We start from the raw sequence: 105,993 nt of genomic DNA, 5'->3' as shown, positions 1-105,993 counted from the left end.
ATACACCTGTTCCCATGCCGAACACAGAAGTTAAGCTTCTTAGCGCCGATTGTAGTGAAGGGTTTCCCTTTGTGAGAGTAGGACGTCGCCACGCTAAAGTGTTGTCTTGGAGGTTTAGCTCAGCTGGGAGAGCACCTGCCTTACAAGCAGGGGGTCGGCGGTTCGATCCCGTCAACCTCCATTTTTTGAGCCGTTAGCTCAGTTGGTAGAGCATCTGACTTTTAATCAGAGGGTCGCAGGTTCGAGCCCTGCACGGCTCATAGAAATATTTTGCGGGTGTGGCGGAATTGGCAGACGCACTAGATTTAGGATCTAGCGCCTTACGGCGTGGGGGTTCAAGTCCCTTCACCCGCATTTTTAGTCTCGTTTTATAACTAGGCGATTATAACGCCGGCTTAGCTCAGTTGGTAGAGCATCTGATTTGTAATCAGAGGGTCGAGGGTTCAAATCCTTTAGCCGGCATCCAGACTGCGGAAATAGCTCAGTGGTAGAGCACCACCTTGCCAAGGTGGGGGTCGCGGGTTCGAACCCCGTTTTCCGCTTAGCCTTTTCAAAACGCCGGGGTGGCGGAACTGGCAGACGCACAGGACTTAAAATCCTGCGGTGAGTGATCACCGTACCGGTTCGATTCCGGTCCTCGGCATTGCTTTGAAGCACTATGAATGGCAATTCTAAAATTGACAAAATAGATGTGACAAGTACGAAGCAGATGAACACATCTGACTTTGATCCTTGCTTTAGCACCCATAGCTCAACTGGATAGAGTGCTTGACTACGAATCAAGAGGTTAGGGGTTCGACTCCCTTTGGGTGCATAGTTGAAATGTTTGACTACGGATTAGAAGGTTCAGAGAATTAGTCCCTTTTAAGCGTCTAGTCTTTTTTTATTATTATAGCTACGGGAAGTAGCTCAGCTTGGTAGAGCACTTGGTTTGGGACCAAGGGGTCGCAGGTTCGAATCCTGTCTTCCCGATTTAGAGAACAGAGTGATTACTCTGTTCTTTTTGTTTGGTTAAATAATTAGCTATCTAAATTTATTTATCTTTTCTTATCAAATTAGGCATTCTCCTTTATTAAACAGTTGAAGTTATGTATAATTAAGGTCAGTATTAGTCAAGGGAAAAGGATGAGTGTGATGAGTAATCAAAATACTTCGGATTTAATAGAAGCATATTTAAAAAAAATTCTTGAAGAAAGTAGTAAGATTGAGATTCGTAGAGCTGAAATGGCTCATTTATTCAATTGTGTTCCCTCCCAGATTAATTATGTTATCAACACACGTTTTACAATCCAACGTGGCTATTCTGTAGAAAGTAAACGTGGGGGCGGTGGATATATTAGAATCGCCAAAGTTCAAATTTCTGATAGTGATCAATTACTAAAACAAATTGCCCAATTCACAGGTAGTGAACTTTCAGAAAAAGATGCGCTGACATTTGTACAAAAGTTATATGAAGAAGATGTAATCAGCAAAAGAGAAGGAAATCTGATGTTATCTGTTCTAGGAAAATCAGTTTTAGGTAAAGCAGGACCAAATGAAGAATATTTACGTGCTCAATTGTTGCAGTCGTTTTTAGAACGTTTGAGCTACGAGGAGGAATGATAGAATGGATGAATTATTTACAGAAAGTGCCAAGGCGGTACTAGCTATTGCACAAGAAGAAGCAAAATATTTTAGGCATCAATCTGTGGGTTCAGAACACTTATTATTAGCATTAGTGTTAGAACAAAATGGAATTGCAGGGAAGTCATTACGCCAGTTAAACGCAGATAAAAACGATATTCGTGAAGAAATTGAACACTTAACTGGATATGGAACTGTTAAGGCTTATCCTAAAGGTACGTATTTACCTTATTCTCCTCGAGCAAAACAAATATTTGCTTATGCAGGTGATGAAGCGAAGCGTTTAGGTGCTCCAAATATTGGGACAGAACATATTTTGCTAGGGTTATTAAGAGATGAAGATATCTTGGCTTCACGTATTTTATTGAATTTAGGGTTAAGTTTATCTAAAATGCGTCAATTGCTAATGAAAAAAATAGGTGTTACAGATCCACAAATGAGTGGGAATGTAGGACGCCGTCGTAATAGTCAAGCTCAAAAAGCTGCACCAAAAGGAACGCCAACTTTAGATTCCTTGGCGCGTGATTTAACTAAATTGGCACGTGAAAAAGATTTAGATCCAGTGGTTGGACGTTCACAAGAGGTTAGACGTTTGATCCAAATTCTAAGTCGCCGTACAAAGAACAATCCTGTTTTAGTTGGTGAGCCTGGTGTGGGTAAGACTGCAATTGCTGAAGGGCTGGCTCAAAAAATTGTGAATGGTGAAGTTCCTGAAGATATGCTGGAAAAACGCTTGATGATGTTGGATATGGGCGCTTTAGTTGCTGGTACCAAATATCGTGGTGAATTTGAAGATCGTTTAAAGAAAGTAATCGATGAAATTTATCAAGACGGAGAAGTAATTTTGTTTATCGATGAATTGCATACCTTGATCGGTGCCGGTGGTGCAGAAGGTGCAATTGATGCATCAAATATTTTAAAACCAGCACTTGCAAGAGGAGAATTGCAAACGATTGGTGCAACAACATTGGATGAATACCAAAAATATATTGAAAAAGATTCAGCGTTGGAGCGTCGTTTTGCTCGTGTACAAGTGGATGAACCGACTGCAGAAGAAGCTGAAGAAATTTTAAAAGGGTTACGTTCTCGTTATGAAGAACACCATGGTGTGGAAATCACAGATGATGCATTACATGCAGCAGTTCAATTATCTGTGCGTTACATTAACTCTCGCCAGTTGCCAGATAAAGCAATTGATCTAATGGATGAGTCTTCAGCTAAAGTTCGTCTAGATTTAGCGGATGAACCTTCTGAAATCAATAATTTACGCGTGGAGATTGCTGGTTTAGTTCAAGAAAAAGAAGAAGCCATTCAGTCACAGTCGTTTGAAAGTGCAGCAAGACTACGCCAAAAAGAGAAAAAACTAGCCCGCAAATTGGAAAATATTCTATTATTAGAACAAAAAGAAGCTTCTGGATATGCCAATCAGGTAACAGAACAAGATGTTGCGAATGTTGTTTCACAATGGACGGGTGTTCCACTACAGCAGTTAGAAAAGAAAGAAAGTGATCGATTACTTGAATTAGAAAGTATTCTCCATCATCGAGTAGTTGGTCAAGATGAGGCTGTTAAAGCCGTATCACGTGCCATCCGTAGAGCCCGCAGCGGCTTGAAAGACCCTGATAGACCAATTGGTTCATTTATGTTTTTAGGCCCAACAGGTGTGGGTAAAACCGAGCTTGCCAAAGCGTTAGCTGAAACAATGTTTGGTAGTGAAGATGCTCTTGTTCGAGTAGATATGTCTGAATTTATGGAAAAATACAGCACTAGTCGTTTAATTGGTTCTCCTCCAGGGTATGTAGGGTACGAAGAAGGCGGTCAGTTAACCGAAAAAATCCGTCAAAAACCCTATTCTGTCATTTTATTGGATGAAGTAGAAAAAGCACATCCAGATGTCTTTAATATTCTATTACAAGTATTAGACGATGGTCATTTAACGGATTCTAAAGGACGTAAAGTTGACTTTAGAAATACGATTTTGATCATGACATCAAATATCGGAGCAACGGCGATTCGTGAAGAAAAAAATGTCGGTTTCAATGTAAAAGATCTGACAAAAGATTACGATGCGATGCAAAAACGAATTATGGAAGAATTGAAAAAAGCATTTCGTCCTGAGTTTTTGAACCGTGTGGATGAAACAGTTGTCTTCCGTTCATTGGATCAAGAAGAAATTCATGAAATCGTAAAAATCATGAGTAAATCGATCGTTCAACGATTGAAAGAGCAAGACGTTAATGTGAAAATCACCGCAGCGGCTATTGAAGTGATTGGAAAAGTTGGATTTGATCCAGAGTATGGAGCACGACCAATTCGTCGAGCATTGCAAAAAGAGGTTGAGGATCGTTTAAGTGAAGCATTACTTTCTGGTCAAATCCATCTAGGTGATAAAGTAACTATTGGTGCCAGTAAAGGTAAAATAACGTTGAATGTTAAATCACCTAAACCTGAACAAGTATTACAAACAATTTAATCATAAAAACTGTGCAAAACGAATCTGTTTTGCACAGTTTTTGTGTTGATAACTATAAATCAATAGTCTTTATTTTGTGAAAAATAAGCGGTAAAATAAAGAGTGACTATTGGAATGTTTGTGAACCTGTGCTACTATAAAACAGTTGTTAGAAGACTGTGTAAAAAGATAAACATATTATTTTTAAACAAGTTTGTTCATAAACGAACAGAGTGATCAAGCTTTTAAATTATCTAGCTTTATGAGCTAGCTCCTCAGGAAAAAGATAAAAATGGATTGTGGCAGAGAGCGCCACCCTCAATTTTTCCTATTTTCCAGTCAGAGCTGAACATGCTCATACAGCTTTTAAAGGAGGACACAATATGATTGAAGTTATTGCGACTGCTGAATCTATTGATCAAGCGGAGGCATTATTAGCAGCCGGTATTGACACGCTATATATTGGAGAAGAGATGTTTGGATTGCGCTTGCCGACGTCTTTTTCACGTGAAGAACAGCGAACTATTACTGAAAAAGCACATGAAGCCGGTAAAAAAGTGACGGTGGCATTAAATGGGATCATGCATCCTGAAAAAATGAAGAAAGTTCCAGAATATTTATCATTTTTGGAGGACATAAAAGTGGATCAAATAACAGTCGGTGATCCAGGGGTTGTCTTTGTGATGCAGCGTGATGGAATCGGTATTCCCTATATTTACGATGGTGAAACCTTAGTGACGAGCTCTCGCCAAATCAATTTTTGGGCAAAGCGTGGAGCAATTGGTGCAGTATTGGCACGAGAAGTTCCTTTTGAAGAGATGAAAGCAATGAAGGATAACTTGATGGTTCCAGCTGAAGTTCTTGTGTATGGTGCTACATGCATCCATCAATCAAAGCGCCCCTTACTACAAAACTACTATAATTTTACTAAAAATGATGAATCAACTGGTAAAGAGCGAGGTTTATTCATATCAGAACCTAAAAAAGAAGAGACACACTATTCAATTTATGAAGATAGTCACGGTACACATATATTTGCAGATAATGATGTGAACTTAATAGGTGAACTGGACAAGCTTCATGGACATCATTACACAAAGTGGAAGCTTGACGGGATCTACGCGCCAGGAGAAAACTTTGTGAAAGTTGCTAAATTGTTCGTAGAAGCTAGAGAAAAACTAGAATCAGGTATTTGGTCCAGTGAGCAAGCACAAAAAGCGATTGAACAAATTGAGACCCTTCACCCAGAAAATCGTGGGTTAGATATCGGATTCTTTGATTTGGATCCAGACGAGATAAAATAAGGAGAAAAAACACATGACAAACGAACGAACATTGAAGCGTCCTGAGGTCTTAGCACCAGCAGGGACGCTAGAAAAACTAAAAACAGCCATTCATTACGGTGCAGATGCGGTATATATCGGCGGAAATGCTTATGGTTTACGCAGCCGAGCAGGTAATTTCACAAAAGAAGATATGATTGAAGGCGTAGCATTCGCTAATGAACATGGAGCGAAAGTTTATGTGGCAGCAAATATGGTCACGCATGAAGGTAATCAAGAAGGAGCAGGGGCCTTTTTCAGAGAAATTCGCGATGTTGGTATTTCTGCAGTAATCGTATCTGATCCGGCTTTGATTGAAATTTGTGCAGCGGAAGCACCGGGCTTACCAATCCATTTGTCTACACAAGCTTCAGCTACCAACTATGAAACACTGGAATTTTGGAAAAATGAAGGATTAGAACGTGTTGTTTTGGCGCGTGAAGTATCGATGGACGAAGTGGCAGAAATCCGTAAAAATACGGATGTTGAGATAGAAGCCTTTATCCATGGAGCGATGTGTATTTCTTACTCAGGTAGATGTACGTTATCTAACCACATGTCGATGCGGGATGCAAACCGCGGCGGTTGTTCACAATCTTGCCGCTGGAAATATGAGCTTTATGATATGCCTTTTGGTGCTGAACGTACAAGTTTAACAGATAAAGGCGAAGTTGAAGAAGAATTTTCAATGAGTGCAGTGGATATGGCGATGATTCAGCATATTCCAGAGTTGATTCAAAATGGTGTCGATAGTTTTAAAATAGAAGGACGGATGAAATCAATCCACTACGTTTCAACTGTAGCAAATGTGTACAAAAAAGCAGTAGATACCTATATGGAAGATCCTGAAAATTATGAATGCAAACAAGAATGGATCGATGAACTCTGGAAAGTGGCACAAAGAGAACTTTCAACTGGTTTTTATTATCATGTACCGACGGATGAAGAACAATTATTTGGAGAACGCCGCAAGATCCCTCAATACAAATTTATCGGGGAAGTTATGGCATACGATTCTGAAACAAAAGTCGCAACAATTCGCCAAAGAAATCATTTTAGTGTGGGTGATGAAATTGAATTTTACGGTCCTGGGTTCAATCACTTCCATCAAACAGTAGAAGTTATGTATAATGAAGAGGACGAGTCGATTGATCGAGCACCAAATCCAATGATGATTTTAACGATGCCAGTTGAAAAACCAGTGGCTGTTGGTGATATGATTCGTAAGAAAAAATAAATACTATGATTGAGGGATTCGCTATTACAGCTTATCCCTTTCATTGCAAGGAGGATAAGTAACTATGTCAAAAGAATATGATTATATCGTCATCGGTGGTGGGAGTGGAGGAATTGCTTCTGCTAATCGTGCCGGTATGTATGGCGCTAAAGTATTACTAATTGAAGCTAGTGATATCGGTGGAACATGTGTCAATGTGGGCTGTGTACCTAAAAAAGTCATGTGGCAAGCAAGCTCAATGATGGAAATGGTAAAACGCGATACACAAGGGTACGGAATGGATGTAGAAGTAAAAGGCTTCAGCTTTAAGAAGCTTGTTGAAAATCGTGAAGCGTATATTGATAACTTACATGCGGCTTATTACCGTGGATTAGATAGTAACAAAGTAGAGGTTTTAGCTGAGTACGCTACATTTATTGATGATCATACAATTGAAGCCGGTGGTGAAAAGTATACAGCACCTCATATTTTGATTGCTACAGGCGGACGACCTAAAAAATTAGGCATTCCTGGTGAGGAATACGCGATAGATTCTAACGGTTTCTTTGCTTTAGAAGAACTACCAAAACGAGTTGTATTTATTGGTGCGGGCTATATCGCAGCTGAACTTGCTGGAACTATTCATGGATTAGGTGCGGAAACTCACTGGGCATTTAGAAAAGAACGGCCATTGCGAGATTTTGATGATATGCTATCTGAAAAAGTAGTTGAACATTACCTTGAAGATGGAATGCACATTTATCCGAATTCAATACCTCATTCAATTGAAAAACTTGAGTCTGGAGAATTAGTGATTACCTTTGAAAATGGGACTAAAATTACGGCAGACAGTATTGTTTTCGGAACTGGTCGCCAACCAAATACAGATAATTTAGGATTAGAAAATACCCACATTGAATTGTCGGATAAAGGCTATGTGAAGGTTGATAAGTTCCAAAATTCAACACAGGCTGGCGTTTATGCAGTAGGAGATGTGATTGGAAAAATAGATTTGACACCAGTTGCTATTGCTGCAGGAAGAAGATTATCCGAACGTTTATTTAATGGAAAAGAAAATGAATATTTGGATTATGAAACAATCCCTACAGTTGTCTTTACTCATCCAACAATTGCGACTGTTGGACTAACAGAAGCACAAGCAAAAGAAAAATATGGTACTGAAAATATCAAAATATACAGCTCAACATTTACACCAATGTATTTTGCACTAGGGGAGTATCGCCAAAAATGTGATATGAAGTTAGTGTGTGTTGGGGAAGAGGAAAAAATCGTTGGACTACACGGAATCGGTTTAGGTGTGGACGAAATGCTGCAAGGATTTGCAGTAGCTATAAAAATGGGTGCTACGAAGAAAGACTTTGACAATACAGTAGCCATCCACCCGACAGGTTCAGAAGAATTTGTCACAATGAGATAAAAAATAAGGATGAGAAAAAACTGAGTTTAGTTTTTCTCATCTTTTAATTTTTGATAGTTCAGTGTGATTTATTTATACAGACAAATTATATTAGGAGTAATAGTTTAGTATGAACTTTATAAACAGCTATGTTAAAAAAATAGTTAAGAAAACTATTTTCCTTAGTACTACATTGGTGGTTTTTATGACAGTAGGATTAGTTTTCATATTTATTGTTAAGGGGTTTAAAATGCCTCATGCAACGATAGAAGATATAGTAATAGTCCTTATTCTGGGTTTTTCATTGCCAATCATAATTCTTGGAATAGTAATAGGGTTACCACTTTTAAAAATAAATTATCAGATCAATAAGTACCTTACTGAGAGTCAAAAGCTAGAGCAAGAGGAATTGTATACTGTGCTTAAAAGAGAATGTTCAGACAAAGAGGCTAAGTGGCATCTTCAAGCACGCTATAGCAATCAATTTATGGTTCTCTTACCAGATGTTATTATAAAAAGAGATGACTTGTCATCATGCAAACGGTTTGGCACAAAGCAGTATCGGAAAGGGACCTATTATCGGGTGAAATTTAAGTTAAAAAGCGGTAAAGAGAAAGTGATTGACTGTTCTTCGACACTTAGCGTGGATGCTACCATCAGATGGTGGGAACAAAAATAGGTTAGGCCTATCATTGATCATGGCCTAACCTATTTTAATTTGTTCGTGCAAGAATAGCCTGTGTGATTGTGAACAATTTATTTTTAGCATCAGTAGATGTTTCAGGTAATTTAGTAATACCTTTCAAAGCTTGTTGTGTATACTTTTCAGCAAGTTTTTGCGCTTTAGTGACACCGCCAAATGAATGAACAAGTTTGTAGATTTTATTTGTCTCAGCGTCTGTTAGCGCTTCTCCTTTTTTAAGGTAAGGAAGTAACGTTCCACGGCCTTCTTCTAAAGCATATAAAAGCGGCAATGAATAAATCCCTTGACGGACATCTTCTAGAACAGGTTTGCCGATTTGTTCTGGACTTTGTGTATAGTCTAAAATGTCATCGATAATTTGAAAAGCAATCCCGATATTTTCCCCGATCTGACCACAATTTTTAGCAAACCGCTCTGAAGTTCCACTTTCGTAAGCGCCGACGAAGCAGCTTAATGAAAAAAGCTCAGCAGTTTTACCAGAAATATTTTCGAGGTATTGATCGATCGTCATATCAAGATTATAGCGATTATCCATTTGGCCCAATTCACCACTCAATATTTTTTCCATACTTCTAGAATTCAGTTGGATACTCTTTAAAGACGATGAATAGTCAGCAAGTAGTTTAAAACAGCTGACAAATAAATAATCACCAGCATAAACGGCTGTACTATTACCGAATTGAGAACGTATAGTTGGCAAGCTGCGTCTGATATCTGAATCATCTACAATATCATCGTGAATCAGCGTTGCAGTGTGCAGTAACTCGATAGCTGCAGCTAAAGCAATAGCTTTTTTGCTCTCTCTATTCTCGCCAAATTGTGAAAATAAAAGTTGGTATGCTGGTCGTAATAGTTTGCCGCCAGAGTGGATCATGGACATAACAGCATTTTCGACCTCTTTATTTTTTAAATTAACGCTATTTTCCATCAACTTCAGTGTAGTATTTAATTCTTTAGCTAGTTCAGGATATGTTTTCCACATAGGATGAATGTTCATAAGATGACTCCTTCGATTGTACTCAGTCAAGCCAAAATGTTACTGGAAATATTGGCTCCATTTATGTTTCGTTGTCGATTCGTAATTTAATTGAAATTGCCGTAAGGTTTGAACATGGCGTAATAGGTAATTTGCTGCGATTCCTATCGCGATTCCGGATAATAAGCCGATAAATGAAAGGAACGGTAGATAAAGCATCGGAGCCCACGATTGAGCAAAGAAACAAGTGGTCAATAGTTGTCCAACATTATGCAAAAATCCACCAGCTGCACTGATTCCGATAATACTGACACGTTTTGGTCCTAATTGCATGATGACGAGCATACCTAAATAACTAAGTAATGCACCACTAGCACTATAAAAGAAGGTAGAAATTGTTCCCCCAAGTAACATCGTTAAAATCAACCGCAGACAGACTAAAAAGAAACTGTCCCTTTTTCGCATGGTAAAAATGGCAATAATAGTAATCAAGTTAGCCAGTCCTAGTTTTGCACCTGGAGCGAAAGCAAAGGGATAGGGAATCATATTTTCAATTAAGCCGATAATCACGCCTTGGGCAACCAACATGGATATATAGATGTTTTTTTGTAATTTGCTCATAATATACTGGCTGCTTAATAAATCAAACTGCCATCCTCACTCCCGTCAGAAGCTTCAACTGTGATGAATAAATTATGTGGTAAGCAAGCAATCGGTGTTTCTCCTGCTTTAGATATCCATCCTCGTTGTACGCAAATTTGATCTCCGCAGTTGGTTTCAACCATACGGATTCTGTCTCCGCTGACTTCGATCAAGTTGTAATCACCATCAGCTGCTTCGTATTTGTATGTATAAGTGGGGCCATCTTCTTTTAGCTCGAAGACTTTTATGACTTCGCCATCCACTTTTAAGACTGCTTGTTTTGAAGCATCGTCTTGGGCAGTATTTTGTATGCCAAAAACAACAAGGGGCAAGAAAGAACTAATTGTTAAAAGTAAAATAATGGCAATATCCCATGGACGTATATAACTTTTTTGAATAAATTCTTTAAAATTCAACTCTTTCCTCTCCTTTGTAGTTTTTAGTTGAATATATCTTATCATAATGAGAAAAGAAAGTTCTAGGAGCAAACCTAGAACTCTCTTAGATTGTTACTATAAATAGGACTTATTTACTGCCGTATCTAGATTTAGGTGTTCCGTACCACCATTTACCTAGTGTACGTTGTACCCAAGGGATAACCCAGCGGTCTAAACCAAGTGCACGTCCAGAGCCATTCATTAAAGCGAAGGCTACAAAGATAAACCAGATGTTTACCCAGTAGAACATACCTGATAGACAGAAGGCAATTGTTAAACCGATTGTAGCTGCACTACTTATCCAAGTGAACAATCCAGCGATCAATGCTAAAGCGATCAAGACTTCAACAATCGTCATGAATTTTTGCATGAATAACGCAACTTCTTGGTTAGGCATCATGAATTTCATCACACTCTCAAACCATTTAGGCATGTGATCGAATACTTGCATTGGTTCTTCACCATATGCGTAGCTTAAACCGAATTGAGCAGCTTTTGCTGTAGTCTCAGTTGTTTCAGCTCCTGCAGCAGATGCACCAGTTGTTACTTGTTCTTGTAACCATGGGAATGGGAAGGCAACTTTGTCCGTAAACCATGAACCATCACCGAACCAAGTGCTTGGTTTCAAGTAATCGCCAGTTCCGACAATTTTCTTCATCGACTCGACTAACCAAACCATACCGTAGAATACACGCAATGGAACGCTCCATAAAACATTACCATAACGAGAAGAATGTCCACGTGTTACATTACGGTCATCTTTAATATGGAAGAACTCGTGCATGATATATTGGAACATGTAGTAACCAGAACGGATGTCAAAGAAATATTTCAAGTTAACGATATGTTTCATAATGATTGCTAAGAAACCGCTAAGGTGGATTTTATCAAATAAGTTTGCTACACCCCATTTAGCGCCGACAGAAACCATAAAGCCTTGATAATTTCCTTTGAATTTGTGTTTTTCACTACCTTTGATGTCAGCTACGATATTTGCAGCCGCTGTATGGCCAGTTTGCTCAGCAGCTTGAACGATTTGCGGAGTTGGCGTTTCAGGGAATTCTTCGTAATACACCAAGTCACCAACGATATAGATGTTTTTATCTTCATATCCTTTAGCTTGCATAAATTCATTTGCAATCAAACGATTGCCACGAGCTGATTCTAAACCGAAGTCAGCAGCATCAGAAGTTGCTTTAACACCAGCAGTCCAGATCAATGTGTGCGTTGCAACAGAAGAACCATCTTTTAATTTGATATGGTCTGCAGCGACTTCTACGATTGGCGCATTAAGTAATAATTTTACATTTTTCTTCTCTAAATAACGTTCAGCTTTCGCTGCATCATTGCGAGATAACATGTTTAAGATTGTCGGCATTGCTTCAACGACCATTAATGTAAATTCATTAGGATCAAGCTTGAAATCTTTTGCAAGACGATCTTTCCAGTCGATTAATTCACCGATCATTTCGATACCAGTAAATCCTGAACCACAGACAACAAATGTTAGCATTGCCTTACGAACTTCTGGATCGGGTTCGATTGCTGCTTTTTCAACTGTTTCCAAAATATGTTCGCGAATTTTCAGAGAGTTTTCAAACGACCATAAAGTAAATCCATGTTCCTTCACTCCAGGAGTACCAAAATCATTTGGCTCGCCACCCATACCGATAATCAATTGGTCAAATTCATAAGAACCTAACTTGGTTTGAACGACTTTTTTGTCTTTATCGATACCAGTTACAGTGTCTGTTACAAGGGTAACGTTCTTTTTACGTGAGAATAAACGTTGCAAGTCATATTGGATAGCAGAAGGCTCAACACGTCCTCCAGCTACTTCATGCAACTCAGTCATCATGGTGTGGTAAGAGTGACGATCAATTAAAGTAATCTCAACGTCAGAATCTTTTTTCAATTTTTTTGCTAAAAATTTAGTAGCTGAAACTCCAGCATAACCAGCTCCCACAACGACAATTTTTTGCTTTGTCATTGATAATCCGCTCCTTAAAAAAATAAAATAGAAAATGATAATAATTACACAATCGAATTCATTATATAGCGATAATCGGGATTTGTCTAATAACAATTTATAAATATAGGAAATAAACTTTTATTATTAAAAAAGTGTGAAAAACGGGTAAATTTTTGTCTTTCTTTTGTAACTTTAATTGACATAATTGAATTTTTCTATAGAATGTAAATTATATCACAAACTTAATTTGTGAATGTTTAAGAAAAGGAAAAGGTGAACAAAAATGAAAATGAACAAAATTGTAAAGGGCTTCACAGCTATCGCACTTTCATCTCTTTTACTAGCAGCATGTAACTCAGACAACAAAAAGGATACCGCTAAATCATCTGATTCAAGCACGGCCACATCAAAAACAGCTGAATCTTCTAAAGCAACAGAAAAAGAAGCTGGTGCAGATTTACAAGATGGTACGTATAAATTAGAAGAAAAGAACGAATCGAACGGTTACCGTGCAACATTTGAAATGACTGTTAAAGATGGTAAAATCACAGAATCTAACTACGATAATATCAACGCTGATGGTAAATCAAAAGCGGATGACAAAGACTATAATAAAAATATGAAAGAAAAATCAGGCGTAGGCCCAGCGGAATACATCAAAGAATTAAACGATTCTTTTGTTAAAGCACAAAGCGCTGATGGTGTAGAAGTCGTAACAGGTGCGACTCACTCTAGTGAATCATTCCAAAACTATGCACAACAATTAATTCAAGCAGCTCAAGCTGGTGACACTAAAACAATCGAAATCGATAATGGTGCTGATCTTAAAGATGGCACGTATTCATTGAAAGAAAAAAATAATTCAAATGGCTACCACACAGAATTTTCAATCGTTGTTAAAGATGGTAAAGTAACTGAATCTAACTACGATAATGTGAATGATGAAGGCAAATCTAAAAAAGATGATGCTGATTACAACAAGAACATGAAAGAAAAATCAGGCGTAGGCCCAGCGGAATACATTAAAACATTAAACGAAGAATTAGTAAAAACAATGGGTGAAGAAGGCAAATCAGCTGCTGATGTAGAAGTCGTAACAGGTGCAACTCACAGCTCTCATTCATTTGTAACGTATGCAGAACAATTGATCAATGCTGCTGAAAAAGGCAATACTGATGAAATCGTTGTAGACAACATTGTAATGAAAAAATAATTTTTCATAGAATAAATTGAAAGATAATGATGTGAGTCTGGGACAGAAGCATTTCATCCCGAGAAATAAGAAGGGATTGCTTCTGCTCTCACCGTTTATTCGGATTTAGGGTGTGAAACAAAAGTGATTTTTACTTTTGTCCCACACCCTTTTTGCTTTGAATCTCCACGACTGGCTTTTTGCAAAGTGGATGATGAACAGTACTTGGCGACAGGAGGAAGAGAAGCAACCACACTAGGAATCACCAAGCGCTCTTATTCCGAATATCCAAATAGTAATCAGTGGAAGATATCGTACAAACGAATTGCCAAGAATCGAAGAGCATGTGACTGCAAGGAGCGTTGTTTCATTGTCTTGATTTACATAGTGCGATGTCCTCCTAGAAAATATTATTTTTAATTGATCTAAAAACACCAACAAAAATAGAAAATCCTTCCCATTAATGCCAAAAAGCGCTACTATAAATAAGACAATTTTTCTATTTAGAAAGAGGGATACGATGAAAAACAAAAAATCGCTAATCATTTTAATAGCAGCACTATTTTTAGTTATTTTAGCAGGATGCAATGCGAAGAACCAAGGGACAAAAATCAATAAAGAACCTTATTCGGATCAACAATCATTGTTAGGAACCTATGTCCAAGTGAGAATTTATGACGACGGTAAAAAAGATGTATTAGAAAAAGCCTTTGATCGTGTCAAAGAATTAGGCGATAAAATCACAGTAAACGAAAAAGGCTCGGAAATTGATGCAATCAACGAACAAGCTGGAATCAAACCAGTTAAAGTTTCTGATGATATTTATCCATTGTTAAAACGAGCATATGAATATAGTGAAGATTCTTCAGGTGGTTTTGATATGGCAATCGGACCAATCACGCAATTGTGGCATATCGGCTTTGACGATGCCCGCAAACCATCGCAGGGGGAGATTGACCAAGCATTAAAATTAGTTGATTATCATAAAGTAAAATTAAACGATGAAGATAAAACAGTTTATCTTGAAGAAAAAGGTATGCAACTGGATTTAGGTGCAATCGCAAAAGGATTCATTACAGACGAGGTCGTGAAAGTGCTAAAAGACAATGGCGTAACAACAGCAATCGTGGATTTAGGTGGTAATGTTTATGTACTTGGACATAGCCCACGCGGTAAGGATATGGATTGGAATGTTGGGATTCAAGATCCGAACAAAGCACGCAATACGGTGATAGGAACAGTTCAAGAAAGCAATAAGACTTTAGTAACTTCTGGTATCTATGAGCGCTTTTTAGAAGTAGATGGTAAAAATTATCATCATTTATTTGATCCTAAGACGGGCTACCCTTTTGATAATGATATTGCTGGTGTGACAGTAATTACAAAAGAATCAATCGATGGTGACGGATTATCAACAGCTGTATTTTCTATGGGGGTCAAAAAAGGGTTGGAGTATGCTGAAGGATTGAAAGATGTTGACGTGATTTTTGTGACAAAAGAAGATAAGGTCTTTGTAAGCAAGGATATTGAAAAAGAATTTGAGTTAGGAAAAGATTCAGGTTATACGATGGGTGATCGTAAAGATCTGAAATAAGGAGAACAGATATGTCATTGAAAGTATTTTTGCAAGTAGTGGAAATTCAGACAAAGTTAGCCAGTCTGTTTCCCTTTGCAATTGGGGTATTATTTTCTATTGCTTATTTCAATCAGTTTCAATTAGGGTACACAGTTCTTTTTTTCACTGGGATGGTCGTCTTTGATATGGCGACAACAGCGATAAATAATTATATGGACTTTAAAAAAGCGAAGTCCGAAGTATATAAATATGAAGAGAATATTATTGGCAGTTCTGGAATCGCACCCGTTATTGTAAGAAATATGATCTTTGGGATGATTGCTTTTTCAGCAGCGATCGGGTTCTTTTTAACCGTCAAAACAGGTTGGTTGTTCTTAGTGATGGGCGGTGTATGTTGTTTTATCGGTATTTTTTACACCTTCGGACCGATCCCGCTCTCTCGAATGCCTCTAGGTGAGGTGTTTAGTGGATTTACCATGGGACTTGGGATCTTTGCGATGACAATTTATTTGAATGTACAAGAGGATCGTCCGTTCTACCTAATGCTTGATTGGCAGCGTGGAACATTCGCTTTGAACGGAAATTTATGGGCGTTATTTGCTATTGTTTGGGCATCTTTACCCATGGTGTTTACGATTGCCAATATTATGTTGGCGAATAATTTGAGGGATTTAGATACGGATATTGACAATCATCGCTATACGTTGGTTTATTATATTGGACGGAAACAAGGCGTGATAGTATTCCAATTATTGATGTTTACTTGTTATTTAGTTATTTTGATTGGCTTACCATTTGGTGTATATCGTTGGCCAATTCTGACCGTATTTTTATCGTTGCCTATTGTTTGGAAAAATCTCCAATCATTTAAGAAAGACTTGCCACACCCTAAAAGTTTTGGGTATTCAATAAAAAACTTGATGGCGTTTAACGGAAGTTATTTATTAGGTTTGTTACTGACGATTAGTTTAGAAAAAATATAAATAAAAAGAAGGAAGCAGAGACCAACAACGGTTTTGTTTCCTTCTTTTTTAGAAAAGTACTCTATACTTGCAACGGATTTAAGGAATTTCTAATATTTTTTATGGTGTAAATTCTAAATCGTTGGATTGATACTACTTAGGCTAATTTCGCCAGAAGACAGCACTTTGTCTGTTTTATCTTGAAGTGTTACAACAAGCTCACCGTGTTCGTTGATTGCTGTGGCGATTCCTTCGTAGTTGACACCTGCTTGTGTAAATGAAACAGTTTTACCAAGGACAAAGGATTTTTGACGATATTCTTCTAGAAAATTTTGATCAGGTAAGTGATTCAGTATGCGATAAAATTGGTTCCAGATAGCACCAATTAATTCATTACGTGTCATTGTAGGTTCTTTTTCTGGGAATAAAGAAGTAGCTTTTTCTCTCAGTTCTTCTGGAAAATCATCTTGTTTTAAACAAAAATTGATCCCCATACCAATGATGACATTTGAAATTTGTCCTGATTCAACATCGCTCATGGCTTCTGATAGAATCCCACAGACTTTTTTGCCATTGATATAGATATCGTTGACCCATTTGATTTCAGTTTGTACAGAAGTGAAATCATCCATGGCTCGAGCGATTGCTACTGCCATGATTATGGTATATTGTGCCATTTCTTCAAAGTTTTGATTAGGCCTCAATAACATGCTCATATAGATACCGCTACCTGCTTTTGAGAAAAAAGGTCGACCGAATCGTCCTTTAGGGGCTTCTTGAATGTCGGCTACGATCAAAGTATTATCTGGTTCGCCATTAATCGCTGCGAGTTTAGCATCTTTCATCGTAGACTCTGAGGCACTTAAAACGGTGATTGAAAGTTTAGGTGTTTTCGAATCTAGTGATAAACGAATTCCTTCTGCAGATAAAACGTCGGATTTATCATAACGATAGCCTTTGTTTCGGCTACTGGAAATAAGGTGTCCTTCTTTTTTTAATTCATTGATTGCTTTCCAAATGGCTGTTCGAGATAAGGAAAGTTGTTGCGCCATTTCTTCTCCGGAAATAAATGAGGGTGTTTGTTTCATTAATAAGGTTAACACCTGACTTTTAGTAGACATAATATTCGCTCCTTTATAATAGTTTCATTGTATCTGATGAAAGGAATGGGGGTCAACCACAATACAGCTGAATGAGGAGAAGAAAATCCATCTAAGGATGTATGTTTTCTTTTGAAAGGCTTGCTATACTTAAATAGTAGGAACGAAGAACACTGAGCAAAATTGTTCTGGGAATAGAGAATTTCAGAGATGGAGTGGGGAAGAATGGAAAAGCAACAATACGTTTGTGATAAGTGTGGAAATGAACAGTATGTTTCCGATCAGTTTCAAGCAATAGGAGGAAACTTTACGAAAATATTTGATGTGCAAAATAAAAAATTTATCACAGTCAGCTGTACGAGATGTGGCTTTACGGAACTATACCGTGGCCAAACGACAGACGGTTGGAATGTGTTAGACTTTTTGATGGGTGGTTAATAGCCTCTAGATAAAAGTGGCTGGGACTGAAACTGTTAATCCTTAAAATAAGAAGGGATTGCTTCTGCTCCCATCGTTTATTCGCATTTAGGGTGTGAAACAAAAGTGATTTTTTACTTTTGTTCCACACCCTTTTTTAACCCAATAATAATTGATCGTCTTTTAATTCGGTACCACTATTTTTGTGGAACATATCCATTAATTCATTGACAGTCAACTCTTTTTTCTGATCAGCAGGTACTTCTACCACAACTTGGCCTTGGTGAAGCATGATCAAACGATTGCCGTAACGAATCGCATCTTCCATGTCGTGTGTCACCATAAATGCCGTTAAATTTTGTTCTTGGATCAACTGTTCAGTTAGCTCCATAACAGTGATCGATGTTTTAGGGTCAAGTGCTGCAGTGTGTTCATCCAATAAAATCAATTCTGGTCGAATCAAGGTAGCCATGAGCAACGTGATTGCTTGTCGCTGTCCGCCAGATAGTAACCCAATTTCTGTGCCTAAACGGTTTTCTAGTCCTAAATTCAAACTAGCTAATTGTTCTTTGAAGAAATTGCGGTCATGTTTACGCACACCATTTCCTAAACCACGTTTTTTTCCTCGTTTCATAGCAAGGGCCATATTTTCTTCTACAGTTAAACGAACAGCGGTCCCCATCTTAGGGTCTTGAAAAACACGGCTGATTTGTTTAGAGCGAGCAACGACACGTTGTTTTGTGATGTCTTTGCCATTTAAAGCTAGCTGACCTTCTTCTATCGGTAATGTTCCAGCAATACTGTTTAACAAAGTAGATTTACCAGCGCCGTTTCCGCCTATGATCGTAATGAATTCACCTTGGTTGATCGTTAAATCGATTCCTTTTAATACGTGGTTTTCATTAACCGTTCCGCGTTCGAAATATTGGTGCAAATTTTTGATTGTTAATACAGGTTCCATTAGTTTGCCCCTCCTTTACGTTTTCCTAGTTTAGAAAAGCCTAATTTTTTTTGAATCAAAGGTGAAGAAAGACAGATGACCAGGATAATCGCTGAGAATAATTTCAAATCTGCCGGATCAACACGTAATTCTAAAACGCATGCAAGGATAAAGCGGTACAAGATCGCACCGATCACAATCGTAATCAACCTTAAACCAAGTGATTTATTCTTAAAGAGAACTTCGGCGATGATGATTGAGGCAAGTCCGATAACGATTGTTCCAATACCAGAGTTTAAATCGGCAAAATTATTATTCTGTACAAGTAAAGCACCTGCCAAAGCAATACAACCATTTGAAAGCATATAACCGATGATCTTCATGTTATCTGTTTTAATTCCGTTCGCTTCACTCATCTCAATGTTGTCACCCGTAGCTCGCGTAGCCAGGCCAATTTCAGTCTTGAAGAATAAAACAAGTAGAAGGATAACGATAAATACAATAATTGCACCGACAACTATCGCGCTGTTGATTTTAGAAAAACCTAATGATTGTGCATGAGAGAAAATGGAGTCTGTGCCAATCAAAGAAATGTTTGGAGCGCCCATGATTCGTGAGTTGATACTGTAAAGGCCAGTCATCGTAATGATTCCCGCCAATAACGCAGGGATTTTTAGTTTTGTATGCAGAAGGCCTGAAACAAGACCCGCCAGCATACCAGCAATAAATGCAAACAGTAATGCAATAATAGGTGCAACCATATAATGGACATCAAATAAAGACTGGATCGATGCAGGCCAAGTAGTTGGGTCTTTTGCTAAAATAACAGCGGCAACAGCGCCACCTAATGGAAAGCTCCCTTCAGTGGTTAAGTCGGCAATGTCTAAAATACGGTATGTCAGAAAGACTCCGATGGCTAATAGTGACCAAAGAAGGCCTTGAGAGGTTGAGGAAAGTAATATGTCTAACAATAAAATCAGCTTCTTTCAATAATATTTATGTATTTCCCGCAAAAATGCGGAGAAATTTAAGGTGCTTTGATCGTATCTGGATCGATGTCCAAAGCTTTTGCCATATCTTTATTTACGAAAAGTGTTAAGTCTTTTGCTTTTTCAACAGGCATTTCGGCAGGTTTTGCTTCACCTTTTAGAATTTTTGCCGCCATAGCACCTGTTTGTTTACCAAGTGATTGGTAATCGATTCCCACAGTTGCCAATCCGCCTTCTTCAACTTGCTCAATTGAACCTGCGATGACGGGAATTTTGTGTTCTTTTGCTACTTCGCCGATAACCGCAGCGGCCGAAGCGAAGGTGTTGTCGGTTGGAATGTAAATCGCGTCGACATCTTTTGCTAAGCTAGTTGTTACTTGTTGGACATCATTTGTAGAGTTGGCAGTTAAAACTTTAGAGTTGATTCCAGCATCTTTTAGGGCTTTTTCAGCCATATCCGCTTGAATTTTAGAATTTGCTTCGCCTGCGTTATACATGATCCCAACGGTTTTCGCATTAGGTACGATGTTCAATAATAAAGAGATTTGTTTATCAATGGGTACGATATCAGTGGTTCCAGTAACGTTACCTCCAGGTTTCTCATCTGATTTGACTAATTTCGCACTAACTAAGTCAGTAACTGCTGTGACTAGAATTGGAATATCGGTTGTTTCGTTTACTAATGATTGAGCGGCAGGTGTTGCAATTCCCAAAAGTAGGTCGGGTTTTTCTTTGACCAATTTTTCACTCATACTTTTCAATTGTGCCTGATCGTTTTGTGCATTGCTGTATTCAATAGTTAGGTTATCGCCGTCTTTAAAGCCGTTTTCAGCTAACCCTTCTTTGAATCCTTCAAACGCTGCATCAAGTGACCCATGTTCAACAGGCTGTAACACACCGATTTTCTTACTGTCGCTGTTTGCGCCATCATTTGCTTTTTTACCGTCGCCACATGCGCCAAGAGCCAATAAAGCTACTGCTGATATGATACTTAATCCGACTAATTTCTTTTTCATTTTGATTCCTCCAATTATAATTGATAAAACAAAAAATCCATTCAGACAATATGCCTAAATGGATTGATAAAAGTCGTAGGTAAACACTTCTTCATTCGCCACTTAGGATTGTCTACGTGGCTGTTTGTTCAGTACAAAGCGCTTTAGCCATCATAGATACAAAAACAGGTTTTTGCTGTTTGTACCCACGATTGCATGAATACAAAACTATCTAAAGTAGCTAAAGTAAGCTTTATTCAGTTGTGGGTTGATTGAATGTGTCATAGAAATCCCTCCGCAAATTGAATTGTGTATAGTATAAGGGAAAAGCAAGCCAACTGTCAACAGATTATTTTAAATTTTCTGAACATTCATTTAACAACGATGAATAAAAAAGAGTATATATTTGTGAATTATTTAAATTAATAGTAATAAATCATTTGAAAATAGATATCTTTATGAATGTAAACGGATTCGTGGTAATATTTAGTTGAATAAATAGCAATTACTTAGGAGGATGTATATGATTTCGAAAAAATTAATTACATTAGGCACGTTAGCAGCAACAGTGTTGGTATTAGGCGCATGTAATGGTGATAAGAAAGAGTCTAAAGATAGTTCTTCTGATAGCAAAACAGAAACTTCAATGAGCTCAAGTGTGGATGCAGTGAGTGGCGCTTCAATTAGTGATAAACCAGAAGTGATCGAAAAAGCGTTGAGCAAAGACGGTAACTGGATTGTTGCAGCAACAGCGGATCTTACGTTTGATAAAGATGTAACAGTTGCGGGTGAGTTCCATGATAAAGGGGAAGCTTCAGGCGATATTTATAGAAAATTAGCGTTATATGCACAAAATTCAGATAAAAAAGTTACAGCTGAATACACTGTAACGGTTCCTCAATTGATTGTTGAAACAGAAAACTTCAACATCGTTAATGGGACTGTTAAAGGTGATATCTTAGTTAAAGCGAATGGATTTGTCTTAAATGGAACAAAAGTTGAAGGGAATGTAACGTTTGAAAAAGAAGAATACAAAACTTCAGCAACATTAGACAAAGAAGGCGCTGAAATTACTGGAGAAACGACCGTTCAATAGGGAAAAAACAGTAGAAGACATTCGATTTTTATCGAGTGTCTTTTTTCGCAGTTGATAGGGTCTTTTAGACTCGCGAAAACCCTTGACTTTTGCTATAGAAGGAAGTACAATGTATAGATGCAAAAACTATCTGAAAAATGACAAAGCAGGAGCGAAATATTGTCCGTTCCGGTTTTTAATAGGGAAACAAAAGTAGAAACGCACGAGAAATTTTCAAGAGCACATTCTATTTTTGGTTTTTTTTTGCCTAAAAACTGCAAAAAATGCTCAATATTACAGATATTTAATATTTGTAATATTAAAGAAATATTTTCGGTTAGTGTTTTGATAGACTTTTAATTAGAGGAGTGAAGAGCTTGGCTGGACACGTAGTAAAATACGGAAAACACCGCGAACGTAGAAGTTTCGCCCGGATCAGTGAAGTGTTGGAATTACCCAACTTGATCGAGATTCAAACAGACTCTTACCAATGGTTTTTAGATGAAGGACTAAGAGAAATGTTTGAGGATATTTTACCGATCGATGATTTTCAAGGGAATTTATCTTTGGAATTTGTGGATTATGAATTAAAAGAACCTAAGTATACGGTAGAAGAAGCGCGTGCACATGACGCAAACTATTCTGCACCGTTACATGTTACGCTAAGATTAACGAACCGTGAATCTGGAGAAATCAAATCACAAGAAGTATTCTTCGGTGATTTCCCTCTAATGACTGAAATGGGAACATTTATCATCAATGGTGCAGAACGTGTTATCGTTTCTCAATTAGTCCGTTCACCAGGTGTTTATTTCCATGGAAAAGTAGATAAAAATGGTAAAGAAGGCTTTGGCTCAACAGTGATCCCTAACCGTGGCGCATGGTTAGAAATGGAAACTGATGCAAAAGACATTTCTTATGTACGTATCGACCGTACACGTAAAATTCCTTTAACTGTATTAGTTCGTGCCTTAGGTTTTGGCTCTGACGATACAATTTTTGAAATTTTCGGTGAAACACTAAGCTTACGTAATACGATCGAAAAAGATTTACACAAAAACGCGAGCGATTCTCGTACTGAGGAAGGGTTAAAAGACATCTATGAGCGTCTACGACCTGGCGAGCCAAAGACAGCAGACAGTTCTCGCAACTTGCTGAATGCTCGTTTCTTCGATCCAAAACGTTATGACTTAGCGAACGTTGGTCGTTACAAAGTCAACAAAAAATTAGATTTAAAAACTCGTCTATTGAACCTAACTTTAGGAGAAACATTGATCGATGCTGAAACTGGCGAAATCATTGTTGAAAAAGGGACAGTATTAACTCACCAAGTAATGGAAACATTAGGTGAACATATCGATAATGGCTTAAACAGCGTCACTTATTACCCAAGTGAAGATGGTGTGGTTACTGAACCAATGACAGTTCAAGTAATCAAAGTTCTTTCTCCAAAAGATCCAGAACGCATCGTGAATGTCATCGGTAATGGTTATCCTGATACAAGTGTGAAGACTGTTCGTCCAGCGGATATCGTGGCTTCAATGAGCTATTTCTTTAACTTACAAGAAGACATCGGTAACGTAGATGATATCGATCACTTAGGAAATCGTCGTATTCGTTCAGTGGGTGAATTACTGCAAAACCAATTCCGTATTGGTTTAGCGCGTATGGAGCGTGTGGTTCGTGAAAGAATGTCGATTCAAGACACTGAAACATTAACACCACAACAACTGATCAATATCCGTCCAGTAGTAGCAAGTATCAAAGAATTCTTTGGTTCTTCTCAGCTATCACAATTCATGGATCAAACAAATCCTCTAGGTGAGTTGACACACAAACGTCGTCTATCTGCCTTAGGACCTGGTGGTTTGACTCGTGACCGTGCCGGCTATGAAGTTCGAGACGTTCATTATTCCCACTATGGCCGTATGTGTCCGATCGAAACACCTGAGGGACCAAATATCGGGCTGATCAATAGCTTATCAAGTTATGCCAAAGTGAATAAATTTGGGTTTATCGAAACGCCTTACCGTCGTGTTGATCGTGCCACAGGAAAAGTAACCGATCAAGTGGATTACTTAACTGCTGACACAGAGGATCACTATATCGTAGCGCAAGCAAACTCACGTTTGAATGAAGATGGAACATTTGCTGAAGAATTAGTAATGGCTCGTCTGCAAAGTGAAAACCTTGAAGTAACCATCGATAGAGTCGATTACATGGACGTTTCACCTAAACAGGTAGTAGCTGTTGCGACTGCATGTATTCCTTTCTTGGAAAACGATGACTCCAACCGTGCCTTGATGGGTGCCAACATGCAACGTCAAGCAGTGCCGTTGATCCAACCTCGTTCACCACTTGTGGGAACTGGTATGGAATACAAATCAGCACATGACTCGGGTGCCGCTTTACTATGTAAACATGATGGTGTCGTTGAATATGTGGATGCATCAGAAGTACGCGTTCGTCGTGACAATGGCGCATTAGATAAGTATATGGTCACAAAATTCCGTCGTTCAAACTCAGGAACAAGTTACAACCAACGTCCAATCGTTCTTTTAGGCGAAAAAGTTGAAAAAGGCGATACATTAGCTGATGGACCTTCTATGGAAGAAGGCGAAATGGCTTTAGGGCAAAACGTCCTTGTTGGATTTATGACATGGGAAGGGTACAACTACGAGGATGCGATCATCATGAGTCGTCGTTTGGTGAAAGATGATGTCTATACTTCTATCCATATCGAAGAATATGAATCAGAAGCTCGTGATACAAAATTAGGCCCTGAAGAAATCACGCGTGAAATTCCAAACGTTGGGGAAGATGCTTTGAAAGATCTTGACGAAATGGGCATTATCCGAATCGGTGCTGAAGTTAAAGATGGCGACCTATTAGTAGGGAAAGTAACGCCTAAAGGGGTAACTGAGTTATCTGCTGAAGAACGTTTACTACATGCAATCTTTGGTGAAAAGGCGCGTGAAGTTCGTGATACATCTCTACGTGTGCCTCACGGTGGCGGTGGGATCGTTCATGATGTGAAGATCTTTACTCGTGAAGCCGGAGACGAATTATCTCCAGGCGTAAACATGCTAGTTCGTGTGTATATCGTTCAAAAACGTAAAATCAACGAAGGCGATAAAATGGCCGGACGTCACGGTAATAAAGGGGTTGTATCCCGTATTATGCCGGAAGAAGATATGCCATTCTTACCAGACGGTACACCAATTGATGTCATGTTGAACCCACTAGGGGTACCATCACGTATGAATATCGGACAAGTACTAGAATTGCACTTGGGTATGGCTGCTCGTCAGTTAGGTATCCACATTGCAACACCAGTATTCGATGGTGCTAATGATGATGACGTTTGGGAAACTGTTCGTGAAGCGGGCATGGCTCGTGATGCGAAAACAGTTCTTTATGACGGACGTACTGGTGAACCATTTGATAACCGTATCTCTGTTGGTGTGATGTACATGATCAAATTGGCCCACATGGTCGATGATAAATTACATGCCCGTTCTATTGGACCATACTCACTTGTTACCCAACAACCACTTGGAGGTAAAGCTCAATTTGGTGGACAACGTTTTGGGGAAATGGAAGTATGGGCACTGGAAGCATACGGTGCAGCTTACACATTACAAGAAATCTTAACGTACAAATCTGATGACGTTGTTGGTCGTGTGAAAACATACGAAGCCATCGTCAAAGGTGAACCAATTCCAAAACCAGGCGTTCCAGAATCATTCCGCGTATTGGTGAAAGAATTACAATCACTTGGATTAGATATGCGCGTATTGGACATTGAAGAACAAGAAATCGAATTACGTGATATGGACGATGATGATGATGACTTGATCACTGTTGATGCCCTAACAAAATTCGCGGAACAACAATCAGCGAAACAATTAGAAAAAGAAGCAGCTGAAGCAAAAGAAGCAGCTGATGCAGTGCTTGAACAAGAAATAGAAACTGCTGAAGATACAAAAGACTAATTGTTTCACATTTTGTATAAAGTGCCAATGAAATCCGTTAGTTGTGGACTAGAAAGATCAACCTGATTGTTTCTAGTTCCAAACTACGGTGAATAGCTCATTCAGCTTTTCTAACTAATTGAATGGAGGGAATCCCTTTTGATCGATGTAAATAAATTCGAAAGTATGCAAATAGGTTTAGCTTCTCCAGAAAAGATCAGAAGCTGGTCTTACGGTGAAGTAAAGAAACCCGAAACGATTAACTACCGTACGTTAAAACCTGAACGTGAAGGTTTGTTCTGCGAACGCATTTTCGGCCCAACTAAAGACTGGGAATGTGCGTGTGGAAAATATAAACGTATTCGTTATAAAGGTATCGTTTGTGACCGTTGTGGTGTAGAAGTAACTCGTTCTAAAGTTCGTCGTGAACGTATGGGACATATCGAGTTAGCAGCACCCGTTTCACATATCTGGTATTTCAAAGGTATTCCATCTCGTATGGGTCTTGTTTTAGACATGAGTCCTCGTGCTCTGGAAGAGATCATTTACTTTGCATCGTATGTAGTAATTGATGCTGGAGATACATCTTTAGAGAAAAAACAATTATTAACAGAGCGTGAATACCGTGATAAACGTGATCAATATGGTCAAGGGTTTACTGCAGCAATGGGTGCAGAAGCGGTTAAACAATTATTGGATAACGTTGATTTAGATGGCGAAGTAGCTGGCTTAAAAGAAGATTTAAAATCAGCACAAGGTCAAAAAAGAACGCGTGCAATCCGTCGTTTAGATATTTTAGAAGCATTCCGTGCCTCTGGAAATCTACCAAGCTGGATGGTTATGGATGTCATCCCTGTAATCCCACCAGATTTACGTCCTATGGTTCAATTAGAAGGTGGACGTTTTGCAACTTCTGATTTGAATGACTTATACCGTCGTGTGATCAACCGTAATAACCGTTTGAAACGTTTATTAGATTTAAATGCGCCAAATATCATTGTTCAAAATGAAAAACGTATGCTGCAAGAAGCAGTCGATGCATTGATTGATAATGGTCGTCGTGGCCGTCCAGTTACAGGACCAGGTAACCGCCCATTGAAATCTCTTTCTCATATGTTAAAAGGGAAACAAGGTCGTTTCCGTCAAAACTTACTAGGTAAACGTGTGGATTACTCTGGTCGTTCAGTTATCGTCGTAGGACCTAACTTGAAAATGTACCAATGTGGACTTCCAAAAGAAATGGCGATTGAATTATTCAAACCATTTGTGATGCGTGAATTAGTTCAACGTGAAATTGCAACAAACATCAAAAATGCAAAACGTAAAATCGAACGCGGAGAAGATGAAGTTTGGGATATTCTAGAAGAAGTTATTCAAGAGCATCCAGTATTGCTTAACCGAGCACCTACACTACACAGACTTGGTATCCAAGCTTTTGAACCTGTGTTGGTTGAAGGTCGTGCAATCCGTCTTCACCCATTAGTTTGTGAAGCCTATAACGCCGATTTCGATGGAGACCAAATGGCCGTTCACGTTCCGTTGAACGAAGAAGCACAAGCAGAAGCACGTATGCTAATGTTAGCTGCTCAAAACATTTTGAATCCAAAAGATGGTAAACCAGTTGTAACACCTTCTCAAGATATGGTCTTAGGTAACTATTACCTAACAATGGAAGAAGAAGGACGTGAAGGGGAAGGTATGATCTTCCGCGACATGAATGAAGCTGTTTTAGCATGGCGTAATGGATACGTACATTTACACTCACGTATCGGTGTTCAAACAACATTACTTGGTGACAAACCGTTTACGGATTGGCAAAAAGAACGTATTTTGGTCACAACTGTAGGTAAGATCATCTTTAATGAAATCATGCCTGTAGAGTTCCCTTACTTGAATGAACCAACTGATTACAACTTGACAGTGCAAACGCCTGACAAGTATTTTGTAGAAGCTGGTACAGACATTCCTACTCACATTAAAGAGCAAGAATTAGTCTTACCATTCAAGAAGAAAAACTTAGGAAATATTATCGCTGAAGTCTTCAAGAGATTCCATATCACTGAAACTTCTAAGATGCTTGATAGAATGAAAGACTTAGGGTATAAACATTCGACTCATGCTGGTATGACTGTTGGTATCGCCGATATCATGGTATTGCATGAGAAACAAGAAATCATTGATGATGCCCATAAACAAGTTGAAAATATTACGAAACAATTCCGTCGTGGTCTGATTACAGATGACGAACGTTATGAACGTGTTATTGCTGTTTGGAACAAAGCCAAAGATGAGATCCAACAAAAACTGATCGAAAGTATGGACGCTAAAAATCCGATCTTCATGATGTCAGATTCAGGAGCCCGTGGTAACATCTCCAACTTTACTCAGCTTGCTGGTATGCGTGGACTGATGGCCGCTCCAAACGGACGTATCATGGAACTGCCAATCATCTCAAATTTCCGTGAAGGACTTTCTGTCTTGGAAATGTTTATCTCTACCCATGGTGCTCGTAAAGGGATGACCGATACAGCCTTGAAGACAGCCGATTCAGGTTACTTGACTCGTCGTTTAGTTGACGTTGCCCAAGATGTTATTATTCGTGAAGACGATTGTGGAACTGACCGTGGTCTAGTGATCCAATCAATTCGTGAAGGGAATGAAATCATTGAACCGTTAGAAGAACGTTTACTTGGACGTTATACGCGTAAATCAGTGATGCATCCTGAAACTGGCAAAATGATTATTGGCGAAGATCAACTGATTTCAGAAGATCTTGCAAGAGAAATCGTGGATGCTGGTGTTGAAACCGTAACGATCCGTTCTGTATTTACATGTAATACCAAACATGGTGTATGTAAACATTGTTACGGCCGTAACTTAGCAACTGGTTCAGGTGTTGAAGTTGGGGAGGCAGTGGGTACAATTGCTGCTCAATCAATCGGAGAACCTGGTACTCAATTAACAATGCGTACGTTCCATACAGGTGGGGTTGCCGGAGATGATATTACTCAAGGTCTACCTCGTGTCCAAGAAATCTTTGAAGCACGTAATCCTAAAGGACAAGCAGTTATCACAGAAGTAACCGGTGAAGTAATCGATATTTCTGAAGATCCTGCAACACGCCAAAAAGAAGTAACAATCAAAGGGAAAACTGATACACGCACGTATACAGTTCCTTATACAGCTCGTATGAAAGTCGCTGAAGGCGATACGATCCGTCGTGGTGAGCCATTGACAGAAGGTTCGATCGATCCTAAGCAGCTGCTACAAGTTCGCGATGTTTTATCTGTTGAAAACTACCTATTGCGTGAAGTACAACGCGTTTACCGCATGCAAGGGGTAGAAATCGGTGATAAACATATCGAAGTAATGGTTCGTCAAATGCTTCGTAAAGTTCGTGTCATGGATCCAGGTGACACTGAAATCTTACCGGGTACATTGCTAGATATCGCTGAATTTAAAGATCGTAACTATGACACATTAGTAGCTGGTGGCGTTCCCGCAACAAGCCGTCCAGTCTTACTAGGGATTACAAAAGCATCATTAGAAACAAATAGTTTCTTATCTGCTGCGTCATTCCAAGAAACAACTCGTGTGTTAACAGATGCTGCGATTCGCGGTAAAAAAGACCCATTACTTGGTTTGAAAGAAAATGTTATCATTGGTAAGATCATCCCAGCTGGTACTGGTATGGCTCGTTACCGTAACATGGAACCAAAAGAAGTTGGCGTAGCGAGCGAAAATGTCTACAGTATCTCTGATATTGAAGCACAAATGGCTGCTGAAGATGCTTTGAATGAGTTGAATAAATAGAAAAAAAGAAAAAGGCTTGAAATCAATCGATTTCAAGCCTTTTTGCTTAGTAAAGCTTTGAAGCAGCTTCTTGATCTAGTACAATCGTTACGTTAGGATGTGTTTGTAATAAAGAAGCGGGTATTTCATTTGTAACTGGACCAAAGAAAGCACGCTTGATAATTATCGCTTTCTTTCTGCCGGTGGCAAAGAGCACAATTTCTTTGGCTTGCATCACACTTTTTGGTCCCATAGTGACGTAAAAGTCTGGACGCTCATTTTCATCGCCACCGACCTCGCTTAATAAAATATCTTTCATATGTTCAGTAGCGTCTTCCCCAACATAAGAAGTTAAATTTTCAAATTTTGTTGTTCCTGGTAGGTTCCCACAATAATGACCATCTGTTCCGATACCTAATAAGATCAAGTCTAATCCACCATCTTGTTCTACTCATTTATCTTGTGATAGATAATTATTTTCATCGAGTGGGTGTATATGACTCTCAGGAATTTCTGCAGATTGAAAGAATAGAGTATTGAGATTTGTCATAGTTACGCCATACCCTTGCTTTTGTTTAAAAGGAATTTCATCAAAATTGTAGTAATGAACGTTGTCAAAATAGGGTTTATTCTTCGTGTCAGCAACTAAGTATTCATACATTTTAACAGGTGTTGAGCCAGCAGTTATTGCTAAATTTACTCGTTTATTTTGATACATTTTACCTAATAAAATATTTGCAGCAACCCGGCTCATTTTTTCGTAGTTTTCTTCAATGATGATTTTCAAGTTATTCACATCTCCTTCTTTTTACTCAATTTATCATATGGAAACCATCCCATGTCAATTGTTTTTTCAAGCAAATCAATATCATTATTCTTTCATTCGGCTTATGATAAAGAAAAAGAAAGGGTGAAGGAATCATGGAACAACAATATGAAACGGCAATTTTTGCTGGTGGCTGTTTCTGGTGTATGGTCAAACCTTTTGACACTCAACCAGGAATCATTTCAGTTGTGGCTGGATATACTGGAGGACACGTTGAAAATCCAACATATGAACAAGTGACAACAGGAACAACAGGCCATACAGAAGCAGTTGAAATTACGTATGATCCAGTGATTATTCCATACGAAAAATTAGTAGAGACGTATTGGCAACAAACAGACCCAACGGATGCTTTAGGACAATTTGCTGACCGTGGTGACTCCTATCGTCCAGTCATTTTTTATGCTAATGAGAATCAAAAGGAAGCAGCAGAAAAATCGAAAGCGGCATTAGAAGCTAGTGGTCGTTTTACTCAGCCAATCGTTACAAAAATCGAACCTGCTCAGCCTTTTTATCCAGCTGAAGACTACCATCAAGATTATTATAAAAAACATAGTATACATTATAACCTGTATAAAGAAGGATCTGGACGTGCGGGGTTTATTCGAAAAAATTGGAAAAATAACTAATTTATGAATCGAGGATCGGACAGAAGTGTTTAACTCCGAGAACCAAGTAGGTACTGTGTAACATCAATTTGGCCCTTATTTTGCTTTAGCACTTAGAATTTGATGTGATCAAAGCAAAGGTAGTAGTTACTTCTGCTGCCGCCGTTTATTCGGATTCTTTGAGACTGAGATATGACTCGTAGAGTCGTGTCTCAGTTTATTTATTTACATACAAATACAAGGAATAATCCGATACTTAAAAACGGTACAAAAGGGAGCTGTTCCATTTTTTTCTTTAAAATGTATTGGTAAATAAAAAGAAAAAGCAGACCACTGCTACTGGCAATAAACAATATTAAGACAAGAGAGTTACCGCCTAAAAGCGCCCCCCATACAGTTAATAAAAGAATGTCTCCACCCCCTATGGAATCAGGCAAGATATAGTTTAACCCATGTAAACTAAAGAAAATAATTCCGCTAGTGAAAAAATAAATCGGTAAGGCTAGGTAAAAGTGTCCAATACATAATAAAATAGACAACGGATAAAAAATTTTAGGCTCAACGATTAAATAGAAAATATCTGTTAAAGATAAGATAACTGCTGTAAATAAAAAGGAAAGGGAATATAACGGGTGAATCGACTTAAAAGTTATATACAAGCAAAGAAATCCACCAATCACCTCACTGTAGAAATAAATGGATGATAATTTGTATCCGCAATAACGGCAACGAAAGCGCAGAAAAATAATGGAAATAATCGGAATCAATTCAGGAATCGTCAACTTAGTCTGGCAATAAGAACAATGAGAAGCAGGGAATAAGATGGATTTTCCAATAGGGATTCTTTCAGCAGCTAAACAAAGAAACGAACCCATCACACTACCAAAAACAAAATAAATCATCAACATATAAAAACTCCTTTCATAAAGAAATACGCAAATAACTGGCTTTTTAACTAGACAATTCTTTTTTTATTCGGAATAATGAAAGTGTGAAATGAGGCGAGAAGATGGAAAAAATAGCAATTGGTGTAGATATTGGTACGACTCAGACAAAGGCTGTCGCGTTTAGAAAAGATGGGACAGTTCAGGCATCGTTCTATGTTCGTTATCCGCTTATTCAGGAAACCGAAGGCATGGCAGAACAAGATGTCGATCAAATTTTTCAAGCGGTAGTTGCGTGTATCCAACAAGTAGTAAGTGCGGTGAAACCGCTTGAAATTTCACTAATCTCATTTTCTACGGCGATGCATGGATTGATCGTTATGGATAAAAATAATCAACCACTGACTCGAATGATTACTTGGGCGGATAACCGAGCAGAAAAATATGCGGAAGAGTTGAAGGATACGATTTTAGGAAAGACAATGTATCAAAATACAGGATTGCCGATGCATCCCATGACACCTTTTCATAAAATCCGTTGGCTAAAAGAAGAATACTATGAAATTTTCGAGCAAGCAGGGAAATTTATTGGCATGAAAGAGTATGTTTTTTATCGTTTATTCGGTCTGTATATGACAGACATTAGCACGGCTTCTGGGACGGGTTTTTTAAATATCCATGATCTTATTTGGGATCAGCAAGCCTTATCGGAAATGGATATTACCATCGAACAGTTACCGACACTGGTCACCCCCACCCATCAATTAACGGATTTAAGTGCTGAATGGTTGGAGCAATTAGGTTTGTCTACGAAAACAGTTTTTGTATTGGGAGGGGCAGATGGTCCGTTATCCAACTTAGGATTAGGCGCCATGACGAAAGGAATAGCTACATTGACGGTTGGAACAAGTGGTGCTTTACGGTATGTTGTAGAGCAGCCGCGTACGCATCCACAAGCTGAGACTTTTTGCTGCGTGTTGGATGAAAATCATTGGGTGATTGGAGGAGCGACAAGTAATGGCGCTGGAATCTTCGATTGGGCATGTGAGAATTTAGTGAAAGAAGTTCAAACTGAAGCGCGAAAATCCGGAGAAAATCCCTATGATAAGGTAATGGCATTAGTAAAAGATACGCCAACAGGAGCTAAGGGATTGATGTTTCACCCGTATTTACTTGGAGAGCGTGCACCGTTATGGAATGCAGAAGCTACCGGGAGTTTCGTCGGTCTGAAAAGAAATCATGATGACAAATTAATGATGCGTGCAGTAGTTGAAGGCATTTGTTTAAATTTGAAGCGTATTTTAACAGAATTAGAAGAGCTTGGTGGAACAGTGAAGGAAATTCGAGCTACTGGTGGTTTTGCTGATTCAGAGGAGTTTAAAAAAGTGATGGCTGATGTTTTTGGACATAACCTTTCATTAACTGAAAGTCTTGAAGCTTCAGCTTTAGGAGCTGTTTTATTAGGTTGGCAAAGTTTAGGTATAATACCAGATTTAGAAACAGCATGTGAACAAGTTGAGATTTATGAAATAGTTGAACCTAATGCTGAAAACTATGAAATTTATCAACAGATCTATCCCCTGTTTATAACAACGCAACAACAACTGTCAGCCAGTTATCATCAATTATCAAAATTAAGAGCGGATTTAGAATAAATTATTTTGACAAATACCTCTGAACTTGCTTTACTAGTAGTAAGAGAACGGGGGAAAGGAAATGAAAAAGTTATGGATCACTTCTTTACTGTTAGTAGGAATTTTTCTGACAAGTTGTGGATCTAGAGGTATCTCAGCAGAAGACGCTGGGGCGTTGTTTGTGGATCGTTTAGTTTATCAAAAAGAAAAAAATAATTTTGCTAAAGAATTTCGTGATGGCGAACAAGTTGGTAAAGAACTAGATCAAAATAGTAAAACGTTCGAAGAAAATTTTGTGAAAGGATTATCTTCCACAGGAGCAAAGGTTCCAGAAAAACAAGCAGATCAGTTAACAAATGAGCTATTGCAACAAGCAAGAGAAAAAGCAACCTATAAAATCGTTCAAATAGATGAAACAAAAACTGGCGCAACAATCTCTTATTATGTGACTGGCTTGGATTTGGTGAGTGCGATGCAAGAGATGACAAGGCAACTGGTAAAAGACACACTAGCAAATCCTGAAATAGCCAAAGATGAGCAAAAAACACTGGAAGCGACTTTTTCTATTTTAGAAGAACGAGTCAAATCAATTAAAATCAAAACAGATCCAGTTGAATTAACGTTACGTTTAGAGAAAGAAAAAGGGAAGTGGTTTGTACCAGATAATCAAAAAACGGCTGTCTCTAATTTGTTCATGTCATTCATCTCTGGTTCGAAAGATACTAATACGATGAATGAAGAACTGGAAGAAGCATTAAATGAAGTAGCTAAGGAAATTATCGATTCATTGGACACGTTACCGTTACCTTAATGTCCTAGTTTATAATTATTATTAAATGAGAAATAGTTTAATGATGAGGATTTTAGTGTACTTTTTCATTGTTTCGTACTACAATTAACTATAGATAAAAATTTAGGAGGATGATGTATAATGAAATTTGAACAAACTAAAGAAGTATTGAACCAACTAGTTGCGGATTTAAGCCAGTTTTCAGTGGTGATCCACCAAACACACTGGTATATGCGTGGCCCAGAATTCCTGACATTACACCCTAAAATGGACGAATATATGGACCAAATCAATGATCAATTAGACGTTATTTCTGAACGCTTGATCACATTAGATGGCGCTCCTTACTCAACATTACAAGAATTTGCTGATCATACAGGTATTTCAGATGAAATCGGCACATACGAACGTACAATTCCTGAACGTATGGAAAAATTAGTAGAAGGCTACCGTTATTTAGCTGATTTATACCAAAAAGGAATTGAAGTGTCTGGTGAAGAAGGCGACGATTCTACACAAGATATCTTTATTGCAAACAAAACAGATATCGAGAAAAATATTTGGATGTTGCAAGCAAAATTAGGCAAAGCGCCTGGTATTGATGCAGATTCACATGCGAAAACTCGTTAATCAAAAAAGTTAAATCTTCTAAAAGATAACATACTATCTTTTAGAAGATTTTTTAGTTTTCTTCGCTTTCTAGTTTCAGCTTACTACGTTCAATTGCGGCTTTCACTTGATCGAACCCAGTTCCACCGTATGAATGCCGACGCTCAATGGCTGTTTTTGATGATAAGGTTTGATAAATATCAGATTGGATCAAAGGTGTAATTGCTTGATATTGTTCTAATGGAACATCTTGTAAATAAATGCCTTGTTTTGTACAATCTAAAACTAATTTTCCAACCACTTCATGAGCTTGTCTAAAGGGCATTCCTTTGCTTGCTAGATAATCTGCTAGTTCTGTTGCATTTGAAAAATCTTTTTCAGTGGACTTTTCCATGATCTCTTGATTCAGTTTCATCGTCTCTACCATGCCAGCCATGATCTCTAAACTAGTTAAAATCGTGTGAGACGTATCAAACATGCCCTCTTTGTCTTCTTGTAGATCTTTGTTATAAGCTAGCGGCAATCCTTTTAAAACCGTTAAAAGGCTGAATAAATTGCCATATACACGCCCAGACTTTCCCCGAATCAATTCTGCCATATCTGGATTCTTCTTCTGTGGCATAATCGAGCTGCCTGTAGAAAAAGTATCTGTTAATTCAACAAATTGAAACTCGTGACTGCACCATAAAATGATTTCTTCGCAAAATCTGGAAAGATGCATCATTAGAATGGAGCTATTGCTAAGGAATTCTAAAATGAAATCCCGATCACTTACGCCGTCTAGACTATTTTCGTAAATGGAAGAAAAACCTAGTAATCCAGCTGAATAAGCACGATCGATTGGAAAAGTCGTGCCGGCAAGAGCTGCACAGCCTAATGGTGAAATGTCGATTCGCTTCAAGCTTTCGGAAAAGCGTTCTTGATCTCGTGTCAACATACCGTAATAAGCCATCATATGGTGAGCAAACGAAATCGGTTGTGCATGCTGTAAATGGGTGTAGCCAGGCATGATGGTCTCAATGTTCTCTTCGGCTTTGTGGACTAAAACTTGACGGAATAAGTGGATCTTGCTAATGACTTCTTGAGCGATTTCTTTTAAATAAAGATGCATGTCTGTAGCGACTTGATCATTCCTACTGCGGCCTGTATGCAATTTTCCTGCAACTGGACCGATTTCATCATGTAATAGTTTTTCGATATTTAAATGGATATCTTCGTTTTCTATACTGAATGTCAGTTCATCGGCAAGCAGTTTTTCTTGAATCGTCGTAAGTCCTAAAGTGATTTGTTTGGCTTCATCTTCTGTTAAAACTCCCGTCTTAGCCAACATTTTTACATGAGCTAAACTTCCGATGATATCTTGTTTGGCTAATTTTTGATCAAAAGGAATCGAGGCACCGAACGCATCGATCCATGCTTCGCTTTTTCCTTCAAAACGCCCACTCCATAATTTTCCCATACTGCACACCTCATTTATGTATTATTATTCATTATGATAAGAAAGAAGGTTGGACAGAAGTGTTTTACTCCGAGAAAATAAGAAGGAGTGGTTTCTGTGCCAACCGTTTGTTCTGATTTCTTGAGACTAAAATGAAGACATATCGATTTCCTTATTTCGATCCGCAGATCAAAAAGAAATTCTCCTCGGATAAGTCATTTAAAATAGGTGAATCGGATAACCTTATTTACAACAATGTAAAAGTTAACTCACGTATCGATTCAACTTAGAAAAAATAAGCATATCAGTGATTATTTTTTGTGTAGCGATGCTTGGACTTCTGCGTTGACTTTGGTTGGAAGTCCCCATAGTTTGATAAATCCGACAGCAGCGTCTTGGTCAAAGGTATCGGCAGAAGTATAAGTCGCTAAGTTTTCGTTGTATAAACTGTTTTCAGACTTACGCCCTTCAACGATAGCATGACCTTTGAAGAGTTTAACCCGCACTATGCCATTTACGTATTTTTGGGTAGATTTTAAGAAAGCAATCAAGGCATCAGTTAATGGGTTGAACCATAATCCGTCATAAATGATTTGTGATAATTGATTTTCAATGATTGGTTTGAAATGAGCTACTTCACGAACAAAGGTCAAGTCTTCCAACTCTTTATGCGCAGTCATTAGTGTGATCGCTGCTGGACATTCATAGACTTCACGTGATTTGATCCCAACCAAACGATTTTCCACATGATCGATCCGACCAATACCATGCTTACCAGCTAAATCATTCAAGTCTAAAATTAAATCGGATAACAGCATTTCGTTTCCGTTGATTGCTGTTGGAACGCCTTCAACAAAAGTTAATTCGATAATATCCGCTTCATCTGGTGCATTCTCTAAACTAGCAGTTAATTCATAAGCCCCTTCTGGAGGTGTTGCCCAGGGATCTTCTAAAATGCCACATTCATTGGCACGGCCCCAAAGGTTTTGGTCGACAGAATAAGGATTGTCCAAGTCCGCAGGGACGGGTACACCTTTTTCTTTGGCATAATTGATTTCTTCCTCACGTGACCATTTCCATTCACGAACTGGTGCAATCACATTTAACTCAGGTGCAAGGGCGTTGATCGCAACTTCAAAACGGACTTGATCATTCCCTTTTCCTGTACAGCCATGAGCGATTGTGGTTGCGCCAGTTTCGTGAGCTAATTCTACTAATTTCTTAGCAATCAGCGGGCGGGATAAAGCGGATACTAGTGGATAAGATTGCTCATAAAAGGTATGCCCTTGTAATGCAATCAAAGCGAATTCCTGTGCAAATTCTTCCTTAGCATCAATCGTATAAGAAGCAGAAGCACCAACTTCTAAAGCTTTATTTTTGATAAAATCCAAATCTTTCTTTTCACCAACATCTAAACAGCAAGCAATCACATCGTATCCTTCATCCACTAACCATTTAACAGCAACAGAGGTATCTAGTCCTCCAGAATAGGCTAAAACAACTTTTTCTTTCATGAGTAACACTCCTTATTTTCTAATTGTCTTTTTTGATTGTTCTCATCATATCACTTGAAAATGCAAAAATCAACACTTTTTATAAATAAATATACATAAAAATAAATATTTTAGGAATAATATACATTTTTACTTTTGAAAGGTGCGTAATATACATTACGCATATTTAGGTGTTTTCTATTTTGAAATTAGAAGTAAATTTTTTTTATCGTAAAAAATTAGAAGAAAAATAGTGGAAAACCTTAGAAATTCATTGACTTTACTAGTGATAGAAGGTATCATATTAAATGGTATTGTTTGCCCCACAATGAGCCCCGGAAACTCAAGTGAATGTCAAACATCGAATAGAAAATTGGAGGAAAGAATCGTGCGTACAACATATATGGCCAAATCTGGCGAAGTAGAACGTAAATGGTATGTAGTAGATGCAACAGATATCCCAATGGGACGTCTATCAACTGTAGTTGCTTCTATCTTACGTGGAAAAAATAAACCAACATTCACACCACATGTGGATACTGGAGATTTCGTAATTGTAATTAATGCTGATAAAATCAAATTAACTGGTAATAAAGCAAGTGATAAAATTTACTACCGTCACAGCCAATACCCAGGTGGGTTGAAATCTGTTACTGCTGGTGAATTACGCGATAAAAACTCTCGTCGTTTAATCGAAACTTCTGTAAAAGGTATGCTTCCTAAAAACACTTTAGGCCGTAAACAATTTACTAAGTTAAACGTATACGGTGGAGCTGAGCATCCACATGCTGCACAACAACCAGAAGTATTAGATATTACTAACCTAATTTAAGGAGGGAAATTCATTGGCTCAAGTACAATATATCGGCACTGGCCGTCGTAAAAATGCAGTTGCCCGCGTACGTTTAGTACCTGGTACTGGTAAAATTACTGTAAACAAAAAAGATGTTGAAGAATATATTCCACACGCTGACTTGCGTGAAGTTATCAACCAACCATTTGGCGTAACTGAAACTAAAGGCGCTTATGATGTAATGGTAAACGTTAATGGTGGAGGTTACTCTGGTCAATCAGGTGCGATCCGTCACGGAATCGCTCGTGCATTATTAGAAGTAGATCCTGATTTCCGTGCTGCTTTAAAACGCGCTGGACTTCTTACTCGTGATGCCCGTATGGTAGAACGTAAAAAACCAGGTCTTAAAAAAGCCCGTAAAGCTTCACAATTCTCTAAGCGTTAATATTGCTTATATATCAACGTTTCAAGGCACTTTCCAAATTTTGGAGAGTGTCTTTTTTTATGCCTTTGGGTACGAAAATGGGTACGACTTTTTCAAATCAATTCTTCTCGTAAGCGAAAGTTGTGAAGTGTGCTATCTTAGACCTGTTATTTAATTTGTACTTTGGCTTGTTGCAATCGCTGTTCAAATTTCTCATAAGTAGATAAATCAACAATATTTGGCGTATTCACATAAACCTCTGTTGTTTTGGTATCTGAATGTGTTAAAGCTCTTGAAATTTGTTCCGTTGAAGCCCCACCTTCATATGCTAAGGTACTAAAGGTATGTCGCAACTTGTGAGGTGTCGCATGAGCTAAATGTTGATGTCTACGCTTCACGGAATTGATACGATAATTGAGATAATCAATGTGAACAGGAACGTTGATATTGCCTTTTCTATCTGTATAAGTAAAAAGAAATTGGTCAGAAGTTTGCTTAATACAAACTTTTAATAATTCTTTTGCTTGCTCTTTTTTCCACCTTGTTAAAAGTTCAATCAGTGAAGTTGGTAAATGGAATTTAGTATTTTTTCGTCCTTTTGTAGCAGTTAAATTTCCGATTTTGTCTTTACTCTGAACAAGAAGAATTGTCCCTTCTTTTAAATCAATGTGCTTCCACTGTAAGGCATAACTTTCACTTTTTCGGTCACCTAGATTCAATGTGAGTGTAAATAAAACATAATCTTGAAAAGTTAGAAAATATTTTAGCTATGCTGAAATCATTGCAATAAAAAATACTCAAGTGATACTAAATTTGATTTTTAATCTTATCTTTGGTATGATGATTGTGCAAAACGATACTATATTTTTATCAATGAAGCACAAAAACCACTCTATGGTGAATAGAGTGGTTTTCTTTTGCATTCTTTGCGACTACGAATGAGTGGGCTAGAAGCAACTTGCTTTTAGCCATTGTCTTTCATTATTGAGTTTTTTTTAAACTTTCTAAATTTAAAGTATTACCAGACTCTGTAGAAAAATTGCCAATAGTATGTTCTATTGTTAATAGGCCACCATCTTGATGGTTTTCGTTCATTATAAGTCCGGTTATAGTTGTTAGGAACTCTTATAGTTCTATACTGAACATTATACAGACCGCTCCAAGTATTACTCCCATAACGATCTTGATCTGCAATGTTTGGAACTGTTTCAACCCAAGCTCTTGAAATTGGACCTTGTGATTTAGGGATTTTAAAATCGTTCATAGCTTCCTCTGGACTAGAATAGTTTTTTTCCAATGATGAGAGTTTGTTAGGTATTTCTGTAGAAGCATGTACTTCTGTCTGACTACATAATCCAAATAAGAATACCCCGCCGTACATAGCTGATATTGCCAATGCATTTACCTTTTTTTTCATTTTTTTTCCTCCTTAAAAATAGTTTAAGATTTTTCATTATATATGTTATTATGTACAGTATAACATATATAATGTTTTTATAAATAGATTTTTGACAAAAATGATTTTAAAGATATTTTTTTGAATGAAACTCTATTTTTTCTTTGCAACATTTTTTTAAGTTTTCTTCATGTAGCTGTTTGGGTAGTTGTTTTATCTCTGTTTTAAGGAAGGAGGAAGTTATGTTAAAAATAGAAAATTTATCTGTTGAACTATCGAAAAATGAAATTATTTCTGGACTGAACTTAGAGGTTTTAAAAAACGAAGTGGTTGGTGTCATTGCACCTAATGGTACAGGAAAAACAACGCTTTTTAGATCAATTGCAACCCTTATTAACCATAGTAGAGGGAGTATAACGATTAATAATTTTAAAGTTACTAAAGAAAGAGTGAATTATTTAAAACAATTCTTTTATTTTGAGAGCGCTGAAAGTTTGTACCAAAATTTGACAGTTAATGAACATCTTTTTTATGTGAAGGAGGTATGGAAGAGTGACATCTCTGTCGAAACAATCATTGATAAATTAAAAATGAGAGAGTATGCGAAAAAACGCATAAAGAATCTTTCTTTAGGCATGAAGCAACATCTTATTATTGCAATGTATTTGGTCAGTGATTGTCCCGTTCTTATTTTTGATGAACCCTTAAATGGACTTGACCCTTCTAGCGTCTCTATAATGATTAAGGTTATGAAGGAAATTCAAACAGAAGGGAAGATTATTTTGATTTCTTCACATGATTTGTACAATATAGAACAAATTTGTTCAAGAGTCGTTTTTATGAATGAGAAAAAGATTGTTTATGATACTGAAAATTTAGGTAATCTAAATTTGTTGTATAAACAAATTTTTGAAAAAGGAGGTCTTTTATAGAATGATTAAATTTGAAATTATAAAAATTGTTAGGGAAAAAAGCCTCTATTTACTGTTTTTGTTATTATTAATAATCTTGATTGCTCCTATTTTTTTTATGAATGGTGATCAGTCTTTTAAAAATAGTCAGTATGAACAGCGATTACAAAACAATAAGGTATTTTTAGAACAAACAAAAAATGATCCCACAGCCCGTAAAGTTATTGCTGAAGCAAAGCAAGAAAATAGTTATTTTGAAGAAGCCTTAGGTGCATTAAAAAACAACGATAACGAAAAGCTGTTACAAGTAGAATATAAATTAGAGGTTGCTTTACTAAACTCAATGAAAGAAGGATCTGTAGTGGCTGCTCCCCAAATAGAGCAGGAAAAAAAGGTTAGTGAACTTGATTATTTGATTTCCCATAAAATTGAACAAGTTGATTATTCGCTTAATAAAATTCCAGCGATAAACTATCTATATTATGTATTTTCTGATTTACTGCCCTATATGTATTTTTTATTTGTATCTTTTATTATCATTGCCAATTTTTCAACATTTGAAAAAAGAAGAAAAACGATTGATTTTTTCAATGTTTCCCCACTCGCTACTTCAAAAAAATTGTTAGTAAAAATTGTAGGAACAATATTTAGCGCATTATTGTTGATTTATATTAGCTTAGCTATTTCTTTTGTTGTCTCGGCATTAAAGAATGGAATTGGTAATTTTAATTATCCAGTATCAAAAATTACTGAGACTGGAAATGTTGAGATAATTTCGATTACAACGTTCATTTTCCAATGTGTTTTTCTTTTTTCTATATTGGTTATTTTCTTTTCCCTGGTTAGTTATTTCGTCTCGTTATTCACTGGAAATCTTATAATCAATATATTTTTGCTGATTTCATTTGTTTTTATTTCAAACTTTAATATCACTTCAAGTAAGTACAGTCTGACAAATCTTATGAACTTTCCTAATATAGTTATTGGAGGAACTGCGTATTCCCCGCTACCAAGTACAGAAATTACTTTTGGATTTTCTGTGATGAGTATTGTTTGTTATATTGCTGTGGTTAGTGTTCTTATCGGTATTACTTTGAAATTAAGAAAAGAGACTGTCTAAATGTATTTTCAACGAGGATGAGGCATGATTATAAAGATAGTCTTGTTCTGATTCACGTGTATTTTTGGGTACGTCTTGAGGTACGAGAGTTTTAAAATGTGCTGAAATCCATTAAAACTGTACCTATTAAAATATTACTCAATCCATTGCTACTAAAGGATTTTTCAACTCTGTCAAAATCTCTGACACACAACCAGGTCTTAAAAAAGCTCGTAAAGCTTCACAGTTCTCTAAACGTTAATATATCTTTATATATCAACATTTCAAGGCGCTTTCTCATTAAGAGAGGGTGCCTTTTTTTAATCATTTTAAGTTTATTGAATGCATAAAAAATGTAACTCTTCTAAATATCCATAAATTTTGCAAAATCATCCACTGTTTTTTTAGACTTTGTTTCAGTTACAGGAAGTTTATAGTGAAAGAAAAAAGATCAATGGGTTCAAGTAAGAGAGATTTTTTCAATTTTTAGCAAAAGAAAAGAAGACTTATTTTATTATATTCATACTGTTGGCATGACCTATGGGGAAGCTGCTAAAGAAATGAAAATTGAAGTTGGAACTGTAAAATCTATGTCTCAAAGAATAAAAAATAAAATTGATCGGTATTTTGAATTCAGACATCAAATTTCACTTTTCTAAAAATCTGAAATCTTGTAAACCATTCCCGCTTGTCTATGAGAGGGTTAAAAAAGTTAGACTATTCACACAAAAATAATCGTCTATCTAATGTTTCTCTTGATAATCATAGCTAAGAGCGTAAACGGTAGCGCACCAGACTTTTAATCTGGGAATCAGGTTCAATCCTTGATCTTGTCTTTATGTCATCCTACGGTTTAAATAAAAAGCTGTTTTTATTCATGATAGGTCCTCCAATATGTTGTTGTAATCGATTACAAACAAAGGATATCATGAATTCACTCATTAAAAGGGGCAGAAGCTATCGGAAAAAAGGTCATTTTCTGCCATTCTTTTTTTTCGATAGTCCAATTGATATTTTTTGGGTGTTTGCTGGAAAACGTCTTCGAAGGTTCTTCTGAATGATTTCTCATTAGGGAAACCTACGATATCAGAAATCACATGGATTGGTTTTTCACTATGAAGTAATAATTCTTGCCCTCGATTGATTCGAACTAGCTGGACATATTTCATGACACTTAATCCAAGACTTTTTTTAAAAAGTTTGCTTAAATAATTCGTTGACATATGAAAGTTGTTCGCTAAAATTCCAACAGATAATTCTTGCTGATAATTTTCTTGGATAAAGGAAATGATCGGCTGCATCTGACCTAAATTTCGATGGTAGACATTTGAATTGATCGGCATTTTTTCACGATGCATCCAATCTTTTGCCATTAGGTAGATTATTTCGTAAGTTAAACGGATTAATTGTAGCTCTAAAAATTCTTTCGGTTTCCGTCTGACTAGATGATAAAACTGACTTAACGCTTCCCGTAATTGATTGACTTGCGCAAGTTTTCCAGAAGGGAGATTATCAAAACGCATAAACTCAAAGTGAGGAATCAGCTTACTTAAAAAGTCATAAGGTATCTGGATCGTCAATGCTTCAAGATCGGCGCAATAACTGGAAACAGCGCCATGTACCTCAGCTGAATTAATGAACAAAATTGTGCCAGGCTCGGTTTGATAGGTAACGTTGTTGATTGTATAGTTTTCAATTTTTCCAGAATAGGTGTAAGAAATTTCAAATGACGTGTGCCAATGGGGCAGCACAGGACCGGTGGAATGGTCTGCCCCATGAACAATCCAATTGATAGGAATCATTTCGTGTGTATATTCAATAAATTCATGTTCAAAAGTCATGTTGAGCCTCCTTAATTTTTTTCGTGCCAGTAACTTTTTGGGGTCATATTTTCATATTTTTTGAATACTTTAATGAAATAACTTGTATCGTTGAAGTGAAGTAATGAGCTGATCGTGTTTAAATCGTACTGTTTAAATTCTAATAATCGCTTACTTTCTTCAATTCTTTGCTTCATCACATATTGATTGAGGGAAAGTCCTACTTCTTTTTTAAACAACATAGATAAATGAGGGACAGAGTAATTGGTGTAAGCCGCAATCATCGGGACAGATAAATTCGAGTAGATATTTTTATGAATAAACTCACACGTTTTTTTGACCGTAGTAGAGTATTTGATATAATTGTATTTACGTACCTCTTTACAAAATAATAGGAGTATTTCTAAGACGGGTGGTTGGGCGCTCTGAAAGTGATTTTTTCGTTCAATATCTTGAATTAAGTTGTCGCTTAAAGTATACGCTCGTTCATGTGGAACGCCGCCTTTAATCGCATATCTTGTGGAAATCGCTACGGCTACAATTAAGATATTTTTTTGATTTCTCAATTCTGATTCAGTTGAAAGTAGGCCTGTTTGGCTATTTTTTTGAAAAGCGTAATAGTCTCTTTTTAACCTTTCTTCGTTACCGTTCATTACTTCGATAAACATAGCCTCTTCACTTTCAAAGTCGTGGTGATAAAGTTGTTGTTCGATTTGTTCACTTAGTACTTTTTCAATGATCGTTTTTCTTAGGTAGAGAATATTTTGATTGAGAGACTGAACTTCTTTAGTGGTGAATTCTTTTTCCTTCATAAATAGATGAATGGTTTCAGAAATCTTCAATAACCGGTCATTGTGAGAAATGAAATTGCCGACTTCATCATCAATGAATAGACAAACCAATTGATTTAACTCGTCGGTATCATAAGCGAATAGTAGCAATTTTTGTTCTTTGAAATAGTAATTATGAATGATACTTGTTTGCGTGATTATTCGTTGAATTTGTTTATCTGTCAACTGAATCTTGGTAAGATTCTTCTGGTGACTGATCTGTCCATTTACTTTATCCACAACAATATAAGAAAAAATAGCGATATCGGATAGATGATTCAAAAATTTTATAAGCGCTATCATCATTTTCAGCCCCTTTGATATAAAAATACCATTAATCATAAAATTATACTATTATTTCTCTCTGAAACGAGTAGAATACAATTGAAAGCGCTATTAAAATCTTTTCAAGAGATAATAGGAGGAAACCCGAATGACTGAATTAACCACTCACTTTTTAAGTATTGATATTGGAGGCACCTACATGAAGCACGCCTTAATTAATCGTAGTGGCCAAATTATTTTTGTGAAAAAAGAAGAGACACCAAAGAATATTGAAGAGTTCAAAAGCTGTTTAACTGGTATTCTTGATCAATACAAAGGACAAGTTAAAGCGGTAGCTGTTAGTTGTCCGGGTAAAATCGATTCAAAAGAAGGAGTTGTCTATCATGGTGGAGCGTTGGTTTACTTACATCAGTTTCATTTGAAAGAATTTATTGAATCTTATATGAACCTGCGATGTGCCATAATGAACGATGGCAAATCAGCTGCACTTGCTGAATTGTGGTTAGGGCAGTTAAAAGACATCGAAAATGGTGGTGTGATGACACTTGGTACAGGCATTGGTGGCGGTCTTGTTTTAAATAAAGCACTTCACTCAGGCAGTCATTTCCAAGCAGGGGAGTTAAGTTTCATGCTCCTTTCAACGAATCTTCCAATCAGTTTGGAGACTGTGGCGGGAGCGAAAGGTTCGGCAGTAAATTTCATTCGACAAACGTCAAACTTATTGAAGTTAGAGGACCTTTTAGATGGTAAAAAAGTATTCGAAGAATTAGAAAAGAAAAATGAATTGATTTATCCATTATTTGAAGAATTCTGTCGCAATGTGGTCATTGTGATCATGAATGTTCAATCAGTCGTTGATTTACAACGAATCGCTATTGGTGGCGGTATCAGCGCACAACCAATTCTTGTGGAAGAAATAAAGCAACAATATCAACAATTACTTGCCTCTGCTCCAGTGTTAGAGACGATGTTGACGCCAGTAGAAATTGTTCCTTGTCATTTTAGAAATGAAGCTGGATTGTTGGGAGCTTTGTATCATTTACTTGAAGAATTAGAAGAAAATTAATCATTTCACTTTTGGGAGGAATCATAATGGCACGGGAATACGATCTAAAATTAGTAGAAGCGATTAAAAATAATCAATATACAGAAACACGTCGCGATGTGTCGGTCATCGTAAAACCAATTCCAGATTGCGATATTGATGGTGCGATGGATCCACGGGTGTATAAAGGGGCTAAAAAAATGAGTCTACTGATGAAATTTATCCCCAAAAGTATGCTGAAAATGGATGCTAGTCCAAAATCAATCAAACGTTTGCGAAAAATGTTTAATAGCGTAGATTCGACACCAATGGTTGAAGAGGACATTAAAGAAATGACTTTTACGATTAAAGCGGAAGATGGTTTTGATATTCCCATGACTCGTTTTCAATCGGAAAAACCGATGGCTCATTCACCTGTGCTCTATTTTATTCATGGCGGTGGTTTCTTTGCTGGTAGTACGGATGTTGTGAGAGAAGCCTTGAGGTTATTTGTTAGTCAAACCAATATGATTGCGGTCAGTATCGACTATCGTTTAGCACCTGAAAATCCTTTTCCAATCGGGCATACGGATTGTTACACTGGCTTAAGATGGTTAGCCGACCATGTGGAAGAATGGGGAGCTGATAAGCGGAGTATTTTCGTCGCGGGAGATAGCGCTGGTGGGAACTTAACAGCGTATTGTAGTAACAGAAATATTGAAGAAAATCGTGACGATGTATGTGGTCAAATTTTACTTTACCCAACGCTTAATATGGGTGGGATCAAGGATGAATATACTGAATTTGATATCGATCAGGATGTAGCGATTTACGCGAAACAAGCCAATGTTATTCGTCCCGGTATTGAGATTTTTGGTGAAATGACGACCAGTTTATCCGATATTTTAGGGACAAAAGATATTTTAAATAAATACTTAACACCCTATATGTCAGTCAGTGAAAAAATGCCAACAACGATGATCACTTCAGGAGAACATGACTTCTTAACCTTTGAAAGCTTAGCATATGCTAAAAAATTGGTTGATTTAGGAGTGGATACGACCTTTACTTTATACAAAGGTATGGGGCATGCATACATTGATCATGTAGGAAATTATCCACAGGCAGAAGATTGTATGCGAGATATTAGTGAATTTATTAAGAAAAATAGGCGTTAAACCGAGTAAAACCTTTCCTTGAAGCATGTAGAAAGGTTATGCTAGTCTAGTTAGCTATCATTTAAAGATAGACGAGGCGTATAATGTATATTATTATAACAGGGATACGTATAGTTTAAAGGTTATACAAAAGACTTGGAGGATTTGGTGTGAAAAAAATAAAGAGCACTATTTTGTTAGGTTTGAGCCTGGTGTTTCTGGGGGTTTTAGTAGGGTGTAACAATTCTGGTAAATCAAGCGTAGATACGGCTACAACATCATCTAGCAGTAGAGAAACTACAGAGTTGACTACTAGTATGAAAGAAACCAAAGAAACTAAAGAAACCACAGAACAAACAACTACGCAATCTAGCATAGTTCAGGAGACAAAAGAAACAGATGCATCACAGGAACAAACAGGAGAAGGGCAAGCAAACGAAGTCATTGAATCGATGGACCTTTCTCAAATTCAACAAGGTGATTTCACAAGTCTCAATGGAACTTGGGTAAATGGATTAGGAAATACAATTTTTGTGGCAAACAATACAATGAGTTTTACAGACATTTCAAACCAGAAGCAAGCCGCAGAAATAACTGGGCTAAATGTAGATATTCCCCAACTAAATTCACCAGAGGGGACGCCTGAGTTAGTATCGTTTATGGGAGATAGTAATAAAGTCAAATCGTATGAACAACAATTAGGGCTTGAAGAGAACCAAGGGTTTGTTTCTTTACGAAGTAATCTCCCAAGTGCGGTAATCTACGTGTCCTTCTTACCAAAAGGTATAATGGGTGACATATTAGAAGGGGATATCACCAGAGATAAAATTGTTGCTGTGGGTACGCAAAACACCGCGACATCTGTTCGAGCAGAGTATGTCTATTATAAAGCTGACTAAGTTTTTAGAGACCTTGATAACAAAACATTGCGATATCTTATATGAAGTACCTACAAAAAGTGGGTGCTTTTTTATACTATTTTTTTCGTACTTACTAAATCTCGGTAGTAAAAGAAAAAGCGCTCTATTTCTAGATGCGCTTAAAACAACTATATAACCGTATTATTCTGATAAAGGCTCATTTGGTTTCACTTTATAAAACGCCCCTAAAATCTCTCGCACTTCATCTGTCGATTTCGTCCCCATTAATTTCACACGCAAGTCACTAGCGCCAGGAAATCCCTTCACATAAATCTTAAAGAAACGGTGCAAACCAACGATGGAGCGTGGAACTATTTCCGCATAATGATCCTGTAAATCAAGCTGCATCTCTAATAATCCAAGCAACTCTTGAGGCGAATGGTCTTTCGGTTCCTTTTCAAACGCATAAGGATTTTTAAAAATTCCGCGACCAATCATGATGCCATCTACACCGTATTGCTCTGCAAGTTTCAGACCTGTTTGACGATCAGGAATATCACCATTGATCGTAATCAGTGTTTGCGGTGCAATGCGATCACGGATTTCCATGATTTGAGGTATAAGATCCCAATGGGCGTCGACTTTACTCATTTCATTTCGTGTTCTTAAATGAACAGACAAGTTGGCAATATCTTGTTTTAATAAGTGAGTGATCCAGTCTTCCAACTCAGCGATTTCCGCATAGCCGATACGTGTTTTAACACTAACGGGTAAACCGCCAGCTTTGGCTGCTTCAATCAGTTCAGCCGCTACTTCTGGTCGTAAAATAAGGCCGCTCCCTTTGCCACGCCCCGCTACATTAGGGACAGGACAACCCATATTGATATCGACACCTTTGAAACCCATTTCGGCTAATCCAAGGCTCATCTCTCTAAAGAACTCAGGCTTATCGCCCCAAATATGAGCGACCATCGGCTGTTCATCTTCGGTAAAAACGAGACGTCCACGCACGCTATCCTTACCATCTGGGTGGCAATAACTATCCGAATTCGTAAATTCAGTAAAAAAGACATCCGGTGCGCCTGCTTCTTTGACAACATGGCGAAAGACAACATCGGTCACATCTTCCATCGGTGCTAAAATAAAAAAAGGCTTTGGTAGATCTGCCCAAAAATTATTCATCATTTTATACTCTCCACTCTATTGCTTTCGGTTAGATTCTGAAAAACATACTCATTATACTAATAATACTGGAAAGAATCAAAGAGAAGAATTGTATGTCAGCTAAGGTTAGTGTTAATCGTAATACAAGTTAGAGATAAAAAGTAAAAACAGTTTGCTTATTTTTAGTAAGTGTATTATACTAGCGTTATCAGTTTAGTTCTAAACTAAAAGGAGGTTCAGAAAAATGGAAAAACTATCACTTACAGAAAAAGTAAAATTAAGTTGTTGGATGTCCATCTTGCAGTTTGTTCAAAAAAGCAATCTCCAGTCCAATGAGTTTTTAAAACAATATGACCTAAATGCTTCAAAGTTTGATATGCTTCATCAGATTCAGGAAAACCAACCAATCACGCAAAAGGAACTAGGGGAGAAATTACTTATCTCCAAGGGCGGTGTTTCGCAAATGATCAAACAGTTTGAAACGGATGGCTGGATCACACGCCAACAAGAATGGAAGGAAAAATACATTTCCCTGACGGGTAAAGGACAACAGCAACTAGACAATTGCTTTATTGTCCAAAGTAAGCTGCAAGCATCCGCATTTGATAATTTAACGAAGCAAGAAGTACTTCAACTAGCAAAAATCAGCAAAAAATTGATGAAATCATAACAATAGTTAGAGCATGAAAAAGGAGTGTAGGAAAATGAATAAAAAAATGAACGAAAAATTCGGAATCGATTCTTCAAAAGGCATGGAAATCGGGTTATATTCACTAGGAGATCACGTTAAAAATCCAATGACAGGAAAGCTGATCAGCGAGCAACAACGAATCAATGATATTATCGAAGCAGCAAAGTTTGCTGACGAAGCAGGCATCGACGTGTTTGGTGTTGGTGAAAGCCATCAAAGTCATTTTATCGGGCAAGCAAACCAAGTGATTCTATCAGCAATCGCAGCGCAAACAAAAGACATTAAGATTTCTAGTTCAGTGACAGTTTTAAGTACCAACGATCCAGTCCGAGTGTATGAAGAATATGCCACGTTAGATTTAATTTCAAATGGTCGCGCTGAAATAGTGGCGGGTCGAGGTTCACGTGTTGGTGTTTACGAACTTCTTGGATTTGATTTAAAAGATTATGAAGAACTGTTTGAAGAAAAAATGCACTTGTTAAAATTATTGAATGAAGCGACACCAAATAAACGAATGAACTGGGAAGGCGCATTTCGTGCACCGTTACAGAATGCAGAAATTTTACCCCAACCGCTTCGTGGACATTTACCTGTTTGGCGTGCAGTGGGTGGTCCAGCAGATAGTGCGATCAAGGCTGGATTAGACGGTATTCCAATGATGTTGACGACATTAGCAGGACCTGCACCGATTTTCAAACGAGCAGTGGATGCGTATCGTTTGTCATTGAAAGAAGCAGGCTATGAAGAAACAGAATTTCCTCTTGCGACAACAAGTTTATTTTATGTTGCAGAGACTGGTAGCCAAGCGCGTAAAGAAATGTATCCATTTTTAAATGCCGGTTGGTCAGCGATTCGTGGTGGAACATATCCTAAACAACATTTTGCTCAATCACAAGATACTAGAGATACGCTAATGGTCGGCGGCGTCAATGAAATCATCGAGAAGATGCTGTATCAATACGAGTTATACGGACATCAACGTTTTATGGCACAAATCGATTTTGGCGGTGTACCGCTGGATCTAGTGAAGAAAAATATTGAATTGATTGCGACCAAAGTGATGCCAGAAGTTAAAAAGTATACCAAAGAATAGGATGAATAGTGATGAAAATAGTTGCAATAATCGGCTCCGCTTTTGGTAGTAAATCAAGAGTGGCTGTCAATTATACGATCAATAACATAAAAAAAGTGCGTAAAGATGTGGAAATAGACGTGATTGATTTTTCTGAAATCCAATTTCCATTCGCTGATGGACGGGAATATCTTCAGCACGAAGGCGAAGTTGGGGCGGCATTGAAAAAAATCATGGAGGCAGATGGCTTGATTATTGGCACGCCGATTTTCCAAGCATCGATGCCTGGAACATTGAAGAATTTGTTTGATATGTTGCCACTCAATGCTTTCCGCAATAAAGTAGCAGGAATGATCGTCACTGCGGGGTCAGAGAAACACTTTTTGATTCCGGAGCAACAAATCCGCCCAGTACTAAGCTATATGAAAGCTAATTTAGTGCCGAATTATGTGTTTATTACAGATCAAGATATCATTCGCCAAGAAATTAAAAATCCCGATATTGAATTTCGATTGGATCGATTCGTGGATGACTTTTTCTTATTACTGGATACGTATCAAACAATGATTCAGCAAAAAGAAGCGGAATATGATTTTTAGCAATCGTTGGTTGAGTGTGTGGGTGTGGACAAAAGTAAAAATCACTTTTGTTTCACACCCTAAATGCGAATAAAAGCTGGATATAAAGAAGAATTGGAGCTTCCCATGAGTATTCATCAAGAATTTCAAAGAAAATTGTGTTAAATAAACACAATATGATTGCTACGTCAATTCTATATGCCATTGAATTTCACAGGATGCTAAATAAGGAGTAATCTGATTTATATTTAGCTGTATTTATTGTGTACAAAATAAAACGAGATCAAAACAACAAATCCTATGAGTAGGAATCCACCGATCCAACTTAAAAAAAGTCCTAGCTCTTCATTTGTTTTTGGAAGAATACCCTGGACAACTTGTTCTAGAGTTGAAGTATCTCTATGAACTTCGACAGTCACTTCGCTTACAATGGTTTCGCTATTTGCAGTGTTAGGATAATAAAATAAACTGATTATCGAGGTTAGAAAGATGGTTATCAAGGCTTTACTTTTTTCTTTTGTAAAACACATACCCAAATCCTCCTAAAATGAGTAAGGCAACAATGCTAGCAAGTATGAGCCAAGCTCTATTGTCTTCATTCAATACGTCCAAACCTTCATTAATCGTACGTGAATCGGATTGTGAAATTGTAAAGTCACTTTCCCAAACTTCATTGATCCCCTCAGATTTTCCAGTGGTTTTTAATACATAATTACCTGCTTTTAGCTTGGAATTTGTAAGGGATAATTCGGGGGAAAACAGACTATTTGGCGCTATTTCGATACCAGTCATACTGTTTTTAAAAAGAATCTTCGTAGGTTGCCCCTTTTTATAAATTTCAAATGAAAGAGTTAGATCCCGGATGATAGTTGGTATGGGGTTTTGGAAAGACACGTCTATAAATCGTTCAGGTTTGTTATTTACTAAATTTATACCTTTATAGTTCATTTGACTATTCTTAGTTTCTTTATTTACTCGAATTTTAATGGGGATGTTATAGGCAAAAGTATTATTTATGCCTTCGTTAGGCTGTTCTGTGGTCTTTTCGCTCACATTGACTGCTCCTAAGATTGTCCCGTCAAAGTTCTTCAATTCAGCTTTTAAAACGACGCTTACTAGTTGTGTGCTATTTGCTTCAACGGTTATTTCTTGTTGTTCCACTTTAGCAATTTGTGAGAGTTTATATTGTTGGGCTGGATCGTATTTATGATCTACAGCATAGCTGATTGCACCATCTTTTGTGGTCATTCCATCCAAAATGGTTACGTTCATCTCTTTTTCCTCAGCTGATTCGTTTACAATCAATAATTCAAGGGTTTGATCAATTGCGGAGGATGTGGCGATATTAAAATAATCCTCCGTATTTTCTATCTGATTTTCTGGAATCAATGGCTTTAGGTAGTAAGCAGTTTCCTGTGCTGAAGCTGTATTAGGAAACATAAGTAGGAGAAATAGACTGGCTAATAAAAATAGTAGGGAATGGGATAGGCTTTTGGCGTTCATTTTCTAGACTCCTTTATAAAAAAATTTGATAAGAGACCAAGGTTCTAACTCAAGGAGTTATGCCTTAGTCTCTAAGTGTTTAGTTTATACTTTTGGTGTCAATGTCCAAGTGATATTAGCGCCATATACGCCTGATTGTAATAAACTACTTTGTCCGATTATTAATTGAGGATTTAGTGTCAGTGTTTTTCTTTCATTATTGCCTTCTTGATAACCGATTGTAAAGGCTTGATGTTCCTCACTATCATTCATTGTCACCTTAGCATTTGGTGTTAGTGTGCTATCTTGTGTTGAAGGTTCTAAACTAACGCCTAGTTTATTTAATAGAAAGCCTTTATTTCCAAAAGGGCCATCTGTTAACTTTGTTTTGACTGTCCATTCATCTTTTTCGCCAGCCCCTTTTCGTGTGTCAAGGACACTGACTGTAGCTTTTCCAGCTTCTTTTTCGTTCAAAGTAGATGGATTATCTTTTGTGTTTAGCTTTTCAAAAATAATACTTGCTTCAGTCGCCGCATTTTCACTAAATTTAACGGTACCCGCTGTGGTAAGGTTTTCTACTTCGACAATCGCATTACTTTTCGCAGAACCTTCTGCATCTTCTTCTGTTTTAATCGGAGGCATCACGATCAACTCGTTAGCTGGGTTAAAAGTAAAGTCTAAAGGTAGTGCTCCTGTGTATGGTTCATGCTCAACCGTAATCGTAATATCTTGACCAGTTGCATCTTTTCCATTTCTAGCATAGGTGAATCGTCCGCTGTTTAATTCTGTTAATTCTAATGTTGCGGCATAGTTACTGCCTACAGAAATATGTGTTCTTTCTTTATTATCAAGAATAACATCGTAATAACCGAAATCACCTCTTGATTTACCTTCTGTATCAAAGAATTCGTATCTTCCTGATTTGTTATCGTAACGGGCTAAGCCTAGATACCCTCTATTGTATTCAGAAACATCATTGCCATTCTCATCAAGTGCTTTTGTTCCTTGCCAAAAAGTGGAACTAAGAATATCTATCCCTGGTTGATCTTTGATGATTGTACCTGTTTCTTTAGAGCGGACAGGTGGTTGGGATGTAAAGGTTAATTCCCCACTATAAGGAATATGTTCTACAAAAACGAAGCCATTTGAGCCATCCTTTTGCACACCTTCTCTACGATAAGTAAACATATCTTTGTCTAATCTGACCATATCAACAACTGCTCGATAACCAAGTTCTGAGAGTAAGATTCTTTTTTTACCGTCTGGTGTAACGAAGAATACCCCTTTATCCCCTCTAGAAACATTGGTTTGCTTGTCAAAAAACTCATAGCGATTCGTAGTTGCGTCATATTTTGCTCGTCCGATAAAATTACTATTTTGACTGGTTACGTCATTTCCTTGTGCATCGTAAACGAATGTTCCTTCCCAATTAGTTGAACCGAGAACTTGGTTTGGTTCAAACTCTGATGCAAAGACCTTTGAGCCGTTCGTTACAGCAAGCAATGTAAACAATACTGTAAATAAAACATAAACATAGCTGTCCTTAAATTTTACGTGATTAGCCATTTGTAAAACCTCCATTTTTTATTGTGTAATAGGTATTTCTACTAATTAATCTTACTTCAAGTGAGTAAACGGAGAGTAAATAAACTATAAACAAACTATAAATTTTTTCATAAATCAAAAATAGACTACTCGTGTTCTAAAAGAACTAGAAACAAGTAGTCTAACCATTTGTATTCAACTATTTTGTAACAAGAGCTGATGATCTAAATCAAATCAGCATCTTTCAAAATATCCCCAATATACGTATCTTTCGTTTTATCAACGAACTTTTCAACAATTTTACGTTCTACAAAAGGTAATTCCATTTCAGTTAATTTTTTCTTATCAGATAAATAGTAAACAGAATTTGCCAAAGTCCGTAAATCGTAAGCTGATGCAAAAACTTCTGGGACGCCACGTTCAACGTCTAATAATTGATAAACAGCTTCCATCGCAGTTCTAACAGAGTATTCAGTAGTGAAGACGGTATCTCGCTCTGTTTCTGCGAAGTTTCCGATAAACGCTAAGTTTTTAGAACCGTTAGGAATGACTAACGGCCGGTCTCCTGGTTCACGTAGCATAAAGTAAGAGGTGATAAATGGCATATAAACTGGAATTGCCGTACATGAATGTTGCGCAAATTTGATGATATCTTCCTCCGGAACGCCTAAATGATACATCAACTCTTGTGCAATTTCTTCACCAGAACATTGTTCGATTGGTTTTTTAATATAATTTCCTGGAGTATTTGATAGTAAACCATATACCCAAGTGATCGATTGTTGTTCAGTTTGTTCTTTAAAGTGAGGTTGGCGATGCATCGCAAAACTCATTAACCAGTTGGAGTCTTTGATCGTAATGATCCCACCAGTCACGATTTTTCCTGTTCGCAATTTACGGTGTGTCAGTCTAGAAATGTAAGGCTCGATATCAAAGTTTTCCCATGTTACAGTAGCAGAAACGAACCAGCTTTCTGCTGGTAAATTCTCACAAAAGACATCGGGATTTCCAAATTCTGAAGATTGTTTCGCTAAATTTTTCCAAAGGTTCCAACTACCGCCTAAATCGTGTGTAATCGGTGCGGGTGTATGGTGGTCGCCCTCTGTTGAACTTTCAGTGATTGAACCATTTGTTACGAAAACCAAGTCATTTTCGGTTAAGTGAATTTCTTCTGTTTTGCCAGCTCTGGTTAGTAAGATACTTTTCGCAACTTTTGTTTCTTCGGTGATATCCACTTTGATATCATTGATTTTTGTTTCATATTGGAAATCTACACCATTTTCGTCTAAAAAGGCTAACAATGGTTTGACTAACGATTCAAATTGATTGTAGCGTGTAAATTTTAAAGCAGTGAAATCTGGTAATCCTTTAATATGATGAATAAAGCGCATCACGTAGCGTCTCATTTCAATAGCAGAGTGCCATTTTTCAAAAGCGAACATCGTACACCAATATAACCAAAAATTAGAATCAAAAAATTCTTCGGTAAAGACATCTTCGATTCGTTTCCCAATTAGGTTATCTTCTGAGGTCATAAATAAATCAACGAGTTCTTTTTGCGCTTTTTTAGAGAGAGTAAATTCACCATCATCTGAGGCACGTTCGCCTCGATTGTAAATGATACGACAGTTTGAAGAGTTAGGGTCGTCATGATCCAGCCAGTAAAATTCGTCTAATACTGAAGCATCCTCTACTTCTAAAGAAGGAACGGAACGGAAAAGATCCCACAAACATTCAAAATGATTCTCCATTTCACGTCCACCTCGTGTAACAAAACCATCATGGGGAATAAATTTTCCGTCCAACGAACCGCCTGATAAGGATAGTTCCTCAAAAATATGGATATGTTCACCTTTCATGTGTCCGTCACGAATCAAAAAGACTGCTGCTGCTAAACCAGCTAAGCCTGCGCCAACGATATAGGCATTTTTACCATCCACACCGTCAGGTTTTCTGCTTCTTGCAAATGCTTCATAGTTCCCACTTACGTACTTCATAAAGATCCCTCCTGGTTTTTGATTTGTTACACTGTTATTGTAGCAAGGAACTTTTTTACCCACAAAGGATAGCTGTACGAAATAAGACAGTTGCGTAATTTTGTCTGAAAAATGCTAAAAAAACTCTTTTGATGTATAAATCACCAAAAGAGTTTTTGTGCTATATCAATCTTAAAAGATAGAACTATACTTACTCAACAGCTGTCCACTCGTTCAATGTTTTCCCAGAAGCATCAACCAGCTCAAGCCAACTATTTGTTCCACCAAAATATAAAAACAACCCTACTTCATTGACACTTTTTAAAATGATGTCTTCTGTCGTCACATTGTTTTTAACTTTGTCTTTATGGTCTTCTCGAATTCTTTGCCCCATTTTTGCAGAAAAGCCTAGCGACCCGTCTTTGTTAAGTGGTGGATTTGCCATCATAGTAGCCCCAGATTTTAGAAGCATTTCATTTCTCTTGTGCCAAAGAACGGTTGCTTTACTCTCTCTTGTATCAACAAAAAAGTCGATTTGACTAACCTCTTTGGTCCATTTGTGACGTGCTTTAGCAGGTTTGGCGTTGGCTTTTTTAGGTTCTTCATTGTGTTTTAAAAGATAGCCGAATCTTTTTAAGATGAATAAAACTTCGTCTTTATAAGTAGAGACTGTCTTTTGATAACTTGTAGGGATCTTTGTTTCTAGTTGTGAAGGGATAGTCAACTGGATGCCATTATCTTTGGCTTCTAGAATGAACTGCTGCGCTAAATAATCCAATTCGATATCCCACGACGGAGCGATAGTGATTATTGTGTTATAATCTACCTCGTTTTGGAAAGTGCCAGCTTCTGATTTTCCTATTGAAGTGATTGTATCATCTTTAAATAAAATATAGATAGCTGGTTGATCGAGTACAATTTTATCGCTGTTTTCAATAATCGTAATAATTCCTTGGTTGTTGCTCAATTCAATGCTTGTTTTTGTTTCTGTGATAAGCACATTTAATTGAATTTCCATAGTTATCTCCTTCAGGGAATAATTCGATTCGTCATGTATCATAATGCTTGTATATCCGCACTTAGAGTCTATCATGAAACTGTAGATAAGTCCTTCAATTAAAATCAATTTTCGTTTCGAATAGTTATTTTGAAATAGGAAAGAGACTGAGAAATAACTCTACGAGTCATATCTTAGTCTCGAGGAATCTGATTAAATGGTTGGAGCAGAAGCAACCATTTATTCGAAAAAAAGCTGATATTTACAAAAGTTTGAGGATAAATTTCGTGAATTCTTTCTTATTTCTCGGGGTTAAATACTTCTGTCCAATCTTATTGGTTTGTTATATGAGTGGCGTTAAAAACTTAATGTTTAAAAAACTATAAAATAAAAAAATCGAGTGACCCATTATTTATCATATTTTATATAATGTGATTATCTGTTATTTTTATGTGAAATAAAATGTGTTGTTTTATAATTAGAAATAATGTAGAGTAGGCTAAAGTTGGGATTTTATAAAAATACAAAGGTTATATAAAGTGTAATAGAGAGAGTTTAAATAATATATATATGTTTTATAAGATGAAAATAAGTAATAAGAAGTTATTTCTCTAAAAATAAATAACTATAGAAAAGTTTTGTTGCTGTCATGAGTTATCAGAAAGTGGAAAAGGGTCCATTTTAATCAAAAAAACATTTCTTATTTTACGCTAAAACAAGAAATGTTTTTGATATTTATTTGAAATTATTTGTATAACAAATTCATTGTATTGGTTTTTTGAAAGAAAATCAATGGGAGTTGACGAAAAAACATACTATTATTTTTTCAATTTTTTAAGGAATAATATAAAAAAATGAGAATAATAGGATGGTTATTTTTTATTTATGTGATATAAGCGAAATGATGAGTTGAATGATCGGTTGTTTTTTTCCGCCGTCAATTCCGCCGTCAGGAAAGAAAGGATTTGATTTTTTTGAGTAAAGGCGAAAATATATATAAAAGAAAAGATGGTCGTTGGGAGGGGAGATATCCGAAAGGTAGAAAAGCAGACGGCTCTATTTACTACGGGTACATTTATGCGCGTTCATACCGAGCAGTCAAGGACCAGATGCTAGACAAAAAAATTCAGTTAAGATTATTTTACACAAAGAATACTAGAGAATTTCAAGGGACATTTGGAGAGTGGGCGCAATTTTGGTTATCGGACATCATGGCTCCAACTATCAAAGAAAGTACTTATGCAAGTTACAGCAATAAGCTACAATTACATATTTTACCAATTTTAGCAAAACGTCCATTAAAGAAAATAACAGCAATAGATATCGATCGTTTAGTAAAGAGTTTATCTAAAAATTTGGCGGCAAGTTCTGTCCATATTGTTTTTCGTATTGTAAAAAGCTGCTTTGAGGCCGCTAAGGAACGAGGATATCTTATTTTGAACCCTTGTGAACGAACAGTACTGCCTAAAATAGGGAAACAAAAAGTTCGAGCTCTAACACGACAACAGCAAAAAGAGGTAGAAACGGAGAGTTTGAAATCGACAAAAGGATTGCCTATTTTGTTAGCATTAGAAACGGGTATGCGAATTGGTGAAATCTGTGCGCTGAAATGGGAAGATATAGATTTTGAAGCGTCTATCTTAAGAGTTCACCGAACCAAACAACGGATTGCTTTGCCTAGCGGTTCAGGACACCTGACAAAAATCGTAGAAACGGCGCCAAAAACAACGAATGCAGATCGAATAATCCCGCTCTCTAAAAAAATCAAAAGAATCTTATTAAAATGGAAGAACCAGTCAGCTTCTACTTATGTTGTCGCCAATGGTTCAAATTCTATCGAGCCTAGAACTGTTAGTTATCGCTTTGAGCGCATAAAACAGAAGCTAGGTTTATTAAATGTACCTTTTCACGCACTTCGTCATACCTTTGCGACTCGGTGTGTAGAGTTGGGTGCGAATATCGCAGCAATTAGTTCATTACTGGGTCATTCGTCTATAAAGCTAACATTGGATACGTATACAAGTTCTTTTCTTGAAGAACAACGTACGACTATTGATAGATTAGCTTCTATATAATGTACATTCAATTTCTGTCTTCTTCATAAACGAGTAGTAATGCCATTATTTATTTTATTAAAAAGTTAGTCCTTTTTCTGTAGGCTGGCTTTTTTTTGTTTTTTCGCGCCGTCATTTTTACCGTCATAAAGTTCTATAATTCCCATAAATAAAGGCTGAATTCATTTATTTCTTGTTTTAGCGTAAAACAAGAATCTTTTCCTAAGTTTTTAATATCTAGATAAACAGTATAGAAACTATTCTAGATTACTGCAAACATAATGACTAACTTTTGAAAGAATGGACAAAAAAATACATAGAATCAAAGAGGGGCGACAGTGAATGTATAATGTAGGAATTATTTCGGCAGATAATAAAGTAGAAGACTGTACCTATGTAGATGCATTGGAAGAATCAGAATGTACGGTTCATTATCTACAGGACAAACAAAAATGGTTAGTCAGCGTAGAACAGTTAGATGCTCTCATAATTGAAGAGACGGAAATGGATAATCAGATAGGGAAGATTTGCGAATCCATTATAACAATACGGGAACAAAGTTCTGCTTTGATTTGGGTAATGTCGAAAAATGCGGACAAATCTACCAGGATTGTCTATATGAAGTTAGGTGCGGACGGTATTATCAACAAGACGATCGATTCGGATGAACTTTCCTTATTTATTCAGAATAACCTAAATAGATATGTTAAAAGCGCAACGGAGAACAATTTTTCTCCTGATCGTTCATTTAAGGGGAAAAATGTAGGGAAAAAGAAAAAAATTGAATTGATTCCATCTAATTTTAGCATTCTATTATCTGGAAAAATTGAAGTGAGCTTAACTCAGTTAGAATTTCGAACGATTGAATTGTTAAGCAATCATCCGAGCCAGGCATTGACTTATGAAGAAATTTATCAATACGTCTGGAATGGGTCGGCCAGAGATAAGAGATACCGAGTTGCTAACATTATTTACCATTTAAGACAAAAAATAGCGAATGGTGATTCTTCTACTCAATATATCAAAACAATTCGTTCTAAAGGGTACATGCTGCTAACATGATTAAACTAGTTTTCAATTTTTTATTATTGAAGAGGATTATATTCAATAATAGAGAATTTGAAATAAATTGCTTTAAATTTACGGGGAAGGAGGAAAAAAATGAAAAGAAAATGGATCATAACAACTGCTTGTATGGTGAGCATTTTAGCTGGGTATCTTTACTTTGAAAAAGCTGAAATAAAAGCGGAAGAAAGCATTTCTACTTACGCAGATGGACCAACTACTCGCGCTAGTGGGTCATTGATCACTTATCCCAACGTCAATTTGGTGGACAGTGCCAATCCAGGAGCTGCTACGCCAATACCAGGAGAATATGCAACACTATTTCGTATTACACCTAGATTGACCTATACAGTTTCAGGAGCGACAAGCGAAGGAGCGAACTACGCGCGCTTTGATAAACGGGATATTACAGGAAATAACTTTGTGCAATTGAATAAAGTAGCGATTTATAAAGGTGGATTTGTAGATTTGCGCGCCACGATCGAATCGTATACATCTTCTACAGCGAATCCAACTGCGTATATCTACTACCCAACTTCCACAAGTAGTAATGCGCAAAAAGAAAACTTTCTAAGAATCGATACACGTGGTACTAATGCGCAAATGAGGATAAGATATGATTTCTTCAAAAGTGGCACTACAACAAAAATTCCCATGAAAGCAATGTGGAATGTGAAACGATTGAATTATCTTAAGGGATTAACGATTGATTCTGACAGTGCCTTTTTACAAGGATTATACACGTATTCAAATAGTGAGATTATCTACAGTGATGTGGGTGCCGGAACGACTAGGTTTGTTGGGACTTCTGGTGGAGAAAAAGCAACGCAGGAGTTTACGTATCTATTTAATTCAGATGGTTCTATGCAACAAACAATTGATTTACCGTCAGGAGCAGTGGGTTATTTGAAATATGAAACGTCAGCTATGACGAGGATTATTCTTCCACCGCCTCAAATTCTGGGAGAAACCAACGAAGATCAAAATAAAATTGATTACACTGTTGTTCAAGATATGCCAGAACAATCAGATGCCTCTTTTTATCCTAAGCAATATACGATGTATATGAATGCTGATGAGATTTTTGATTTGTCTCAGGCGACCGTGACAGTTACAGATATGAACGGAGCTAATACTACTTCGAAATTTACGATTACAAAAGACATTCCTAATAATCGTTTTGTCGTAACTGTTCCAGCGAGTACGCTAAGTAGCGCATCATTTGTTAATAATTCATATGAATTTCAGATTACGTCTAAACTCACTGCAGGTGTTGATAAGGAAAAATATTATCAAAGTGATGGGTACTTACACATTCCAATGACTGTTTACAATGTTACTGGAGATGGACAAAGTGAGATCAATGAAGGAATAGCTAAGACAAAATTAGGCGGTTCCCCAACAGCTGATCCAGTACCGCAAGAAGTAATGGTCGGATCAAGTACACAAGATTTGGATCCAGCGGATTTGGTATCGAATTTAAAAGGTGTTTTTGCTTCAGAAACAGTTAGCGTAATTGGCTTTGATTCCGAAAAGACATTTTCAACAGTTGGCAACGAGACAGTCATTGTCGTCATTAAAGGAGACAAAAGTGGTTTGACTGAGAAGATTAGTGTACCGATTACAGTAAAGCAATTTAGTAATCCTGAATTTATGACGAAGGTTGTTTCAGAGGTGAAACAGTCAGATGGTTCGTGGAAAAAAAGTGAACAAGCAAAACCGTTGGATGAAGTTCGCTTTACTATAACATCAGAATTAACGAATGATTTAAGTCGTTGGCAGCAAGCAAAACTGTATGCGGAATTAGATGCGTTATATAAAAATGTAACGCCCGTTTCAGCAGAGATGATTGATTCAACCGGTAATTCTAAGAATTTAGGGTTACCAGTAGTATCACAAAAAACACCATTTGCTGTTGTTCAAACGGCAGATGATGATTTATTGATAGGAAGCAAAGGCAGTATTTTAAAGCTAGTCTATACAGCTCAAGTTGATGCCTCTGCTAGTTCTAAACTATTAAAAACAAAGGCTACTCCAAAAGGACTGAATCCTGATAATTCAGTAATCGCTGAGTCAAATACTGAACATTTACTGAATGTTTTGGATGTTGAACCCCCAATTGCTACAGCCAAGTTGACGAAGGTCACACTAAATGATGCAGAGGCCATCATTGGATCAAGTGTTGATTTGAAAGGATTTTTCACGACAATATCCGATAACGTTTCTCCAAAAGAAAAGATTACTGCAAAACTTTTAACAACGGATATTCCGTCACTTGTTTCAACTGTGGGCAAAAAAACAATCAAGATTCGTTTGACTGATGAAGCAGGGAATTCAGCAGATTACGATACGTTTATTTATGTAGTTGATGATTCTTACAACTGGGGAGAAGACGGTATTATCAAGGGTACTGACTTTAGAATGGATTACAGTGATTGGCCAAGCAAAGATCAACGTCCTTTAGTTGTTACTAAAGGGAAAGTTGAAGCATGGCAGTTCGTCAAAGATGAAGCCGGGAATATCCTCGATGTGACGGATGTAACAGCAGATGAAACATTATTTAGCATCGATATATCTAAAGTAACAAATGCTGAAGAAGTTGCGCATGACATAACATTAAAGTTGAAAGACACAACGAAAGTGATCACTGTTACGTTTAATGATCGAACCAAACCAACTGGGACAGGTAAGCTAACATTTGTTGATTTAGGGGATAATGCGTCTATTGAAAATGCATCCGACTATACAGCTTATTTAACAGACTGGTCGGATAATGTTTCAGCTAAAGATAAAATTGCTGTAACGCTAAAACCAGGTCAAAACCTAGTGAATACTGTTTCAAAAGTAGGACCAGCTAGTTTTGTAGTGATCTTAACTGATGAGGCTGGAAATGCAGAAGAAGTGACTGTTCCAATCTTTGTCAAAAATGATGAGATGGTAACAAGCAATAAGTATGTAGTAGATGGTCGAGATTTCAGTATAGCTGCGAAAGATTATCCGACTTCAGAAGAAGCGATTTTGACTATGATTCGTGAAAAAGGGAAACTAGCGCTTTGGGAAATCGATGATGCAACTGTTACTTCGTTGGATGCGTCCCAAATTTCTATTGATAAAGGTACTTTACCGGGACCGGCAGCACCTGGAACTCCAGTTGCTAGTGGAGATTATCAATTAACGCTAAGTTATGGTGAAGGACCTGCTAAGGTAGAGAAAAACATCAAAGTAACAATCATTAAAAGTGTTTCGACAGTTAATGTAGAATTTGTTGATGATACCGGTAAAAAAATTCACGAAACTGTTCCGGTCAGTGGAAATATTGGTGGAACAATCGATTTGACAAAGAACTCAGATGTCAAGGCGGTATTGGATACTTTGATTGGTCAAAATTATCAAATTCAAAAAACACCAATACCAGAGGATGCTATTCCTGTGAACGAAACAGAATATGCAGTTCAATACGTTTTTTCAGGTACATTGTTTATCTATTCTGCCCCTCAATCTATTGATTTTGGTTTGCAGGATGCCGGTATTTTTGGTGTTCGTGTAGAGAAACCTGCGTATGATAAAGAGTTGATCATCTGGGATAATCGAACAAAATTAACGAATTGGACTTTAGATGCGAAATTGGAATCTTACTTGACAAGTAATGATGGTGAGGGAGCAAAAATCTTACCGGAAGCCATTCGCTATCGAACGGGTGAAGGAAAAGAAAGTGAGATTATTTTGAATAATGAGAATCAGCCAATTGTTGAAGATGCGCATACGACAACAGGTCAATACGATGTCAGTGACAAATGGAAGACTGGTGAGCGAGGATTTAAATTAGATGTTCCAGCTGGTGCGGTTCGTGAATTAGGGAAATATAAGGCGACGATTGTTTGGACTGTTGGAGCAACACCATAACAGATGGAGGAAAGAATAATGAATCAAAAACATTTATTTTCAGCTTTCTTTGTCTCTGTAGTTGCGGTTGTCCTATTTTTCAGCTATCCATTGTTTGGAATGGCTGAAGAAAACGGCGGAGCGGTTCAGACAAATGGCGGAATTACCTTTTACGAAGAAAGTATATCTAATAGCTCAACTGAACAAAGTACGACACCCTCAACTACGTCAAAACCAACGAGTCAAAAACCTGTAGGGAGATATCCGTCAACAGGAGAATTGGTGAAAGCCAGCCTTGGAATCAGCGGGGCTGTGTTAGTTGCAATCATTTTGATTCTGTTCTATCTGAAACGTAAGAAAGAGCGCGAAAACACTGAGGAAAAGGGGGCTTAACAGAATGAAAAGAATAAAAATGGGTCCTCTGTTGATGTTGCCGTTTTTCTTAGTTGTGCTCTTGAAAGGATCAGTGCCTGTATATGCAGAAACAACTGGGCACGGAACAGGAAAAATTCAGTTTGAAGGGGAATACGATCAAATACTCAAAGATCCAGAACACCCAGAAAATGAAGTAGATCCAGGAGACAGCCCGTCTACAAAAGGTGATCTGAGAATTGATTTTGTTCCTCAGTTTGAATTTTGGCAAAACGAGAAAACCACAACGGATGCTGTGTATTTAGGAAATGCGCAACTGTTCCATGGAAAACTTGGAGCCAGAGGCAATTTTGTACAAGTGTCTGATTATCGTGGGACTGGTAAAGGGTGGAGTTTACAGGTTCGTCAAGAAACACAATTCAAAAATGACAATACTGAAAACAAAGAATTAAACGGTGCCGTGATTTCCTTAGATCAGTCTTGGGCAAATTCAACCAGAAGTAAAGAAGAAGCACCAATTGTGCAAAAAGATGTGATTCGAATTGACAATATCGGGCAAACATATAATTTAGCTGAAGCTAAACCTGGTTCTGGAGAAGGTACTTGGTCTATTATATTTGGTGCTTCTGCCGAAAATGATCAGGGGAAAAAGGAGTCACTAACACCACGTTTAGACAAAGAAGGGAATCCAATCATGGACCCGAACTTTGATAATAAACCAATGTATAAAAATGACGCATTAAAGTTGTCCATACCGGGGGCAACGAAAAAAGATCCGGTAACTTATCAAACGGTGATAACTTGGATTTTATCCGAGCTACCATAAATAGTCCAAAATATTAGGAGGAAATACAAATGAAAACTACACACAAATTAGCAAGTGCTGCATTATTAGCAGCAGTCGGCGTAGGTCTTGCAATGCCATCAGCAACAAAAGCAGCACCTGAACAAAAAGGAAAAGGAAATATTGAATTCCAAACAGATTTAACAACAAATCCAACGAACCTACCACCAGGTGAATCATCAGGTGATGAATTAACAGAGCCAACTCAAAATCCTGATCCATCTGCATTGAAAATTGTTTCAGTAACAGATATGGATTTTGATAAGCACGATATTATTGCGAATGACTCTGAAAAGACATACAAAGCGTTACCGTTCACAGATGGTACTCAAACAACAGCTCACTTTGTCCGTTTTAGAGATGTTCGTGCCAACGTTGCTGAGAACTTCTACAGCATTTCCGTTGCACTGACAAAACAATTTACAAGTACAGGAGCAGTTGCTTCTGAATTGACTGGTTCAAAATTAACGTACAACAATGTTTCTTTAGTAACAGGTACAAATAAAGCTACTTTGCCTACTTCAGCAGCTGTAAAAGCAGTTTCCGATTTAGAATTTGCTGAAGATGGTTCAAAAGCACAAACAATTTTGACAAATGATCAAAAAGGTAAAGGGTTTGGTGTGTTTGAATTAATGTTTGACACAAACGAAAAAGCCAAAGCTGGTAAAGATGCTTATGATGGTGTGACATTGAAAGTTCCTGGAGACAACGTTTTGAAAGAAGCTAAATACGAAGCTGAAATCACTTGGGCCATCACTGCTGCACCGTAGAGAACTGTTTTAAAAAAGAGGCTAGAGAGGATAATGTAAAAAATGAGACTGAGATATAATGCTACGAGTCATAGCTTGGTCTCAAGGTTAAATACTTCTGTCTGATCCTCGCTTCACTAGTCTTTTATCAATAGTTAGAGGGTGAAACAAAACGAATCCATCGTTTTGTCCCACCCTCTTATTTTCAAGAATAGAAAGAGGGATTTTTAATGCTAAAAAAAGTAGCGATTAAACTGCTAGGTTTACTATACATAGTTGCAATCATCGTTGTTTCTGCAGAGTCGGTTCAGGCAGAAGCATCGAAAGGAAGTCAAAATTCTGGCGGTTTCTCTTATGAAGTCATACTTCCAGAAAACCAACATAATCCCGAAGCAGGGTACTTTGATTTAAGAGTAACACCAGGCCAAAAACAAAAGCTTCAAATTAAAATGAGAAATACAGCAGATAAGGAAACAACTGTTTTAGTTAGCTTAAATGGCGCCAAAACCAATAGTAATGGCGTTATTGAGTATGGAGAAAATAAAATGAAAAACGATGCCTCTTTAAAATATGATTTTAAAGACATCGTAACAGGACCAAAAGAAGTAGTTTTAGCACCGAAAAGTGAAAAAATATTGGATTTAGATCTGAAAGTACCTGATGCTTCTTTTGAAGGGTATATTACAGGAGCGGTCAGTCTGTCAGAAAAAGATCAAGATGGATTAGACTCTAAATCTGATGAAGGAATGATCAAAAATAAATTCGTTTATCAAACGGGTATTCAATTAAGTGAAGGGGATACAGATCAAATAAAACCAGATTTAAAACTGAATAAAGTTTATCCTGAGCTAAATAACTATCGTAATTCAGTATTCATTAATTTTTCAAATATTCAACCAATTTATATTAATGATATGACCGTAGAGGTTCAAATCATGGGGAAGGGCTCAGATGAAGTTTTATACGATACCAAAAAAGCCAAAATGCGGATGGCACCAAATACATTGATCGATTTCCCAGTATCAATGAACGGTGAAAAAATGGTACCAGGAGATTACCGGGCAAAAATCTTAGTAACGACAAAGGCTGGTGATCGTTGGCAGTGGGAGCAAGGATTTAAAATTACTGATGAAGATGCGGATAAATTTAATGAGCAGGATTTGACCTTAGTCCAAGAATCGGGTATTGATTGGGTACTGATCGCAATCGTTGTGGGTGGTATTTTAGTTTTAGTGTTCATTATTTTCATTTTGATCCGTCTGATGAAAAAAAATACTAAAAAGAAAAAAGGCAAAAGAAAAACTTCATCACCAAAGAAGAAAAAGAAGAATTAATGAGTACTAGAGGAGGCCTAGAAGAATGGAAATACTAGATTGGTTATTTATAGGATTACTTTCCTTAGCTATCCTCTGTTTTGTATTTATGCTTATCTTTTCGGTGGTGACAATGCAAACGGGTAAAAAAATTCGTCGACTGAAAGTCAAGAAGCCAAAACGAAAGCCTAAACTGAAAAAATGGAAGAGAGCCTGCCGTGCTTTGATGAAAAAACGCAAACAACAAATTCGTTGGGTGATAACGTTTTTATTGATAGGAATCATCGGACTAAGTGGAGCGTTTTACAGTCGTTATTATCAAGCAACCAATCTAGGAAAAAAAGATTCAGATGCGTTGGTCCAAGGCTACTTTTTAATTTCAGGTATCGAGGAGCAACTGAATCAAGTACAGGGGACAGATAACCCTAAAAAAGTTCAAGGAACGCTATATGATTTATCGGCGCGACTCGCTAGTTACGGGGCACATTCTGCAAATGGACGATTATCTGAAGAAGGGCAAAAACAATTGAATCGCCTATATTCAAACATGAAAGAATTAGGAGTGAATATGGGAAGTCAAACGGTAGAGTCATTAAGCGACCAAGAAACATTAGACGGGTACAAAGCAGACTTGAAGAAAACCCAAGACAATCAGAAAAAAGTATTAAAGTATTTCCGAATCAATGAAGCATCTTTAAAAGGAAATAAATAGCTATTTTCTCGCACGTTAAGGAGGTTCTTTAATGAGTAGAAATAAGCCAAAAGTTCTTCAACAAAAAAAAGGTAGAAATAGGAAAAGGGGCCAGCCACCTCATTCTGCTTCTAAAAAATCTGTGAAACAAAAACACTTTAGAAAGCAATCATTGAAACAAAGAAAAAAAAGGCAGCGAAAAAGAATTAAGAAGCTACTTGTAGAATTGATTTCCAGTCTCACAATAGCTGTGTTGCTCATTTACCTAGTGTCTTTATTGACCTTTGTGATTCCACAAATAGAAGGTTTTGGAATGGCTCCGAATTTGAAAGAACCGAATCGTATTTTCGTTAATCGTTTAGGAGAAATCAAAAGATTTTCCCTTGTTTATTTTCATGTGCCAAAACGTTCAAAAGAAGTTTCTACTCGTAGGGTGATTGGTCTACCAGGAGAAAAAATAACATACAAAGAGGATACTTTGTTGATTAATGGGCAAGAACAAGTGGAGCGTTTTTTAACTGAAGAGTTGCAAAAAGCTAAAAAAGAAGGGTACCAATTAACAGAAGACTTTAGTACAGAAGATATACCAGGAACAGTTCTAGGAAGGATACCCCAAGGGAAATATTTAGTTTTAGGGGATAATCGCACTTTCGCAACCGATAGTCGATATTACGGGCTCGTTGACGAGAAGGATATCATAGGTGTTGCTACAATGAAATTACTCCCACTTCATGAAATGATGAAATTGTAGAAAAGATAGGTAGATGATATGGGTCCGAAAAGATTAAGAAAAAAACAGCAGGAAGAAGCATATAAGGTAAACCGAAAAAGTCCATATCCCCCCAAAAAAAGAAAAAGACGGTCATCTGAGAAGAAAAACCAAATTCAGAGTTCTAAAAAGCAAAAAATAAAAAAAACAATGGGGAAAAATAAACGAGCGAAACGCTCCAATTATTTAGAGACACTCGTATTTCTGATGTTTGCTATTAGTTGTATCAATTTTCTTTTAAACTATCGCGCTCATTTTGTGGATGGTCATTCAATGGATCCTACATTCCAAAATGGAGACCGCTTGCTTGTTCACAAAAGTAAAAAATTTGAGCGCTATGATATTGTGACTTTTGAACCTAAAGATGGGCTGGGTGAGTCGTATGTCAAACGCGTGATTGGATTACCTGGGGATCGTATCTTTGTCAAGAATGACCAATTGTATCTAGTTGAGCATCTAGATAACGATGTGGATCTTTCCCAATGGATCGATGCCGGAGTTTTACCAGATAGCACTGTAGTAGTGAGGATTGCACAGGAACCTACTTTGAATTTATTACGTAATGTAGAAGAAATTCCGAAGGATCACTATTTTGTTTTAGGGGATAACCGTTCCAATTCTAAAGATAGTCGTTCGATTGGGTTTGTTAGCAGTGATCAAATTGAAGGGGTGGTTAACTTTAGATTTTATCCATTCAATCGATTTGGATTTGTTCATTAAACTGTAAAGTGAGGTTAGTATGAGAAAGAAAATTCATTTATTTATTAAAGATAATGGTCTTTATATACTATTGAGTCTAGCGTTGCCGATGTTGATCATGGTTGTTGTATATGCAAAAATCGGTATTTATCCAGGAAGTGAGCATCGAACTATTTTAGCGAGTGATGCTTTTTCTCAATATGTTAATTTTTATGCTAGTTTAAACAACGTATTTAAAGGCGATCAAAGTATTTTTTATACGTGGAATAGTTCGATGGGGTTGAATTATTGGACCTTTATTGCTTATTATTTAGGCGGAATATTTAGTCCGTTGGTTCTATTCTTTTCAAGTCTTCAGCTTCCAGATTTTCTTTATTACCTGACCCTGTTGAAAATCGGTAGTTTGGGCGGAGCATTTTGGATTTTTTCTTATCAGACGTTTCGTTTGCCTAAGTGGAATCATGTTGTATTGAGTGTTTCATATGCGTTGATGTCGTTTGTTATTGCTTATTCTGAAATTCTTATGTGGTTGGATGCTATGCTTTACTTACCTTTGATTGTTTTGGGAATTCACCGTTTAATGGACAAAAAAAAGCCAGTTCTTTTGTTTGTTAGCTACTTTCTTTTATTTGTGTCAAACTTTTATATGGCATTTATGGTGGGGGTGTTTACTTTTGGCTATTTTCTCGCACGCTTGTTGACGAACCGTTCCCAATATTTGCCTCGTTTTCCAATGTATTTGATCACATCACTCTTAGCAGGTGGGGCATCAATGGTCATGATTTTACCGACTTTACTAGATTTGAGAAACAATGGTGAAGCACTTAGTAAAATTGTTAGATTGAAAACAAAAAACACTGGTCCCTGGGATTTAGTGATCAAAAATATGGTAGGGATCTATGATAGTACGAAGGTTAAGTCAACTCCTTTTATTTATATTGGTTTGTTGGCAGTTGTTTTTTGTCTATTCTTTTTTGTGACGAAGAAAGTAGCATTACGCCAAAAAATTTGCTATGGCAGTCTACTGCTTGTCTTAGTGGCGAGTTTCTATTTAGAACCGCTAAATCTCTTTTGGCAAGGGATGCATACGCCAAACATGTTTAATTTTCGATTTAGTTTTTTGTTCTCTTTCTTCGTTTTAGTCCTAGCAGGTTACGGTTTTGAAAAATTTAAGCCTGATGATTTTGATCAGTTGGTAACCATTGTTTTGGGCTTGATAGGCACGTATATGGCGGTAAAATTTATGACGGGTCAAGGTGATTATACCTATATTCAATCAATCAATTTTATTTGGACACTCGTTTTTTTAATTAGTTACTTGTTCCTTTTTGCTTTAGTAAAAAGAAAAAACGGTTTTAGAAAGGGCATTGGGGTCTTTTTTATTCTATTGGTTTGTGTAGAGGCGGGACTTAATAGTTATGGTATCGTTGAGGGAATCCAAACGGAGTGGCATTATCCAGCTCGAAAATACTATGCAGATCCCTATCAACCAATCAAAGAACTAGTGGATCAAACGAAAGATGATAATGACACGTTCTATCGTTTAGAAAATTTGAATCCTGTTTCACCTAATGATGCGTTTAATTATGGATATAGCGGTGTCAGTATGTTCTCCTCCATTCGAAATCGTCATTCGTCGTACTATTTGAACGGATTAGGGTATCGATCGTTAGGAACGAACTTGAATATTCGTTATGCCAACAATACTCTTTTGATGGATTCATTAGTAGGGATAAAATACAATTTAGCGAAAGAGGATGTTCTGAAATTTGGTTATAGTAAAATCTCTGAAAAAGAAGAGTATGCACTTTATGAAAATAAGTATGCATTGCCTTTAGGGATGTGGACAGATGATGCAATCTATGAACCTGGTGCAGTCGAATCTCAAGCAACACTCTTGAATCATTTAGCGAAAACGAACGAAGATTTCTTTACGTTTAGTGACTTAGAGCAAGTGAATATGGTGAACATACGTGAAGAAAAGGGACGAATCAATCAAACGGATGTTGTGACCTATATTCCTAAAAAACAAAATGAACCGATGGTTTTGGAATGGACAGTAGAGGTGCCAGCTAATAAACAGGCATATGTCAGTATTTTTCCAGTAGATTATAGAACCTTTGGGAGCCCGACGTTGAAGTTAGAAGTAGATGGTGTGGTGTATGACAGTTCCGTTAGTGAGACTGGGCAGTATTACTCCTTAGGTTACCATAAAGAAGCCAAAAAAGTTACATTTAAAATGACTATTTCCAATGTTAAAAAGCAAAATGTTTTTCAAATCGTTCAACCCGATGTTGCGTTATTAGATGTTGATAAATTCAGTCAATCTATTGAAGCAATCAAGGATAACGGGGTTGAATTTAAAGTGGAAGGACGTAGAGCGAAGGCGGAAGTATCATTGGATCAAGATCAAGTCCTCTTTACGAGTATCCCATATGATAAGGGATGGAAGGCATATATTGATGGGAAAAAAGTGTCTATTCCTACTTTTAAGCAGGCCCTTTTGACCTTACCAGTAAGTGCTGGAGAACATGAAATTGAATTTGTCTTTTTACCGCAAGGATTTTTGACAGGTGTTGCGTTACTGCTTATATGTATGGGTAGTTTTATTGCATATGTTTGGATAGTGCGTAAGAAAGAGACAGATCCTTTTTATATGGATTAGATCACTGCTTGAAACGATTTTCAACTTAGTACCTTCTGGAATTGAGGTGTGAGGAAGTTGGAAGTCGTTTTTTGCGATCAGTCGTTTAGAAATAGGGATTTCGTTGCTAACTATGTGAATAACTTAAAATAATCGAATACTTTTCATTGACAATTACAAGAAAACGCAGTAAGATTTAAATGTAACTTATTTTGTTACTAAGAGTTGGAGTGATAGACATGGCCATGTCGACAAAATTAAGTGTGGCGATCCATATCCTCAGTTTGATCGAAATCGGACCACCCGATCGTGTCAATTCTGAATTGATTGCTGCAAGTGTCAATACAAATCCAGTTGTTGTTAGAAGACTGATGAGTAAGCTAAAAAAAGCTGGACTCATTCATACAAGCAGAGGTGCCACGCAAACGTATTTATTGAAAAAACCGGAAGATATTTCTCTCTACGATATCTATGAAGCAGTTGAATTAGATCATGAAGTATTCAATATTCACCAAAATCCTAATCCAAACTGTCTAGTCGGAGCAACTATCCAAACGGCTTTGGAAGTGCAATATGCAAAGGTTCAGCAAAGCATGGAAGCAGAACTAAAAGAGATTAATTTGTCGGATGTAATCCATCAAATCAAGCAACAAGAGACTTGAACGGTCTCTTCTCTTTTTAAAATAAAATGTAACAAAAAAAGTTTCATTAAAAGGAAGGAAGATCATCATGAAAGTAGCAATTTTAGGAGCAAATGGAAAAGCAGGTTCAGAAATTTTGAAAGTAGCAAAAAAACGAGGATTAGATGTGACAGCTATTGTTCGTGATGCAGCTAAAATCACAGATGGCACGCCTGTAATTGAAAGAGATGTATATGCCTTAACAACAGAGGATGTCAAAGACTTTGATGTCTTAGTCAGTGCCTTGGGGTTCTGGGGTGATGTGAGCGAATTTACAGGGTCAACACAACACTTGATCGATATTTTAACAAATCAAAAAACGCGTTTATTCATTGTTGGTGGAGCTGGAAGCTTATTTGTAAATCCAGAACATACGGTTCGTTTAAGCGAAACACCAGATTTTCCTGAAGCATTTAAACCATTAGCGACTGCAATGGGCAAAGGGTTAGACTTATTGGAAGCATCCAAAGGATTGAATTGGACCTACATTAGCCCAGCAGCAGAATTTGATGCAGAAGGCCCAATTACAGGCAAATATGTGATAGCAGGAGAAGAACTAGAAGTAGATAAAGACGGCAAGAGCTATATCTCATACGCTGATTATGCAATTGCGATGGTAGATGAAATCGAAAAGAATACACATCCTAACCAACGTTTTAGTGTTCATCAATAGAAAGCCATTCGAGGTGTTCAAACAAAGCTGTGAAAAGTTTTGTTTGAACGCTTTTTTTAGTTTCTAATTGCTGGTTTTAGGTAAAGGATCAGGATTTGATCTAAGCATATTGAATCAGATTTGCTTAGTTAGATGATTCCCTAAAACCGTCGTTTTAGGCATAAAAATATAATCTTAAAGGTAGAAAGCACTTTTATAGTTCTATCATTAAGCGCTGTTTTTGCTTGTTATGTTCATTAATCAACTAGCTACTCCGAAGCATACCTTTTGACAGAAATAGCAAATTATTGTTATTTTTATATATAGATATAAATAAAGACAATAATTGACAGGAGGTTCACTTTGAGTAAACTAAAAAAAACAATTGTTGCTATTTTTCTTTTGTTATTTATGTATTTGTGTTTTTCAGTAATAGTATCTAATCAAACATACGTATCTATACCATTTTACTTCTTAAATCTGGATGAGTATCCATTAGTTGGGGAATGGCTCCCTACAATCACATTCTATCTCGCAGGTAGTGTCTTCATTGTTTTATTTGTTCTAATGTTGGTTACGATATTTTATCCAAAGAAATTGAGCCAATTTAAATTTAGAAAAACAGATGGCGTTTTACGAATTAGCAAAAAGGCGGTTGAAGGAGTTGTTGCTGAGGCATTAGCAGCAGAGAAATTGATGAAAAATCCAAATGTGAAAGCAACAATGAGTCAAAAAAAGATAAAGATAAAAGTTAAAGGTGATTTTCAAATAGTTTCAGATCTATATGGAAAAACTGATAAATGGAGTGAACAGTTAGAAACTCAACTACACGATTTGATTGGACCTGATGTAAAAATTTCAATCAAAATTAAATTCGAAAAACCTCAACCAGAAAATAATAATCGGGTGAAATAGGAGGAAACATATGGATGAAATATGGGAAACATATCGAGGTCCTATTATTGGTGCACTAGCAGGTTTGTTGATTGCACTATTGATATTGACGTTAGGTTTTTTCAAAACGGTTCTAATTATCGTATTTGTTATTGTTGGTGGTTTTGTGGGATGGTATGCGAGTACACAGAGATGGATAGATATCTTTCTTTCTAACAAAAGAAAGTAAAACTATAAATAAATTAGCTAAAAGAAGGGATTTGAGCATATGGATAACAAAAATGTACAAAAAAAAGAAGAAGTAAATGTAAATGAAATCAAGGGTGAACTTACTTATGATGATAAAGTGATCCAAAAGATAATCGGGATTGCGTTAGAGTCAGTAGATGGATTACTAACAGTAGAAGGCGGTTTTTTCTCAAACGTTGCTAATAAGCTTGTTAATCGGGAAGATGTTACTACTGGAATCGATGTTGAAGTAGGGAAAAAACAAGTTGCAGTTGATTTAGATGTTGTAACCGAATACGGCAGAGATATCGCAGCGTTATATGAAAAAATCAAAGAGGTTATTTCTAGAGAAGTAGAAAAAATGACTTCTCTTAAAGTAGTGGAAGTGAATGTAACTGTAACAGACGTAAAATCAAAAGAGCAATATGAAGAAGATTCAACGACCGTTCAAGACCGTTTAAGTGATGCAACCGAATCAGTAAGCAATTTCACAAGTGAACAAACAGAAAAAGCCAAAAAAATGGCAAGTAACGGTGTAGCGAAAGCAAAAGATGCTACAGAGTCAAGAGTTCAATAAACTATTAAATTTAAGAGGTTGGGACAGAAATGTTTAACTCCGAGAAATAAGAAGGAATTTACGAAAATTGCTCTTCAAATTTTTGTGAATTTCGGCTTATTTCCGAAGGAGTTGCTTCTGCGCCCACCGTTTATTCGGTTACTAAGAGCCTGAAACATAACGTTTTTAGTTATGTCCCAGGCTCTTTATAATACAGTAAAAAGGAGAAATAACATGTTTTATCTAGAAACATTTATAAAATTATTATTAGGTTTGCTAATGGCTACAGCTATTATTAAAGTAACTGGTAAAACGACATTAGCACCTCAATCGCCTATCGATCAAATTCAAAACTATATTTTGGGAGGAATAATAGGGGGAACTATCTATTCTCAAGATATCACAATTGGAATGTTTATCATTGTAATGTTTATATGGGGATTAATATCTATATCATTTTATTATGTAAGAAAACAGTTTCCAAAGATTTCAGAATTGCTCGATGGCAGAACTATTCGAGTTTTGGAAAAGGGGTCGATTGTTAAAAATTCCTTAACAGAAGCCAGTTTAACCATCGATCAATTGTATTCAATGTTGAGAACTCAAGGAGTAGGATCTATAACACAAGTTGAAGTAGGGACCATTGAGAAAAATGGAAGCTTGTCAGTTATTTTGAAGGAAGCCACAGAAAAAAACTATTTAATCATTTCTGATGGTAAAGTAAATGAAGATGAGACGAATAGATCGAAACTGACAGAGAATGAGCTAACTAAAATATTGGCAGATAATGGTACTCCGAATATAGAAGACATAATGATATTAGAGTTGGATGAAGAACTTAACGTAAATTTCATTCAATTGGAATCGGACGAGTAATACTAAAGTATAAAAAAATTAGTCGTAATGACTTTGAAGATGAGAAAATGTAGTTACTCCTATTTTCTCAAGCGTTGACTATGAGAACTTAAAAGGATCGAGCAAATAAAATCAATCAGTCTGAATCAGGAAAATTGACTGTCAAAAGTTACGGTCATAAGTAATAAAACTCGAATAGGGTATAACCGACATAAAAATGTTATGTCAGTTTCTCGTAAAAGTACCCATATCGCCAATGATTGCAATCTGAACAACAGCTTGAATAGAATCAATTAATCTTTATAAAGCCATAATCTCTCTTATTAACCGAATAATATGCAGGTATTTTCTGTAACGAATATCTAATACTAAACGTTTGTTCGACATGTTTTAATAAATTATAACAATCAGTTATTATTAATTTGTTTCTGATGTTTTTTTGCATGAAGGATTTCAATAAAAAAAGAAAACAAGAATGTGAATGTAGCCAAAAAAATAGAATACTTTCCTATAAAAACATTGGTGAATGCTAGTAAAAAAGCTCCAATTAGAAATGCCAAGACCACAATTGTATAATTTTGCGCACTACGCTTTATTTTATATGATTTGTCTTTTGACTTAAAATGGAGATACCACTGATTGAGCATTTTACGATAATTTCCTGATGTCATCATGATGGTGTAAGGATTATCTTCAATTTTACTTCCAGTGAAAGTTAACATAATTAACCCAGATCCGAAAGCAAGAAACCCTATTTTGATCAAATCAAATTGTTCTGAAAAGAATGGCACTAAGGAGCTAGTCAATATAACAGGGAGCATCGTATAACTACGCCAATAACTATTAGAATTACTATGTTTAATCCAAATACACATTAAAAAACCTATTGTAAATGTCAAGATAGAAAGAATTTTTGGCATAGCTTGATACCATTCTTTTTGAGAGACATTTGATGCCAATAAGACGACATTTCCTGTTTGAGTTGCGACTAAACCATGAAAATAAATATGAGAATAAACGTCAATAGCTCCACCAGAAAAAGCCATTAAACTTGCAAATAATCTACTATCATTAGTAATAAGAGGTATGTTGCGCTTAAATTTGAACATGCAAAAGCTCCTTTATAAAAGTCGATAATACTTATTATAGTTTGGAGGGTATAAAATATCTACATCTATCACCTTTTTAATATAGAGATTTTATCTGTCTTTATATAGTAATCTTCTAATTGAAATTTTGTCATGTTCATTGGAGTAAATAGTCCATTATTTTTCATAGCAGCATGCTAAAAAGTTAGGAAGTCTGTAGTGATCCCAAGAAATTAGATTTGTGGTCTAACTTTTTTGCGTCTGTTCAGTCTATAACTTTTCTAACTCTTTTTTAACTACTTCAGTACTGAAAGAATATTCAGGGGTCATACTACGGTAAGGAATGTTTGCAAGAAATTCCATTTCAGAAATTTGTAAACGTAAACGTTGGTCAATATTTTCAGGATAAGATTTTAACAGTTGAATCATATTATTGTTGATACTCATAACAGAGCGATTGTAAGCATAAGAAATTTCCATTCTACCAGCTCTCAGAAAATATTTTTTTATTTGATACGATTTGTCTGTACTATAACTAAAGACATGTTCAATACCTTCTTTTATATAGAGAGAAAGCTGTGGACTATTTTTAGCGTTAATGTCAGCTAAAACGATTGGAGAAAAAGAAAGATCATTAACTAACACTAAAATTTTCTTTCTATCTAAAGTAAAATAATTAGCATGCCAAGAGAAAAAGGATCGTTCAGTTGAACTTAAGGTATTAGTAGAGACTGGAAATTCATTGAAAAGTGGTAATGATTTTTTTGTAGGGACAATAATCATAAGCAAACTCCTTTGGTGTTTATAATGAGTACAGTATAACATACACAGAGAAAATGATTTAAAGTACAAGGGGTGCTTGTACCAAAAATAGTTATTTTTAGCACGTAATTCTGATTTTGATCCTTTTTTTGCATGGTCCAGTCTATATTTCTTATCAAATTTTTATGAATAATGTTTGATCCCGACATAAAGAAGTAGTAACGAACGCTTCTTGAAAGTTTCTTACCCTCTACATTCATTATAGTCTACTCCCTCAGTTACAACTCATTAAGTTGTTTATTATTTTCTATTTGTTTATAATTTGTTTATATTTATATGCTATTATAAATTTAACTTATAAATAGGAGGTACAAATGATGAAAAAATTAGTTCTAGTTTCAGTAATTGCTTTAGGTTTGTTTTCAAGTCTATTCATAGGAAAAACAAGCTATGCTACAGAGGTTTCCGAACAGGATAGAGAGACGAGTATTCAAGATCAGATAACAATCGATTCTGTAAAGTCAGGTTTACAACATATTAGTGGTACAGCGATATCTACGCCGTGGACATCCTATTCCGTGTATGTTAACGGTCGTTATGTTTCACAAGCGGGAACCCGATATATTGATGGGAAGTTAAAGTATTCTACTAGTTACGTAAATATATCTGGAAAGAATGATCCAATTGCCTTGTCTGTTGGAGACAAAGTTACAGTTGAAGCTTATTCAGGTGATGGATTCTATGTTGAAAAAAATATTTATTCAACAGTTGAAACAATTGTAGAACAAGGAGTCATTCAGCCAGATAAAATTCCTTCTGAAACATTTAGTGTGAATCCTGTAGCAGCAGATAGCGCTGTTCATATTTCTGGAACAAAACATCCTAATGCTTCTTATTATAGAATATTAGTGAACGGTAAATACGTTGGTCGGGCATCGAATAGAGCGAGTGACTATTCAACAAATTCTCAATTCAATGGTCCAATTAGCTTGAAAATTGGAGATAGAATAACTGTAGAAGCCGTTTCAGGCGATGGATTCCATATACCAATTAAAATTTATAGTACGGTTGAAACCATAGCTCAATAAAATCATCATATGAAATCAGATAATTTAGCATTTGAGGTTGGGACAGAAGTGTTTATTTCCGAAGGAGTTGCTTCTGCGCCCACCGTTTATTCGGTTACTAAGAGCCTGAAATATAACCTTTTTAGTTATGTCCAGGCTCATTTTTTTTTCTCTTTATACTTTTTACCCAACCGGACAAGCATATTCTAAACAACTATCATGATATATATATGAAGGTTCCCGGCGTTGATATAAAATCTGTTCAACCTATACGAATCTCAATGTTTTCAACTTTACTTCTCAATGAACAAATAGTAAAATATAATGAACTAAACAAGGAGGTTGAAATCTATGTTAAATAAAACTGCCTTACAAAAGGTTGGAAAATCATTTGAAGAATTAACTATGGAAGAAATGAAAGTCATTCAAGGATTTGGGGTCAATAACCAAGTATATGGAAGTAATAACAGGGCCTGCTATAATTGGAGCGCTAAATGTGGTCAGAATGGGTATAACAATAGCACTCGATTAACTGGCTGCAACAACAACTGGTGGTTCTAAATGAACACAATCTTTTTACGTAAGTAATTATAATGAGCTCAGACTGTAAACAAACTCGTTAATTTTTGAGTGTTGTTTACAGTTTTTCATACTAATTAAATAAACTTTTTCGGGAGTCTACATTGCATTAAAAAAATGTAATTAATCATACTTGATCTGCCTAAGCTTAAGAAAACTTGCATCGACTCTTCTTTATTTAACAAAACAACATAACACTCAGATTCTGTAGTTCCATCTTCTTAATCCGAAATTTTATCAATCTCAAAAGCTAGACTTTTGTTAGGTCTAAAAGAAAAAAATCCTCAATTGATTCTCACTCGCACATGAATTAAGTGTGTTAGGCAACGCTGTTAACATAGTATTTAGTCCTGTAACTATCATGTAAATCCTCTTAATTTGGATCATCAAATATTACCCTTTCTACTCGTTTTCGAATGACAAAATTGAAAGATTCTTGAAAGGTAATTCTAAGGTAGAAAAGAACTATCTAGTTTATAATATGTTAGGTGAATAAGTGAGGAGCGTATCAGAATGAATAGTTTAACAACGAGTAATTTTAAGGGATTTACGACATTTGATTTAAAAATAATGGGCATTGTTCTGATGTTTATCGATCATATTCATCAAATGTTTGTTCCGATGGGGGCGCCGAATTGGCTTGATTGGTTTGGGCGACCTGTTGCGACGCTTTTCTTCTTTGTGAGTGTGGTGGGGTTTAGTCATACAAGAAGCAAAGAAAAATATATAATGCGGTTGTATTTAGGCATGGTACTTATGGCATTAGGCAGTTTTGTAATTCAGAATATTGTTGGATACGAAGAAGTTCAGTTGATGAATAATATTTTTCGTGATCTTTTAGTTGGAACATTAATGATGTATGGAATCGATAAAATTTCTGAAGGTCGTTCAAGTAAAAAAATCGGGAAAATTTTATTAGGCGTTGCTATTATACTATTTCCAGTCATCTCATCGGGTATTTTATTTTCACTCTTGTCAAATCCAAATACGATCATGGCTGCAGTCTGGGGTGTGAATTTTATTCCAGCATTGCTGTTTACAGAAAATAGTTTTATGGTATTGCTAATCCCATTGATGTATTTAGCAAGAAATCAACGTTGGTTGCAATGTCTGTTGATTGTGATAGCAGCTCTATTTTTCTTTTCTCAAGGATCAACACAATGGATGATGATTTTTGCTGTGATTCCGATTTTATTGTTTAATGGTGAAAAAGGAAGAGGGATGAAGAACTTCTTTTATTTCTTCTATCCATTGCATATTTGGATTTTGTATTTGGTTTCTGCTTATCTGTTTACACATTGATTTAACGTTAAAAATAGGCCTTCCTTAGATGGGAAGTGCCTATTTTTTATGATTAGTTTTAAAAACATTTAGAGCAAGGGGTAAGGCCTCTTGCTTGTGCCTCTTCTAGCGTTGCTGGAGTATAGGTACCATTGCCGCATTTGCGATTATGATATTTAGAACCAGTTGGTGTAACTAAGACAGTTTGCCCAATCCCTTGTGTATCTGGAGCAGGAGTTTCTGGTGTTTGAGCGGCAGCGGCAGCTTGCGCTTGTTCAGCTGTTTTTTGGGCTTCTTGTTCAGCTCTCCTCTGTGCTTCGGCAACTCTTTTTGCTTCTTCTTTTTGATTTGTAAGTGTTTGTTTTACATTGTTTGCTCGATTAGTTAACTCGGCATTGCCATTTGGCAGTTCTTTGATTCTAGCAATTGCTTGATTGTAATGATCATCTGTCGGTTCCTGCTCTGCTTTTTCTACGGCTTCACGAGCAGTGGCAATTTGTTTTTCTGCCTTTTCTTTTTCAGTAATTTTTTGTTGGACAGTTGTCAAACGTTTTAGCAAAGAGTCTTTATTTAAGGTTGCTTTTGCAACTAAGGCAGTTGCAGAATCGACATGTTCTTTTGTTTGGTTTGTTTCTGCTAGTTCAACAGCTTCGTAAATCGGGACATTGTCTTTTACGATGGCTAACCGTCGGGTAAAATCTTTTTGTTCATTAGTTAATGAAGTAATACGTGTTGCGGCTTCATTATAATTTTTTTGCGTAGGTTTATTTTCAGCTAAAACTAGGGCAGTTTCAGCTTTTTTTACTGTTTCCTGATCTTGTTTTGCTTCATTTAAAAAAGCAACAAATGCTTTGGAAGGTTTGACTTCGATAGTTTCAGCTTTGTCTTTATCGCCGATTGAAGCAACAAAGGTTAGCTTTTGTGATTGATCATCTTTTAATGTAATTTTATAAGAGAAAGTACCGTTTTTTGTTTCGACTTTTTCGCCACCAAGAGTGATCTCGCTTTCATCATTCGTTTTTCCTTCAATTGTCGCGGTTCCTTGATCGTTTGTTTCTATTGATTTGCCCGCAATATCAATGCTTGGAGATGCGGGTAGTGCAAATCCAGCGCCGATCATTACGATAAAACTAGCACCCGTTAAAAGTAATGCCTTCTGTTTTGGTTGTTTTTTGAAAAGTGCTTTTAATGAAAGAAAGCCTCCAATTAGTATTCCTAAAAAGCTTATAAGTGCAATAAATACTGCCATATTCTCCTTTTCCTCCTTTAACTCACTATACAAATTGTACCATAATATTATATAAATGATAGTGATACCATTGTTTTAGATTATAAAGCAGATAAAGGCGTTTGGTAGTAATAAAAAAAATTCCTGTGATAAAATGAAATAAGAATCATTTACGTATCTTATCAGAGAAGAGGAGAAAAATGAAAGCAGAGATCATTGCAGTTGGTACAGAGTTATTATTAGGACAAGTTGTCAATACAAATGCGACGTTTCTATCAGAAGAATTAGCAGATTTGGGAATTGAGGTGTACTATCATACCGTTGTAGGAGATAATCCGAAGCGACTAGAACAATTATTGGTTGAAGCTGATGGCCGCAGTGAACTAATCGTTCTATGTGGTGGATTAGGACCGACAGACGATGATTTGACTAAAGATACTGTAGCCGAACATATTCATCGTTCTTTAGTTCAAGATGAGCAGGCACTTACTCGTCTTCATGAATTTTTCAAGTTTTCAAAGAATAAAATGACCGAAAACAATTTGAGACAGACCTTGATGATTGAGGGTGGGATTGCGGTTCAAAATCCTACAGGACTAGCAGTAGGAACATTGATCACGGAAAACGAGACGACCTATCTGTTATTGCCAGGGCCACCGAATGAGTTAAACCCGATGTTTAAACAGAATGCCCGGCCGCTATTGGAAGACCTATTTCCGCAAGCAGAACAGCTAATATCAAGAGTGTTAAGGTTTTACGGTATTGGCGAATCACAACTAGTGACAGAATTAAAAGAGTTGATCGACAGCCAAACCAACCCGACGATTGCCCCCTATGCCAAACCAAATGAAGTGACATTACGCTTAACAGCTAAAATTGCTGATGAATTAACTGGTCAGCAGTTGTTAGATGATTTAGAAGCAAAAGTGATGAATAAAGTTGGCGAGTATTTCTATGGATATGGTGATGACAATAGCCTAGTAAAAGTCACAGTAGACGAATTAAAAAAATCTGGAAAAACGATCACAGCTGCGGAGAGTCTAACGGCAGGTCTGTTCCAGAGTACCTTAGGAGATATACCAGGTGTTTCAGAAATTTTCCAAGGTGGTTTTGTTACGTATTCTATAGGGACAAAAGAACGTTTTCTAGGGATTGATCCGGAATTACTTGAAAAAGAAGGAACCGTTAGCGAAGCTTGTGCAATCGCTATGGCAGAACAAGCAAGAAAGGTTGCAGAGGCAGATTTAGCTGTCTCATTTACAGGTGTAGCAGGTCCAGATGAATTAGAAGGCCAGCCAGCAGGAACTGTTTGGATTGGTTTAGCCCAAAAAGGTCAACCGACAATAGCTGTACTTCAACAGTTTAATCGTGATCGAAAGTATATTCGTCAAAGTGCCGTGATGAAAGGCTTAGACCTGGTTCGAAGGGCGGTAGTTAAGAAAAATTAAAAAGGCGAATGTTTGTTCGTTTTTCTCTTGCTTTTTCTAAGTAAACCAGTTATGATATATGTATTGAAAAGGAACTTAAATCGTTTATATATAAGGAGGATTATCGATTGGCAGATGATCGTAAAGTGGCCTTAGATGCCGCATTAAAAAAAATCGAAAAGAATTTTGGTAAAGGCTCAGTAATGAAATTAGGGGAAAAGATCGATCAACAAATTTCGACTATTCCTAGTGGCTCACTAGCATTAGATGTTGCATTAGGTGTTGGCGGTTATCCTCGTGGACGAATCGTTGAAGTCTATGGACCAGAAAGTTCTGGTAAAACGACTGTTGCATTACATGCGATCGCATCTGTACAACAGCAAGGCGGAACTGCTGCATTTATCGATGCAGAGCACGCATTAGATCCTCAATATGCGCAGGCATTGGGTGTGAATATTGATGAGTTACTTCTTTCACAACCAGATACTGGTGAACAAGGTTTAGAAATCGCAGATGCATTGGTTTCCAGTGGCGCAATCGACATCGTTGTAATTGACTCTGTAGCGGCTTTAGTACCGCGTGCAGAGATCGATGGAGAGATGGGAGCAAGTCATGTTGGTTTGCAAGCACGTTTGATGTCACAGGCTTTACGTAAACTTTCAGGTTCAATTAACAAGACAAAAACAATCGCCATTTTCATTAACCAAATTCGTGAAAAAGTTGGTGTCATGTTTGGTAATCCTGAAACGACACCTGGTGGTCGTGCTTTGAAATTCTACGCAACTGTTCGATTAGAAGTAAGACGTGCAGAACAATTGAAGCAAGGGACAGATATTATCGGTAACCGCACAAAAATCAAAGTTGTTAAAAATAAAGTGGCACCGCCATTTAAAGTAGCTGAAGTAGATATCATGTACGGCCAAGGGATTTCTCAAGAAGGAGAATTACTTGATATGGCGGTCGAAAAAGATATTGTTGATAAGAGTGGTGCGTGGTACAGTTATAAAGAAGAACGAATCGGTCAAGGACGTGAAAACGTCAAAGTTTACATGACTGAACATCCAGAAATGGTAGAAGAAGTCTCTAAACGTGTCCGTGATGCATTCGGCATCGGTGATGGTACAGCTTTTGTTGAAGAAGAACAAGCGCAAGAAGAACTTCCTCTTGATGAATAATAATACAGATTTAGAAACAAACCACTAAAGGCTATCAAAAGCTTTTTGTTGGTTTGTTTTTTTTTGTAGTAGAAATTCTTTTCACTACCAGAGCTCTTTCGATAGGAGAGGGCTTTTTTAAGTTGACACACTGGTGCACAAACATTAGAATAAAGTTGTATACAAATATTAGTATATAACTTTTACCTGTATGCAAGTAGACATATTGATAATTGATTATAGTTTATCAGAAAACTACATGAATATTGAAAATTTGAAGATAGTACGGAGGTGGAAACAATGGGTTTAGAAATTCTCCTCGCTATCATCGGTGTAATTGTCGGTCTTGGTTTAGGGTTAGTCGTTGCAAAATCACGTCATGAAAAGGCTATAGATGGTGCAAAGTCCTCTGCAGAAGGCATAATCGAAAGTGCTACGAAAGAAGCAGAGACTCTGAAAAAAGAAGCTTTATTAAAAGCTATGGAAGAAAACCAGAAGTATCGATCAGAAATTGAAAGTGAGTTGAAAGAAAGCAAAGTAGAACTTAAATCTCAAGAAAATCGTTTATTACAAAGAGAGCAAACGTTAGATCGTAAAGATGATTCTCTTGAAAAACGTGAAAACTCACTGGAAGAAAAAGAAGAGAAACTTGGTGCTAGACAGCAATTAATTGATGAGCGAGAAAAAGATGTAGAAGAACTAGTTGAAAAGCAACATCAAGAAATAGAACGTATTGCTTCACTATCTAAAGACGAAGCAAAAGATATCATCATGAAATCGACAGAAGAAGAATTAAGTCACGAGTTAACTGTAATGGTCAAAGAATCTGAGCAACGTGCAAAAGAAGAATCGGATCGTAAAGCTAAAAATTTACTTTCACTAGCGATTCAACGTTGTGCAGCTGATTCAGTTTCTGAAACAACTGTCTCTGTTGTTAGTTTACCAAACGACGAGATGAAAGGAAGAATCATTGGCCGTGAAGGACGTAACATTCGTACGCTAGAAACCTTAACAGGAATCGATTTGATTATTGATGATACGCCGGAAGCTGTTGTACTTTCTGGATTCGATCCAATTCGCAGAGAAATCGCACGTATGACGCTTGAAAAATTGATACAAGATGGTCGAATTCATCCAGCGCGTATTGAAGAAATGGTTGAAAAATCTCGTAAAGAAATGGATGAACGCATTCGTGAATATGGTGAACAAGCTGCCTTTGAAGTTGGCGCTCACACATTACATCCAGATTTGATTAAGATTTTGGGTCGCTTACGTTTCCGTACAAGTTATGGTCAAAACGTATTGAATCACTCAATCGAAGTGGCGAAATTAACAGGTGTCCTAGCCGCAGAAATTGGTGAAGACATCCAATTAGCAAAACGTGCTGGTCTATTACATGATATTGGTAAAGCGCTAGATCATGAAATCGAAGGCTCCCATGTTGAAATTGGTGCCGAATTAGCCGCGAAATACAAAGAAAATTCAACAGTGATTAATGCAATAGCATCACATCATGGAGATGTAGAAGCAACTTCTGTTATTTCAGTATTAGTTGCAGCAGCAGATGCTTTATCAGCTGCTAGACCGGGTGCCCGTAGCGAGTCAATGGAGAATTACATTCGTCGCTTAGAAAATTTAGAAAATATTTCTAATGGATTTGAAGGCGTTGAATCTAGTTTTGCAGTACAAGCTGGTCGTGAGGTTCGTGTAATGGTCAAACCAGATGAGATCACAGATTTAGAAGCTGTTCGTTTAGTTAGAGATATTCGTAAGAAAATCGAAGACGACCTAGATTATCCAGGACACATCAAAGTGACTGTTATCCGGGAAACACGTGCAGTAGATTACGCTAAATAAGTAAAGTCAAAAGAAGCAACTCCCTTGGAGAGGTTGCTTCTTTTTTATCATAAAAATTAGAAAAAATTCAGAATATTTTTACTAAACTCATCGTAGTGTTTTAATTGTGACGAGCCTAAAACTTTGATATATTCTTGATAGCTTTTATTAAAATTGGGGGTTTTTTAGATGAAATTAAAGAAAAGTGCCTTACTAGGTTTAATTACAGTATCGAGCATCGCCCTAGTTGCATGCGGGGGAAACGCTAAAAATGCCGATAGCGGTTCAGGTAGTGATGAAAAAGTATTTAGATTTATTGAAAGACAAGAAATGCCAAGTGCAGACCCTTCACTTGCAACGGATGAAGTAAGTTTTGTTGCATTGAATAATGTGTACGAAGGGATTTACCGCTTAGACAAAGAAAGTAAACCTCAACCAGCTGGCGCAGCTGAAATGGCAGAAGTTAGTGAAGATGGTCTGACGTATAAAATCAAATTAAGAGAAGATGCGAAATGGACAGATGACAAGCCTGTAACTGCAGCAGATTATGTTTATGGCTGGCAAAGAACGGTTGATCCTGCAACCGGATCAGAATATGCTTATATGTTTAATTCTGTAAAAAATGCTGAAAAGATCTCTAAAGGTGAAATGAAAAAAGAAGAGCTTGGAATCAAAGCAATTGGGGATTATGAACTAGAAATCAATTTAGAAAAAGCAACGCCATACTTTGATTATCTATTAGCGTTCCCTTCATTTTTACCACAAAGACAAGATATTGCTGAAAAATATGGTAAAGACTATACAACAGCAAGCGATAAAGCAGCTTATAATGGTCCATTTACATTAACTGATTTTGATGGTCCTGGGACAGATACAAGCTGGTCTTACACAAAAAATGACAAATATTGGGACAAAGACACTGTTAAATTAGACAAAGTCGCAATCGATGTAGTAAAAGAAGCACCAACTTCATTAAACTTATTCCAAGATGGTCAAGCAGATGAAGTACCGCTATCTGGCGAACTAGCACAACAAATGAAAAACGAACCGGATTATATCGTTTTAAAAGGTGCCTCAACTTTCTATCTTGAACCAAACCAAAGAGAAGAAAGCTCACCTTACCGCAATGTGAATTTGCGTAAAGCAATCTCATATGCGATCGATCGCAAAGCGTTAGTGGATCAAATCTTGGCAAATGGTTCTGCTGTTCCGATTGGTCTTGTTCCAGAAGGTTTAGCTGTTAATCCAAAAACAGATGAAGACTTCGCGAAAGAATCAGGTGACGAAGTTGTATATGATGTTGATAAAGCAAAAGAGTCATGGAAGAAAGCCAAAGATGAATTAGGTATTTCTACGTTATCAGTTGATTTATTGATTGATGACACTGACAATGCTAAGAAGATGGCTGAATATCTTCAAGGCTCATTGTCTGACACACTAGATGGATTAAAAGTATCCGTTAGTCCAGTACCATTCTCTGTTCGTTTAGATCGCTCAAATAAAGGTGACTTCCAAATCGCAGTTAGTGCTTGGGGAGCAGATTACGCTGATCCAAGTAGTTTCCTAGATTTATTTACGACAAACAATTCTTATAACAGAGGACACTATTCAAATCCAGAATATGACAAATTAGTAGATGCTGCTTCAACAACAAATGCAAATAATCCAGAAGCACGCTGGCAAGATATGTTAGATGCAGAAAAAGTGATTATGGGCGATATGGGCGTTATCCCATTGTATCAAAAAGCTGAAGCACATCTTCGTTCTGAAAAAGTCAAAGACGTTGTTTACCACTCAACAGGCGCAAAATATGACTTTAAATGGACATATATCGAAGATTAAGAAACAAGACAAAAGACTTTTCCAGTCAACTAGCTGGAAGAGTCTTTTTGTCTAGCGAAACGATTCAAAACTATGTATCAGAAATTTTAACTAAATATGGATCATAGATACGCAAAGCTAGAAAATTTGGTATTGAGGGATCCTTGAAAATGAAAGGATATCCGCTAACTTTGACTAAGAAAAATGTGAATATAAAAGAAACCGTAAGCGAAGAAACACCTGAAGAACGTAATTGCATCAAAGAGCCCAAAAAAGATGAGCGGACCATCCACAGCCTCCGATAAATTTATGGATGTATGAAAAGGAAATTAAACGGGGAAAGTCCTATCTAATGTCGAAAATTAGTACAACAAGTAGTTTCATATATAATTTCATCGCAGAAAAAAACGGAGTAGATTTTTCTACTCCGAAAAAGTTAAACTTTTTTGGTTCACTTGATTATGAGCGTAGTCTGTATTTTTGATGATTCACATATTTTAAGAATAAGTTAGACAAGGTATCAAGCTAATGTACCATTATTTTCTTGATCCTTAAAGATCTAAGAAAAAATATCTGATACTTCTTTATTTAATGAATTGGCGATATTTAACGCTAAAGAATCAGAAGGTTTGTATTTTCCTTTTTCTATACTTTGGATTGTTTGGATAGAGACATCTACTTTCTGTGCTAACTCTTCTTGTGTGATATTCGTGCTACTTCGTATTTCATGTAAATTGTTTTTGATCAATTTTTTCATGGTCATAAGGCCTTCTTTCTTTTATTTTTATGCTAGTAAAAAAATCGGATAATGAAGTCTTTACTAACAATTTTAACTAAAAAATGGTTTGATTTTCCTTTTTGGTTCTATTCAATACAGAACGCTAAACTACTGGTAAAAAAACGTATTACAGTTACCGATGATTGCTAGCGTGACTAACTTTCACACAGGTTCTGAATGCTAGAAGTTCATTTATTTGCCTATTAAAAATGGGTATTGATAATAAGCGCATATGTCTGATTTTTTTCGAAATATATTAAATATATACTCTCTAATCATAATGATACCAAATAATAAATGATTTATATACACAATATTAAACTAATTGTTAGATTTTTTAAATTAATAAGTTTTGGTATTAGAAAATGGATGAGTATTGAATAACTGATTCCTTGCATGAGGGAAAATAAAGGTGGCGAACCTTTTGAACTGTGTTTACTAAAAATAAAGCCATGACAACTGTCACAAACTAACAGCCCTTTCTTTCCGCTCAAAAAACCTCTATAATAATAGTAGAAATTAAAAGAGAAGAGGAAGTTTTTTGCGTATATTATTTATAGGAGACGTAGTAGGATCATTAGGTCGAGAGACAATCACGACCTATTTACCAAAATTAAAGAAAAAATACCGTCCACAAGTCACGATTCTTAATGGTGAAAATGCGGCGGCAGGTCGTGGAATCACAGGTAAGATCTATAAGAAGTTCTTGCAAGATGGTGCAGATGTTGTCACATTAGGAAACCATACTTGGGATAACAAAGAGATTTTCGAATTTATCGACGATGCTAAAAAAATGATTCGTCCGGCTAACTTTCCTCAAGGGACACCTGGACAAGGGATGGTTTTTGTCAAAGTCAATCAACTTGAATTAGCAGTTATCAACATGCAGGCGCGTGTTTTTATGGCGGATATTGATGATCCGTTTCGTAAAGCAGAAGAATTAATCACAGAAGCTCGCAAGCGGACACCATTGATCTTTGTTGATTTTCATGGTGAAACGACGAGCGAGAAGCAAGCAATGGGCTGGTTTTTAGATGGACATGTAAGTGCCGTTGTAGGGACACATACCCATGTGCAGACCAATGATGCTAGGATTTTACCAGCTGGGACAGCATTTTTAAGCGATGTCGGCATGACAGGCCCTTATGATGGGATCTTAGGCATGAAGCGCGGACCGATTATTGAAAAATTTAGGACAGCATTACCAAAACGTTTTGAAGTCATCGAAGAAGGACGGAGTTTATTATCGGCTTGTGTCATTGATATCGACGATCAGACAGGACAAGCGAAGAAAATCGAACCGATTCAGATCAGTGAAGATCGTCCGTTTGTAGAATAGAGTTAGTGGGGATTATCCAAACATAGGATAAGATGAATTTTACGTAGTAGCATGTCATGTTCTCAAAACATTCTTAAAGGGCAGAGTAACCAAAATAAAAGGGTGCTCTGTTCTTTTTATCGACCATTTCAGCTTTTGACGCTATCTTATAAAATAACTTTTACTGCTTAGGTGCTATTTTTTTTCGCAAACTGTTGATTCTGCTGGAATTATGTTAAAATAAGTAGACCTATTTTACAATAAAATCTTACCCAGAATAAAGGTGTGAAATCATGGAGCCATCCATTACAGATAAAGAAATAAATGAAGAATTAACCAAATTATTGGACTTGCTTGGCGAGGACGAATTGATTCAGCGTTATAAAGAATTAGAAGAAAAAGTCCAAAATAACGAGAAACTGACCGGCTTAGTAGAACAAATCAAAGCCGCTCAAAAAGATGCTGTTCAATTTGCTCATTATGATAAACCAGAAGCAGAAAAAGACGCAATCAAGCGTGCGGACGAATTAACGAAAGAATTCGATGAACATCCCTTAGTTGTGGCCTATCGCGAGCAATTGATGGAAGCCAACGACCTCTTGCAGCACGTCACAGATATGATCCAATATAGAATCAATGAAGAACTAGAGAAGGAAGGGTAACAATGCCACAAAAAACAAAACACACACCCATGATGGAACAATATTTAGCAATCAAAGACCAATATCAAGACGCTTTTCTGTTTTACCGTTTAGGTGACTTTTACGAAATGTTTTACGAAGATGCGGTTAATGCTTCACAGTTATTGGAATTAACTTTGACTAGTCGGAATCGCAATGCAGATGACCCAATCCCAATGTGTGGAATTCCTCATCACGCTGCACAAGGCTATATCGATACATTGATTGAAAAAGGCTATAAAGTAGCAATCTGCGAACAAGTAGAAGACCCTAAAACCACCAAAGGCATGGTCAAACGAGAAGTTGTTCAGCTCATTACGCCAGGCACTGTGATGACGAGTAAAGGCTTAGGAGCGAAAGACAATAACTATTTAACAGCTATCGTCGAAAAGGAGGGTACATTTGGTTTAGCGTATGTTGATTTAAGTACTGGAGAACTAAAAACAGCTGTTTTAAGTGATGAAGATGCGGTGATTAATGAAGCATCGGCGTTGCAAACGAAAGAAATCGTATTAGGTAGCGAATTATCAGAAACATTGCAACAAACATTAAAAGATCGCTTAAACATTATTTTTTCTGAACAAAACCAAGCAGAAGAAAATGCTGAATTCAGTTTTTTAACAAGTGAACTGACACATCCGCTAGAAGTTGATGTAACAGGCAAATTATTAACATATTTAACTGTGACGCAAAAACGTGGATTGTCTCATATTCAAAAAGCAGTAGAATATCAGCCAGATCATTTCTTGAAAATGGATCACTATTCTAAATTCAACTTAGAATTGACCCAATCGATTCGAACTGGACTGAAAAAAGGCACCCTATTATGGCTGCTGGACGAGACGAAAACTGCAATGGGCGGCCGTTTATTAAAACAATGGCTAGATCGTCCCTTAATCCAAGAAAAACAAATTCAAACAAGACAAGAAATGGTTCAATCCTTACTAAATGCTTATTTCGAACGTGTTGATTTACAATCTACATTGACCAAAGTCTATGATTTGGAGCGTTTAGCTGGTCGTGTAGCATTTGGGAATGTGAATGGTCGTGACTTGATCCAACTGAAAACCTCGTTAGAACAAGTACCATTGGTTCGTGAATTGATTGTAGGAATCAATCAAGGGGAATGGAATGATTTATTATTAGATTTAAATCCTGCTGAAGACATCGTTGAACTGATCAGTAATGCGATTAACGAAGAAGCACCGCTTGCCATTACAGAAGGAAATATCATCAAAGATCATTACAACGAAAAACTAGATGAATACCGTGATGCGATGCGCCATGGCAAACAATGGTTAGCTGAACTAGAAGCCAAAGAACGACAAGAAACGGGCATCAAAACCTTAAAAGTCGGGTTTAATCGCGTTTTTGGGTATTACATCGAAGTCACAAAATCCAACTTAGCAAATCTAGCAGAAGGAAAATACGAACGCAAACAAACTCTGGCGAACGCGGAGCGTTTTATTACGCCGGAACTCAAAGAGATGGAAACCTTGATTTTAGAAGCGGAAGAAAAATCGGTCGATTTAGAGTATCAATTATTCTTAGAAGTTCGCGAACAAGTTAAAGCCAACATCGAGCGTCTGCAAAAACTAGCAAAAACAATTAGTGCAGTGGATGTCTTACAAGCTTTTGCAACAGTCAGTGAACGATACCAATATGTTCGCCCGACCCTAAAAAGCAATAGTAAAGAGCTACATATTGTTGAAGGACGTCATCCAGTTGTGGAAAAAGTGTTAGGGCATCAAGAATATATCCCAAATAGTGTTCATATGAGTAAAGAAAACATTATTTTGTTGATTACAGGACCAAATATGTCGGGTAAAAGTACCTACATGCGCCAGCTAGCACTAACGGTAGTTATGGCTCAAATCGGCTGTTTTGTCCCAGCTGAATCGGCTGAATTACCGATTTTTGATCAGATTTTCACACGAATCGGTGCATCAGATGATCTGATTGCAGGTCAAAGTACGTTTATGGTGGAAATGATGGAAGCCAATCAAGCCTTACGTCATGCCACACCAAACAGTTTGATTTTATTCGATGAACTTGGTAGAGGAACTGCTACTTATGATGGGATGGCGTTAGCACAAGCAATTATCGAATATATCCACAGAGAAGTTAAAGCGAAAACATTGTTCTCAACTCATTATCATGAATTGACCGTCTTAGATGAAAAGTTGAGTGGAGTGAAAAATATTCACGTCGGTGCAGTAGAAAAAAATGGCGAAGTTGTCTTTTTGCATAAAATGATGGATGGTCCAGCAGATAAAAGTTATGGGATCCATGTAGCTAAAATCGCTGGATTACCAAGTACATTACTAGAGCGCGCTGCGACGATTCTTTCGGCTTTAGAATCAGATGAGCAACCGCTTAAAACAGTTGAATACAAAGATGAGATTAAAGAAGATACGGAACAATTATCATTATTTAAAGAAGTATCGACGGATGAGTTAGGTGTGATCGATACCTTGAAGAAAATCAATTTATTAGAAATAACACCAATGGATGCTTTGAATAAATTGCATGAACTGCAAAAAAGAATTTAAACTAAAAAACTGAGCAAGGAAAGGATCGTATAGATGGGAAAAATCCAAGAATTATCAGAACAACTTGCCAATCAGATCGCTGCTGGTGAAGTAGTAGAACGTCCTGCATCAGTTGTCAAAGAACTTGTAGAAAATGCGATCGATGCTGGAAGTACACAAATCGATATTTTTATTGAAGAAGCAGGACTGAAAACGATCCAAATTATCGACAATGGTGAAGGAATCGCAAAAGATGATATTCTTAGTGCATTTAAACGCCATGCGACAAGTAAAATCCATACAAGAGATGATTTATTTCGTATCCGCAGTTTGGGATTCCGTGGAGAAGCTTTGCCCAGTATCGCGTCCGTTTCAGAAATTGTTATAGAAACAGCTGTGTCTGAAGAAGAGGAAGGTAGTTATGTTCAAATGAAAGGCGGTAAGGTCGAAGAGCATCGCCCAGCCGCTTTAAGAAAAGGAACAAAAATCACCGTCTCAAACTTATTTTTCAATACACCAGCTCGCTTAAAATATGTTAAAACGATCCAAACTGAACTTGCCAATGTCGGGGATATCGTCAACCGCTTAGCTTTAAGTCATCCTAATATTGCGTTTCGTTTAGTTCATGATGGCAATAAAATGATGAATACTGCGGGAAATGGCGATTTGAAGCAAACGATTGCTGGAATATATGGTATTAGTACGGCGAAAAAAATGCTAAAGATCGAAGCAGAAGATTTGGATTTTAAATTAACAGGCTATGTTTCATTACCAGAAGTTACTAGGGCTAGTCGTAATTATTTGTCAACGATCATTAATGGTCGTTATATCAAGAACTTTGCGTTGAACAAAGCAGTCGTCGACGGTTATGGCTCCAAATTAATGGTTGGCCGTTTTCCTTTGGCTGTATTAGAAATTGAGATGGATCCGTTGTTAGTTGACGTCAATGTTCATCCCACCAAGCAAGAAGTCCGTTTAAGTAAGGAAAAAGAATTGATGGTCTTGATTAGTGATGCGATTCGTGAAGTGTTAAGCCAAGAGCAATTGATCCCAAATGCTGCAGATAACCTTCGCTTTAAAAAGAAAGTCGAACCACAGCCGAAAGTGGAGCAAATGGAAATTCCTTTAACAGAACAAGAGGAAGTAACAAAACCTATTCGCACATCGGGTAGCCTAGGCTATGATCCAACGAGTGGCAACTTTTTTGTTAAAGAAACGACAGCAGAATATGTCCCCCAATCGTCTACGGACAGTGGGGCAAAAGAATCGGAATCTCTGAGTAAAGAGGAACTTGAAAAAGAAGCGTTGATGGCCCATGCTTTCAGTTCACCTTATGAACCTGAGGCACATCAGCAATCTGATAATAGCCAAACGGCAGAACCAACTAAACTTGCGGAAATACCTCCGCAAAATGAAGAACCCTCGGTTGACGAACAAGTCTATGAAGAAGAATTAAGTCATCATCCAGAATTTGATTTTTCCGCAACTGGAGCTCAAAATGACTTAAATAAAGTGTTGAATAAGTTGTCGGATGAACGTCCGAAAGAACGGTTTCCAGAACTAGAATATTTTGGTCAGATGCATGGTACTTATCTGTTTGCTCAAAGTAAAGATGGTTTATATATCATCGATCAACACGCAGCTCAAGAACGTATCAAATATGAGTATTTTAGAGAAAAAATCGGTGAAGTCACGAACGATCTACAGGAGCTATTAGTGCCGATCGTGATCGATTATCCAAATAGTGACGCGCTAAAAATCAAAGAACAAAAAGAAAATTTAGCAGAAGTTGGCATTCATTTAGAAGATTTTGGTCAAAATAGTTTTATTGTTCGGGCTCATCCAACGTGGTATCCAGCGGGTGAAGAAGAAACGATCATCCGTGAGATGATCGATATGCTTTTGACAACAGGGTCTGTTAGTGTAAAAAAATTCCGTGAAGCCACAGCGATCATGATGAGTTGTAAACGGTCGATCAAAGCGAATCATTATTTAAATGAACAACAAGCGCGTGTCTTATTGAAGGATCTTGAGACTTGTGAGAATCCATTTAATTGTCCTCATGGTCGTCCTGTTTTGATTCATTTTACAAATTCAGACATGGAAAAAATGTTTAAACGTATTCAAGACCCACACTAAAAAACATAGGAAGAAGGTTTTATCCTAATGGCAGTTATTTTAGCCTCTCAATCGCCTCGCAGACGTGAGTTGTTGAGCCGAATTATCCCTAATTTTGATGTTGTGCCAGCTGATATAAATGAAGAAGTCAAAGGGTATTTCACCCCAATGGACTACGTTTTAACGATGGCGGCGCAAAAAGCAGCACATATTGCCAAACAATATCCAAATGATTTAGTGATCGGTTCCGATACGATCGTCACAATCGACAATGAAATATTAGGAAAACCCACTTCCAGAGAGGATGCTTTTCGGATGCTGCGTCAACTAAGTGGCAGAACACATAAAGTTTATACAAGTGTCGTATTAATGAAAAATGATCAAGAATCTTCGGCTACAGTTCCTGCTACAGTAGAATTTTACGATTTGACGGACGAAGAAATCAATCGCTACCTAGATACAAAAGAATACACAGATAAAGCTGGAGCCTACGGGATTCAAGAGCAAGGTGCTTTATTGGTTAAAAATATTCAAGGTGACTACTATTCGATCATGGGCTTGCCTATTGCGACTCTGTACCGAATGCTACCAGCCTTTGACGTGTAACTGAACGATGAAAGAAGGAAACAACAAATGAAATGTTCACAAACAAGAGCCATTCAGACACATATGATCACGTATCCTCATTTAAATTTTCATAAAACCTTATTTGGTGGTCAACTAATGGCATGGCTGGATGAAACGGCTGGGATCTCAGCTGTTCGAATATCTAGAGCGGCAATCGTAACGGCATCTGTCGATCATTTAGACTTTTTAGCCCCTTTAAAAGCAGACCATTCAGTCTGTATTGATGCATACGTATCAGGAGTAGGTACGCGCTCGATGGAGATATTCGCCAAAGTGATCGGGGAAGATTTATTCACGGGAGAACGCTATCTAGCTGGAACTTGTTTTATGACCTTTGTCGTACCTAAAGGAGCGAGCTTGCCAAAAACAATCGAGCCAGAGACCAAAGAAGAACGTTTTATCTGTCAAGGATATGAAGCCAGAAAACAATTCAGACAAGCCAAGCGACAAGAAAGTATTGATTTAGCCGAAAATGTCGATCTGGATATTCCTTGGAACTAAAAGTCGACTTGAACACTTATTTTCTAAACAGAAAATGAGTGTTTTTTTCTTAATAATGCTATGATAGGACTAACTAAAAAGTAAGGGTGTGATTTGTCATGGAAAAACCATCAAAAGAAGAGTTGAAAGAAAAGCTATCCGATATCGAATATGCCGTAACGCAGGAAAATGCAACTGAACGACCTTTTACTGGTAAATATGATGACTTTTACCAAGAGGGGATTTATGTTGATGTGGTCAGTGGCGAACCACTTTTCAGTTCAACAGATAAATATGATGCAGGCTGCGGTTGGCCAGCTTTTACTAAGCCAATTGAAAAACAAGGTGTCAAAGAAAATTCAGATTTTTCTTTAGGAATGCGTCGTGTTGAAGTACGGAGTAAAGAAGCCGATTCCCATTTAGGCCATGTTTTTACAGATGGGCCGCAAGAGCAAGGTGGTTTACGCTATTGTATCAATGCAGCAGCTTTACGGTTTATTCCGGTAGACGAGCTAGAAAAGGCAGGCTACGGGGACTATCAAACCTTATTTAAATAATAGGAAAGCCTATCTAAGCAGATTAAAATTGCTTAAATAGGCTTTTTTTATTTCCTTCATAAAACAATTGCTATTTGCCTTAATTTCTAGTATTATGAAAACATTCCGAAAATTAGAATTAGGAAAGAAAATAATTATTTATTGAGGAGAATAAAATGAAAAAAGTAAATGTGAGGAAATTAATCAGTGTGATGATGCTGTCTACTCTAGTTTTGGCAGCTTGCGGTGGTAAGACTGATTCTGCAGATAGTAGTAACGATAGTAAGAAAGCGAGTGGGGAACAGCTTTTTAAATTAGTAGTCCAACAAGAAATGCCAAGTGCAGATTTATCAGTTGCAACCAATACAATTAGTTTTTCAGCTTTGAACAATGTTTATGAAGGGTTATATCGTTTAGATGATAAAAGTAAACCACAGCCAGCTGGTGCAGTTGAGTTGGCAAAGAAAAGTGATGATGGATTGACCTATACATTTAAACTTAGAGAAGACGCTAAATGGTCAAATGGTGATCCTGTGGTAGCGGCAGATTATGTCTATGGTTGGCAACGAACAGCAGATCCTAAAACAGCAGCAGAATATGCTTATATGTTTGAATTAGTTAAAAACGGTGCCGATGTTTCTGCTGGTAAGAAAAGCTTGGATGAGTTAGGGATCAAAGCAATTGGGGATTATGAATTAGAAGTAACGTTAGAACAAGAAACGCCATACTTTGATTATTTATTGGCCTTCCCATCCTTTTTCCCACAAAATAAAAAAATTGTCGAAGAAAAAGGCAAAGACTATGCAACAACTAGCGACGCATCCGTTTATAACGGCCCATTTACGTTAACTGATTTTGACGGACCTGGAACAGACACCGAATGGTCGTATACAAAAAATGATCAATATTGGGATAAAGACGCAGTTAAGTTAGATAAAATTGAAGTAACAGTGGTTAAAGAAGCACCTACATCATTAAATCTATTCCAAGATGGTCAAGCAGACGATGTCATTTTAAGTGGAGAATTAGCAAAACAAATGGCGGATGATCCAGAACTTGTGATTGAAAAAGATGCTAGAACGTCTTATCTTGAATTCAATCAAAGAGATGCGAATTCACCGTACCACAATGAAAACTTACGTAAAGCAATTTCTTATTCAATCGACCGTGATGCATTGGTTGACCGAATCTTAGGAGATGGTTCGATTGCTTCTACTGGTCTTGTACCAGCTGGAATGTCATTCTCACCCACAGGCAATAAAGACTTTGCGGATGAAAATAAAAATGTGTTGACACATGACACCAAAAAAGCCAAAGAATACTGGGAAAAAGCAAAACAAGAATTAGGCATTGATTCATTCAAATTTGATATCGTGGGTGATGATACTGATTCTACCAAAAAAGTACTAGAATATATCCAAGGCGCAGTGAAAGAAACACTTGATGGTGTAGACGTGACCGTTACAAATGTGCCCTTTACCGTTCGATTAGATCGCGGTAAAAATGGTGACTTTGAAGTGATCATGGGCGGTTGGGGAGCTGATTATGCAGACCCAAGCAGTTTCACTGATTTATTTGTAACAGGTGGTTCATATAACAGAGGGCGCTACTCAAATGAAACATACGATGAATTAGTCAAAGCTTCAGGTAGTAAAGACGCCTCTGATCCAGAAAAACGCTGGACAGATATGGTAGAGGCCGAAAAACTATTGATGAACGAGATGGGCGTTGCACCAGTTTATCAAAAAGCAGAAGCACACATGCGTAGTAAAAAAGTCCAAGGCGTAGTAGCTCACGGAGCTGGTGCGCGATACGATTATAAATGGACTTACATTTCTGAATAAAAAGTAAAAGAGGGCGAAGGTGTAACTCGTAGAGATATACCCCTACCTCATCATATGACCAGTACGAATGGAAGCATAGTTCGTATTGGTTTTTTTATAGTTAAATAAGATGCTTTTTTTCAAGCTACTGATTTCCTTTAATCTGTGCTAAAATAGAAACATATGTGCGTGTGATGCGCAAGCAAGGTTTCAAGAAAGGTGAAATTATGTACGAGTATATTATTGGTAAAGTGACGTTTATCAGTCCATATTATATTGTAGTAGAAACAAATGGAATTGGCTATCAAATTTCTGTAGGAAATCCCTATCGTTATTCTGGAAAAACGGATCAGCAAACTAAAATTTATGTCCATCAAGTCATTCGTGAAGATGCCCACTCTTTATATGGGTTCAGTGATTTAGATGAAAAACAACTCTTTTTAAAGTTGATTAGTGTCTCAGGAATCGGACCTAAAAGTGGTTTAGCAATCATGGCTTCAGAAGATCACGGTGGGTTGATCAATGCGATCGAGAGTGAAGATGCTGCTTATCTAACAAAATTTCCTGGTGTGGGTAAAAAGACTGCACAACAAATGGTACTTGATCTTAAAGGGAAATTAGGAGAGCTAGAAACGTCAGATGCTGCTGTTGAAGCGATGGCTAAAACACCAAATACGCCATCAGCAAATCAGTCGCTGACAGAAGCATTAGAAGCGTTGAGTGCGTTAGGTTATAGTGAAAAAGAAATCAAACGTATCACGCCGAAATTGGAAGAATTAGGTACACAAGCGACAGATGAATACTTGCGCAATGCATTGAAATTTATGATGAAACGCTAAGGAGGAATCGTTATGACAGAAGATGAAAGACTACTTTCCGCTCAAAGAAGTGAAGGGGAAGAGTCCTTGGAAAAGTCGCTACGTCCGCAATTTCTCGAACAATACATTGGGCAAGACAAAGTCAAGCAAGAGCTTACGATTTATATCGAAGCTGCTCGCAATCGGGAAGAAGCCTTAGACCATACGCTTTTATACGGTCCACCTGGGCTGGGTAAGACGACGATGGCAATGGTGATCGCCAACGAAATGCATGTTAATATCCGAACGACGAGTGGACCAGCAATTGAGCGAGCAGGGGACTTAGTCGCGATATTAAACGAATTAGAACCAGGAGACGTTTTATTTATTGATGAAATCCATCGCTTACCTCGTGTAGTAGAAGAAATGTTGTATTCTGCAATGGAAGATTTTTATGTAGATATCATGGTGGGACAAGGAACAACAGCTCATCCAGTTCATTTTCCATTACCTCCGTTTACCTTGATAGGAGCCACGACAAGAGCTGGTATGTTATCTGCGCCACTTCGTGATCGCTTTGGCATTATTTCACATATGGAATATTATGAAACACAAGATTTAAAAGAAATCGTATTACGTTCAGCTGATATTTTCCGAACGGAGATCGTAGAAGAAGGCGCTTTTGAAATTGCACGACGTTCTCGTGGCACACCGCGAATCGCGAATCGCTTACTAAAACGTGTCCGTGATTTTGCCCAAGTACAGTCGAATGGCACGATCAACCGTGAAATTGCAGACCAAGCATTGACCTTATTGCAAGTTGATCATCAAGGATTGGATTATGTCGATCAAAAATTATTAAAAACAATGATTGAATTATACGGCGGTGGTCCTGTCGGATTAAGCACAATAGCGGTCAATATCAGTGAAGAAACTGAAACGGTAGAGGATATGTATGAACCGTATTTAATTCAAAAAGGATTTATCAAGCGTACGCCAAGAGGTCGAATCGCAACCGTATTAGCCTATGAACATTTTGGTTATGAATCGTATTATCAAGAATAATAGAAGAATAATGAGGGGGAACAGAGGTGCTTGTTACTTTTGTTCCTCCCTCATTTTTTTAGTTTTTATTATAAAGCTAACTAAACGGTGTGAGTAGACTTGATTCCACGATGTTCTTTCTCCTATCTTTTTAGGGTCATAAAGAAAGCTTCTAGTTCGGCTGCAATATTTGCTTGGTCAAGTATCTTCAATGTATTCAATGCCTAAAGAACTTTTTTTTCTCCAGCGATAGTGTCTCCCTGACAAATAGCAAAGAGTCCACTGTAATAGAGAAAGACGATTCGAAAAAAGCTGCTGGTAAATTCTTTACTCAGTTCTTCCAACCAACCTAATGCCTGTGAAATGTCAGCCCATTCTTGTTTACGAAACAATGTTGGCAATAGGTTCGCGAGTAGAGACGCGTAGACTGGGACTGCTCGATTGTATGATTGGTAGTGAGGGAGGGATTTTAGTAGTAGCTTAAAAAAGAAAAGTTGCTGTTCTTGGTTAAACATATCAACATTGTTGCTAAATAAGAGAATTTCTTGTAATGTCCAACTTTGAACATTCATCAAATAATGACTAAGGATTTGGATATCTTCAGGATTGCCCTGCCAATTCTAAAAATTTTTATGGCTCTCAAAATAGCTGAGAGACTGGATTCTTAAACGTAGTTCTGCCTGACGTACAAGGGTCAAAGCAGTAGGGTCGGTGAGGTGCAATTGGGTTTGGTACATTTTTTCTAAAGCTTGAATATCATGGCGATTGGCCGCGTGAGAAAAATTGTTGATATAATTTTTCTTCCCGTAATTGATACTCATTATGAATATAAAAAAATTCGTCGCTATCTACCATTAAGCGGTCTAAAATCTGCATAAATAAAAAGAGTGATATATCATGCTTTCCTTGTTCAAATTCAATAGCATAGGATTTTGTTATGATCTCGTTATATACTTCTTTTTGACTATATCCTTTATTTAAACGAATTTGTCTGACAGTTAGCCCATAATTTTTCCTTTATTCAGCACCTCCTAAAGCTAGTTTAGCTTGTTTTTCTACAGGTATCAAAAGGTTGGATTCCGTCAGGTCTTATATATCAGACTAAATCAATTAAAAACATGAAAAGTGGTTATTATCTAAACAGCGGAAGTGATTTGCTTGTAAACTAGGCGAATCATTTGTTTGCTACAAAGATAAAAACTATACTAAAAGAAAATAACCTTAAGGGCGTGGAGAAAATGCAAGAATTATTTGATCGAAAAGTAAAATTAGTTCCAGCAATTGTTTCGTTATTATTATTAGGATGCGCGTTTTATTCATTATTGAACACGGCATTTATTTTGAATTTTTGTATGATTCTCGTTGCAGGATTAGTAGGAATGTACTTGATGTATGGTGTGGAAGGCATTAAACAACTTTATTCCCCACTAAAAAAAGGATCAGTTAAAATTATAATGATTGCATACGTTTTAAGTTGGGTAACGGCTCTCTTGGCAAACGTTTTAGCCGGAGCGATTGGACAGCCGACTGCTGCTAATCCAATCGTGTATGAATTTAGTCATGGCTTGGTACCGGCGCTTACTTTGTTAGGTAAAACGTTATTCATGCTCGCAGGAGAGGAAATCATTACGACGATTCCACTGATTTTACTAGTTCATATAGCACTGCAGTATAAAGTTGAACGAAAAACAGCTATCATTGGTTCAGTTATTTTAACAAATCTTATGTTTGGGTCACTACATTTATCGACGTATGATTGGAATTGGTTCCAATGCTTGGTTGTGATTGGGTTGACTCGCATCCCTTTTACATGGGCGACATTAAAAACAAATTCAATCTGGGCGGGTACAATCATTCATATCGCTTTTGACTGGTTGATTTTTATAGGTGTTATTTTGGGGACTTTAGCACACTAACATACTATTATTATCATCGAACATATCATGTTAGAGCTATACCAATAGTTGGTATGGCCTAACATTTTTTTGCATTAGATGCAAATGATATACCTTGTCACAGAAGAAGTGAGTGTTTGATTAGAAAAAAAATCATATCATTTGCACAAAATATTTTAAGCTTTTATAGTTGATAGTGTACCAATTAGTAAAAAAATAAACGAAAGGATGGGAATTATGGAAAAGAATACGAGAAAAAAAGGGTTTGTATCGTACTTAACGACACAAGATGAAGCAGGGGTAAATATCTCTTGGGGGTCAATCATAGCAGGACTAGTTTCCTTCTTTGCGATTTTCTTTACCTTAAGTTTAATTGGTTCAGCAATTGGTTTTGGTATTGTTAAGCCAACAGCGGATAATCCGTTAGATGGTGTAGGAATGGGCCTTATTATTTGGACAGTGGTGACATTTGTTCTTTCATTATTTTGTAGTGGATTTATTGCAGGGGTAGCAGCACGCAGAGTAGGCTTAGTTCATGGTTTTCTAACATGGGCAACAAGTGTCTTGGTATTATTGGCTATCCTATCTTATACAGCAATCGGAGCATTTTCAGCAATCGGTTCTCTATTTGGGAATATCGCTTCAGCAACTGGCAGCACTGTGGAAACTGTAGCTTCAGGCACATCTGATGCGATCAGTAAAGGATTTGATAAAGTGACAGATGGAGTTCAATCAGTGGATACGACAGAACTTCAAGGACAAGTTAAAAAAGTCTTATCTGATACTGACGTAAAAGAACTACAACCAGATTATTTGAAAGATAAAATGAAAGAAGCGACAGATGAAATCACGGATGCTGGAAAAGAAATCATCAAAAATCCTGATAACTCTGATAAAATCTTCCAAGATACTGCAGATTCTTTAGAAGCAAAAGCGAAAAAAATCGGTGATTCAGTTGATCGCCCAGCAATCGCAAACGCAGTAGCAAAAAATACAGATTTATCGCAAGAAGAAGCCGAACAAGCAACAGATAATATCTATAATGAACTACAAAAAGCGTCTAAAGAAACACAAACACAAATCGAAAATGCTAAAACAAGTCTAGAAGATGCAAAAGAAGACTTGGATAAAAATATCAAAGAAGCTAGACAAACTGCGGAAGATGCTTCAAATACAGTAGCAAAAGCGTCTATCTGGGGCTTTGTAGCTATGGTTCTTGGGATGATCATCACTTCCCTAGCTGGTTTATGGGGATCTAATTTAGTGAAAGACCCTGTAACTGAAAGTAAATTGTAAAAGTATTCGTTAATAGAATTCTATAAAAAAATAGGCTGGACAGAAGAGATTGCTTCTGCCCCCCACCGTTTATTCGCATTTAGGGTGTGAAACAAAAGTGATTTACTTTCGTCCCACACCCTTCAGACTGTAGACAGACTCCTACATTAGGAGTCTGTCTACAGTTTTTTTATACTAATTTATATAAACTATTTTGGAAGTGATTCTAATGATGAAAAAAAAATTTGTTGAAGGAAGAAACCAATCCGCTAGGTTAACGCTTGATGATCTTGGACTAAAAGATTGATGCTACAATTTAGTTTGATTTCATTTACCTCATTGTAGAATCTATGTATTCGGCTTGTGTTTGTCCCAGTGTTGATACAGTGAACATGATCAATCAATACTTGTTTAATATTCGTTCTATGAGACAGAGAATCAAAGAAATTAACGAAAATAGTGCTTATTGTTGGTTTTTCGTCTGTTCTTCGAAGGAGCCTGAAACATAACCTTTTTAGTTATGTCCCAGGCTCCTTCGAAGATTTAGAAAAACTACTTAATTTAAAGCTTGTTTTCTTACGGAAGACAACGTTATCTACAGTCTGATAACCAACTCCCTTTTTGTTGAGTATGTACGATTGATATGTTTCCTCGTTTTTTTTATACTACGTAAATAAGTGTAAATACTATGCATTGGAACCCACAAAAGAGTTTTTATTTGTTTTAAATCAAAAAAAAAGGAT

General features: G+C 37.0%; 89 protein-coding genes, 9 tRNA genes, 1 rRNA gene and 2 pseudogenes. 73 read left to right on the top strand and 28 right to left on the bottom strand.

What is annotated here, in order from left to right:
* The 15 genes from rrf to BCR22_RS02825 form a co-directional block, all read left to right on the top strand.
* Nucleotides 1-94: ribosomal RNA gene (gene rrf / locus BCR22_RS02895) — 5S ribosomal RNA — on the top strand; the annotation flags it as partial.
* Between the two features lie 14 nt (nucleotides 95-108).
* Nucleotides 109-181 (top strand) — tRNA-Val (locus BCR22_RS02890).
* A 6-nt stretch (nucleotides 182-187) separates the two neighbouring features.
* Nucleotides 188-260, top strand: a tRNA-Lys gene (locus BCR22_RS02885).
* A gap of 12 nt (nucleotides 261-272) precedes the next feature.
* Nucleotides 273-354 (top strand) — tRNA-Leu (locus tag BCR22_RS02880).
* Between the two features lie 35 nt (nucleotides 355-389).
* Nucleotides 390-462: transfer RNA gene (locus BCR22_RS02875), tRNA-Thr, on the top strand.
* 8 nt (nucleotides 463-470) lie between these two features.
* A tRNA-Gly gene (locus BCR22_RS02870) sits at nucleotides 471-542 on the top strand.
* 15 nt (nucleotides 543-557) lie between these two features.
* Nucleotides 558-643 (top strand) — tRNA-Leu (locus tag BCR22_RS02865).
* A gap of 97 nt (nucleotides 644-740) precedes the next feature.
* Nucleotides 741-814: transfer RNA gene (locus tag BCR22_RS02860), tRNA-Arg, on the top strand.
* A gap of 84 nt (nucleotides 815-898) precedes the next feature.
* Nucleotides 899-972: transfer RNA gene (locus BCR22_RS02855), tRNA-Pro, on the top strand.
* 162 nt (nucleotides 973-1,134) lie between these two features.
* Entirely contained in the window at nucleotides 1,135-1,602 is a 468-nt protein-coding gene (locus BCR22_RS02850) for a CtsR family transcriptional regulator (protein WP_069653483.1), read from the top strand.
* Nucleotides 1,603-1,606: 4 nt separating this feature from the next.
* A complete protein-coding gene (locus tag BCR22_RS02845) occupies nucleotides 1,607-4,096 on the top strand; it encodes an ATP-dependent Clp protease ATP-binding subunit (RefSeq protein WP_069653482.1) in 2,490 nt (829 codons plus the stop codon).
* A gap of 362 nt (nucleotides 4,097-4,458) precedes the next feature.
* Entirely contained in the window at nucleotides 4,459-5,379 is a 921-nt protein-coding gene (locus BCR22_RS02840; RefSeq protein ID WP_069653481.1) for a peptidase U32 family protein, read from the top strand.
* A gap of 13 nt (nucleotides 5,380-5,392) precedes the next feature.
* On the top strand, nucleotides 5,393-6,634 hold the full coding sequence (locus BCR22_RS02835; protein ID WP_069653480.1) for a peptidase U32 family protein: 1,242 nt from the start codon (nucleotides 5,393-5,395) through the stop codon (nucleotides 6,632-6,634).
* 64 nt (nucleotides 6,635-6,698) lie between these two features.
* On the top strand, nucleotides 6,699-8,051 hold the full coding sequence (gene gor, locus BCR22_RS02830; RefSeq protein ID WP_069653479.1) for a glutathione-disulfide reductase: 1,353 nt from the start codon (nucleotides 6,699-6,701) through the stop codon (nucleotides 8,049-8,051).
* A gap of 109 nt (nucleotides 8,052-8,160) precedes the next feature.
* On the top strand, nucleotides 8,161-8,709 hold the full coding sequence (locus BCR22_RS02825; RefSeq protein WP_069653478.1) for a hypothetical protein: 549 nt from the start codon (nucleotides 8,161-8,163) through the stop codon (nucleotides 8,707-8,709).
* Nucleotides 8,710-8,743: 34 nt separating this feature from the next.
* Here BCR22_RS02825 and BCR22_RS02820 read toward each other — a convergent pair whose 3' ends face one another.
* The 4 genes from BCR22_RS02820 to BCR22_RS02805 form a co-directional block, all read right to left on the bottom strand.
* Nucleotides 8,744-9,730: a polyprenyl synthetase family protein gene (locus tag BCR22_RS02820; protein ID WP_069653477.1), complete on the bottom strand. Its 987-nt coding sequence runs from the start codon at nucleotides 9,728-9,730 to the stop codon at nucleotides 8,744-8,746.
* A gap of 39 nt (nucleotides 9,731-9,769) precedes the next feature.
* Nucleotides 9,770-10,330: a Gx transporter family protein gene (locus BCR22_RS02815; RefSeq protein WP_069653476.1), complete on the bottom strand. Its 561-nt coding sequence runs from the start codon at nucleotides 10,328-10,330 to the stop codon at nucleotides 9,770-9,772.
* 14 nt (nucleotides 10,331-10,344) lie between these two features.
* Nucleotides 10,345-10,767 carry a NusG domain II-containing protein gene (locus tag BCR22_RS02810; RefSeq protein WP_069653475.1) on the bottom strand — a complete coding sequence of 141 codons (423 nt, stop codon included), beginning with the start codon at nucleotides 10,765-10,767 and terminating at the stop codon, nucleotides 10,345-10,347.
* Nucleotides 10,768-10,876: 109 nt separating this feature from the next.
* The gene (locus tag BCR22_RS02805) at nucleotides 10,877-12,778 is read right to left on the bottom strand and encodes an NAD(P)/FAD-dependent oxidoreductase (RefSeq protein ID WP_069653474.1); all 1,902 of its coding nucleotides are present in this window, start codon (nucleotides 12,776-12,778) and stop codon (nucleotides 10,877-10,879) included.
* 265 nt (nucleotides 12,779-13,043) lie between these two features.
* On the opposite strand from BCR22_RS02805, the gene pplA reads away from it, so the two are divergent.
* From pplA to menA, 3 genes are all read left to right on the top strand, one after another.
* Complete coding sequence (gene pplA / locus BCR22_RS02800) at nucleotides 13,044-13,973, top strand: extracellular electron transfer flavoprotein PplA (protein WP_069653473.1); 930 nt, start codon at nucleotides 13,044-13,046, stop codon at nucleotides 13,971-13,973.
* 499 nt (nucleotides 13,974-14,472) lie between these two features.
* The gene (locus BCR22_RS02795) at nucleotides 14,473-15,546 is read left to right on the top strand and encodes an FAD:protein FMN transferase (RefSeq protein WP_069653472.1); all 1,074 of its coding nucleotides are present in this window, start codon (nucleotides 14,473-14,475) and stop codon (nucleotides 15,544-15,546) included.
* A gap of 11 nt (nucleotides 15,547-15,557) precedes the next feature.
* On the top strand, nucleotides 15,558-16,511 hold the full coding sequence (gene menA, locus BCR22_RS02790) for a 1,4-dihydroxy-2-naphthoate polyprenyltransferase (RefSeq protein ID WP_069653471.1): 954 nt from the start codon (nucleotides 15,558-15,560) through the stop codon (nucleotides 16,509-16,511).
* A 113-nt stretch (nucleotides 16,512-16,624) separates the two neighbouring features.
* Here menA and BCR22_RS02785 read toward each other — a convergent pair whose 3' ends face one another.
* The gene (locus BCR22_RS02785) at nucleotides 16,625-17,611 is read right to left on the bottom strand and encodes a biotin--[acetyl-CoA-carboxylase] ligase (RefSeq protein WP_069653470.1); all 987 of its coding nucleotides are present in this window, start codon (nucleotides 17,609-17,611) and stop codon (nucleotides 16,625-16,627) included.
* A 204-nt stretch (nucleotides 17,612-17,815) separates the two neighbouring features.
* Here BCR22_RS02785 and BCR22_RS02780 point away from each other — a divergent pair, with 204 nt between their 5' ends.
* Complete coding sequence (locus tag BCR22_RS02780; protein ID WP_069653469.1) at nucleotides 17,816-18,028, top strand: zinc ribbon domain-containing protein; 213 nt, start codon at nucleotides 17,816-17,818, stop codon at nucleotides 18,026-18,028.
* Nucleotides 18,029-18,164: 136 nt separating this feature from the next.
* Here BCR22_RS02780 and BCR22_RS02775 read toward each other — a convergent pair whose 3' ends face one another.
* The 3 genes from BCR22_RS02775 to BCR22_RS02765 are packed head-to-tail and all read right to left on the bottom strand — an operon-like array spanning nucleotide 18,165 to nucleotide 20,952.
* Nucleotides 18,165-18,968, bottom strand: coding sequence for an ABC transporter ATP-binding protein (locus BCR22_RS02775; protein WP_069653468.1), 804 nt, complete (start codon nucleotides 18,966-18,968; stop codon nucleotides 18,165-18,167).
* A complete protein-coding gene (locus BCR22_RS02770) occupies nucleotides 18,968-19,918 on the bottom strand; it encodes an ABC transporter permease (protein ID WP_069653467.1) in 951 nt (316 codons plus the stop codon). The genes BCR22_RS02775 and BCR22_RS02770 overlap by 1 nt, the downstream gene beginning before the upstream one ends.
* 56 nt (nucleotides 19,919-19,974) lie before the next feature.
* Entirely contained in the window at nucleotides 19,975-20,952 is a 978-nt protein-coding gene (locus tag BCR22_RS02765; RefSeq protein WP_069653466.1) for an ABC transporter substrate-binding protein, read from the bottom strand.
* A gap of 502 nt (nucleotides 20,953-21,454) precedes the next feature.
* On the opposite strand from BCR22_RS02765, the gene BCR22_RS02760 reads away from it, so the two are divergent.
* The 3 genes from BCR22_RS02760 to rpoC all read left to right on the top strand — a co-directional run bounded on the left by BCR22_RS02760 (nucleotide 21,455) and on the right by rpoC (nucleotide 29,793).
* Nucleotides 21,455-22,027, top strand: a complete 573-nt coding sequence (locus BCR22_RS02760) for a hypothetical protein (RefSeq protein WP_069653465.1) — start codon at nucleotides 21,455-21,457, stop codon at nucleotides 22,025-22,027.
* A 356-nt stretch (nucleotides 22,028-22,383) separates the two neighbouring features.
* Complete coding sequence (gene rpoB / locus BCR22_RS02755) at nucleotides 22,384-26,001, top strand: DNA-directed RNA polymerase subunit beta (protein ID WP_069653464.1); 3,618 nt, start codon at nucleotides 22,384-22,386, stop codon at nucleotides 25,999-26,001.
* 138 nt (nucleotides 26,002-26,139) lie between these two features.
* A complete protein-coding gene (rpoC, locus tag BCR22_RS02750) occupies nucleotides 26,140-29,793 on the top strand; it encodes a DNA-directed RNA polymerase subunit beta' (RefSeq protein WP_069653463.1) in 3,654 nt (1,217 codons plus the stop codon).
* Nucleotides 29,794-29,839: 46 nt separating this feature from the next.
* On the opposite strand, the pseudogene BCR22_RS02745 reads toward rpoC, so the two are convergent.
* A pseudogene (locus BCR22_RS02745) lies at nucleotides 29,840-30,559 on the bottom strand (glucosamine-6-phosphate deaminase).
* A 134-nt stretch (nucleotides 30,560-30,693) separates the two neighbouring features.
* Between BCR22_RS02745 and msrA the strand changes: the two are divergent.
* Complete coding sequence (gene msrA, locus BCR22_RS02740) at nucleotides 30,694-31,227, top strand: peptide-methionine (S)-S-oxide reductase MsrA (RefSeq protein ID WP_069653462.1); 534 nt, start codon at nucleotides 30,694-30,696, stop codon at nucleotides 31,225-31,227.
* 200 nt (nucleotides 31,228-31,427) lie between these two features.
* Here the strand turns inward: msrA and BCR22_RS02735 are convergent, their stop codons facing one another.
* Nucleotides 31,428-32,114 (bottom strand): prepilin peptidase, encoded by a 687-nt coding sequence (locus BCR22_RS02735; RefSeq protein ID WP_083241727.1) that lies wholly within the window; start codon nucleotides 32,112-32,114, stop codon nucleotides 31,428-31,430.
* A 101-nt stretch (nucleotides 32,115-32,215) separates the two neighbouring features.
* On the opposite strand from BCR22_RS02735, the gene BCR22_RS02730 reads away from it, so the two are divergent.
* The 3 genes from BCR22_RS02730 to BCR22_RS02720 all read left to right on the top strand — a co-directional run bounded on the left by BCR22_RS02730 (nucleotide 32,216) and on the right by BCR22_RS02720 (nucleotide 35,144).
* Nucleotides 32,216-33,745: a gluconokinase gene (locus tag BCR22_RS02730; protein WP_069653461.1), complete on the top strand. Its 1,530-nt coding sequence runs from the start codon at nucleotides 32,216-32,218 to the stop codon at nucleotides 33,743-33,745.
* A 61-nt stretch (nucleotides 33,746-33,806) separates the two neighbouring features.
* Complete coding sequence (locus BCR22_RS02725) at nucleotides 33,807-34,535, top strand: DUF5105 domain-containing protein (protein WP_069653460.1); 729 nt, start codon at nucleotides 33,807-33,809, stop codon at nucleotides 34,533-34,535.
* 120 nt (nucleotides 34,536-34,655) lie between these two features.
* Nucleotides 34,656-35,144, top strand: coding sequence for a Dps family protein (locus tag BCR22_RS02720; protein ID WP_069653459.1), 489 nt, complete (start codon nucleotides 34,656-34,658; stop codon nucleotides 35,142-35,144).
* Nucleotides 35,145-35,196: 52 nt separating this feature from the next.
* On the opposite strand, the gene argH is transcribed toward BCR22_RS02720, so the two are convergent.
* A complete protein-coding gene (argH, locus tag BCR22_RS02715; RefSeq protein ID WP_069653458.1) occupies nucleotides 35,197-36,582 on the bottom strand; it encodes an argininosuccinate lyase in 1,386 nt (461 codons plus the stop codon).
* A gap of 290 nt (nucleotides 36,583-36,872) precedes the next feature.
* Nucleotides 36,873-38,075, bottom strand: a complete 1,203-nt coding sequence (locus tag BCR22_RS02710) for an argininosuccinate synthase (protein ID WP_069653457.1) — start codon at nucleotides 38,073-38,075, stop codon at nucleotides 36,873-36,875.
* A 364-nt stretch (nucleotides 38,076-38,439) separates the two neighbouring features.
* On the opposite strand from BCR22_RS02710, the gene rplM reads away from it, so the two are divergent.
* Both rplM and rpsI read left to right on the top strand, forming a co-directional pair.
* Nucleotides 38,440-38,886, top strand: coding sequence for a 50S ribosomal protein L13 (rplM, locus tag BCR22_RS02705; RefSeq protein WP_303393681.1), 447 nt, complete (start codon nucleotides 38,440-38,442; stop codon nucleotides 38,884-38,886).
* Between the two features lie 13 nt (nucleotides 38,887-38,899).
* Entirely contained in the window at nucleotides 38,900-39,292 is a 393-nt protein-coding gene (rpsI, locus tag BCR22_RS02700) for a 30S ribosomal protein S9 (RefSeq protein WP_010762225.1), read from the top strand.
* A gap of 146 nt (nucleotides 39,293-39,438) precedes the next feature.
* Here the strand turns inward: rpsI and BCR22_RS02695 are convergent.
* Nucleotides 39,439-40,005, bottom strand: a pseudogene (locus tag BCR22_RS02695) (tyrosine-type recombinase/integrase); the annotation flags it as partial.
* Nucleotides 40,006-40,289: 284 nt separating this feature from the next.
* Complete coding sequence (locus BCR22_RS02690) at nucleotides 40,290-40,688, bottom strand: hypothetical protein (protein ID WP_010762227.1); 399 nt, start codon at nucleotides 40,686-40,688, stop codon at nucleotides 40,290-40,292.
* Between the two features lie 221 nt (nucleotides 40,689-40,909).
* On the opposite strand from BCR22_RS02690, the gene BCR22_RS02685 reads away from it, so the two are divergent.
* The 3 genes from BCR22_RS02685 to BCR22_RS15345 all read left to right on the top strand — a co-directional run bounded on the left by BCR22_RS02685 (nucleotide 40,910) and on the right by BCR22_RS15345 (nucleotide 43,514).
* Nucleotides 40,910-41,599 (top strand): ABC transporter ATP-binding protein, encoded by a 690-nt coding sequence (locus BCR22_RS02685; RefSeq protein WP_010762228.1) that lies wholly within the window; start codon nucleotides 40,910-40,912, stop codon nucleotides 41,597-41,599.
* A gap of 1 nt (nucleotide 41,600) precedes the next feature.
* Entirely contained in the window at nucleotides 41,601-42,698 is a 1,098-nt protein-coding gene (locus tag BCR22_RS02680; protein WP_069653455.1) for an ABC transporter permease, read from the top strand.
* 745 nt (nucleotides 42,699-43,443) lie between these two features.
* A tRNA-Lys gene (locus BCR22_RS15345) sits at nucleotides 43,444-43,514 on the top strand.
* A 104-nt stretch (nucleotides 43,515-43,618) separates the two neighbouring features.
* Here BCR22_RS15345 and BCR22_RS02675 read toward each other — a convergent pair.
* Both BCR22_RS02675 and BCR22_RS02670 read right to left on the bottom strand, forming a co-directional pair.
* Entirely contained in the window at nucleotides 43,619-44,518 is a 900-nt protein-coding gene (locus tag BCR22_RS02675) for an AraC family transcriptional regulator (RefSeq protein WP_069653454.1), read from the bottom strand.
* An 11-nt stretch (nucleotides 44,519-44,529) separates the two neighbouring features.
* Nucleotides 44,530-45,633, bottom strand: a complete 1,104-nt coding sequence (locus BCR22_RS02670; protein WP_240485842.1) for a helix-turn-helix domain-containing protein — start codon at nucleotides 45,631-45,633, stop codon at nucleotides 44,530-44,532.
* Nucleotides 45,634-45,760: 127 nt separating this feature from the next.
* Here BCR22_RS02670 and BCR22_RS02665 point away from each other — a divergent pair, with 127 nt between their 5' ends.
* The 3 genes from BCR22_RS02665 (at nucleotide 45,761) to BCR22_RS15540 (ending at nucleotide 48,692) form a co-directional block, all read left to right on the top strand.
* Nucleotides 45,761-46,678 (top strand): ROK family protein, encoded by a 918-nt coding sequence (locus tag BCR22_RS02665; protein WP_069653453.1) that lies wholly within the window; start codon nucleotides 45,761-45,763, stop codon nucleotides 46,676-46,678.
* A 26-nt stretch (nucleotides 46,679-46,704) separates the two neighbouring features.
* The gene (locus BCR22_RS02660; protein ID WP_069653452.1) at nucleotides 46,705-47,814 is read left to right on the top strand and encodes an alpha/beta hydrolase; all 1,110 of its coding nucleotides are present in this window, start codon (nucleotides 46,705-46,707) and stop codon (nucleotides 47,812-47,814) included.
* Nucleotides 47,815-47,963: 149 nt separating this feature from the next.
* Nucleotides 47,964-48,692 (top strand): DUF6287 domain-containing protein, encoded by a 729-nt coding sequence (locus BCR22_RS15540; protein ID WP_205634347.1) that lies wholly within the window; start codon nucleotides 47,964-47,966, stop codon nucleotides 48,690-48,692.
* A gap of 162 nt (nucleotides 48,693-48,854) precedes the next feature.
* On the opposite strand, the gene BCR22_RS02650 is transcribed toward BCR22_RS15540, so the two are convergent.
* Nucleotides 48,855-49,838: a tRNA dihydrouridine synthase gene (locus BCR22_RS02650; RefSeq protein ID WP_069653451.1), complete on the bottom strand. Its 984-nt coding sequence runs from the start codon at nucleotides 49,836-49,838 to the stop codon at nucleotides 48,855-48,857.
* Between the two features lie 223 nt (nucleotides 49,839-50,061).
* Between BCR22_RS02650 and BCR22_RS02645 the strand changes: the two genes are divergently transcribed.
* The 3 genes from BCR22_RS02645 to BCR22_RS02635 are packed head-to-tail and all read left to right on the top strand — an operon-like array spanning nucleotide 50,062 to nucleotide 52,179.
* Complete coding sequence (locus BCR22_RS02645) at nucleotides 50,062-50,487, top strand: MarR family winged helix-turn-helix transcriptional regulator (protein ID WP_069653450.1); 426 nt, start codon at nucleotides 50,062-50,064, stop codon at nucleotides 50,485-50,487.
* 34 nt (nucleotides 50,488-50,521) lie between these two features.
* Complete coding sequence (locus tag BCR22_RS02640) at nucleotides 50,522-51,601, top strand: LLM class flavin-dependent oxidoreductase (protein ID WP_069653449.1); 1,080 nt, start codon at nucleotides 50,522-50,524, stop codon at nucleotides 51,599-51,601.
* 11 nt (nucleotides 51,602-51,612) lie between these two features.
* Nucleotides 51,613-52,179 (top strand): NADPH-dependent FMN reductase, encoded by a 567-nt coding sequence (locus tag BCR22_RS02635; protein ID WP_069653448.1) that lies wholly within the window; start codon nucleotides 51,613-51,615, stop codon nucleotides 52,177-52,179.
* A 227-nt stretch (nucleotides 52,180-52,406) separates the two neighbouring features.
* On the opposite strand, the gene BCR22_RS02630 is transcribed toward BCR22_RS02635, so the two are convergent.
* From BCR22_RS02630 to BCR22_RS02610, 5 genes are all read right to left on the bottom strand, one after another.
* Nucleotides 52,407-52,688, bottom strand: a complete 282-nt coding sequence (locus tag BCR22_RS02630; RefSeq protein WP_069653447.1) for an LPXTG cell wall anchor domain-containing protein — start codon at nucleotides 52,686-52,688, stop codon at nucleotides 52,407-52,409.
* Nucleotides 52,663-53,661, bottom strand: coding sequence for a WxLIP family cell surface protein (locus BCR22_RS02625; protein WP_069653446.1), 999 nt, complete (start codon nucleotides 53,659-53,661; stop codon nucleotides 52,663-52,665). The genes BCR22_RS02630 and BCR22_RS02625 overlap by 26 nt, the downstream gene beginning before the upstream one ends.
* Before the next feature lie 84 nt (nucleotides 53,662-53,745).
* A complete protein-coding gene (locus tag BCR22_RS02620) occupies nucleotides 53,746-55,206 on the bottom strand; it encodes a DUF4822 domain-containing protein (protein ID WP_069653445.1) in 1,461 nt (486 codons plus the stop codon).
* A gap of 203 nt (nucleotides 55,207-55,409) precedes the next feature.
* Nucleotides 55,410-57,182 carry an oleate hydratase gene (locus BCR22_RS02615; protein WP_069653444.1) on the bottom strand — a complete coding sequence of 591 codons (1,773 nt, stop codon included), beginning with the start codon at nucleotides 57,180-57,182 and terminating at the stop codon, nucleotides 55,410-55,412.
* 190 nt (nucleotides 57,183-57,372) lie between these two features.
* Complete coding sequence (locus BCR22_RS02610) at nucleotides 57,373-58,179, bottom strand: hypothetical protein (protein WP_069653443.1); 807 nt, start codon at nucleotides 58,177-58,179, stop codon at nucleotides 57,373-57,375.
* 953 nt (nucleotides 58,180-59,132) lie between these two features.
* Here BCR22_RS02610 and BCR22_RS02605 point away from each other — a divergent pair.
* From BCR22_RS02605 to BCR22_RS02525, 17 genes are all read left to right on the top strand, one after another.
* Nucleotides 59,133-60,233 carry a tyrosine-type recombinase/integrase gene (locus BCR22_RS02605; RefSeq protein WP_069653486.1) on the top strand — a complete coding sequence of 367 codons (1,101 nt, stop codon included), beginning with the start codon at nucleotides 59,133-59,135 and terminating at the stop codon, nucleotides 60,231-60,233.
* Nucleotides 60,234-60,554: 321 nt separating this feature from the next.
* On the top strand, nucleotides 60,555-61,274 hold the full coding sequence (locus BCR22_RS02600; protein ID WP_069653442.1) for a response regulator transcription factor: 720 nt from the start codon (nucleotides 60,555-60,557) through the stop codon (nucleotides 61,272-61,274).
* Nucleotides 61,275-61,373: 99 nt separating this feature from the next.
* Nucleotides 61,374-65,180, top strand: a complete 3,807-nt coding sequence (locus BCR22_RS02595; RefSeq protein ID WP_069653441.1) for a WxL domain-containing protein — start codon at nucleotides 61,374-61,376, stop codon at nucleotides 65,178-65,180.
* Between the two features lie 18 nt (nucleotides 65,181-65,198).
* The gene (locus BCR22_RS02590) at nucleotides 65,199-65,552 is read left to right on the top strand and encodes an LPXTG cell wall anchor domain-containing protein (RefSeq protein WP_069653440.1); all 354 of its coding nucleotides are present in this window, start codon (nucleotides 65,199-65,201) and stop codon (nucleotides 65,550-65,552) included.
* A gap of 4 nt (nucleotides 65,553-65,556) precedes the next feature.
* On the top strand, nucleotides 65,557-66,357 hold the full coding sequence (locus BCR22_RS02585) for a WxL domain-containing protein (protein WP_069653439.1): 801 nt from the start codon (nucleotides 65,557-65,559) through the stop codon (nucleotides 66,355-66,357).
* 29 nt (nucleotides 66,358-66,386) lie between these two features.
* Nucleotides 66,387-67,145 (top strand): WxL domain-containing protein, encoded by a 759-nt coding sequence (locus tag BCR22_RS02580; protein ID WP_069653438.1) that lies wholly within the window; start codon nucleotides 66,387-66,389, stop codon nucleotides 67,143-67,145.
* 209 nt (nucleotides 67,146-67,354) lie between these two features.
* Nucleotides 67,355-68,458: a WxLIP family cell surface protein gene (locus BCR22_RS02575; RefSeq protein ID WP_069653437.1), complete on the top strand. Its 1,104-nt coding sequence runs from the start codon at nucleotides 67,355-67,357 to the stop codon at nucleotides 68,456-68,458.
* 25 nt (nucleotides 68,459-68,483) lie between these two features.
* Complete coding sequence (locus BCR22_RS02570) at nucleotides 68,484-69,149, top strand: hypothetical protein (protein WP_069653436.1); 666 nt, start codon at nucleotides 68,484-68,486, stop codon at nucleotides 69,147-69,149.
* A gap of 31 nt (nucleotides 69,150-69,180) precedes the next feature.
* The gene (gene lepB / locus BCR22_RS02565; RefSeq protein WP_083241726.1) at nucleotides 69,181-69,879 is read left to right on the top strand and encodes a signal peptidase I; all 699 of its coding nucleotides are present in this window, start codon (nucleotides 69,181-69,183) and stop codon (nucleotides 69,877-69,879) included.
* A gap of 18 nt (nucleotides 69,880-69,897) precedes the next feature.
* Entirely contained in the window at nucleotides 69,898-70,617 is a 720-nt protein-coding gene (gene lepB, locus BCR22_RS02560) for a signal peptidase I (RefSeq protein ID WP_069653435.1), read from the top strand.
* A 19-nt stretch (nucleotides 70,618-70,636) separates the two neighbouring features.
* Complete coding sequence (locus BCR22_RS02555) at nucleotides 70,637-73,261, top strand: YfhO family protein (protein ID WP_069653434.1); 2,625 nt, start codon at nucleotides 70,637-70,639, stop codon at nucleotides 73,259-73,261.
* 218 nt (nucleotides 73,262-73,479) lie between these two features.
* Nucleotides 73,480-73,902, top strand: a complete 423-nt coding sequence (locus BCR22_RS02550) for an Rrf2 family transcriptional regulator (RefSeq protein ID WP_069653433.1) — start codon at nucleotides 73,480-73,482, stop codon at nucleotides 73,900-73,902.
* Nucleotides 73,903-73,969: 67 nt separating this feature from the next.
* Complete coding sequence (locus tag BCR22_RS02545; RefSeq protein WP_069653432.1) at nucleotides 73,970-74,593, top strand: NAD(P)-dependent oxidoreductase; 624 nt, start codon at nucleotides 73,970-73,972, stop codon at nucleotides 74,591-74,593.
* Nucleotides 74,594-74,935: 342 nt separating this feature from the next.
* Nucleotides 74,936-75,487 (top strand): alkaline shock response membrane anchor protein AmaP, encoded by a 552-nt coding sequence (amaP, locus tag BCR22_RS02540; protein WP_069653431.1) that lies wholly within the window; start codon nucleotides 74,936-74,938, stop codon nucleotides 75,485-75,487.
* Nucleotides 75,488-75,497: 10 nt separating this feature from the next.
* Nucleotides 75,498-75,695, top strand: a complete 198-nt coding sequence (locus tag BCR22_RS02535) for a DUF2273 domain-containing protein (RefSeq protein WP_069653430.1) — start codon at nucleotides 75,498-75,500, stop codon at nucleotides 75,693-75,695.
* A 39-nt stretch (nucleotides 75,696-75,734) separates the two neighbouring features.
* Nucleotides 75,735-76,271 carry an Asp23/Gls24 family envelope stress response protein gene (locus tag BCR22_RS02530; RefSeq protein WP_069653429.1) on the top strand — a complete coding sequence of 179 codons (537 nt, stop codon included), beginning with the start codon at nucleotides 75,735-75,737 and terminating at the stop codon, nucleotides 76,269-76,271.
* A gap of 213 nt (nucleotides 76,272-76,484) precedes the next feature.
* The gene (locus BCR22_RS02525) at nucleotides 76,485-77,126 is read left to right on the top strand and encodes a DUF421 domain-containing protein (RefSeq protein WP_069653428.1); all 642 of its coding nucleotides are present in this window, start codon (nucleotides 76,485-76,487) and stop codon (nucleotides 77,124-77,126) included.
* A 386-nt stretch (nucleotides 77,127-77,512) separates the two neighbouring features.
* Here the strand turns inward: BCR22_RS02525 and BCR22_RS02520 are convergent, their stop codons facing one another.
* Both BCR22_RS02520 and BCR22_RS02515 read right to left on the bottom strand, forming a co-directional pair.
* Entirely contained in the window at nucleotides 77,513-78,214 is a 702-nt protein-coding gene (locus BCR22_RS02520) for a YoaK family protein (protein WP_069653427.1), read from the bottom strand.
* 249 nt (nucleotides 78,215-78,463) lie between these two features.
* Entirely contained in the window at nucleotides 78,464-78,976 is a 513-nt protein-coding gene (locus tag BCR22_RS02515; RefSeq protein ID WP_069653426.1) for a DUF6933 domain-containing protein, read from the bottom strand.
* 356 nt (nucleotides 78,977-79,332) lie between these two features.
* Between BCR22_RS02515 and BCR22_RS02505 the strand changes: the two genes are divergently transcribed.
* From BCR22_RS02505 to BCR22_RS02495, 3 genes are all read left to right on the top strand, one after another.
* Nucleotides 79,333-80,043 carry a hypothetical protein gene (locus BCR22_RS02505; RefSeq protein ID WP_069653424.1) on the top strand — a complete coding sequence of 237 codons (711 nt, stop codon included), beginning with the start codon at nucleotides 79,333-79,335 and terminating at the stop codon, nucleotides 80,041-80,043.
* A 330-nt stretch (nucleotides 80,044-80,373) separates the two neighbouring features.
* Nucleotides 80,374-80,583: a mersacidin family lantibiotic gene (locus BCR22_RS02500; protein ID WP_069653423.1), complete on the top strand. Its 210-nt coding sequence runs from the start codon at nucleotides 80,374-80,376 to the stop codon at nucleotides 80,581-80,583.
* Between the two features lie 531 nt (nucleotides 80,584-81,114).
* Nucleotides 81,115-81,903, top strand: a complete 789-nt coding sequence (locus tag BCR22_RS02495; protein WP_069653422.1) for a TraX family protein — start codon at nucleotides 81,115-81,117, stop codon at nucleotides 81,901-81,903.
* A 58-nt stretch (nucleotides 81,904-81,961) separates the two neighbouring features.
* Here the strand turns inward: BCR22_RS02495 and BCR22_RS02490 are convergent, their stop codons facing one another.
* Nucleotides 81,962-83,131 (bottom strand): hypothetical protein, encoded by a 1,170-nt coding sequence (locus BCR22_RS02490; RefSeq protein WP_069653421.1) that lies wholly within the window; start codon nucleotides 83,129-83,131, stop codon nucleotides 81,962-81,964.
* Nucleotides 83,132-83,310: 179 nt separating this feature from the next.
* Here BCR22_RS02490 and BCR22_RS02485 point away from each other — a divergent pair, with 179 nt between their 5' ends.
* The 4 genes from BCR22_RS02485 (at nucleotide 83,311) to BCR22_RS02470 (ending at nucleotide 89,369) form a co-directional block, all read left to right on the top strand.
* A complete protein-coding gene (locus BCR22_RS02485) occupies nucleotides 83,311-84,558 on the top strand; it encodes a competence/damage-inducible protein A (RefSeq protein WP_069653420.1) in 1,248 nt (415 codons plus the stop codon).
* A gap of 107 nt (nucleotides 84,559-84,665) precedes the next feature.
* Nucleotides 84,666-85,712 (top strand): recombinase RecA, encoded by a 1,047-nt coding sequence (gene recA / locus BCR22_RS02480; RefSeq protein WP_069653419.1) that lies wholly within the window; start codon nucleotides 84,666-84,668, stop codon nucleotides 85,710-85,712.
* A gap of 279 nt (nucleotides 85,713-85,991) precedes the next feature.
* Nucleotides 85,992-87,548 carry a ribonuclease Y gene (gene rny / locus BCR22_RS02475; RefSeq protein ID WP_069653418.1) on the top strand — a complete coding sequence of 519 codons (1,557 nt, stop codon included), beginning with the start codon at nucleotides 85,992-85,994 and terminating at the stop codon, nucleotides 87,546-87,548.
* Between the two features lie 168 nt (nucleotides 87,549-87,716).
* A complete protein-coding gene (locus BCR22_RS02470) occupies nucleotides 87,717-89,369 on the top strand; it encodes a peptide ABC transporter substrate-binding protein (RefSeq protein WP_069653417.1) in 1,653 nt (550 codons plus the stop codon).
* 538 nt (nucleotides 89,370-89,907) lie between these two features.
* Here BCR22_RS02470 and BCR22_RS02460 read toward each other — a convergent pair.
* On the bottom strand, nucleotides 89,908-90,111 hold the full coding sequence (locus BCR22_RS02460) for a helix-turn-helix transcriptional regulator (RefSeq protein ID WP_276205046.1): 204 nt from the start codon (nucleotides 90,109-90,111) through the stop codon (nucleotides 89,908-89,910).
* A gap of 556 nt (nucleotides 90,112-90,667) precedes the next feature.
* On the opposite strand from BCR22_RS02460, the gene BCR22_RS02455 reads away from it, so the two are divergent.
* From BCR22_RS02455 to ruvB, 10 genes are all read left to right on the top strand, one after another.
* Nucleotides 90,668-91,465, top strand: a complete 798-nt coding sequence (locus BCR22_RS02455) for a TIGR00282 family metallophosphoesterase (protein ID WP_069653415.1) — start codon at nucleotides 90,668-90,670, stop codon at nucleotides 91,463-91,465.
* A 272-nt stretch (nucleotides 91,466-91,737) separates the two neighbouring features.
* Nucleotides 91,738-92,106 (top strand): YlbF family regulator, encoded by a 369-nt coding sequence (locus BCR22_RS02450; protein ID WP_069653414.1) that lies wholly within the window; start codon nucleotides 91,738-91,740, stop codon nucleotides 92,104-92,106.
* Nucleotides 92,107-92,108: 2 nt separating this feature from the next.
* Nucleotides 92,109-94,676, top strand: coding sequence for a DNA mismatch repair protein MutS (gene mutS / locus BCR22_RS02445; RefSeq protein WP_069653413.1), 2,568 nt, complete (start codon nucleotides 92,109-92,111; stop codon nucleotides 94,674-94,676).
* Nucleotides 94,677-94,709: 33 nt separating this feature from the next.
* Nucleotides 94,710-96,794 carry a DNA mismatch repair endonuclease MutL gene (gene mutL, locus BCR22_RS02440; RefSeq protein WP_069653412.1) on the top strand — a complete coding sequence of 695 codons (2,085 nt, stop codon included), beginning with the start codon at nucleotides 94,710-94,712 and terminating at the stop codon, nucleotides 96,792-96,794.
* Nucleotides 96,795-96,821: 27 nt separating this feature from the next.
* Nucleotides 96,822-97,379 carry a Maf family protein gene (locus BCR22_RS02435; protein WP_069653411.1) on the top strand — a complete coding sequence of 186 codons (558 nt, stop codon included), beginning with the start codon at nucleotides 96,822-96,824 and terminating at the stop codon, nucleotides 97,377-97,379.
* 27 nt (nucleotides 97,380-97,406) lie between these two features.
* Nucleotides 97,407-97,901 (top strand): acyl-CoA thioesterase, encoded by a 495-nt coding sequence (locus tag BCR22_RS02430; RefSeq protein WP_069653410.1) that lies wholly within the window; start codon nucleotides 97,407-97,409, stop codon nucleotides 97,899-97,901.
* A 98-nt stretch (nucleotides 97,902-97,999) separates the two neighbouring features.
* Nucleotides 98,000-98,437, top strand: a complete 438-nt coding sequence (msrB, locus tag BCR22_RS02425) for a peptide-methionine (R)-S-oxide reductase MsrB (RefSeq protein WP_069653409.1) — start codon at nucleotides 98,000-98,002, stop codon at nucleotides 98,435-98,437.
* Nucleotides 98,438-98,592: 155 nt separating this feature from the next.
* Entirely contained in the window at nucleotides 98,593-100,260 is a 1,668-nt protein-coding gene (locus BCR22_RS02420) for a peptide ABC transporter substrate-binding protein (protein WP_069653408.1), read from the top strand.
* A gap of 206 nt (nucleotides 100,261-100,466) precedes the next feature.
* Complete coding sequence (gene ruvA / locus BCR22_RS02415; RefSeq protein ID WP_069653407.1) at nucleotides 100,467-101,078, top strand: Holliday junction branch migration protein RuvA; 612 nt, start codon at nucleotides 100,467-100,469, stop codon at nucleotides 101,076-101,078.
* A gap of 12 nt (nucleotides 101,079-101,090) precedes the next feature.
* The gene (gene ruvB, locus BCR22_RS02410; protein ID WP_069653406.1) at nucleotides 101,091-102,101 is read left to right on the top strand and encodes a Holliday junction branch migration DNA helicase RuvB; all 1,011 of its coding nucleotides are present in this window, start codon (nucleotides 101,091-101,093) and stop codon (nucleotides 102,099-102,101) included.
* A 203-nt stretch (nucleotides 102,102-102,304) separates the two neighbouring features.
* On the opposite strand, the gene BCR22_RS15615 is transcribed toward ruvB, so the two are convergent.
* Together BCR22_RS15615 and BCR22_RS15910 are read right to left on the bottom strand one after the other, a co-directional pair.
* Nucleotides 102,305-102,652: an Rgg family transcriptional regulator gene (locus BCR22_RS15615; protein WP_240485841.1), complete on the bottom strand. Its 348-nt coding sequence runs from the start codon at nucleotides 102,650-102,652 to the stop codon at nucleotides 102,305-102,307.
* 184 nt (nucleotides 102,653-102,836) lie between these two features.
* Nucleotides 102,837-103,019, bottom strand: coding sequence for a hypothetical protein (locus tag BCR22_RS15910; RefSeq protein WP_338030535.1), 183 nt, complete (start codon nucleotides 103,017-103,019; stop codon nucleotides 102,837-102,839).
* A gap of 299 nt (nucleotides 103,020-103,318) precedes the next feature.
* On the opposite strand from BCR22_RS15910, the gene BCR22_RS02400 reads away from it, so the two are divergent.
* Both BCR22_RS02400 and BCR22_RS02395 read left to right on the top strand, forming a co-directional pair.
* Nucleotides 103,319-103,996 carry a CPBP family intramembrane glutamic endopeptidase gene (locus BCR22_RS02400; protein WP_069653405.1) on the top strand — a complete coding sequence of 226 codons (678 nt, stop codon included), beginning with the start codon at nucleotides 103,319-103,321 and terminating at the stop codon, nucleotides 103,994-103,996.
* A gap of 216 nt (nucleotides 103,997-104,212) precedes the next feature.
* Entirely contained in the window at nucleotides 104,213-105,271 is a 1,059-nt protein-coding gene (locus BCR22_RS02395; RefSeq protein WP_069653404.1) for a hypothetical protein, read from the top strand.
* Nucleotides 105,272-105,993: the final 722 nt, after the last annotated feature.

The sequence above is a fragment of the Enterococcus plantarum genome (assembly GCF_001730295.1).
GTDB lineage: Bacteria > Bacillota > Bacilli > Lactobacillales > Enterococcaceae > Enterococcus_L > Enterococcus_L plantarum.
The sequence above is the reverse complement of the archived record's forward strand: the minus strand, read 5'-3'. Positions and strand labels throughout refer to the sequence as shown.

What these genes read in the sequence shown, in the direction of transcription:
- BCR22_RS02850 (WP_069653483.1), top strand. Translation starts at nt 1,135, where the DNA reads ATGAGTAATCAAAATACTTCGGATTTAATAGAAGCATATTTAAAAAAA.
- BCR22_RS02845 (WP_069653482.1), top strand. Translation starts at nt 1,607, where the DNA reads ATGGATGAATTATTTACAGAAAGTGCCAAGGCGGTACTAGCTATTGCA.
- BCR22_RS02840 (WP_069653481.1), top strand. Translation starts at nt 4,459, where the DNA reads ATGATTGAAGTTATTGCGACTGCTGAATCTATTGATCAAGCGGAGGCA.
- BCR22_RS02835 (WP_069653480.1), top strand. Translation starts at nt 5,393, where the DNA reads ATGACAAACGAACGAACATTGAAGCGTCCTGAGGTCTTAGCACCAGCA.
- gor (WP_069653479.1), top strand. Translation starts at nt 6,699, where the DNA reads ATGTCAAAAGAATATGATTATATCGTCATCGGTGGTGGGAGTGGAGGA.
- BCR22_RS02825 (WP_069653478.1), top strand. Translation starts at nt 8,161, where the DNA reads ATGAACTTTATAAACAGCTATGTTAAAAAAATAGTTAAGAAAACTATT.
- BCR22_RS02820 (WP_069653477.1), bottom strand. Translation starts at nt 9,730, where the DNA reads ATGAACATTCATCCTATGTGGAAAACATATCCTGAACTAGCTAAAGAA.
- BCR22_RS02815 (WP_069653476.1), bottom strand. Translation starts at nt 10,330, where the DNA reads ATGAGCAAATTACAAAAAAACATCTATATATCCATGTTGGTTGCCCAA.
- BCR22_RS02805 (WP_069653474.1), bottom strand. Translation starts at nt 12,778, where the DNA reads ATGACAAAGCAAAAAATTGTCGTTGTGGGAGCTGGTTATGCTGGAGTT.
- pplA (WP_069653473.1), top strand. Translation starts at nt 13,044, where the DNA reads ATGAAAATGAACAAAATTGTAAAGGGCTTCACAGCTATCGCACTTTCA.
- BCR22_RS02795 (WP_069653472.1), top strand. Translation starts at nt 14,473, where the DNA reads ATGAAAAACAAAAAATCGCTAATCATTTTAATAGCAGCACTATTTTTA.
- menA (WP_069653471.1), top strand. Translation starts at nt 15,558, where the DNA reads ATGTCATTGAAAGTATTTTTGCAAGTAGTGGAAATTCAGACAAAGTTA.
- BCR22_RS02785 (WP_069653470.1), bottom strand. Translation starts at nt 17,611, where the DNA reads ATGTCTACTAAAAGTCAGGTGTTAACCTTATTAATGAAACAAACACCC.
- BCR22_RS02780 (WP_069653469.1), top strand. Translation starts at nt 17,816, where the DNA reads ATGGAAAAGCAACAATACGTTTGTGATAAGTGTGGAAATGAACAGTAT.
- BCR22_RS02775 (WP_069653468.1), bottom strand. Translation starts at nt 18,968, where the DNA reads ATGGAACCTGTATTAACAATCAAAAATTTGCACCAATATTTCGAACGC.
- BCR22_RS02765 (WP_069653466.1), bottom strand. Translation starts at nt 20,952, where the DNA reads ATGAAAAAGAAATTAGTCGGATTAAGTATCATATCAGCAGTAGCTTTA.
- BCR22_RS02760 (WP_069653465.1), top strand. Translation starts at nt 21,455, where the DNA reads ATGATTTCGAAAAAATTAATTACATTAGGCACGTTAGCAGCAACAGTG.
- msrA (WP_069653462.1), top strand. Translation starts at nt 30,694, where the DNA reads ATGGAACAACAATATGAAACGGCAATTTTTGCTGGTGGCTGTTTCTGG.
- BCR22_RS02735 (WP_083241727.1), bottom strand. Translation starts at nt 32,114, where the DNA reads ATGTTGATGATTTATTTTGTTTTTGGTAGTGTGATGGGTTCGTTTCTT.
- BCR22_RS02730 (WP_069653461.1), top strand. Translation starts at nt 32,216, where the DNA reads ATGGAAAAAATAGCAATTGGTGTAGATATTGGTACGACTCAGACAAAG.
- BCR22_RS02725 (WP_069653460.1), top strand. Translation starts at nt 33,807, where the DNA reads ATGAAAAAGTTATGGATCACTTCTTTACTGTTAGTAGGAATTTTTCTG.
- BCR22_RS02720 (WP_069653459.1), top strand. Translation starts at nt 34,656, where the DNA reads ATGAAATTTGAACAAACTAAAGAAGTATTGAACCAACTAGTTGCGGAT.
- argH (WP_069653458.1), bottom strand. Translation starts at nt 36,582, where the DNA reads ATGGGAAAATTATGGAGTGGGCGTTTTGAAGGAAAAAGCGAAGCATGG.
- BCR22_RS02710 (WP_069653457.1), bottom strand. Translation starts at nt 38,075, where the DNA reads ATGAAAGAAAAAGTTGTTTTAGCCTATTCTGGAGGACTAGATACCTCT.
- BCR22_RS02690 (WP_010762227.1), bottom strand. Translation starts at nt 40,688, where the DNA reads ATGAAAAAAAAGGTAAATGCATTGGCAATATCAGCTATGTACGGCGGG.
- BCR22_RS02685 (WP_010762228.1), top strand. Translation starts at nt 40,910, where the DNA reads ATGTTAAAAATAGAAAATTTATCTGTTGAACTATCGAAAAATGAAATT.
- BCR22_RS02680 (WP_069653455.1), top strand. Translation starts at nt 41,601, where the DNA reads ATGATTAAATTTGAAATTATAAAAATTGTTAGGGAAAAAAGCCTCTAT.
- BCR22_RS02675 (WP_069653454.1), bottom strand. Translation starts at nt 44,518, where the DNA reads ATGACTTTTGAACATGAATTTATTGAATATACACACGAAATGATTCCT.
- BCR22_RS02670 (WP_240485842.1), bottom strand. Translation starts at nt 45,633, where the DNA reads ATGATGATAGCGCTTATAAAATTTTTGAATCATCTATCCGATATCGCT.
- BCR22_RS02665 (WP_069653453.1), top strand. Translation starts at nt 45,761, where the DNA reads ATGACTGAATTAACCACTCACTTTTTAAGTATTGATATTGGAGGCACC.
- BCR22_RS02660 (WP_069653452.1), top strand. Translation starts at nt 46,705, where the DNA reads ATGGCACGGGAATACGATCTAAAATTAGTAGAAGCGATTAAAAATAAT.
- BCR22_RS02650 (WP_069653451.1), bottom strand. Translation starts at nt 49,838, where the DNA reads ATGATGAATAATTTTTGGGCAGATCTACCAAAGCCTTTTTTTATTTTA.
- BCR22_RS02645 (WP_069653450.1), top strand. Translation starts at nt 50,062, where the DNA reads ATGGAAAAACTATCACTTACAGAAAAAGTAAAATTAAGTTGTTGGATG.
- BCR22_RS02640 (WP_069653449.1), top strand. Translation starts at nt 50,522, where the DNA reads ATGAATAAAAAAATGAACGAAAAATTCGGAATCGATTCTTCAAAAGGC.
- BCR22_RS02635 (WP_069653448.1), top strand. Translation starts at nt 51,613, where the DNA reads ATGAAAATAGTTGCAATAATCGGCTCCGCTTTTGGTAGTAAATCAAGA.
- BCR22_RS02630 (WP_069653447.1), bottom strand. Translation starts at nt 52,688, where the DNA reads ATGTGTTTTACAAAAGAAAAAAGTAAAGCCTTGATAACCATCTTTCTA.
- BCR22_RS02625 (WP_069653446.1), bottom strand. Translation starts at nt 53,661, where the DNA reads ATGAACGCCAAAAGCCTATCCCATTCCCTACTATTTTTATTAGCCAGT.
- BCR22_RS02620 (WP_069653445.1), bottom strand. Translation starts at nt 55,206, where the DNA reads ATGGCTAATCACGTAAAATTTAAGGACAGCTATGTTTATGTTTTATTT.
- BCR22_RS02615 (WP_069653444.1), bottom strand. Translation starts at nt 57,182, where the DNA reads ATGAAGTACGTAAGTGGGAACTATGAAGCATTTGCAAGAAGCAGAAAA.
- BCR22_RS02610 (WP_069653443.1), bottom strand. Translation starts at nt 58,179, where the DNA reads ATGGAAATTCAATTAAATGTGCTTATCACAGAAACAAAAACAAGCATT.
- BCR22_RS02600 (WP_069653442.1), top strand. Translation starts at nt 60,555, where the DNA reads ATGTATAATGTAGGAATTATTTCGGCAGATAATAAAGTAGAAGACTGT.
- BCR22_RS02595 (WP_069653441.1), top strand. Translation starts at nt 61,374, where the DNA reads ATGAAAAGAAAATGGATCATAACAACTGCTTGTATGGTGAGCATTTTA.
- BCR22_RS02590 (WP_069653440.1), top strand. Translation starts at nt 65,199, where the DNA reads ATGAATCAAAAACATTTATTTTCAGCTTTCTTTGTCTCTGTAGTTGCG.
- BCR22_RS02585 (WP_069653439.1), top strand. Translation starts at nt 65,557, where the DNA reads ATGAAAAGAATAAAAATGGGTCCTCTGTTGATGTTGCCGTTTTTCTTA.
- BCR22_RS02580 (WP_069653438.1), top strand. Translation starts at nt 66,387, where the DNA reads ATGAAAACTACACACAAATTAGCAAGTGCTGCATTATTAGCAGCAGTC.
- BCR22_RS02575 (WP_069653437.1), top strand. Translation starts at nt 67,355, where the DNA reads ATGCTAAAAAAAGTAGCGATTAAACTGCTAGGTTTACTATACATAGTT.
- BCR22_RS02570 (WP_069653436.1), top strand. Translation starts at nt 68,484, where the DNA reads ATGGAAATACTAGATTGGTTATTTATAGGATTACTTTCCTTAGCTATC.
- lepB (WP_083241726.1), top strand. Translation starts at nt 69,181, where the DNA reads ATGAGTAGAAATAAGCCAAAAGTTCTTCAACAAAAAAAAGGTAGAAAT.
- lepB (WP_069653435.1), top strand. Translation starts at nt 69,898, where the DNA reads ATGGGTCCGAAAAGATTAAGAAAAAAACAGCAGGAAGAAGCATATAAG.
- BCR22_RS02555 (WP_069653434.1), top strand. Translation starts at nt 70,637, where the DNA reads ATGAGAAAGAAAATTCATTTATTTATTAAAGATAATGGTCTTTATATA.
- BCR22_RS02550 (WP_069653433.1), top strand. Translation starts at nt 73,480, where the DNA reads ATGGCCATGTCGACAAAATTAAGTGTGGCGATCCATATCCTCAGTTTG.
- BCR22_RS02545 (WP_069653432.1), top strand. Translation starts at nt 73,970, where the DNA reads ATGAAAGTAGCAATTTTAGGAGCAAATGGAAAAGCAGGTTCAGAAATT.
- BCR22_RS02535 (WP_069653430.1), top strand. Translation starts at nt 75,498, where the DNA reads ATGGATGAAATATGGGAAACATATCGAGGTCCTATTATTGGTGCACTA.
- BCR22_RS02530 (WP_069653429.1), top strand. Translation starts at nt 75,735, where the DNA reads ATGGATAACAAAAATGTACAAAAAAAAGAAGAAGTAAATGTAAATGAA.
- BCR22_RS02525 (WP_069653428.1), top strand. Translation starts at nt 76,485, where the DNA reads ATGTTTTATCTAGAAACATTTATAAAATTATTATTAGGTTTGCTAATG.
- BCR22_RS02520 (WP_069653427.1), bottom strand. Translation starts at nt 78,214, where the DNA reads ATGTTCAAATTTAAGCGCAACATACCTCTTATTACTAATGATAGTAGA.
- BCR22_RS02515 (WP_069653426.1), bottom strand. Translation starts at nt 78,976, where the DNA reads ATGATTATTGTCCCTACAAAAAAATCATTACCACTTTTCAATGAATTT.
- BCR22_RS02505 (WP_069653424.1), top strand. Translation starts at nt 79,333, where the DNA reads ATGAAAAAATTAGTTCTAGTTTCAGTAATTGCTTTAGGTTTGTTTTCA.
- BCR22_RS02500 (WP_069653423.1), top strand. Translation starts at nt 80,374, where the DNA reads ATGTTAAATAAAACTGCCTTACAAAAGGTTGGAAAATCATTTGAAGAA.
- BCR22_RS02495 (WP_069653422.1), top strand. Translation starts at nt 81,115, where the DNA reads ATGAATAGTTTAACAACGAGTAATTTTAAGGGATTTACGACATTTGAT.
- BCR22_RS02490 (WP_069653421.1), bottom strand. Translation starts at nt 83,131, where the DNA reads ATGGCAGTATTTATTGCACTTATAAGCTTTTTAGGAATACTAATTGGA.
- BCR22_RS02485 (WP_069653420.1), top strand. Translation starts at nt 83,311, where the DNA reads ATGAAAGCAGAGATCATTGCAGTTGGTACAGAGTTATTATTAGGACAA.
- rny (WP_069653418.1), top strand. Translation starts at nt 85,992, where the DNA reads ATGGGTTTAGAAATTCTCCTCGCTATCATCGGTGTAATTGTCGGTCTT.
- BCR22_RS02470 (WP_069653417.1), top strand. Translation starts at nt 87,717, where the DNA reads ATGAAATTAAAGAAAAGTGCCTTACTAGGTTTAATTACAGTATCGAGC.
- BCR22_RS02460 (WP_276205046.1), bottom strand. Translation starts at nt 90,111, where the DNA reads ATGACCATGAAAAAATTGATCAAAAACAATTTACATGAAATACGAAGT.
- BCR22_RS02450 (WP_069653414.1), top strand. Translation starts at nt 91,738, where the DNA reads ATGGAGCCATCCATTACAGATAAAGAAATAAATGAAGAATTAACCAAA.
- mutS (WP_069653413.1), top strand. Translation starts at nt 92,109, where the DNA reads ATGCCACAAAAAACAAAACACACACCCATGATGGAACAATATTTAGCA.
- mutL (WP_069653412.1), top strand. Translation starts at nt 94,710, where the DNA reads ATGGGAAAAATCCAAGAATTATCAGAACAACTTGCCAATCAGATCGCT.
- BCR22_RS02435 (WP_069653411.1), top strand. Translation starts at nt 96,822, where the DNA reads ATGGCAGTTATTTTAGCCTCTCAATCGCCTCGCAGACGTGAGTTGTTG.
- BCR22_RS02430 (WP_069653410.1), top strand. Translation starts at nt 97,407, where the DNA reads ATGAAATGTTCACAAACAAGAGCCATTCAGACACATATGATCACGTAT.
- msrB (WP_069653409.1), top strand. Translation starts at nt 98,000, where the DNA reads ATGGAAAAACCATCAAAAGAAGAGTTGAAAGAAAAGCTATCCGATATC.
- BCR22_RS02420 (WP_069653408.1), top strand. Translation starts at nt 98,593, where the DNA reads ATGAAAAAAGTAAATGTGAGGAAATTAATCAGTGTGATGATGCTGTCT.
- ruvA (WP_069653407.1), top strand. Translation starts at nt 100,467, where the DNA reads ATGTACGAGTATATTATTGGTAAAGTGACGTTTATCAGTCCATATTAT.
- ruvB (WP_069653406.1), top strand. Translation starts at nt 101,091, where the DNA reads ATGACAGAAGATGAAAGACTACTTTCCGCTCAAAGAAGTGAAGGGGAA.
- BCR22_RS15615 (WP_240485841.1), bottom strand. Translation starts at nt 102,652, where the DNA reads ATGAATGTTCAAAGTTGGACATTACAAGAAATTCTCTTATTTAGCAAC.
- BCR22_RS02400 (WP_069653405.1), top strand. Translation starts at nt 103,319, where the DNA reads ATGCAAGAATTATTTGATCGAAAAGTAAAATTAGTTCCAGCAATTGTT.
- BCR22_RS02395 (WP_069653404.1), top strand. Translation starts at nt 104,213, where the DNA reads ATGGAAAAGAATACGAGAAAAAAAGGGTTTGTATCGTACTTAACGACA.